Source organism: Niabella aurantiaca DSM 17617, assembly GCF_000374125.1.
GTDB lineage: Bacteria > Bacteroidota > Bacteroidia > Chitinophagales > Chitinophagaceae > Niabella > Niabella aurantiaca.
This window is the reverse complement of sequence record NZ_KB893626.1, coordinates 288,358-403,700: the sequence shown is the minus strand read 5'-3', so window position 1 is coordinate 403,700 and position 115,343 is coordinate 288,358. Positions and strand designations below refer to the sequence as shown.

At 46.0% G+C, this 115,343-nt stretch carries 86 protein-coding genes and 1 tRNA gene (2 of these 87 only partly in view); 38 read left to right on the top strand and 49 right to left on the bottom strand.

Annotated elements, in window-relative coordinates:
- The 4 genes from B160_RS0106695 to B160_RS0106680 all read left to right on the top strand — a co-directional run.
- Positions 1-499, top strand: the 3' end of a protein-coding gene (locus tag B160_RS0106695) for a M20/M25/M40 family metallo-hydrolase (protein WP_026309597.1). Its footprint begins 896 nt before the window's first position; the window shows 499 of its 1,395 coding nt (coding positions 897-1,395); the start codon falls outside the window, past its left edge; its stop codon occupies positions 497-499.
- A 47-nt stretch (positions 500-546) separates the two neighbouring features.
- The gene (locus B160_RS0106690; RefSeq protein ID WP_018627120.1) at positions 547-1,491 is read left to right on the top strand and encodes a sugar phosphate isomerase/epimerase family protein; all 945 of its coding nucleotides are present in this window, start codon (positions 547-549) and stop codon (positions 1,489-1,491) included.
- 27 nt (positions 1,492-1,518) lie between these two features.
- Positions 1,519-2,013, top strand: coding sequence for a GNAT family N-acetyltransferase (locus B160_RS0106685; protein WP_018627119.1), 495 nt, complete (start codon positions 1,519-1,521; stop codon positions 2,011-2,013).
- Between the two features lie 371 nt (positions 2,014-2,384).
- Complete coding sequence (locus B160_RS0106680) at positions 2,385-4,376, top strand: tetratricopeptide repeat-containing sensor histidine kinase (RefSeq protein ID WP_018627118.1); 1,992 nt, start codon at positions 2,385-2,387, stop codon at positions 4,374-4,376.
- Positions 4,377-4,417: 41 nt separating this feature from the next.
- Here B160_RS0106680 and B160_RS0106675 read toward each other — a convergent pair whose 3' ends face one another.
- Both B160_RS0106675 and B160_RS0106670 read right to left on the bottom strand, forming a co-directional pair.
- Entirely contained in the window at positions 4,418-4,792 is a 375-nt protein-coding gene (locus B160_RS0106675; RefSeq protein ID WP_083927673.1) for a chorismate mutase, read from the bottom strand.
- A 163-nt stretch (positions 4,793-4,955) separates the two neighbouring features.
- Complete coding sequence (locus B160_RS0106670) at positions 4,956-6,491, bottom strand: choice-of-anchor I family protein (protein ID WP_018627116.1); 1,536 nt, start codon at positions 6,489-6,491, stop codon at positions 4,956-4,958.
- A 206-nt stretch (positions 6,492-6,697) separates the two neighbouring features.
- Between B160_RS0106670 and B160_RS0106665 the strand changes: the two genes are divergently transcribed.
- A complete protein-coding gene (locus tag B160_RS0106665) occupies positions 6,698-7,060 on the top strand; it encodes a DUF1304 domain-containing protein (RefSeq protein ID WP_018627115.1) in 363 nt (120 codons plus the stop codon).
- Positions 7,061-7,195: 135 nt separating this feature from the next.
- Complete coding sequence (locus tag B160_RS0106660; RefSeq protein WP_026309596.1) at positions 7,196-7,612, top strand: c-type cytochrome; 417 nt, start codon at positions 7,196-7,198, stop codon at positions 7,610-7,612.
- Between the two features lie 69 nt (positions 7,613-7,681).
- Here the strand turns inward: B160_RS0106660 and B160_RS30475 are convergent, their stop codons facing one another.
- The 11 genes from B160_RS30475 to B160_RS0106595 all read right to left on the bottom strand — a co-directional run bounded on the left by B160_RS30475 (position 7,682) and on the right by B160_RS0106595 (position 23,138).
- Complete coding sequence (locus tag B160_RS30475) at positions 7,682-8,131, bottom strand: PIG-L deacetylase family protein (protein ID WP_018627113.1); 450 nt, start codon at positions 8,129-8,131, stop codon at positions 7,682-7,684.
- A 369-nt stretch (positions 8,132-8,500) separates the two neighbouring features.
- Positions 8,501-8,671 (bottom strand): lmo0937 family membrane protein, encoded by a 171-nt coding sequence (locus B160_RS31560; protein ID WP_026309594.1) that lies wholly within the window; start codon positions 8,669-8,671, stop codon positions 8,501-8,503.
- Between the two features lie 594 nt (positions 8,672-9,265).
- The gene (locus B160_RS0106635) at positions 9,266-9,913 is read right to left on the bottom strand and encodes a TetR/AcrR family transcriptional regulator (protein ID WP_018627110.1); all 648 of its coding nucleotides are present in this window, start codon (positions 9,911-9,913) and stop codon (positions 9,266-9,268) included.
- A gap of 388 nt (positions 9,914-10,301) precedes the next feature.
- Entirely contained in the window at positions 10,302-11,483 is a 1,182-nt protein-coding gene (locus B160_RS0106630; protein ID WP_018627109.1) for an AGE family epimerase/isomerase, read from the bottom strand.
- A 6-nt stretch (positions 11,484-11,489) separates the two neighbouring features.
- Positions 11,490-13,610 carry a GDSL-type esterase/lipase family protein gene (locus B160_RS0106625; RefSeq protein ID WP_018627108.1) on the bottom strand — a complete coding sequence of 707 codons (2,121 nt, stop codon included), beginning with the start codon at positions 13,608-13,610 and terminating at the stop codon, positions 11,490-11,492.
- Positions 13,604-14,827, bottom strand: a complete 1,224-nt coding sequence (locus tag B160_RS0106620) for a sialidase family protein (protein ID WP_018627107.1) — start codon at positions 14,825-14,827, stop codon at positions 13,604-13,606. Before B160_RS0106620 ends, B160_RS0106625 begins: the two co-directional genes overlap by 7 nt.
- Before the next feature lie 14 nt (positions 14,828-14,841).
- The gene (locus B160_RS0106615; protein WP_018627106.1) at positions 14,842-16,095 is read right to left on the bottom strand and encodes an MFS transporter; all 1,254 of its coding nucleotides are present in this window, start codon (positions 16,093-16,095) and stop codon (positions 14,842-14,844) included.
- A complete protein-coding gene (locus B160_RS0106610) occupies positions 16,092-17,186 on the bottom strand; it encodes a tRNA wybutosine-synthesizing protein 4 beta-propeller domain-containing protein (protein ID WP_211218055.1) in 1,095 nt (364 codons plus the stop codon). Before B160_RS0106610 ends, B160_RS0106615 begins: the two co-directional genes overlap by 4 nt.
- A gap of 58 nt (positions 17,187-17,244) precedes the next feature.
- Positions 17,245-18,177: a dihydrodipicolinate synthase family protein gene (locus B160_RS0106605; protein WP_026309590.1), complete on the bottom strand. Its 933-nt coding sequence runs from the start codon at positions 18,175-18,177 to the stop codon at positions 17,245-17,247.
- 70 nt (positions 18,178-18,247) lie between these two features.
- Positions 18,248-19,834, bottom strand: a complete 1,587-nt coding sequence (locus B160_RS0106600; RefSeq protein ID WP_018627103.1) for a RagB/SusD family nutrient uptake outer membrane protein — start codon at positions 19,832-19,834, stop codon at positions 18,248-18,250.
- Positions 19,835-19,853: 19 nt separating this feature from the next.
- The gene (locus B160_RS0106595) at positions 19,854-23,138 is read right to left on the bottom strand and encodes a SusC/RagA family TonB-linked outer membrane protein (protein ID WP_018627102.1); all 3,285 of its coding nucleotides are present in this window, start codon (positions 23,136-23,138) and stop codon (positions 19,854-19,856) included.
- Positions 23,139-23,271: 133 nt separating this feature from the next.
- Here B160_RS0106595 and B160_RS0106590 point away from each other — a divergent pair, with 133 nt between their 5' ends.
- Positions 23,272-23,994, top strand: a complete 723-nt coding sequence (locus B160_RS0106590; protein ID WP_040679587.1) for a FadR/GntR family transcriptional regulator — start codon at positions 23,272-23,274, stop codon at positions 23,992-23,994.
- Between the two features lie 289 nt (positions 23,995-24,283).
- Positions 24,284-25,366, top strand: coding sequence for an N-acetylmuramoyl-L-alanine amidase (locus B160_RS0106585; RefSeq protein ID WP_018627100.1), 1,083 nt, complete (start codon positions 24,284-24,286; stop codon positions 25,364-25,366).
- Between the two features lie 295 nt (positions 25,367-25,661).
- Here B160_RS0106585 and B160_RS32080 read toward each other — a convergent pair whose 3' ends face one another.
- The 6 genes from B160_RS32080 to B160_RS0106550 form a co-directional block, all read right to left on the bottom strand.
- On the bottom strand, positions 25,662-25,826 hold the full coding sequence (locus B160_RS32080; protein WP_211218054.1) for a VOC family protein: 165 nt from the start codon (positions 25,824-25,826) through the stop codon (positions 25,662-25,664).
- 359 nt (positions 25,827-26,185) lie between these two features.
- Entirely contained in the window at positions 26,186-27,451 is a 1,266-nt protein-coding gene (locus B160_RS0106570) for an MFS transporter (protein ID WP_018627098.1), read from the bottom strand.
- A gap of 19 nt (positions 27,452-27,470) precedes the next feature.
- A complete protein-coding gene (locus B160_RS0106565) occupies positions 27,471-28,160 on the bottom strand; it encodes a bifunctional 4-hydroxy-2-oxoglutarate aldolase/2-dehydro-3-deoxy-phosphogluconate aldolase (RefSeq protein WP_018627097.1) in 690 nt (229 codons plus the stop codon).
- Positions 28,153-29,160 (bottom strand): 2-dehydro-3-deoxygalactonokinase, encoded by a 1,008-nt coding sequence (locus B160_RS0106560; protein ID WP_026309589.1) that lies wholly within the window; start codon positions 29,158-29,160, stop codon positions 28,153-28,155. The genes B160_RS0106565 and B160_RS0106560 overlap by 8 nt, the downstream gene beginning before the upstream one ends.
- On the bottom strand, positions 29,154-30,302 hold the full coding sequence (gene dgoD, locus B160_RS0106555) for a galactonate dehydratase (protein WP_018627095.1): 1,149 nt from the start codon (positions 30,300-30,302) through the stop codon (positions 29,154-29,156). The genes B160_RS0106560 and dgoD overlap by 7 nt, the downstream gene beginning before the upstream one ends.
- Before the next feature lie 80 nt (positions 30,303-30,382).
- The gene (locus B160_RS0106550; protein WP_018627094.1) at positions 30,383-31,126 is read right to left on the bottom strand and encodes an SDR family NAD(P)-dependent oxidoreductase; all 744 of its coding nucleotides are present in this window, start codon (positions 31,124-31,126) and stop codon (positions 30,383-30,385) included.
- 298 nt (positions 31,127-31,424) lie between these two features.
- On the opposite strand from B160_RS0106550, the gene B160_RS0106545 reads away from it, so the two are divergent.
- Positions 31,425-33,011: an alpha-L-fucosidase gene (locus tag B160_RS0106545; protein ID WP_157557936.1), complete on the top strand. Its 1,587-nt coding sequence runs from the start codon at positions 31,425-31,427 to the stop codon at positions 33,009-33,011.
- A gap of 6 nt (positions 33,012-33,017) precedes the next feature.
- Here B160_RS0106545 and B160_RS0106540 read toward each other — a convergent pair whose 3' ends face one another.
- Positions 33,018-34,067, bottom strand: coding sequence for a LacI family DNA-binding transcriptional regulator (locus B160_RS0106540; RefSeq protein WP_018627092.1), 1,050 nt, complete (start codon positions 34,065-34,067; stop codon positions 33,018-33,020).
- 229 nt (positions 34,068-34,296) lie between these two features.
- Between B160_RS0106540 and B160_RS0106535 the strand changes: the two genes are divergently transcribed.
- The gene (locus B160_RS0106535) at positions 34,297-35,190 is read left to right on the top strand and encodes an AraC family transcriptional regulator (protein ID WP_018627091.1); all 894 of its coding nucleotides are present in this window, start codon (positions 34,297-34,299) and stop codon (positions 35,188-35,190) included.
- A gap of 217 nt (positions 35,191-35,407) precedes the next feature.
- Here B160_RS0106535 and B160_RS0106530 read toward each other — a convergent pair whose 3' ends face one another.
- Entirely contained in the window at positions 35,408-37,033 is a 1,626-nt protein-coding gene (locus tag B160_RS0106530) for a RagB/SusD family nutrient uptake outer membrane protein (protein ID WP_169540005.1), read from the bottom strand.
- Positions 37,034-37,126: 93 nt separating this feature from the next.
- On the bottom strand, positions 37,127-40,327 hold the full coding sequence (locus tag B160_RS0106525) for a SusC/RagA family TonB-linked outer membrane protein (protein ID WP_018627089.1): 3,201 nt from the start codon (positions 40,325-40,327) through the stop codon (positions 37,127-37,129).
- 47 nt (positions 40,328-40,374) lie between these two features.
- Here B160_RS0106525 and B160_RS0106520 point away from each other — a divergent pair, with 47 nt between their 5' ends.
- Positions 40,375-40,602 carry a hypothetical protein gene (locus B160_RS0106520; RefSeq protein WP_018627088.1) on the top strand — a complete coding sequence of 76 codons (228 nt, stop codon included), beginning with the start codon at positions 40,375-40,377 and terminating at the stop codon, positions 40,600-40,602.
- 519 nt (positions 40,603-41,121) lie between these two features.
- Here the strand turns inward: B160_RS0106520 and B160_RS0106515 are convergent.
- The 8 genes from B160_RS0106515 to B160_RS0106470 form a co-directional block, all read right to left on the bottom strand.
- Entirely contained in the window at positions 41,122-43,014 is a 1,893-nt protein-coding gene (locus tag B160_RS0106515) for a beta-N-acetylhexosaminidase (protein ID WP_071597007.1), read from the bottom strand.
- A 140-nt stretch (positions 43,015-43,154) separates the two neighbouring features.
- A complete protein-coding gene (locus B160_RS0106510) occupies positions 43,155-44,030 on the bottom strand; it encodes a cysteine hydrolase family protein (protein WP_071597006.1) in 876 nt (291 codons plus the stop codon).
- Positions 44,031-45,265: 1,235 nt separating this feature from the next.
- Positions 45,266-48,262 carry an AAA domain-containing protein gene (locus B160_RS0106505; RefSeq protein WP_018627085.1) on the bottom strand — a complete coding sequence of 999 codons (2,997 nt, stop codon included), beginning with the start codon at positions 48,260-48,262 and terminating at the stop codon, positions 45,266-45,268.
- A 428-nt stretch (positions 48,263-48,690) separates the two neighbouring features.
- Positions 48,691-49,947, bottom strand: a complete 1,257-nt coding sequence (locus B160_RS0106500) for a type II toxin-antitoxin system HipA family toxin (RefSeq protein ID WP_245562156.1) — start codon at positions 49,945-49,947, stop codon at positions 48,691-48,693.
- Positions 49,948-49,958: 11 nt separating this feature from the next.
- The gene (locus B160_RS0106495; RefSeq protein WP_018627083.1) at positions 49,959-50,270 is read right to left on the bottom strand and encodes a helix-turn-helix domain-containing protein; all 312 of its coding nucleotides are present in this window, start codon (positions 50,268-50,270) and stop codon (positions 49,959-49,961) included.
- A gap of 679 nt (positions 50,271-50,949) precedes the next feature.
- Positions 50,950-51,447, bottom strand: a complete 498-nt coding sequence (locus tag B160_RS32530) for a transposase (RefSeq protein ID WP_083927672.1) — start codon at positions 51,445-51,447, stop codon at positions 50,950-50,952.
- Complete coding sequence (locus B160_RS30470) at positions 51,443-51,964, bottom strand: hypothetical protein (protein ID WP_018627080.1); 522 nt, start codon at positions 51,962-51,964, stop codon at positions 51,443-51,445. The genes B160_RS32530 and B160_RS30470 overlap by 5 nt, the downstream gene beginning before the upstream one ends.
- A gap of 322 nt (positions 51,965-52,286) precedes the next feature.
- A complete protein-coding gene (locus tag B160_RS0106470; RefSeq protein WP_018627078.1) occupies positions 52,287-53,444 on the bottom strand; it encodes a site-specific integrase in 1,158 nt (385 codons plus the stop codon).
- A 104-nt stretch (positions 53,445-53,548) separates the two neighbouring features.
- Here B160_RS0106470 and B160_RS0106465 point away from each other — a divergent pair, with 104 nt between their 5' ends.
- On the top strand, positions 53,549-54,556 hold the full coding sequence (locus tag B160_RS0106465) for a type IIL restriction-modification enzyme MmeI (RefSeq protein ID WP_018627077.1): 1,008 nt from the start codon (positions 53,549-53,551) through the stop codon (positions 54,554-54,556).
- Positions 54,557-54,674: 118 nt separating this feature from the next.
- Here B160_RS0106465 and B160_RS28545 read toward each other — a convergent pair whose 3' ends face one another.
- Genes B160_RS28545 through B160_RS0106450 form a run of 3 tightly spaced genes read right to left on the bottom strand, consistent with a single transcriptional unit; the run spans position 54,675 to position 66,455 of the window.
- On the bottom strand, positions 54,675-58,424 hold the full coding sequence (locus tag B160_RS28545) for an Eco57I restriction-modification methylase domain-containing protein (RefSeq protein ID WP_018627076.1): 3,750 nt from the start codon (positions 58,422-58,424) through the stop codon (positions 54,675-54,677).
- Between the two features lie 35 nt (positions 58,425-58,459).
- Positions 58,460-61,285, bottom strand: coding sequence for a helicase-related protein (locus B160_RS0106455; RefSeq protein WP_018627075.1), 2,826 nt, complete (start codon positions 61,283-61,285; stop codon positions 58,460-58,462).
- Position 61,286: 1 nt separating this feature from the next.
- Positions 61,287-66,455: a DEAD/DEAH box helicase gene (locus B160_RS0106450; protein WP_018627074.1), complete on the bottom strand. Its 5,169-nt coding sequence runs from the start codon at positions 66,453-66,455 to the stop codon at positions 61,287-61,289.
- A gap of 247 nt (positions 66,456-66,702) precedes the next feature.
- On the opposite strand from B160_RS0106450, the gene B160_RS0106440 reads away from it, so the two are divergent.
- A complete protein-coding gene (locus B160_RS0106440; protein WP_018627072.1) occupies positions 66,703-68,175 on the top strand; it encodes a recombinase family protein in 1,473 nt (490 codons plus the stop codon).
- Positions 68,176-68,542: 367 nt separating this feature from the next.
- Here the strand turns inward: B160_RS0106440 and B160_RS0106435 are convergent.
- Both B160_RS0106435 and B160_RS0106430 read right to left on the bottom strand, forming a co-directional pair.
- A tRNA-Arg gene (locus B160_RS0106435) sits at positions 68,543-68,614 on the bottom strand.
- 93 nt (positions 68,615-68,707) lie between these two features.
- Positions 68,708-69,421, bottom strand: a complete 714-nt coding sequence (locus B160_RS0106430; protein WP_018627071.1) for a ferredoxin--NADP reductase — start codon at positions 69,419-69,421, stop codon at positions 68,708-68,710.
- Positions 69,422-69,609: 188 nt separating this feature from the next.
- On the opposite strand from B160_RS0106430, the gene mfd reads away from it, so the two are divergent.
- The 4 genes from mfd to B160_RS0106405 all read left to right on the top strand — a co-directional run bounded on the left by mfd (position 69,610) and on the right by B160_RS0106405 (position 76,166).
- The gene (gene mfd / locus B160_RS0106420; RefSeq protein WP_018627069.1) at positions 69,610-72,990 is read left to right on the top strand and encodes a transcription-repair coupling factor; all 3,381 of its coding nucleotides are present in this window, start codon (positions 69,610-69,612) and stop codon (positions 72,988-72,990) included.
- A gap of 157 nt (positions 72,991-73,147) precedes the next feature.
- Positions 73,148-73,375, top strand: coding sequence for an HNH endonuclease (locus tag B160_RS32525; protein ID WP_083927671.1), 228 nt, complete (start codon positions 73,148-73,150; stop codon positions 73,373-73,375).
- A gap of 187 nt (positions 73,376-73,562) precedes the next feature.
- The gene (ubiG, locus tag B160_RS0106415; protein ID WP_018627068.1) at positions 73,563-74,363 is read left to right on the top strand and encodes a bifunctional 2-polyprenyl-6-hydroxyphenol methylase/3-demethylubiquinol 3-O-methyltransferase UbiG; all 801 of its coding nucleotides are present in this window, start codon (positions 73,563-73,565) and stop codon (positions 74,361-74,363) included.
- A gap of 741 nt (positions 74,364-75,104) precedes the next feature.
- The gene (locus tag B160_RS0106405; RefSeq protein WP_157557934.1) at positions 75,105-76,166 is read left to right on the top strand and encodes a serine hydrolase domain-containing protein; all 1,062 of its coding nucleotides are present in this window, start codon (positions 75,105-75,107) and stop codon (positions 76,164-76,166) included.
- 246 nt (positions 76,167-76,412) lie between these two features.
- Here the strand turns inward: B160_RS0106405 and B160_RS0106395 are convergent, their stop codons facing one another.
- From B160_RS0106395 to B160_RS0106380, 3 genes are all read right to left on the bottom strand, one after another.
- Entirely contained in the window at positions 76,413-77,123 is a 711-nt protein-coding gene (locus B160_RS0106395; protein WP_018627064.1) for a 3-keto-disaccharide hydrolase, read from the bottom strand.
- 132 nt (positions 77,124-77,255) lie between these two features.
- A complete protein-coding gene (locus B160_RS0106390) occupies positions 77,256-77,882 on the bottom strand; it encodes a hypothetical protein (protein WP_157557933.1) in 627 nt (208 codons plus the stop codon).
- A gap of 507 nt (positions 77,883-78,389) precedes the next feature.
- A complete protein-coding gene (locus tag B160_RS0106380; protein ID WP_018627061.1) occupies positions 78,390-78,776 on the bottom strand; it encodes a c-type cytochrome in 387 nt (128 codons plus the stop codon).
- Positions 78,777-78,938: 162 nt separating this feature from the next.
- On the opposite strand from B160_RS0106380, the gene B160_RS0106375 reads away from it, so the two are divergent.
- The 3 genes from B160_RS0106375 to B160_RS0106365 all read left to right on the top strand — a co-directional run bounded on the left by B160_RS0106375 (position 78,939) and on the right by B160_RS0106365 (position 81,571).
- Positions 78,939-79,964: a 2-oxoacid:ferredoxin oxidoreductase subunit beta gene (locus B160_RS0106375; protein ID WP_018627060.1), complete on the top strand. Its 1,026-nt coding sequence runs from the start codon at positions 78,939-78,941 to the stop codon at positions 79,962-79,964.
- A 111-nt stretch (positions 79,965-80,075) separates the two neighbouring features.
- Positions 80,076-80,876 carry a class I SAM-dependent methyltransferase gene (locus B160_RS0106370; RefSeq protein WP_018627059.1) on the top strand — a complete coding sequence of 267 codons (801 nt, stop codon included), beginning with the start codon at positions 80,076-80,078 and terminating at the stop codon, positions 80,874-80,876.
- 86 nt (positions 80,877-80,962) lie between these two features.
- Positions 80,963-81,571, top strand: coding sequence for an L-threonylcarbamoyladenylate synthase (locus B160_RS0106365; protein ID WP_018627058.1), 609 nt, complete (start codon positions 80,963-80,965; stop codon positions 81,569-81,571).
- 19 nt (positions 81,572-81,590) lie between these two features.
- On the opposite strand, the gene uxuA is transcribed toward B160_RS0106365, so the two are convergent.
- Both uxuA and B160_RS0106355 read right to left on the bottom strand, forming a co-directional pair.
- A complete protein-coding gene (gene uxuA / locus B160_RS0106360; protein ID WP_018627057.1) occupies positions 81,591-82,769 on the bottom strand; it encodes a mannonate dehydratase in 1,179 nt (392 codons plus the stop codon).
- Positions 82,770-82,817: 48 nt separating this feature from the next.
- The gene (locus B160_RS0106355) at positions 82,818-83,855 is read right to left on the bottom strand and encodes a LacI family DNA-binding transcriptional regulator (protein WP_018627056.1); all 1,038 of its coding nucleotides are present in this window, start codon (positions 83,853-83,855) and stop codon (positions 82,818-82,820) included.
- Positions 83,856-84,147: 292 nt separating this feature from the next.
- Between B160_RS0106355 and B160_RS0106350 the strand changes: the two genes are divergently transcribed.
- Both B160_RS0106350 and B160_RS0106345 read left to right on the top strand, forming a co-directional pair.
- Complete coding sequence (locus B160_RS0106350; RefSeq protein WP_040679580.1) at positions 84,148-85,545, top strand: pectate lyase; 1,398 nt, start codon at positions 84,148-84,150, stop codon at positions 85,543-85,545.
- Positions 85,546-85,548: 3 nt separating this feature from the next.
- Entirely contained in the window at positions 85,549-86,307 is a 759-nt protein-coding gene (locus B160_RS0106345) for a rhamnogalacturonan acetylesterase (RefSeq protein WP_026309585.1), read from the top strand.
- Between the two features lie 45 nt (positions 86,308-86,352).
- Here B160_RS0106345 and B160_RS0106340 read toward each other — a convergent pair whose 3' ends face one another.
- The 4 genes from B160_RS0106340 to B160_RS0106325 all read right to left on the bottom strand — a co-directional run bounded on the left by B160_RS0106340 (position 86,353) and on the right by B160_RS0106325 (position 92,739).
- The gene (locus B160_RS0106340; protein WP_018627053.1) at positions 86,353-88,272 is read right to left on the bottom strand and encodes a DUF3857 domain-containing transglutaminase family protein; all 1,920 of its coding nucleotides are present in this window, start codon (positions 88,270-88,272) and stop codon (positions 86,353-86,355) included.
- Positions 88,272-90,290 carry a transglutaminase domain-containing protein gene (locus B160_RS0106335; RefSeq protein WP_157557932.1) on the bottom strand — a complete coding sequence of 673 codons (2,019 nt, stop codon included), beginning with the start codon at positions 90,288-90,290 and terminating at the stop codon, positions 88,272-88,274. Before B160_RS0106335 ends, B160_RS0106340 begins: the two co-directional genes overlap by 1 nt.
- Before the next feature lie 139 nt (positions 90,291-90,429).
- Positions 90,430-92,223 carry an acyl-CoA dehydrogenase family protein gene (locus B160_RS0106330; RefSeq protein ID WP_018627051.1) on the bottom strand — a complete coding sequence of 598 codons (1,794 nt, stop codon included), beginning with the start codon at positions 92,221-92,223 and terminating at the stop codon, positions 90,430-90,432.
- Between the two features lie 75 nt (positions 92,224-92,298).
- Positions 92,299-92,739: a MarR family winged helix-turn-helix transcriptional regulator gene (locus B160_RS0106325; protein ID WP_018627050.1), complete on the bottom strand. Its 441-nt coding sequence runs from the start codon at positions 92,737-92,739 to the stop codon at positions 92,299-92,301.
- A 204-nt stretch (positions 92,740-92,943) separates the two neighbouring features.
- Between B160_RS0106325 and B160_RS0106320 the strand changes: the two genes are divergently transcribed.
- From B160_RS0106320 to B160_RS0106305, 3 genes are all read left to right on the top strand, one after another.
- Positions 92,944-93,732 (top strand): alpha/beta fold hydrolase, encoded by a 789-nt coding sequence (locus B160_RS0106320; protein WP_018627049.1) that lies wholly within the window; start codon positions 92,944-92,946, stop codon positions 93,730-93,732.
- Positions 93,733-94,267: 535 nt separating this feature from the next.
- Positions 94,268-95,383 (top strand): glycosyltransferase family 2 protein, encoded by a 1,116-nt coding sequence (locus tag B160_RS0106310; protein WP_169540003.1) that lies wholly within the window; start codon positions 94,268-94,270, stop codon positions 95,381-95,383.
- 33 nt (positions 95,384-95,416) lie between these two features.
- Positions 95,417-96,502, top strand: coding sequence for an ABC transporter permease (locus B160_RS0106305; protein WP_018627046.1), 1,086 nt, complete (start codon positions 95,417-95,419; stop codon positions 96,500-96,502).
- Between the two features lie 155 nt (positions 96,503-96,657).
- On the opposite strand, the gene B160_RS0106300 is transcribed toward B160_RS0106305, so the two are convergent.
- Positions 96,658-97,125 (bottom strand): Lrp/AsnC ligand binding domain-containing protein, encoded by a 468-nt coding sequence (locus B160_RS0106300; RefSeq protein ID WP_018627045.1) that lies wholly within the window; start codon positions 97,123-97,125, stop codon positions 96,658-96,660.
- A gap of 393 nt (positions 97,126-97,518) precedes the next feature.
- Positions 97,519-98,064 (bottom strand): ORF6N domain-containing protein, encoded by a 546-nt coding sequence (locus B160_RS0106295; protein WP_018627044.1) that lies wholly within the window; start codon positions 98,062-98,064, stop codon positions 97,519-97,521.
- A 204-nt stretch (positions 98,065-98,268) separates the two neighbouring features.
- Between B160_RS0106295 and pheS the strand changes: the two genes are divergently transcribed.
- The 4 genes from pheS (at position 98,269) to B160_RS0106275 (ending at position 101,865) form a co-directional block, all read left to right on the top strand.
- Positions 98,269-99,315 (top strand): phenylalanine--tRNA ligase subunit alpha, encoded by a 1,047-nt coding sequence (gene pheS, locus B160_RS0106290; protein ID WP_018627043.1) that lies wholly within the window; start codon positions 98,269-98,271, stop codon positions 99,313-99,315.
- 90 nt (positions 99,316-99,405) lie between these two features.
- Complete coding sequence (locus tag B160_RS0106285) at positions 99,406-99,669, top strand: phosphopantetheine-binding protein (RefSeq protein ID WP_026309583.1); 264 nt, start codon at positions 99,406-99,408, stop codon at positions 99,667-99,669.
- Between the two features lie 9 nt (positions 99,670-99,678).
- Complete coding sequence (locus tag B160_RS0106280; RefSeq protein ID WP_018627041.1) at positions 99,679-100,872, top strand: beta-ketoacyl-[acyl-carrier-protein] synthase family protein; 1,194 nt, start codon at positions 99,679-99,681, stop codon at positions 100,870-100,872.
- A 102-nt stretch (positions 100,873-100,974) separates the two neighbouring features.
- A complete protein-coding gene (locus B160_RS0106275; RefSeq protein ID WP_169540001.1) occupies positions 100,975-101,865 on the top strand; it encodes a TraB/GumN family protein in 891 nt (296 codons plus the stop codon).
- A gap of 80 nt (positions 101,866-101,945) precedes the next feature.
- On the opposite strand, the gene B160_RS0106270 is transcribed toward B160_RS0106275, so the two are convergent.
- Complete coding sequence (locus B160_RS0106270; protein WP_018627039.1) at positions 101,946-102,995, bottom strand: sensor histidine kinase; 1,050 nt, start codon at positions 102,993-102,995, stop codon at positions 101,946-101,948.
- A 38-nt stretch (positions 102,996-103,033) separates the two neighbouring features.
- The gene (locus B160_RS0106265; RefSeq protein WP_018627038.1) at positions 103,034-103,711 is read right to left on the bottom strand and encodes a response regulator; all 678 of its coding nucleotides are present in this window, start codon (positions 103,709-103,711) and stop codon (positions 103,034-103,036) included.
- A 209-nt stretch (positions 103,712-103,920) separates the two neighbouring features.
- Between B160_RS0106265 and B160_RS0106260 the strand changes: the two genes are divergently transcribed.
- Both B160_RS0106260 and B160_RS0106255 read left to right on the top strand, forming a co-directional pair.
- Entirely contained in the window at positions 103,921-106,173 is a 2,253-nt protein-coding gene (locus tag B160_RS0106260; RefSeq protein WP_018627037.1) for a hypothetical protein, read from the top strand.
- 101 nt (positions 106,174-106,274) lie between these two features.
- Positions 106,275-108,476 (top strand): hypothetical protein, encoded by a 2,202-nt coding sequence (locus B160_RS0106255; protein WP_018627036.1) that lies wholly within the window; start codon positions 106,275-106,277, stop codon positions 108,474-108,476.
- Positions 108,477-108,648: 172 nt separating this feature from the next.
- Here the strand turns inward: B160_RS0106255 and B160_RS0106245 are convergent, their stop codons facing one another.
- A complete protein-coding gene (locus tag B160_RS0106245) occupies positions 108,649-109,341 on the bottom strand; it encodes an ROK family protein (protein ID WP_018627034.1) in 693 nt (230 codons plus the stop codon).
- 88 nt (positions 109,342-109,429) lie between these two features.
- Here B160_RS0106245 and B160_RS0106240 point away from each other — a divergent pair, with 88 nt between their 5' ends.
- The 7 genes from B160_RS0106240 to B160_RS0106210 all read left to right on the top strand — a co-directional run.
- Positions 109,430-111,214 (top strand): ABC transporter ATP-binding protein, encoded by a 1,785-nt coding sequence (locus B160_RS0106240; protein ID WP_018627033.1) that lies wholly within the window; start codon positions 109,430-109,432, stop codon positions 111,212-111,214.
- Between the two features lie 129 nt (positions 111,215-111,343).
- The gene (locus B160_RS0106235; protein WP_026309582.1) at positions 111,344-111,919 is read left to right on the top strand and encodes an RNA polymerase sigma factor; all 576 of its coding nucleotides are present in this window, start codon (positions 111,344-111,346) and stop codon (positions 111,917-111,919) included.
- 13 nt (positions 111,920-111,932) lie between these two features.
- The gene (locus B160_RS0106230) at positions 111,933-113,177 is read left to right on the top strand and encodes a porin family protein (RefSeq protein ID WP_245562154.1); all 1,245 of its coding nucleotides are present in this window, start codon (positions 111,933-111,935) and stop codon (positions 113,175-113,177) included.
- A gap of 51 nt (positions 113,178-113,228) precedes the next feature.
- Positions 113,229-113,600: a hypothetical protein gene (locus tag B160_RS0106225; protein WP_018627030.1), complete on the top strand. Its 372-nt coding sequence runs from the start codon at positions 113,229-113,231 to the stop codon at positions 113,598-113,600.
- 4 nt (positions 113,601-113,604) lie between these two features.
- Positions 113,605-114,027, top strand: a complete 423-nt coding sequence (locus B160_RS0106220; RefSeq protein ID WP_018627029.1) for an OB-fold protein — start codon at positions 113,605-113,607, stop codon at positions 114,025-114,027.
- A 9-nt stretch (positions 114,028-114,036) separates the two neighbouring features.
- Positions 114,037-114,588, top strand: coding sequence for a YceI family protein (locus B160_RS0106215; protein ID WP_018627028.1), 552 nt, complete (start codon positions 114,037-114,039; stop codon positions 114,586-114,588).
- A 26-nt stretch (positions 114,589-114,614) separates the two neighbouring features.
- Positions 114,615-115,343, top strand: the 5' portion of a protein-coding gene (locus B160_RS0106210) for a DUF5777 family beta-barrel protein (protein WP_018627027.1). The gene runs 180 nt beyond the window's last position; the window shows 729 of its 909 coding nt (coding positions 1-729); the start codon lies at positions 114,615-114,617; its stop codon lies off the right edge, out of view.

The following is a 115,343-nucleotide window of genomic DNA, read 5'->3' as shown; positions in this document are numbered from 1 at the left end:
CGGGGCCGGCATTACACAGACCATAGAAATACTACGGGCCTACAAAGCGCTGGGCTACAGGCCCAAACGTACCATTCGCTTTGTACTCTTTGCCAATGAAGAGAACGGGACCCGTGGAGCGGCCCAATACGCGGATGAAGCCGCAAAAAACCACGAAAAGCATTTGCTGGCGCTGGAGAGCGATGCCGGCGGATTTACACCACGAGGTTTTGGCGTTACCTGCAGCGATGCACAGTTTGAACAACTGAAAAGCTGGGCCCCGCTCCTGGAACCCTATGGTACCGGCCGGTTCACGCGCGGCGGCGGCGGTACCGATGTTCTGTTCATCCATGAAAAACTAAATGTGCCCATGGCGGAACTATTGCCGGACTCCCAGCGGTACTTCGATATTCATCATGCCCGCTCCGATGTTTTTGAGGCAGTGAACAAACGTGAGCTCGACCTGGGCGCCGTGAATATTGCCGCGCTCATCTATCTGGTAGACCAGCACGGATTTTGAGTATCCCTGCTTTAAACAGTTCGCATTTTTTCATCAAAACTTAATAAATGGATCGTAGAAAATTTTTAGGTGCGAGCGCTGTTGCCGGGCTGGCCGGTGTGCTTGCCCCGGCCGGCACTTTTGCCCAAAAGCCGGTTGGCCGTGAAAAGCGATACCAGGGAGGAGCCAGTCCCTGGCCGGTATGTTTGGATACTGCTACGATAAGGCCTGCCTCTTTGACCGATAAAATAAATATTGCGGCGAAAACCGGTTATGACGCCATTGAGCCCTGGGACGGAGAGCTGGAAGAGTATGTAAAGAAGGGGGGCAATCTAAAGGAGCTGGGAAAAAAGATCAAAGACCTCGGATTGTTTGTACCCAGTGTCATCGGGTTGTGGAATGCGCTGCCGCCCACAAGGGAGGCTTTTGATCGATCGCTGAAAGATACACGCAGGCGAATACAGATGGCAGCAGATATTGGAGCAGCACATATTCAAACCATTCCCAATACCGTGGGAGAACCGTTCGATCCCAAATGGGTGGCACAACGCTACAAAGAGCTCATTGAAATAGGTTTGAAAGATTACAATATTTCGCCCGCACTGGTATTTGTAAAGTACTTTCCTTTAAAAACATTGGGCCAGGCAATGGCCATCGCAATGGATGCCAACCATCCCAAAGCAATGGTCATACCGGATGTGTATCATATGCATATCAGCGAGGGCGGTTTTGAGGCATTGAAACTGGCGAATGGAAATGCATTTGCAATTTTTCAGTTCAACGATGCACCCGCTACGCCGGCGTTATCCATGCTGGAAGATCAGCATCGGGTTTACCCCGGAGATGGAATACTTCCGTTAGCGGATATTTTAAAAGATTTAAAAGCTTCCGGTTTTAAAAAATGTATTTCACTGGAAATGTACAATCCCGGATACTGGAAACAGGATCTCCAGGCCGTGGCAGCAACCGGGTTGCGGAAAACACTGGCGGTGATCCAAAAAGCCGGCGTATAATTAAAGCAATGGTATAAACTGAATGGGATGAGCAGTATAATGCTTACAGAAATAAAAGAGGCGGACCTCCCGGTTGTAAAAGAGATCTACGACTGGTACGTGCTCCACTCCACCGCCACCTTTCATACGGAGCCGGTGACGATCGATGAACTAAAGGAATTTATTTACATCGGCCATCCGCGGTTCAAATCCTGGATGGTCCTGGATGATGAAAAGCCGGCAGGTTATTGCTATCTGGCCAATTATAAAAAAAGGCAGGCCTATGATAAAACAGCCGAACTGACCATTTACCTGGCGCATGACTGTTATTCAAAAGGGATCGGGAAGATCGCCCTGGAACAATTGGAGGAACATGCCCGGAAAGCGGGGTTTAAAAACCTGCTGGCCATTATCTCCGGAGACAACGACCGGAGTATTCATTTTTTTGAGAAGAACGGGTATTTCAAATGTGCGCATTTTAAAAATGTGGGAGAAAAGTTTGGAAAAGTGCTGGACGTAGTAGGCTATCAGAAGGAAATTTGATACCCCTTTTCGTATCATTAAATCTTCATCGCCTATCAATCGCACCGTTTTACGAATGTTGATCCCATCGTCCTGTAGCGTGCACCTGCCAATTTTGCTCACGGGATGATGCCTCGCGGAATGGGTCATGGCAGGGCGCCCGGATCCGCGCGTCCGCGAATCAGTAAAATGTCAGGCCCCGCTTATAGCTGCAATATCGAAAAAGAACCTTAGTTTTACAGCAACCCCGATCGTGTTCAAGCCGGTACGACCTGTGATACACGCTATTGCAAAGAGCGGTCATTTCCGTTTGCTAAAAACACCCGTTGTTGCTATGGGCGCAGCCCCGGCGTTTACACATCAGGCGCTATTCAAAACCTTATCGGATCCGCATGTCTTTAAAATCTTTTCTTCTCATATTTGCGCTGTGGTGGTATGGCTCCCTGCATGCACAATATTACCTTTATTCACCGCGCTACATCGACAGCCTTCAGCAGCTGTTATCCCGGCCTGTAAGCGACAGCAGCAAAGCCCGGGTTCATTTTCAGCTGGCCACCTACTGGGTTTCCAAAGATACCCTTAAGGCCAGGGAGCACATCGCCCGGGGCAGGCAAGCTGCATCTTCCAGCCCCTTTCTGACCCAGGTGGGCAACGCAACAGAAGCCTACTACCTGTTTTACACCGGGGCAACCGACCAAAGCGAGGCCCTTTATAAAAAAGTAGAGGAAGGACTGGCCGCTTCACCGGTAAAGGAAGCCCTTTCCATACGTTCTGCGGCATGGAGCAGCAGGGCCGTTATGCGGCAAAAAGCCGATGACGACAAAGGGTATATCCGGCTCATGCTTTCAAAAGCCATTCCCCTGGCGAAACAGGCAAACGATTCGGCATCCGTGGCCACGCATTATGTAGGGGTTGGGGTGGCCTTTATGAACCTGGATCAAAATGAGAAGGCCGCTGCCTATTTTGACCAGGCCATTCCCATATTGCTTCGTCTGAAAGCAGAGAGTCGCCTGATCGCTGCCTACAAGCGCTCCGGCGAAAACTACGTGCTGTTAAAAAAATGGGATAACGTACGGGAAACATTAGCAGCGTTCAGGAAGATCCTTTTCAAATACCCCGAGTCCGACCAGTATGCCGGCTATTACATGATCGAAGGCCTGTACCTGAAAGGCCAAAAACAGTACAAAGAAGCCGTGCAAAGCTTTGATAAGGCGATCGAAAAGGCCAGCGGCCCCAACAAGGCTTATGTGATCGATGAACTGAATTTTTATAAGCTTGACTGTTTGCTGAAAACAAAAGAATACGGAAAAGCCTTAACCGTCTTAAAAGCCCTTTCCTCCGATCAGCGGAATATGGAAATGGACCAAAACCGGCTGGAGGTGTACCACAAATCTGCACAAGTCTATGCCGGTCTTAATGATTATGCAGCCGCCTACCGCTACCAGACACGATACGCCAACTTAAGCGACAGCCTGCATGAGAGCCGGTTCCGGAACGACATTAACGACATGGAAGCCCGGTATAAAACAGCCGAATCGGAAAAGCAGGTCGCTTCGCTGAAAGCCGCCAATGCGCAGGCTGCACTACAGGCCAACAAAAACCGGTTGTTCAACATCGTACTGGGCGGTGCCTGCCTGCTGCTGCTGGCTTTTGCCATTTTTTATTACTTCTATTACAGAAGCCACAAAAAACTGCTGAAGCAGGAGGCCGTTAATCACCGGCAACAATTAAAGGAACTGGCACAACAGCACCAACTGACCATTACCCGGTCCATCCTGGAGGGTGAAGAACGGGAACGGGAGCGCCTCGCAAGAGACCTGCACGACGGATTGGGAGGACTGCTCTCCGGCGTTAAAATGAACTTCTCTTCCTGGGCAAAGAGCAATCTTGCCCCTTCCGGCGACGGACCTTTCAATAAAATCATGGGACAGCTGGACCACTCGGTAGGGGAGCTCCGGCGCGTGGCGCGGAACCTGATGCCCCAGTCGCTGATCGAATTCGGGCTGGTTACCGCCCTTAAAGACCTCTGCGGTTTTTATATCAAAGAAGGATTCAGGATCGATTTCCAGCCGATCGGCATTGATCCGGGAATTGACCGGCTGAAACAGGTGCATATCTACCGCATCATCCAGGAGCTCCTGTCCAATACGATCAAGCATGCACAGGCAAGCGAGGTCCTTCTCCAGTGCAGTCAGAACGGAGGGCGGTTCTTTATTACCCTCGAAGACAACGGCGTTGGGTTTCTTCAGGAGGAGCATTCCCGGATAAAAGGTTCGGGAATAAAAAACATTAAGAACAGGGTCAACTATCTCGGCGGGCAGCTGGATATCCGGTCCGAACCCGGCAACGGAACGGTTGTCAGCATCGAATTAAACCTGGTGTAGCGGCTTCTTTTATACAGCAGAACCGGCTCCTTTCCACATCATTAGCGGGCGGTCTCTTTCTTTTCAGCCCGCAGCAATTCCTGCTGACGGATACTTTCCTTATGCACTTCATTGTACAATGCGCGCACAAATGCTTCTGAAAGCTGCAGGGCCCCGCCACGACGGATCGCAGCCTCCAGCACCTCTTCAAAACGTGCGGACTGGACCACCCCGATCTTATGCTCCAGCTTATAGATACCAATGGCACGTGCCGCCTTCATGCGTTGTCCCAGCAGATCAATCAGCTGATGATCCAGGGTGTCGATCTGCCTGCGATAGTAGCCGATCGTGTCGGTAGCCAACCGATCCTGCGCGTGAACTGGCCCTGTGTGAAGACAGAAGATCACACCCACACTACAAATTACTTTCTTAATCATAGAACGAATAGAGGGTCAAGATGATTAAAAGGAACACATCCTGCATTTATAGCGCTAAATACAGATGCATGCTGTCGTTGATCTAAAAATATAACGGTAAAAATAACTATTTATTTTTAGGCCGGGAAGTATGTCATCCGTATCTGCGATCGTACCCGCTTTATCAGCCGGCGGGACTAAACAATTTCACCACCCCGTCGTCTTCGCTGCTTACTACCAGCAATGATCTTTTTGTTGGACTGTCTTTTGCCGGAATGATCATGACACCCTCCGGGGCATCCCCGGTTTTCAGAAGCTGTAAAAATTTCGGCTGCTGTGGGTTGCGGATATCGTAAACGGCAACGGCATCCACCCGCTCCATTCCTACAAATGCAACAGGTGTAGTACCTATTTTTCCAATGGCCATACCTTCCGGCTCTATGGATTTATCATCGCTCCGTTTATCATCATACACACCGGCTTCCATCACTTTTTCATCCAGCTCCCGTTTGCTGTCATAAACCTGGGCACCCGTAATACCGTTCCACACACTGAAGGAGCGGGCCCCGAAAGAATACAGCTCGTCATAATCACCATCGCCATCCTTATCCCCCAGGAACTTTGTGATGTTCAGGCGGCCCAGTACCGCCTTTGCCTGAAGCGCATCCGCCCCCGGAAAGGCCGCGGCATCCAGCTGCACATCCTTGATTCGCACAGGTTCTTCAAAGTCGCCCCATTCACGGGCATCCCCTTCATTGGCAGTAAATAAATAAGGGATACCGCCTACCTCGGTTACAGCAATACCATCGGGCATATACACGCCTTTAACCGGCCAGTTCTTTAATTCCATCTTTCCATCCTCGTCACTTACATCTATTTCATTGCCCGTAACATTGTAATCCTTAAAGCCCAGTGGAAAAATGTCTGTTATGGTTTTGGAAGCGATATTCATCTTTGCTATGGCATTATTTTCCTGAAGGGTGATCCATGCCGTTTTTGAATCGGAGGAAACCGTTAAATACTCCGGTTCAATGTCCTTCACAAAATCATTGGTCTTGCCAAAGACCCGGAATCCTTTCGCTTCCAGGGCGGCCCGCTTATCCGCAAACGATGCAAAGTTCACGGTAGTTACGGCATAGTTTTCCTTAACGGCAATCACAGAGATACTGCCTTCCGGATCCACCGAATAGTCCTCCGTGGTGGGTTCCCCTTCATTGGCGGTAAGTATATACTGCCCGTCCGGTGTATAAGTGATCATATCCGGCAGGGCGCCTACGGTTATCGATTTTACTTCCTTATAATCTGAAGTATTGAATACCACTACTTTTCCATTATCTGTTTTTGTGGAGGCCTGTATCGCCCCGGCCACTTTACCGGCAAAAACGCTGAGGCTGTTTACCGCTCCGCCGTAGGGTGCCAGGCTGATAGAGTGGATCTTTTTTGGTTCAGCAGGATTACTGATATCAATCACGTCAATGACATTTGCAGCCGTTTCGTTCTCAACGCCGGCGCTGTTGTTCACCACAAACAGGCGCTTCGTTGCCGGATCATAAGCAGAGATCTCGGCCGCACCCGCATCTCCGATATCAAGCTGACCGACTTCTGCAAAGGTTGCAGGGTCTTCGTTGATGATCTCTTCGGGGACGACGTCGTTATTGTTACGGTCGCAACCGGCTATTACAAACAGAACAGCCAAAAGCAGTGTTATTTGATGCCTCATAATTGATACGATTTGCGCAAAAGTACCGGGGCGAGGTTACCGGACTGTAAAGCCAGGTTTACCAAAATGTTACGCCAAAAAAAACACCGCGCAGAATGGCCCTGTCCGGCGCGCCTCCGGTACGCAACAGGACCACGGGTTGCTGTTTATCTCTTGTTTGCTCCCGGCAATGATTGTTGTATCTTTAATCTGCTTAACAAATGCATATGACCATAATTGCAACGATCTTTATTGCGCTGATAGCCGTGGAGCACCTGGCCATTTTATACATCGAAATGTTTGCCTGGGAAACTACCGGAAAAAAAGTTTTCAGAACGCTCCCCGCCGGGCTCTTTAAACCTACCCGGTCGCTGGCGGCCAACCAGGGGCTATACAACGGGTTCCTGGCCGCCGGGTTGATCTGGAGCCTGCTCGTATCCGATCCTGTATGGCAGCGGAATATCGCGCTCTTCTTCCTGGGGTGCGTGATCTTGGCCGGCGTCTATGGCGCCCTCTCCGCCTCAAAAAAGATCTTTTTCATACAGGCCCTGCCGGCCATCCTTGCATTCGCTTTCGTTTGCATAGATTGATCCGGCCTGATCTTACCTTGAAGCGCCATCAACCAGTTACCTGGAAAAAGCAGTATCTTTCGTCAGGATTTGCCGTGCAGAAAGAAAGCACCCGCGAATCCCGCAATCATTTTTAAACGCAGCAGTACATTTGATATGCCCGGGAAGAAAAAATTACTGGTTCCGGCCGGTATCCTGTCATTCATTATTCTATATGCATTGAGCTGTGGCAATGAGCCAAAACAAGCCATCAGAAAACCGGTCGATTATATAAAACCGATACCGGGGCCAAGTGACAGTGTGCCGCTGACAACGGCCCAAAAAGGCGAGGTATTAATAGGCTATTCCGATTGCCATAGCTGCCATAAGGAAGATAAGCGATCCGTTGGCCCCGCTTTTAAAGATATCGCCAAACGATACCCTGTAAATGACGCGTATATTGATTACCTCTCAAAAAAGATCATCCGCGGCGGCAGCGGAGGCTGGGGAGCTGCGGTGATGACCCCTCATCCGGAACTTTCCCTTGAAAATGCAAAAACAATGGTCCGCTACATCTTATCCATGCGAAAATGAGAAACATCACTTTAAGACCGGGGGAATGCCTTTCAAATTACTACCCCGGTAAAGCAAACAGCAGATCCGTTAAGGCAAAATACGCCGCGTTAATCCCCGCCGGCAGGTTTCCGGCCGGTTAAATCCTTCTGTGTATTTACCGCCTGCCGTCAGGCCCCTGAACTTTGACTGCGTTTCAATCAGTTCAAGCATATCGGTATTTGCCTGATCCTTCATATCCCTGAACTGGCTCTTATGACAAAGCAGCATTTTCTTCTTAAAGATAACGTCCGGATCCGCTTCATGAAGTACATCAACCATAATGGCCCGGTGCCCCCGGTCCGGGAAAACCTGCTCCTCAGCAACATCTGGCCAAATCAGTTTTGCCCCGATCAGATCCGCGGTCGCCTGCGCTTCTGTCTTCCCGATAGCGCCCATCTTCTCTGGCCTGATCACCAGGTAGCCTATGCTTCCGTTTGTAAAAACAACTATCGTTACCCGTGCCCTTCCTGTGCATATCTTATACGCGTACCTGCGCAAAGTATTTCCGTATCGTCCGGGTGAGCCGCAACACCGAGAATGTTCATCGCTTTATATATTTTAATACCAAAAGCGCCTTCCGCTGTGACCAGATGTCCGACCTCAACACGGCCGGCTACACCCCACCGGCTTAACTTTCATGCCCGCCGGGTACGGTGCAACCCGCTTTATTGAGGAAACACAAACCAGCGTCAATAATTTTCCTTTGCTGTGAAGGTAACCCCTCTTTTAAGGGAGGACTTTGCCTGCGGCGTGCTATTTTTTCCGGCAGGCTTCGACAGAAAAAAATCCCCGGTAAGACCGGGGAGATTTTTCCACAGTTTGTAGCCCGTGTTGGAAAAGGCGCCACCCGGTACAGGAGGTACCCACTCAATCAACCGGTTTACGGCCGGAAATAATATTATACAATACAACAATGACCGCTATCACAAGCAGGACATGTATCAATTTTCCTAACCCCATGCCTCCGCCTACACCTATCAGTCCCAAAACCCATACGATGATACAGACAACGGCTATTAACCACAATAAGCTTCTCATAGAAAACTATTTTACGGGTTAAAAAATCATTTGTAAAAAAACGGACAGCCGGTTTTTTCATTTATCCCAACCCAAATATAATGCCGCATTGCCAGCCTGGCTGCCAGTGAAGTATTTCCATGGATCTGATTTACAATCTCCTCTTCCGGGGACATGAACCCTGGAACCGGAAAAGACGCCGAACCAGCGCTGCATCGATTTTGCAATACAAATAGAAAACGCAGGAACAATACTAAATAACAGACCGGTTTTCTTAAACCGGGAGGGCCGCAAAAATGGTCGCATGACGATGCATGTTTGGCATCATACTTGTATTATAACTAATCCCTTTAGACCACTATCATGTTGCAGCGTTACGCCTGTAATTTTCCAGATTTGGTTTAAGCGGAGATTTTTTTAGGATAAATTAAGTTAGTCAATTTTCTCATAAGCAGTTAGTTTTGGTTGCGTCCCCTGTTTCCACAGGGGACTATTTTTTGTCCATACAAAAACTTGGCATATCCTTATCATTCGAATGCTCAAATTTTCTGATCCTTCCTGCCGGTCGCGATCCGGAGTTGCTCAAAAGGATGCATGCAATAATTCAGCCTGGCACTACAAGGCGTATCCGGCATATTTGTAGGTTTGACCGATCAGCCGTTCCAAAGCCTTTAGCACACGCTCTTTTCCCTCTTTTGTAGACACATCTATGCCACACATCCGGCTCCCGCTCGTTTTGGCATGCAATACCATATAATAGATCGATGAAACCAGGATAGCGACGGTCGCTCTAAAATCGACCTGCGAATTCTCAAAAAATGCGTCCGCCTTTTCAAAAACCCGTTTTCCCAGCTCCTCCCGTTCGTCGGAGAGCTCCCTGAGGGTCTTGTTCTTTACAGAGATCCCCCACAAAACGATCTTCTGCATTTCAGCAGATTCATACAAATATTCAAAATCGTCCCGGAGCAATTGAAACATGAAATCTTTACTGATTTCCGGGAGCGCAGACTTTCCGCCATTGTCAAGCTTTTGTTCTTCTATTTTCCAAAAGTCCACCTGTTCCAGATACGCCTTGATCAACCCTTCCAGTCCGCCAAAATAGTTATAGATCAGTTTTTTTGAGAGCCCCGAGACCGCCGCAATCTTATTGACCTTAATATTCTGAAACCCTTCCCTTATAAGGATCCTGCCAACGGCATCGATCAGCTTTTTCTTCGTCCGTTCTTTATTGTAAACCGATCCCTGATGAACTCTCCTTGCCATATCACGTATCTATTTATAAATGCTCCCTTTTAAGTATCGCATATTTTTGCAATTTAGCGAATAAAGCTATAAAGACATCCTGCACTACAATCCGGAAACTTTCAGCAAATTTATAACCATCTGTTAAATTATCACCAGATGGTTACTTTTATTACTGCCATTCTATAGTTTTGCAAAACCTATATGAGCCGTTGCCTTGTTACAAACCAAAAAGACGCCGATCATGTTTTTATAAATTCCAGGAGGTATTTCAGCCCTCCTAGAAAAGGAGCGATCTGAGAGCCTGTCCCACATAAGCGTATCTTTTCAGCGCTTGCCCATCCGTTTAAAGGCGGCATTGCTGATGATAAAAGAGGTCGCATATGCGCTCTGCGGCAAAGTGTTGCCTTTAATGAGTTTTGATGTAGCCCCCTAACACCCGGGCGCAATACCACTCCTGGCGGGGCAGATGGAACGGGCCTTTGAAAAGATTGCCTTTGGCCCTTTGGGCAATACTTCCGTTACGATGCAAATATCCAAACCATTCCCCGTTTTCCTTATCATGAAAATGCCGGTACGCATAGTCGTGGACCTGCCGGTGCCATAAAGCATACTTTTCGTTGCCGGTAACCAGGTGCGCCAGCAAAGTGGCAATGATCGCTTCATTCTGGGGCCACCAGAACTTCATATCCTGCCAGTATTCCTGCACTGGCTTATGGTACACGTCCCGGAAATAAAGGATCCCTCCCTCTTCCTGGTCCCAGCCGCGCTCCCACATATAATCCAGCATCCGGCAACCCAGGCCGATCAGCTGCGGATCATTATTCCTGTACCGGGCTTCATGTAAAATAAACCAGGCGCCTTCAATGGCATGGCCGGGATTAAGCGTGCGGCCGTCGATATGGTCAATGATGCTGCCATCCGGAGCCACCTGCTCCATTACACAACGTATCTCATCTTTTACAAAATACTGTTCAATCTCCTTTATCCATTTAGCAATGTATGCATCGCAGCGGGGATCTCCGATCGTTTCCCGCAACTGCTGCGCGGTGTTGATCATGATCATGGGCACGCCGATCCCTTTAGCCGGCCGGGTGCCTGTAAATTTGGGGGTCAACGGCGCTTCTCCCTCCGCATACCGGATGCATTGGGTAAACAGTTCCCTTGCCCGGGCAGCAGCCTGCTCGTCGCCGCTGGCTTTGGCATAGGCAGCAAATGCAATGACCGCAAAGGTTTCTGAAAAAAAATAACGCCGCTTTCTCAGGGGGCGCCCGTCCCGCGTCATATGAAAAAACATCCGGCCGTCCGTATCAAAACAATAGTTGCTCAAAAAATCGATGCCGCTTTTTGCCGCTTCCAGCCATTTCTCCCGGGGCTCAACCGTATTGTACAGGGTGGCCAGCAGCCATGCCGTACGCCCCTGGATCCAGACCGCTTTATCATCATCCAGTAACGAGCCATCCTGATCGCGCATCAGTAAATAGCCCCCGTATTCTTTATCGAGACTCCGGGGAAACCAGAACGGAATGGTATCATTTAATAATTGAGACTCGTAAAAATTCTTAAGCTGTATGCGTTCTTTTTGATCCACAATTTTTTATTTTACTGATTTAATAAATGTGCTTGCAGGCAATGCATCGCTGTTTACCAGGTTTGCCCTTGTGAAAGGTTCCCAGCCATAGGCTATCTTTTTGACCGGTACGCCTTTAGGGAGCAGGACGAGAACCTTATTGTTCTTTATCCGTGCTTCCGCAGGCATGAACCTTCCCTTATCCGTTACCAGTTCAAATCCTCTCAATGGCTTATTGTCAAAGGTTTTTAACCTCTTTGCATCATCAAAACGGACCACGGCTTTATCCCCGTATTTTTTAACGGAAAGAAGCAGCGGACCCGACGCGGTAATCTTTTTATTATAGGTTTTATTCAAAGCCAGCCGCGCCAGCCGCAGCCCCACAGGGACCTTGTTCTTATAATGTACATCAGCGGTATCTCCCAGATCGCTGGTAACAACCATCCCGGAATGATCAAGGTCATTCAACAGTTTTCTTTGAGCATCGCGGAAATAATTCCAGGAGGGTCGGTTAATGCTGGAAAGCTGTACATAATAAAAGGGAAGCGGCTTCTGCCATTTTTTACGCCAGTCGTTCACAAAAACCGGGAAGAGCTTTTGATACAATTCTGCGTTCTCTGCATCACTTTCCCCCTGGTACCAGATAATACCTTTAATAGAAAAGGGCAACAGCTTTGCAATGGCCGCTTCGAAGTTAAAGGCGGGCTCATAGGGGTGCCGCTGAAATACAGAGGTTGCATTCTTTAAATTGACCTCCGCCCGCTCCCGGCACCATTCCATCAGGTAGTCGGACTGCCTCCAGTTTTTAAAGGCCGGTGCAAACAATGGCAACGATTCGAGAGTATGCCGGCTTACCCAGGAAATCAGCGGTGAGCCGCCAACAGCAATTTCTATCAGACCCACCGGAACCTTTTCCTCGCGCATGATTTCCGAACCAAACACATAGCCCACGGCCGAAAACCCGGATGCTGCCGCTTTACCACTGGTCATCCAGCTGCCTGAAAAAAAATCCAGGCTGTTCGCCCGTGCCAATTCCCGGCGGGTCCATGCGCGGTTGTCGGTTTCCGCTAACGGTTCATATTTAAACAGGCGTAACGGGAGTGACGCGTCTGCGCTGTTTAAAAGGCTATCGGCTCCTGTACTTTGCGACAATGGAAAGTGCATATTGGATTGCCCCGAGCACAGCCATACGTCTCCAATAAGGATGTTTTGAAGCCGGATCGCTTTTTGCCCGTTGCGGATCTCCATTTCCAGAGGCGAGCGCACCGCTTTTGACGCCGGAAAAGTCACCTGCCATTTACCATCATAGCCGGTTTCTATACGCTGTTCTGCGTTCATAAATTTTACGGATACCGTAGTGCCTGCATCAGCCCTACCCCAGATCCGGATGGGCTCTTCCCGCTGCAATACCATATTCGGGGTAAAAAGCGGAGGCAATTGCAGCCCTCCGAAATTTCCGGTCAGGTATTGATACACCGTTCGGGCAATAATGGCCGTACCCGTTTCATTGGGGTGCAATGTGGCGGCATCTGTAAAAATATCGGGCCGGTCATGCAATGCTTCGTACAGGTCAATAAGAGGCAACTGATCGATTACAGCAATATTCCTTATTTGGTCCTGTAATTTCCAGTACCAGTCAAAGGTGCTGGACAGGAACCTGCTGTGCCCGGTGAACACGGGCGTTAAGCTGCAGATAAAGATCCGCACACCGGGGTTTACCTTTCTGACCGTATCGATCAACCAGTTATAATCGGGGGTAAACTCGTCGCGATAACGGGGAAAGTTCCGGGGATCCGTATCGTTCAGGCCCAGATGGATCACTGCTATATCCGGCCTGAAGGCGAGCATGTCTATGAACGCTTTGCTTTTATAATAAGGATTATGCCCGTTCTTTAGCACCGTGGCTCCGCTATGTCCAAAGTTTTTTACAAGATATGTTGCCCCCAGCATTTGCTGCAGCAGCGGGGGGTAGGATGTAGTCCCGGGGTCCTGTAACCCCCACCCATAGGTGACCGAGTTACCAATGCAGGCGATCCTGACGGGCTGCTTTTTTGCTTCAGCAACATTGAAGAGCAATAAAAAGATCGTGATCAAGAGACCTTTTCCAATAAGAGGACTGCCTGCCCTTTTTTTTTCAGGGATTACCATTGAACTGCAGTAAAAATGATCTCTGAATAGTTGTTCCTTTCATAGAGCACTCCGATCTTTCTGCGGCCCAGCTTTACAATGTCCGAGTAGGCGGTCACATCGCCTTTTTGATCCAGGGCATAGACCGGTATGTGCTTTTTCCATTTTTTACCGTCGTTTTTGCTGATCCGCAATGTGAGGTGATTGCGCCGCACTGTGTCTGCATTATTGCAAAAGGCCAGTATATTCCTGCCCCAGCTTTTACCGATGGTCAGCAGCGAACCCTGGCAAACGGGGTCCGGCAGGGACCGGTCAAATTGCTCATTGTACCAGGTTACCCCGCCGTTGCTGCTGATTGCGGTATAACGTGCACGCACATTTCCCTGCTGGTTCCTGAGATTCAACATCAGTCGCCCCTTACTGATCTCTGCAGCCATATTTTCGTTGCCGCCTTCAAGGTCCACATTCTCACTTATATGAAACGTTTTTCCATGATCATCGGTATAAAATCCATGGGCACGGTAATCCTTAAAATGGGGTTGGGGGTTGCCGGCGGAATGGTTAGCCGCTACGTAAATACGCCCCCGGTATTTGCCCCGCACAAACTGCATCGCATGACCCGGTGTATTGGCATAACTCCTCCAGTCTTCGGAAAAATTGTAGGCTGGGTTTGCCGAGGGCTGATGAGGACGGTGGGTCTGCATGGTAATGTTGACGGCGCTGCTCCAGGTAACGCCCCCATCGGTCGAGGTTTTATACCATACCTCCCGGAGCCCTTTTCCCTTGCGCACTTCACCTTCATGATTATTGCCGGTGTTGTAAAAAAGAAAGATCCGCCCCGCGGGATATTCCGGGTCCGTAAGGTCCACAACGGGTGCCGGGTTCCCGGCTTGCAATGTTTCCGCATCTACCACTACGTTTACCGGGCTCCAGCTACGTCCCTGGTCGTCGCTGGTCTTTAACACAATATTGATATCGCCGAAATCGCCGGCATTGTGCACCCGGCCCTCGGCAAATGCCAGCAGCTTTCCTGTTGGCAGCCGGATGATCGCCGGGATGCGGTAACTCTTATGCCCCTCCCGGCCCGACACAAAAACCGGCACATCTTTTTGTGCATGTGTTTGTAAGGAAGCAAATAAGGTCAGCAAGACCGCTCCCAGAGCGATCATATAATATCTGCCTGAACGGGCAATGCAACCGGTGAAAGCGGAATTCCTGTATTGCAAAGTTGATTTCATGTTCTATTCGATTTTTATTCCAGGTTCTGAACCCGGGGTTTTAGTAATAGTAATTGCAGGAGCACCGCAATAAGCACGATGCCACCCAATACGGCAAATCCTGATCCAAGCTGTCCGTTATCGGTAAACCGGCCCAGCAGCTGTGTTACGGCTGCCCCGGCAAATACACCGGTCATGTTCATAAATCCATAGGCCGTAGCTCTCAGTTTTGGCGGAACAAACTGGCAAAGTATCGGCATATTGTTGGCATCGAACATACCGAAGCCAACACCAAAACAAACCGCCGCACCTATGATCATCGGCAGGCTATGTCCAGTGCCCAAAAACAGTAAAGCCGGTATCGTAAGGCCCAGCCCGATAGCGCTTGTGTAAACACGCCCCCTGATATTTTTTTGCACCCACCGGTCGGATAGAAGGCCTCCCAGGATAACGCCGGTAAAAGAGGACACCGCAATGGTAATTGTAGACATCGGGCCCGCCTGCGCCATCGGGATCTGAAGGGCATCTGCAAACAGGGTAGGCAGCCAGTTCTTCGTAGCCCACCCGGGCAGACTGGGTGCTGCAAAATAAAACAGGATCACCCAAAAAGCAATATTGGAAAAAAGCGATACCAGGCCTTTGGTCAATGGTATTTTTTCCTGCTGCCCCGCAACCGGTGTGGAAGCCTTTCTTATATCTTTCAACAGCAGCGTCAGCACCAATGCATAAACAATACCGATGATACCAAACCAGTGGAAGGCGGTGTGCCAGGAATACGCGGCGGATACCGTAGCTCCAAATCCGCCCAGCGCCTGGCCGGCATACAGCCCGGTCATGTGAATGCCAATGGCCAGCGACCGGGTCTTTCCGGTATGGTAATCCGCGATCATCGCAAGGCCCGCCGGCAGGTATAACGCTTCACTAACGCCCATCAGGGCCCGCAACCACAGCAGCTGGCTGAAGCTGTTGGCCATACCCATTCCATACGTAACGGCCGACCACACCAGCAAGCTGCCAACGATCAGCCATTTGCGGCTGACACGGTCGGCAACAGCACCGGCCACCGGGCTCATAAAGCCATAGATGTACAGGAATACCGCCATCAGGAACCCAAAGCTCTCTGCTGACTGCAGCTCCTGTATGTCGCCCTGCATGGCTGCTTTCATGGTACTGAGCATTTGCCGGTCCATATAATTGAGCAGCGCCACTCCCCACAATAGCGCCACGGCCACCCATGCGCGGAGCGCGGTTTGTTTTTCTGTTCCTGTTGTATGGATTCTTCTATTCATTTGATCGTCACTTCAAGTATTACTGGGGTGCGCACGCCCGCTTTTATTTCTCCCGAAGGGATCCATATGCGATGGTCTTTTGTTACCGCCGTTGTGGTTACCGGAATGCTGAAAGAGCTCTTCCCGGCCAGCGTCCACAAATCGTTTTCAACATCATACAATAATATCTCATTGCTGAAGCCCGGGTGCGCTATTTGTACCCGGTTCTTTTCTTCCTTCAATACCTGTTGTTTAACAGGGTCTTGTTCCTTGCTGATCGCAGCGATCAGCGCTTCCGTTTTATGAAAAGCGACGCCCTTATCTCCGCCAAACAGGGCCATATACCGGTCTCCGATCATAGCGCCGGTGCCTGCGCTCAATGCATAGGGCAACCTGCGTTTCTCCGTCCAGTGATTGGTAACAAGGTCGTATTCAAATACGTTACGGTACAGGTCACTGACACCTCCCTGTGTCTTTTTTCTCCCGCCCGCCAGAAAAATTTTTCCTTTTTCAGGCATCGCAACCAAAACAGTATGCGATACAGGGTGCGGAATATCCCGCAACGGCTGCCATCCTTTGGAGGTATCTTTTAAATTCAGTTTAAAAAACCGGGCAGATACCGCCGTCCGGGATTCGCCACCCGCGATGTAAACGTCGTTTCCGATAGCGGCGGCAGCGGCATTGGTAAGTTCCAGCGGCAAGGCCGGCAAAAAGGCGATCACCGGCCTGCTTTGATCAAAACGAACCAGCAGTACAAAATTTAACGGCCCGTCGCCGGCCTCGCCTCCTGCACAAACAATGCCGGCAGGAGTACTGCAGTTTGCACTGTACGCTACCTTATAAGGCAGGCTGATCTTTCTCAAAGTGGGTGGGTCCGTTTCAATACCGGTTATATACGCTTCACTGTAATATTCTTTCCTGCCACCGGCCCAGGGCATTCCGTTGGGAAAATTGGCTCCGCCTCCGATCAACAGCAGGTTCTGATGAATGCCCACAGCCGGGCCGGCATATCCCAGCGACGCTCGCCCGTTTGAGGAAGGCAACACTGCATATTGCTTCCATTGAAATACCGGTTGGCCTTCATGCCGCGGATGACAAGCGATAAGCTGCATAGCTGCTATTAATAAAGAACCATATGAATGGATTGCCTTTTTCATCATACCGGAACAATTATGCAACCGGGTACCGGGAACAGAAATCATCAAAACCAATAGCTGCCGCCTCCTCTTTGAAGGCTTCAAAGGCCGTGTCACTCATATTCAACACCGGAAGCCGGAAGCCGCCGCAATCAATCCCCACCAGTTTCATATACGCTTTCCCGGTGGCGATGCCTCCGTATTTACCCAGGAGGCGGATCATCTCCACAGCCCGGTACTGAAGATCTTTTGCCTCCTGCAATGCCCCCTTTTTAAATGCAGCTACCAACCGGTGATACAGGGGGGCCGCATAATTATACGTGCTGCCCACAGCGCCAAAACTACCCAGAACCAACGCGGAAAGCATGTTCTCATCACGTCCCCAAAGCATATCATACCGACCATTGTCTACATACATGCAGGAAAGAAAATCCATAAAATCCTCATGCGTATATTTAATGCCGGCAAAGTTTGGAATGGACCCGTCAACAGCTTTTAATAAATCGTACATGCTGACATTGCAGCCGGTCAGCACCGGGATATGATAATAATAAAAGGCCGTACGGGGAGCCGCCGCGGCCACTTCCCGGCAACACGCCGCGAGGGCCGCCGGTGTAAAGGGCTTAAAATAATACGGCGCCGTAAAGGAAACCGCATAAAGGCCCGTACGGGCAGTATGCTCGGCCATTTCAATGCAATCACGCATAGACGTGCCGCCCACAAGATTGATGATCTTAAACGCTTCATCGCCACGGGCAGCTTCGGCCCAGGCCTCTGCTACCGCTTTTTTCTCCTCTTTGGTTTGAGAAACCCCTTCCCCGGTAGAGCCGTTGATAAAGGCCCCGATCACCTGATTGTGTTTTAAAAACCGGTAATACTCCGGTATCATTTCAAGGTTCAGACTTCCGTCTTTCTTCATAGGAGTGAAAGGCGCAGCGATCAGTCCTTTTAAGTGTGTAAAATTCATATTGTATTGATCTTCGATAAAACAATGATTAAACGGCCGGGTGCCGGTGTCCCCGACCGTTCGCTTTCTTTTATGTACCGGGGTAACCGGGGTTTTGCTCAATGGTCGGATCCTGTGCCATGGTGGACCTGTCAATGGGCCAAAGAAGCTTATGAGCCTCGGTTGTTTTGTCCAATACACCGGTCAACGGCAGATCCTTACGGAACGCCAGGGGATCGCCATTCGCACTTTGCATCCGGCGGAGATCATACCAACGGGTACCTTCTGCCGTTAATTCTTTTCCCCGTTCTTCAAAAATAACCAGCTCATTCTGCTCAAAACTGCCATTTGTATATACCGGGGCCGCATTGGCTCCATACCCGCGCTGGCGCACCGCATTGATCTCTGCAGACGGGTCCTGCCCCTGCTTGTTCTTAATCTCCGCCAGAATCAGCATGGCGTCTGCCCAACGGTAAATCGGATAGTCATCTGCAAAGGAGCGGTTGGTACCGTCCATTGTTCCCAGGAATTTCCGGAGGTTCACAAACTTATTACCGGCCACAGGAGCTTTATAAAAATCAAAGAAGCTGCTTCTTGCTCGGGCATCTGCGGCCGTATCGTATTTTGCAAAAAGCTCGTACTTGTATTCATAGCGGATGATGGTACCTCCGCCCGCCACTTTTAAGGGATCAGCAGCAGAGGCTCCCGCCTGATCCGAAGTGAGCGGCAGGCCGCCGGCCGTCACAAAACTTGCCATGGGGTCGGTTTGTGCATATATAAATTGGTTGAATGCATTCGTAGCTTCGCCCACCTGGTACCGGAGTGCAAAAATAATTTCGTTATTCCCCTTGTTGGCATATTTAAACACATCCGCAAAATTATTTTGCTTCGAGCACTGAGCTAAGGCATCCTCAACAGCTGCCCGCGCTGTGGTCAGATCAGCCGCTGTATTTGCCGGATCTGCCCCATCGGTTTTAACCTTGGCCGACCACAAATATACCTCGGCTTTCAGCATCTGGGTAGCAGCCAGCGACCATTGCGCCTTCTGGAATTTGACGGTGTGATCTTCGTTGAAATTGGCAACGGATCTGTCAATATCCGATTTGATGAAATCCAATGTTTCTTTTTCAGTAGCCGAACGTGCTAAATAGGCGTCAGCCGCAGATGTTGGCGTACTGATCATTACTTTGGGCTCTGTTGCCAAAGGCACTCTTCCATAAGTACGGAACAAATGGAAATAATAGAAGGCCCTGATACCATATGCCTGACCAAGGTAATATTTCTTATCGGTATCTGATAAATATGTTGCGTTTTCCACCTGGTATATAAATAAATTCACCTGGAAAACGGCACCGTACAGCCCGGCCCAGTTACTGATGCCAGGGGCAGACTCCCGGATGTCCTGCCGGATAACCTGTACGGAATTCAGCGAAGATGTTCCGGTAGCGCCGGTACCGTCTTTCATATGGCCGCCGCGCAGCTCACCCAATGTAAAAAAAGTGAATTGGTTTCCCCTTAACTGGCTGTGCATGCCGATCATGGCACCATCTACCTGGGCCGCGGTTTTCCAGAAATTACCGCTTGCATAAAAGTCCTCGGGACCCAGGTCAAGCTTACTGCAGGCATTAAAGGAAACGATCCATGTTAACAGGAATATTGCGTTAAGTATCTTTTTCATGCTTTAATATTGATGTAAATTAAAATGTCAGTTGCGCTCCGAAAATAAATACGCGTGGCAATGGGTAACCGCCGCTGCCGGCAGCAGTGTTGGCGATGCTTCCTGATTCCGGGGAGTACATCGTTGATTTGCTCAGGTATCCCAGGTTCTGAACGGTCAGCGAAAAATTGACCGCCTGTCCTTTGATGGTGCGCACCCAGTTTACCGGCAATGCGTAAGCAATATTCAACTCACGGATGGCCAGGTAGTCGCCCCGGTGATAAAACATATCGGACTCCCGGATCACGTTATTCTTGAATAATTGATCCGCCCAGTAATAGGTGGGGTATTTAGCATTCACATTTTCGGGGGTCCAGGTGTCATAAACATCACTAATGGTATTAAAGGTTCCCTGTGCGTTGCCCATAAACCATGCTCTCGGACCGTCGTAGTTCACAAAGCCCAAAGCATAGTCAAACCGCGCGCTCAGCGAAAGGTTCTTCCAACGGGCGAAGGCGCTGAAGCCACCGGTCCAGCGGGGAACCGTTCTGCCCATATATACGCGGTCGCGGTAGTCAATGGTATCATTTCGATCGATATCGCTCCATTGAACATCTCCCAGCGCTATCGGATAATATTTACCTTTATCGGAAGCCGGAAGCGCGCCGTATTTACCAGGCCCCAGTAATACCTTTGCACCGTTCAGATCCACCCTGTTCCCATCGGCATCCAGCTGGGCTTGCGTCCGGTACAGATCCGATACCTGGTAAGCGTATGCAATATTGGGGTCCTGCCCTTCCTGCAGGCCGCCTACCCAGATAATCTGCCGGGTTTGGGGGTCATATACCTGAAATCCCCCCTGGCGGTTATTGTCCAGTCCGTTATTGGGGAGCTTCAGGATCTTGTTGGCATTGTAGGCAACATTTGCAGAAAGATCAACCTGCCAGTCATTGCTCCTTACTGCCCGGTAATTTACCGCTGCCTCAACACCCTGATTCTGCATACTGCCGTTATTGGTTGTCAACGAGGTAACACCCGAGGTGGCCGGCAGCGAAAAAGACGAAATTTTGTCGCTGGTCTTTCTGTTATAGTAAGATGCGGTGATGTCGATCCTGTTCAAAACAGTGGCCTCAAACCCATATTCATATGTGGACGAACGCTCCCATAACAGATCCGGAAAAGGAGGCGTTGAGAATAAATAGCCCGCACTTGAGTTATACCGGGTAGTGTTGTACCCTCCCTGCAGACCATAGGCGCTGATGTCGCTTACATTACCGTTTTGTCCCCAGCTTGCCTTAAGCTTAAGAGTATTGATCACATTGGAGCTGAAGAAATGCTCTTTGTGCACATTCCAGCCCGCTGAAATACCCGGAAACGTTCCCCAGCGATTATTGATCAATTTGGAATAGCCATCCCTTCGCACAGTAAGCGTCAGTAAATACCTGGAATCATAATCATAATTGGCCCGGCCAAGGAAGGATAAAATCCGCTGCCGCACATGGGAAGAGCTAACCGAGGGCTGCACGTCCTTATCCCTCTTTACATACTGTAACGCCATGAAATCATCGGAGGGAGCCTGCGAACCGGAGGCCGATACGCCCGTGCTGTAAATATCATAATACTCAGAACCGGCCATCACCTCTATATTGTGTTTGTCTCCGAAATGCGTATTATAATTCAATACCCCGTTATAGGTCTGGCTCAGGTCCCTGCCAAAGGAAGCGGATGCGCTCCGGGTCCGGTTATAGTTGCCGGGACTTTGTAGATAATCCTTGTTGAAGCTTTCATAGAACCCTTCACTGTAAAAGAAATTGCCGGAGGCTTTCAGCCACAGGTTGGGCAAAAAATCTACTTTAACACTCTGGATCATTGTAAACTTATCGGTATTATTCCTGCGGATGAATTTATCATCGTTCACCACCGGGTTACCATCGCCAAAATCCCGGCCTACCAGCAAATCACCATTTTCATTCCATCCACGCATTGTAGGAGGAGCGCCCAGCGAACGGGAAAGGTAGTTGCCCTCCGAATTGGTTACGGGATCGCGCCATTTGGCATCGGCAAAGTTCAGGCTGGAAGTGGCGCTCAGCCAGGGTTTGATCTTATACTCACTGTTCAAAACAAACGTGAATCGCTTGTAAAACGTGTTTATAGGCAACCCCTGTTCATTATAGGAGCCTACGCTTGCGTAATATTTCCCCTTATCATTTCCCCCCGACAAAGAGATATTATAATCCTGTGTTAATGCCCGGGAACGGAGTGCATATTTTGAATAATCAAAGTTATGGAAAATCAATGTGTCCTTTCCGTTTACCGGGTCGATCATTGTTTGCCACCCGTCGTTCAGTTTATGGCGGTTCGTATTGTCCAGGATCATCGTGCTCCAGACACCCAATGAATTTACATTGCCGTCAATAACATTTCCGCTCCCGTCCAGGAACTTATTCCCGGTGCCAAAAGGACCTGAATTGGTCAGCTGCGACAGCCTGCTTGCATCATACATCCCCGAGGTCTTTACCGCCAGCCTGGACCAATATAAATAGTCCCCTGCATCCAGATACGTAAACGGCAGGTTCAGCTTGTTCACCCCTACTTTGGCATTTACCGTAATGCTGGATTGACCTGCTTTTCCTCGCTTTGTGGTGATCAGGATCACGCCATTGTTGGCCCTTGCACCATAAATGGCTGTTGCCGATGCGTCTTTCAATACCTCTATGGATTCTATATCATCCTGGTTAATCTCACTAAAACCGGAGCGGAGAAAGCCATCTACGATCACCAAAGGTGATCCGGATCCATTGTAGTTGGTGCCCCCGCGCAGGACGATATTGGGCACTGCTCCCGGCCGGCCGGAGGTTTGTTGTACCCGCAGACCGGGAATGGTGCCGGCCAGCGCCGATGCGGGGTTGGAGCGAACACCTGTTTCCAGCACCCGGGGATCCAGCTTACTTACGGAACCCGTAATTTTTGACCGCTTTTGCGTGCCGTAGCCGATCACGACCACGTCATCCAGGCTGGAAGTGGCTGCGGAAACAAGAAGCACCTCCAGGTCCTTTTCCCTTCCTACGGTCATTTCCTTCGTTGCATAACCCGCATAGGATATCAAAAGCACATCGCCTTCACCCGCATCAATGGAGAAAGCGCCTCCGTCATCAGCGACGGCCGTAGTGGTTTTGCCTTTAACCGTAACGGTTGCTCCGGCCAGGGCCGATCCGGTCGCTTCATCGCGCACCGATCCGGTAGTCATTTTCACCTGTGAAAATCCCGGTAACGCAAAGAGGATCAGCAGGATCAGCAAGCTACATTTTGAGCAGATTTTCTGCATAACAAACAATTTATCGTTTTAAGTATTATGTATAACATAATAAAAATACAGACAATTTTCCAATTTCCAAATTTTTTAAAAATTTTCTCCCGATATGCCGTTAATTAATTTACTTTACGCTATTATTATCAACATGGAACGTATATTCAAAGCGATAGAGAACAGGAGCCTTGTAGACAAGGTAGAAGCAAGCCTTATTGAATTACTACATCAGCGCAAACTGAAGGTTGGCGACAGCATTCCAAAGGAGCTGGAGCTATCGACCACGCTCGGAGTAAGCCGCACGGTTATCCGGGAAGCGTTAATGCGGCTTCGTTTAATGGGCCTGATCGAGAGCCGGAAAAAAAAGGGAGCGGTGATCACCAACCCCGACATCTTCGGTACGCTGGCCAAAAGCATGAACCCTTATATTCTTAGTAATGATACGTTAAAGGAGATCTTTGAAATACGGCTGGTGCTCGAAATCGGAATGGCGGACCTGTTGTTCCGGCATATTACCGTTAACGATATAAAAGAATTGAAGCAGATCGTAAAAAATGAACCCGCTGCCACCCGGAACCGGATGTTTGAAGCCTCCTATGAAATTGCTTTTCACGGAAAATTATACCAGATCAGCCATAATGAAACACTGATGAAGTTTCAGAAACTGCTGTTGCCCATCTTCGATTATGTTGAAAAAAGCTCGTTATTTGCACCGGTCCTGAATCCCAAAAAATTTGTTTCGCACAAGCAATTGATCAGCATCCTCGAAAAAGGAACGCCGGAAGAATTCCGGAACGGCATGCGCAATCACCTGGAAAACCATTTCATCCGGCTCAGCCTCGACGGAGGACTTCCCGCAACGGCCAAAGAATGATCAGATCCTGAACTCGATTCCCTGCGCCAACTAAAGCTACCGGGGCCGGTTACCTACTTAGACAGGGACTGCCTCCCAAAATCATCCAACCCTATAAAAAATTCCAGCGTGACGGACGCATGTATCCTTATCCAGCCAGTCCATCAGGCAGTGCCTGTAAAATAAAAAATGCCCGACAGAGATATATGAATTGAAGATCTTACCAGGAAAAATGAAACCGGTAATGAAATTGCGTAACAATTAATAACTTCATTCATAAATACGAAAAGCGACGCTTACCAAAATACTATTGTCCGGTTCGTTACTTTTTTGTCTTTTATCAGTTGCCTGCAGGTATGGAGTTGTTCCCAAAAAAACAAACGTTTTAGATCGGAAAAACATATCCGAAAAAAATAATGGGCCGTCTAAAAAGCAGGCGCAAAAAGATCAGACAGCTTTCAAAATACCTAAACAACAGATACGCGAAAACGAGGGAAAAACAACAGCATCATCCATAAAGGAAAATATAAACCAGAAAAAAACATTTGAAGACCAGACGATCCGTCTAAATCCAGCGGCTTTGATATATAACTCCCCCCAATATTTTCAATATAAAGCAGACAGTTTACAAAAAGCATATTCCAGAGACGATTATTCCAAAAATATTCAACTAATCATTGACCAGATTTCAGCTATTCCAAACAGTACATTGAACCCCGCTTTAAATACAGACAAGTGGTATACGGCGATCGACTTTAATATCCGGAAACCCAATTTCATTGTATTGCACCATACTGCACAAAACAATGTTGAGCAAACTTTATTTACATTCTCCTTACGCAGGCCCTCTAAAGAATCAAGTGCGCATTACGTTATTAGCAGAGATGGGAGCATTTACCAAATGCTCAATGACTATGTACGATCCTGGCATGCCGGTGCAAGCAAATGGGGAAATATTACAGATATGAACTCCTGCAGTTTGGGTATAGAAATAGACAATAACGGGGAAGATGAACGGTATAGTGACAAGCAAATCGAGGCGCTTATGACACTACTCAGCCATTTGAAAGAAAAGTATAAAATACCTCAGTCTAATTTTATTGCGCATTCCGATATAGCGCCAGGCAGGAAAAATGATCCGAGTAAATATTTTCCCTGGAAGCGGCTTGCCGACGCCGGGTTTGGGTTCTGGTACGATCGAAATAATTTAAAAGCGCCCCCATCCGGCTTCAATGCGCTTTGGGCCCTCCGGATGATTGGTTACGATATCAGTAACCCAACCAACGCTTTTATTTCATTTAAGCATCATTATGTACAAACAGATGACAGAGAAGATGTGCTCACCGAATACGACAAAAAACTGATCTATAATTTGGCATTAAAGTATCAATAAAGCGGCCCGATCCAAAAACCAGGCCTTTCCTGATCTTTCATAAAATTCCTGCCTCACAGACTGGAAAATCAACAACCTCCATTATTGAACATTTTTGGAATGCTGCGTCCTGCCGGACTGTCCAAACAGCAATAATGTGACTTCTTAATTATTATGGTATAATGATTCAGATACACGATTTCTGCTGCTCCAAAAAATCAGTGATCAGGTCTGCCAGGGGTCATAAGAACCAAAAGCCCAGGTATAACCTTCGGGATCTTTAACGGTATATCCTTTTCCTCCATAAACTTTGTTTTCAAGCGGTATTGCTGAAAATCAGATGGGCGCTCAGGACTTTTCCTTCATCTCCGGGTATGACCAACTTCTTTTTAAAATCAAAAGTCCGGCAGAGCCACTCGATCATTTCCGAAGCATTATGATAAAGTAATCCGGGTGTAATTGCCGGAAAATTTCTATCCATTATCTTTCTTAATTTATGAATATATTCACCGTCGCTGGTCAAATCTATCATTTTGTTCCCAAACGTATAAACGGAAACAATATTGGCTTAAAAATACCATTCAGGGGCATCATCAGGATTGTCGTGCTATCAGATCTTCTTACTTATATCGCGCAATGTTATAACAAGAGGGATGCTTATAAAGCCTTAAGCGAATATCGAACTAATAAAAAAGCAAGCTAATACGCACTCCTCTTATTTTATGTCTTTTGTTCCAGTACTGCTCGAAGCCGAGTCGATAATTCTTGCAAAGCTATCAGAACCTATTGATCCATAAACTCCCGGGAAAAACCAAATTGTATAAAAGAGAAAGGATATCCTTATAATGTTGTATCCTTCTCGATAGTACCAATGCCAAAAATAATGATAAGAACGGCTATTAAAGCCATTAAACCATAAACAAGAAATATTGAGTGGTAGGCGAAATGATAATTGTACGATCTTGACAGTGCTTCTATAGCCGAACCGGATAATGCCTGAAAAATAGCACCGCCGATTCCTGCGCCAACACTCGCGATTCCCCAAACGGAGGCAATAGCATTGTCCGGAACTACATCTGCAGGAAATGCCATTGTATTGGCAGTGTATGCGGCATAACCAAATCCCGCTACACTTAAAACGAGCAATGCCATAAATGGAGACGTGATGATTACTGGCCCCAGCATTAGTGATACGCATAGTAAGGACCCAAAAGAAACAGCTGCTATTTTTCTTGCTCTACTTATAGGTACTCCTTTCTTTATAATATACTGAGTAAATAAACCGCCCAGTATATTCCCGATATCTGAAGCAATAAAGGGGATCATTGCAAACCAGCCTATTTTTTTGAAATCCCACCCATATACATCTACAAGGTATCTTCCGATCCAAAAGGTAATGAAGTACCATACAGGATCCATAAAAATTTTAGAAATAGTAAACCAGCAAACAAACCTGGTTCTGATCAGTTTTAATAAGGGAATGGTCCGGTGGGTTGACTTTTCTTTCCGTTTACCAGGGGTATAATAAGTAAACCAGAACCCTATAATCCATAGATACCCCACACAGCCAATAAGCACGAACGTCAATTCCCATTCAAAGCGCATCGCCATCCATGCAATTAACGGCGGGGCTATAATGGCACCGGCAGCCGCTCCGCTATTAAATAAGCCGATAGCGGTTGCTCTTTCTTTACGGCTGAACCATTCACTGGATAATTTTATAGCAGCCGGCCAGTTCCCGGCTTCTCCAATTCCCAGTAAAAACCGGCATATCCCAAAATGAAGCGGCACTCTTGCAAACGCATGTAACAAGGAAGCGCTGGTCCATACGAGCATAGACAATGCATATCCGAGGCGCGTGCCCAATTTATCAATTACAAATCCTGAAATCAGGTTCGATATCGTGTAAGCAACAAAAAAAGCGGTTGCTATATATCCAAAAGCATCATTGGGGATGAGTTCTCTGAGAGAGCCATTCGCACTCAGATAATTAAAAGCAAGCCGGTCTACATAATTAAAAACAGTAGCAAAGAAAGCAAATGAAAGCATTAGCCAGCGCAGCTTTAAAGGCTTTTGATGTAGCTCATCAACCTGGTTACGCGTCATCGTATTTTATTTATTTGTTCTAATAAAAAGGCTTTGTTTCTTTTTCATTTGGTCCATTGCGATCGGATTTGATCTTTTCTGCAAATGCTTTAAAATGATCGCTCAAAGCCTCCCAGTCACCATTGTTTATATACTTCGCGGGAAATAATCCACTGCCCACGCCTACACCATCTGCCCCCGCCTGCATAAAATCAATACAATTCTGTAAATCAATACCACCTGTTGGCAATAGTTTTATTTCAGGAAAAGGCGCTTTAATGGCTTTAATATAAGCCATACTGTTGCCTACGGCCGGGAATACCTTTACCATAGTAGCTCCTGACTTCCAGGCCGTATATATTTCAGTAGGCGTATAAGCGCCCGCAAATATAGGGATTCCCAATCGTTTGCATTGTTCTATAACCGGACTATGCGTAATTGGCGTAACGATAAATTGGGCACCGGCGGTCAGCGCCATTTCCAGGTCTTTCTCCGAGCAAACAGTCCCTATACCTATATTCAATTTTCCCCCGAATCGGTCTCTCGCTAATTTCAGGCTATCTTTCCAATTCCCTGTATTCATTGTTATTTCTACACAGGTTAATCCCTCCTTATGATAATGGGGCAGTATAGCAGCTACTTTAGCTGCTTCAATATTCCGCATGATACCCATTACCGGCATTGAAGTGAAAAGCGACCAGGAAAAATTTGTCGAACCGGGTTTATCCACAACTGAAATTTATACGTGATTTCTTAAAAATTTTTATATGCCCCTGTACTACCGCTGATGTCATTACATGCGAAGGAACAAGATAAGTATGTTGCATTAAATCCAGACATTCCAATGCGCTTCGATATAAATCATGCATCAGCCCTTCGCAGCATAATACAATCCCATGTTTTGCCCCTGCCAGGGTTTTTAACTCAGCACCGATCAGCAACCCGCTTAAAAAATAATAATTATCCGCTTTTGAAAATTCCCGGGTCAGGTCGTATTGCCTCACCTGGAAGAGGTTTTGTAAAACATCCGTATGCCTGGATTTCAATACCCCTCTCAGAAAGAGTTGCCGTTGTGCATTTGTAATTTCACTTTGGGGTTCCTCAACAGAAAACCGGAGCACACTATACCTTCTTAAAATAGCGAACACCTCTCCAGTCAAAAATGTAGAAAAATGCCTTAATGAGTTTTTATACACGATCACATGCTTACTGTGCGTACCCGGCAATATAAAGATGCGTTTCCTATGACTGTACGGAACAAGGTCTGTAAGACCAATAAGCTGTGTTTCCTCTCCGCGCATTACATCATTCCCGATCTTTACCCCGGATATTAACAATATATCGTGCCTTATTTTTTTGCCGGATTTAATCCACGTTGATGTTATGCCAGATCCTGATAATGAAAACGGGAGATGGGCATAAGGGAGTTCTTTAAGCCCGATGGAGGAAGAAGCCATTCCGGATATAACAACGGGCACACCTGTACAATTATTTCTGATTTTTACAGAAAGACGGTCGATGGACCTCTGGAGATATGTCAGATACGCCGCATACCGATCAGACGCTGTGCATTGCTTATGTTTTTCGTTAATGAATGAAACACCGTGTCTTGTTGAGATAATTCCTGCTATTTTTCCATTCCGGATATCAACAAGACGCAATCTAAAGGAGGAAGTGCCCCAATCACAGCTGAGTAAGCAATCTTCTTTTATATTTTGAGCCCTTACCATTCTGTAATACTTTGATCCGCATTGCGCCAGACCGGGTTCTTCCAGGCGTGCCCTTCACGATCGGCTTCCCTAACTTTTTCTTCATCGATCTCTATTCCCAGACCGGGTAACAAAGGCTTTTCGATATAGCCCTCTTTCATCCGGAACACTTCCGGATCAGTTAAATAGTCCAATAAATCCGCATCCTCATTGTAGTGAATACCCATACTTGTTTCCTGGATCACAGCATTGATGCAGTTAAAGTCTATTTGTAACGCAGCAGCAAAAGAGATAGGCCCCAATGGGCAATGAGGCGCCAGGGCCACATCGTAGGCCTCTGCCATAGCTGCAATTTTTTTTACTTCCGTAATACCCCCGGCATGACTCAGATCCGGCTGTATAATATCAATTGCCCCCTGTTCAAATATCCGTTTAAAATCCCACCGGCTGTACAGGCGTTCCCCAGCAGCAATCGGGGCAGAAGTATAGGAAGAAAGCAGGGCAAAAGAATCAGCATTTTCACTTAGTACCGGTTCCTCAATAAACATGGGTTTCAAATAATCGAGTTCTTTCATAAAAACCTTCGCCATGCCCTTATGCACTCTTCCGTGAAAATCGATCCCCAGACCTTTATCATACCCGATCGTATTTCGGACCGCATCGATCAATGCCACCGCTGCATCAATTTTATGGGGCGTATCAATCCATTCCATCTCTGCACAGGCATTCATCTTTACTGCAAGAAACCCCTGCTCCATTCTTTTTAAAGCGTGTTCCACCACCTGCGAAGGTTTGTCGCCCCCGATCCAGCCGTATATTTTCATTTTATCGCGGACCGCCCCTCCTAATAATTCGTATACGGGTACCCCCAGCAGCTTCCCTTTTATATCCCATAAGGCCTGATCAATTCCCGCAATAGCGCTCATCAACACGGGGCCTCCTCTGTAAAACCCGCCCCTGTACAAGAGTTGCCAGATGTCTTCAATCTTCCGGGCATCTTTACCCAATAAATAACCGGAAAGCTCTTCTACAGCAGCTTTTACCGTTGCAGCGCGTCCTTCTATTAATGGTTCTCCCCATCCTGTAATACCATTTTTTGTTGTAATTTTAAGAAACAACCACCGCGGCGGAACTTCAAATAATTCTAATTTTTCGATTTTCATCTTAAAGTATGTTATCGCTCCTGCCATTCATTTAAAGACAGCAGGGTACGGGAATATAAAAAGGATACAGGGTTGTGTATTTATACCACACGCATACTCATACCACCATCAATGATTATGTTTTCTCCTGTAATAAAACCATTATCAATCAGCATTGCGATAACGGCTGCCACCTCATCCGGAGATCCCTCTTTATGCAGGGGAATCCTGTTTTCCAGGTTATTCTTTACCTGCTCGGGTGTAAGAAAATCCTGAAAGCGCGTTCTTATAACGCCGGGAGCAACACAATTGACCCTGATATTATCATCAGAAAGCTCAAAAGCGAGGCAGCGGGTAAGCTGGGGAAGCGCCCCCTTTACCACGGCATAAGCCAATGCATTTTTTACTCCCCTTATACCCGCCGCAGAGGAAATAAAGGTGATGAAGCCTTCCTTATTTTTTCTCATGTAAGGAACCACAGATCTGCTTAAATGAAAGGCTGCGTGTATATGAATGTCAAAAGCCTGATACCATATTTCCCTGGACACGTTTAGCAAACTTCCGGGGGCAGCGCCTCCTGCACAATGAATCAACGCATATATATTTCCTAGCATTTCATCTACTTCCTGTGCAATTTTTGAACAGCTGTCCTCATGGCCCAGATCGGCTTCAATGGTATGACAGCTTACTCCCTTTTTTTCTATCTCCTTTTGCAATGCCCCATCTCCGGAATGGCGTGCCACCAGGGCAATATGATACCCTTTCTGAGCAAGTTCCAGTGCCGTGGAAGCCCCAATACCCTGTGTGCCTCCGGTAATGATCGCCGTTTTATTTTGTATCTTCATCTTTATTTATATAGATCATTGATTTAAATATCAGACCCATCAAAAACAAAGGAAATAACAATCAATGGAGGTATGGTACTGATTATTATCATAAGCTTCTTTGATGTTACCTAATCCGCTTACACCCGGAAATAATCTAATAAAATCAGCGCTTATCTTTGTAATCAGCGGGACAGCTTGTGCATTCCGGGGTAAACAAACAGCATCCGTTGGATAATATACAGGAGCCTGCTTAAATAAATAGTTGATTATTTAGCTCCTGTTTTAATGTATGAACCCGCAGTTAAATAATTTCCAGATGAACAGACGTAATTTTATCATTAAAAATTCCCGGATCGCCGCCGCCGCCCTAATAACCGGAAAGGCCGGCTCTTTTCTCCCTTCTGCCGGCACTGCAGCTCCTTTTCGCCAGCATCCTTTTACGCATCGCCTACCCGTTACTGATGGACATTATAAGCGCACCTGTGGTTACATAGAAGACATACCCATTGCTTCCTATAAATGGGCTTCTGATGAAGCTTATGAACAATTCCTGGACATGAAGTTTGGCATTCGTCTGCACTGGGGATTGTACTCTATTCTTCAGCTGCAGCAGGAATCCTGGCCGTTTTTACAAATGTCTTTTGCAGAACGACAGGCTTATCAGGACTTACATAAGACATGGAATCCTACAGGATTTGATGCGGATGAATGGACACAGCTCTTTGAAAACTGGGGTGCGAAGATGTTTACATTTACGACGAAACATCATGACGGGTTTTCGATGTTTGACACAAAAACAAGAATAAAGAAAAGAATGAACTGGACGGCTCCCGGCGGACCTGTTATGGAAGATTGCAATGTTGCTTTCAGCATTATGGAAACCCCTTTTAAAAGGGACGTTGTCCGGGAGCTATGTGCAGCAGCGCATAAAAGGGGATTAAAGATAGACCTGTACTTTTCCCACCCGGATTGGTACGACTGCGATTTCAGGCCCTATAATCAGCATCCGGTCCAGGTACCCGATGCTTCAAAAATAGCCGTCGTTGGAAAAGATCTGCAACCAGAAATTAAGAACCCACAGGAATATTTCCGGAAATCGGGTCTGGTCATACAACCCAACCCTACCGATGCAGAAGTAACCCGAATGATGCAACGGCACAGAACACAGTTAGAAGAGTTGATCACCCGGTATGGAGACATCAGCATGATATGCCTGGATCAATGGCTGGGCCCTCGGGTATGGCCTCAATTAAGGGAAACACTGATGCATTTAAGAAAGCTGCGGCCGGACGTGATGTACCGGGCACGGGGTATTGGTAATTATGGCGACTATTATACTCCCGAAGGCTTTGTACCCGGCGACAAAGAAAATACAGATACACCATGGTTTGTAATCTATCCACTGGGGGATACTTTCTCTTATGACCCAGATACAGAACATTACAAAGGAGCTGCATGGGTTGTAAAAAACATTGTGGATGCAGCTTCAAAAGGAGGCAGTTTCATGGTAGGCATCGGACCGGATCTGAATGGAAGGTTTCATTCAAAAGCGATAGAGCAACTAAATGAAGTAGGCATCTGGTTGCGCAAAAACGGGGAAGGGATCTATGCTACGCGCCCGCGCCCCGGGGCGCAATGGAAAGAAGGAGAACAGATCCGCTTTACCAGGGCAAAAAGCGAAAACATTGTGTATGCGTTCTCTTACAATTGGCCCGGGGAGGAGTTCATTTTAAAAACGGTAAAACCCACCAGGGGCAGTAACATTCATTTTCTTGGATTTGAACAGCCTTTAAAATGGTCCTATGACAGCTCCAAAGGTCTTACGATTTTCATTCCATCTGAGTGGAAAGAAAAATTCAATAAATCCGAATCTCTTACCTACGGATTCAAGATCCGGTGTTGATGTAATTCACTTCTTCCTGGAAGAAGAAGCTCTTATCACCACAGTGCTTTTGATCACAAGTGTTTCCTGCTTCCTTAAAGAGGGCTGTTTTTCTTTTTCCCGAAATTTCTTAAAGAAAATATCAGAAGCCATAAGCCCCATTTTCCTGCTTTGCTGATCAATCGATGTTAAGGTAGGGCAGGTGGCCTCCGTAAAGGTTTCGTTTGCAAAGCCAACAATTCCCACATCCTCCGGGGTCTTTAATCCCAGCTCTTTTATGGCACTTAGTATGCCTAAAGCAGCATGATCCGATACCGTAAAAAAAGCATCGGGCGGGTTATTACCTTTGAGTAATTCAATGGCGGTTATATAAGCCCGTTCTTTTTGAGATACATCATCTACTACATGCTGATACGGGATGTTAATGCCGGCACTTTTAAGCGCCGCCAGGTACCCTTTTTTACGTTCCTTATAGGCAGGTATATGTTCAGCACCGCCAAAGTAAGCGATCTGTTTATATCCCTGGGAGAGCAAATGCTTTACAGCTTTCAAGGCAACTTTCTCATTATCATTTACAATAATGTGGCTCTTAAAACTTTCATCAACTCGGTCAAATTGTATCAGCTCAATATTCCTGTCGACTATTTCTTTAAGATGAAGATTCGTTTTTGTTTCCTTCGAGAGCGATATAAGAATGCAATCCACATTTTGTTGTATTAAAGTTTCCACAGCCTGCACTTCCCGAACAAATGTTTCATCAGACTGGCAGATGATAAGCCGGTGATTGTACTCAAAACATTTTTCCTCGATTCCCGCGATCACATCAGAAAAAAAAGCGGCATTAATTCTTGGCACAACAACCCCAACTAACTGGGAAGTACCCTTTCTTAAATTTGCCGCACCTGAATTATGCACATAGTTCAGTTCTTTTGCCTTGGCTCGTACAAGGACCTTGATCCGGTCACTGATCGTAGGCAAGTTATTCAGCGCTTTTGATACAGAAGAGGGCGCAATGCCTATTTCCCTGGCGATATCATGTATGGTGATCCTTTTTTCCTTGGAACGCTGAACATTCATTTTTTAAAAGTTTATTAAGCCAGGGCAATACTTTCTTCCGGTGCGTAAATATAATAAACTTTATGATGAAATCGTTTTCCAAATAAAAATATTCTATATAAAATAAAAATTACAAAACAATCATAAACCAATAATAATCAATATACTAAAAAATAAATTTTTAAGAAAATTTATTTTTTAGTATATTGGAAATCGATTTCCATTTTAATTGAAGATTTAACTTAAGCTCATGAGTATTTTTCAGCAACACAAGCCATCCCTGAAATACATAGCATCCAGTTCAGATCAAAGTTTTTTTTCAAAAATTGAACTTGGAAGCAAGCTTTCCAACACCTGCCACTATCACCCCGAAATAGAATTGATCCTCATTAAAAGATCAAAAGGAACCCGCATAGTGGGTGATTCTGTAGAAGCGTTTGGAGATAATGACTTAGTACTCATAGGAAAAAATACGCCGCATGCGTTTCTGCACGAACCACAATTCTTTTGCAAAAACAACACAAAAGAAGCACAACCCGAGGCGATGGTGGTACAGTTCAAAGAAAACTTCCTGGGCAATGGAACAGATATCATCCCCGAATTTAAAAGCATCTATGATTTGTTTCATCTCGCAAAACATGGCTTAAGCTTTACAGAAGCTGCTAAAGAAAATATCATCCCGCTTTTCGAAGAATTTTTTAGGCGAACAGTACCGCTGGATAAGGTGATCATACTGATTGAAATATTAAAAAGTCTCTCTACCCTGAAAGACTATAAGGTGCTTTCCGACCGGAAATATCATGCGCAGGACCCTGTAGAAGATGAACGCTATGCAAGTATATTAAACTATACTTATGAAAACTATGATGAACATATAACAATAGAAAAAATAGCCCAGATCGCTAACCTCACAAGGGAATCCTTTTGCAGGTATTTCAAAGCAAAGGCCAATAAAACATATATTGAATTTTTAACGGAATACAGGATCAGTAAGGCCTGTCAAATGATCAGACAGGGCCGGCAATCGATAAAGGAAATTGGCTATGCCTGTGGGTTTGACAGTTTGTCTAATTTCTATTATCAGTTTAGAAAAATAAATAAGCGAAGCCCTTTAGAGTATAGCCGGAAAATGTATGCCAGATAAAATTCTTTTGCCTGCAGATACGAATGAGGTTTCGGCAGGCCTTCGGGCGGAAGCTGGCCGGTGTAATCGCCGTTTCCGCCATAATGGGTAGTCTTTTATGTTGTATTCTATTGGCATGAAGGTCCTTGTTCTATTAAATAAAACAACCAGCCGCAGATCCCTTTGTGCGGCTGGTCGAATAAGTATTTTACTAATTCTACGAAGAATCTTTACATCATTAGTTCCATCCTTCGTTCTGAATGAGTTTCCCATTCGATAAGGTTACCTGGGTTCCCGGAATCTGGCTTAGCCCGTAAGTAGCCATAACCCGCTCGCGCTTTATGATGATGTTGGACGATCCATAAAGGCTGGGGGCATTTCTTGCCTGAACACCGGGCGCCTGGATCTGAATGGCGTCTGCTGCGTACTCAAGTCCCCTGCGCAACAAATCCCAGTAACGTAGCCCTTCACCTACAAATTCATAATGTCTTTCGTCCATAATGTTTTCATAAGTAGCTGCCTTAAACGGAGCGTTACCTCCATAAGCCCTGTTCCTGACCTGGTTAAAATTATTTTGCGCATCAATACCCAATTCTGCGGCCATCAATAATACATCTGCATACCGGATAATGAAGAAGTCTTGGGAGCTGTGCATGGAGCTTAAATCGCCGGTATTCATACCAAATAGGGTTACACCTTCTGCATTTGTCTGATTCAGATATTTCTTAAAAAATACATGCTGATACTCTCTTACATCCAGACCGGCCACGTCATCGTCATAAGGATGAGCGGCATTAAATGTGTTGGACTCAGCCAGTACATTTAATAAAGAAGCCCCCTTTCTGACATCCGCCGGATCCCAATTCTTCCATAGTGAGCCGTTAGCTATAGCTATGCTCCAGCCATTTCCATAAGGAGCCATGGTATAACTCCTGGCGCCAATATTTGAGGTCCATACAGATTTGGTTCCATTGGTATACCCATATTTTATGGCGAACAGGATCTCATTGTTTATTTCGCCTATATAGTTCAAACCAGCCGCCGAAGCACCTGCGGGCCAGAGTGCTCTGAAATCTGATATCAATTGGCAACCGGAATTTGCAATAATGTCTTCCAGATATGCTTTTACTTCATTTTCTGTCAATACATTTGACATATGGTTTAAAAACTCCGCTTTGTTGACCCTTGGCAACTCTATTTGCGTTCTTCCATAGTAGCCGGTATAAAATAAATACACCCGTGCCAGCAGTGCTTCTGCCGCATATTTAGTAATTCTTCCATTTAAAGTAGTAGCATAAGAAGGGGGCAGATTCCCGGCGGCATACTTTAAATCATTAACGATCAGTTCATAAATTTCCTGTGGTGAAGCCTGGGTCTGAGCGCCCGGATCTTCTGTAGTTTCGGTGAGCAGTGGCAAATGTCCCCACAACTGTTCTGAGCAAAAGTAAATATACGCACGGATAAAACGGGCCTCGGCTATTGCACCAGCCTTCTTAAAAGAATGATCCGTAGCAAATGCACCATTATCATCCCATTCAAAATCGTCCACCTTTTTTAAAAAATTGTTGCAACGGGCAATGGTGGTAAAGGCGCCTTTCCATACTACAGAATAGATGTCAACAGCCCCCGGGGATATACTGATATCAAACCGGTCTACGACCTGTACCGTCATCCCATCTGAAACACCGCCACCACCGGAAGCATCATCCGATTTCATTTCTGATCCGAGATTATAGGCATAATTACCTGCATCATTGGACCAGCCCCGCATTCCATTATAACAGCCTACCAGTGCTTCATACACTTTATCATAAGTGTCAAAAAAAGTAGCTTCTGTCTGTTGGGTAGCGGGATAACTGTCCAAAAAAGATTTTTTACAGCTCGTCATTATTGCTATTGTAAAAAATATAAAAAGTATAACACGTAAAAATTTCATGATCAGGTGATTTTTAAAATTTTAGAATTTCACATTAAGACCTAACAAAAACGTCCGGGCATGTGGATACAGGCCCGTATCCCGGCCTACCTCACTATTATCAACGCCATTGCTCCCCGTTCCGATCTCCGGATCCATACCATTATATGAAGTGAAATTGTACAGGTTTTGCGCCGTTACATATAATCGAAGCTGACTCAGATTCCTTTTCTTAATAACAGATCTGGCAAAGTCATAACCAAGGGTAACGGTATTGATCTTAAGATAACTTCCACTATACAGAAACGCATCAGAAAAATTAACCCAGTTCGACATTTGAGCATCTATTTTTGGATACCTGTTGGAGGTGCCCTCCCCGTGCCAGCGCCCGTCATAAATATCCTGTGTTATATTCCAGAAATTCCGGTTGGGATCTATATAGTTTTGTAAGATCTGGTTACCTGCAACACCATTGGCTACAACAGAAAAGTCAAACGCTTTATATCCCAGGTTTACAGTCAGTCCAAAAATAGCATCCGGGCGGCCATTTCCAATGATATCCTTATCCAGTGCATTAATAACTCCATCGCCATTTCTGTCCACATATATCAGGTCACCTGGTTTTGCATTCGGCTGTATGATAATGCCGTCTTTATTTTTATAGTTGCTTACCTCGTCTGCTGACTGAAATACGCCGCTGGTCTGATAACCCCAGAAGTATCCTAAGGGGTAGCCATCCTGCGATCTTGTAGCCTCAACAGACCCGTCATATAAAGTATGAGCGCCTCCATGCAGGATACCATCATCTGTGGGAATATCACTCACGCGGTTCTTATTAAAGGCCACGTTTCCGGAAACAGCATACGTGAAGTCTTTTCCTGCATTAGCTGCATAGGAAAGCAGCAGCTCTATTCCCTTATTCACTACATTCCCGCCATTAATGTAGGTTTGACTTACACCATATACATCGGGAAGGTTTTGGGAAACAAGCCAGTCTTTCGTTGTTTTGTTATACACATCGAACGTCAAGGATAAGCGATTTCTTAAAAAGCGTGCATCTAAACCAACACTGGATGACTGGGATTTTTCCCAGCCCAAACCGGGATTACCCCTGTTGGTTAATGCAGATCCAACTGCCTGGTTCCCATCCGGACCAAATGCATACGGATAACTGTAATTCACCAATGCCAGGTAATAATAAGCAGGAATGTTCATGTTTCCATTCTGTCCCCAGCTGGCTCTCACTTTAAGATAATCGACCCAGTTTACCCCCTGCAGAAAACCTTCGTTGGATATATTCCATCCTGCAGAAAAAGAGGGGAATACACCTCTCCTGTGATCTCTGTCAAACCGGGAAGATCCATCGGAACGGACAATGGCCGTCGCCATTATTTTTCCTTTGTAATCATAATTGACTCTTCCAAAATAAGAAAACAACTTGTCTTCTGAAGGGTAGCTTCTCATTCCCATACTACCCGATGTACTGGTACCGGATGCATTGTCTAACCACGCATAATCAAACCCTTCGTATAATAAATTTTTATTGCTCGCACCAAGGTACTCATAATTATATTTACGTGCCGAAGTACCCAGCAATACATTAAAATGGTGCCCCTTCTCCACTTTTGGCGTATAGGTTAATGTGTTTTCCAGCAACTGACTTAAACTTTCATCCGATGACTGGTTCACCGCAGAAACCGAGGTCGATGCATTGGTATTCGCGCTCAGGTCAGGATAACCCGGATTGTAATTACGCCCCCTGCCCGCTAAATATTCAATACCCAGAGAAGACCTGAATTTCAAATCGGGTCTCAGGTTGATGTCAAAGTATACATCGCCGATCAGTTTATTTGAATTATTAACACTGTTACCACCGTGCATCATCAGTGCATAAGGATTCGTGATCTCGGTTGACCACAGCCCGTACACGTTATCGCCACCATCTGCCGCTGTATTGTTGTAATAATATTCTGATGGATGATCCTTATCCATATTCGGCAGGATCGATGGCGTCCGGATGGCGTTCCGGATAGTATAGTTACCGCCTGTGGATTTTGAATTTACATAGGTTAAATGCTGCCCTGCAACCAGGATGTCCTTGTACAGCTTATGCTCCGTATTCACAGTAAAAGTGGTTCTTCGGAAATTAGACAGATCCGGCCCCCCAACGATGCCTCCCTGCTCAAACATCGACAGGGAAATTGAGTACACTGATGTTTTAGTACCCCCCTGGACATTAACACTATAATTTTTTACAGGAACATTTTTCGCCAATAGCAACCCGATCCAATCTGTTCCTCCACTGGCATCACTCAGCAATTGTTGTCTTAAAGATGGATCCGTATATAAAGAGGTCCAGCCACTGTTTACATACATCTCATCCATCATGTTCATATAATCGGTGGCATTAAGCACTTTAAGTTTTCTTGATGGATTCTGAATGCCGTAAAAGCCATCAAAAGAAACCTGGGAGAAGCCTGCTTTACCAGTTTTGGTAGTAACGATAATAATACCATTAGCAGCCCGAGCCCCATAGATCGCTGTTGATGCAGCATCTTTCAATATATCAATGGATGCAATATCAGAAGCGTTCAGGTAACTGATATCAGAAACCTGCACGCCATCCACTAAAAACAGCGGTGTGGTAGACCCCACTGTTCCGGCTCCTCGAATGTTAATATTGAAACCCGCACCTGGGTTACCACCTGTTGAGGTAATACTGACACCGGGAGACTGCCCCTGTATGGCAGCTAACGGAGATAAGGTGGCCCTGCTTTTAATATCATCTCCTTTAATTTCTACAGTAGCGCCCGTAACCAGTTTTTTCTTTTGCCGGCCATATCCGACAACGACCGTTTCTTCCAATTCTTTTAACTCGTCCTGTAAGACAATATTCATTTCTGTTTCTTCTGCAGCTATTTCCATGGTTTGATAGCCTACGTAGGAAACAACCAAAGTAGCTCCCAACGGCACATCATTTAGTACAAACCTTCCTTCCTTATTTGTTACCGTCCCCTTATGTGCTGCGCCTTCCTTTACCTGGATGCTCACCCCAACCATTGGATCGCCGGAAGCATCCGTAACCCTTCCCGCAACCCGGGTATCTGAAGTATCCTTTACAGTATTAGTGACAGCCGCATGCGCCACACCTGCTGAAAAACAGCATAACAACCCAATAAAAAACAGCTTTACGGCAAAGCTGGGTACGCCTTTTTTTCGGTCAAATTTTAAACCTAGACTCATAAGTATAAATATTTTGCGCCACAATACTACTATGAATCCATTGTGTTATGCTCCGTTATATTATCCTTTGCTTAGAGTATATTAACAGCTTCCTGAATACCGGGGCGGTGATAGAAATTCAGGCTAGGAAAAAAATTTTCTTTCGCTACTTTTCCTGTGCAGCAAAGGATATTCTGAGCGGCATTGAAAAAGGGAAACCGTTTGTACCCGTTGTGCAGGTAGATAACGATCATACAGAACGAACTTCAAAAGTGGCGCAGGCCATGGGAGCATAATCACTCCTGTTCCGTGAAACAAATTTTGCTGCCGGGCGCCTTGCGAAATCATGCGCCCGGCACCAGGAAGATTGCGGTAGCGTGGTGCATAAGACGATCCTGAATAACGGATCTTTTATAGTACGCAAAGGGCTTCCATTTGTCTGAAAAACGGCAAATAGGTCACGAATATTGTTGAGAATATCCCGATAAAGAGCTGTTTTTGGTTGCGTATGAATAGAGGAATTGTTAGCGCAAGAGTTCTGCATATCATCCACAAAAAGCCGGCAGCCATTTATCGGCGTCGATATAATATCTTACCAAACACAGTGTTGAAGGCACATTCGCGGCAACCACCCGGCAAGTCCTGTTTAATCATTCATACGGAATCCGCTCAATAAATTGCGCAAGATGATATAGCGGAACAGGGGCTCTATTCTTTTTCCTGATCTCTGCTGAATGGCACGTTCCTATCAGCTATAAAACAAAAATGGCTGTTTCGGGAAATTGAAACAGCCCTATACAGGCAAATAGCAGCACCTAGAGTCTTTTTAACAAGGTTTCTTTAGGCATGTTTATTTGGGCCCCTATCGGTTTTCCGTTTCTGTATGTAATTACTTTCAAATGAGTGGCACCTATGGGAAATACAATAGGCTCCCCCGTAAATTTTTGAGCATACGGATCAGGATTTGTCTCATCAAATGTATAATAGATATCCAATCCTTCAATTTCAGTAGCGAGTTCGATTGAAAAATCATAGTCATTTAAGCGGTGCGTATGAAATATAACATTGTACATACTTGTTGAGTATTTAATACCTGCAGCATTCAATCGTAAAAAATGGTGCTCCACCTTATTGATGAAATGCTTCCAGTCTTTATTTCCAGGCTTACTCCAATAGACTTCTGATAATGCCATACCTCTTGGCCACATCAGGTACTGTAAATGCCGATATGTGGGAATATGCTCTGACCATAGGCAGCCTTGCCCGCCCAGCACAAATTCAGGATCTACGCCCACTGGCACGGGGTCATAGGTATAGCTGTCCCGCATGCGGCACATCGCTTCTCCGGCAGGCGGTTCTACAATGGTTTCTCCCTGGTAAAAATTGAGGTATGTACGGCTGGCGGGCGTCATAATGACCTCGTGTTTCATTTTAGCCGCTTCGATGCCGCCATCCATACCCCGGTAACTCATAACGATCGCATTGGGAGCAATTCCTCCCTGGAGTATTTCGTCCCAGCCAATAAGTCGCTTGCCTTTTGATGCTAACAACGTACTGACCCGCTTTATAAAATAACTCTGCAAACCATCTTCATCTTTCAATCCTTCTTCTTTTATGCGTCTTTGACATTTCGGGCATTTCCGCCAGAATCCTTTGTAAGCTTCGTCTCCGCCAACATGTATATATTCTGAAGGAAATAACTGGGCAACTTCGCTGAAAATGGTATTCAACACACTAAATACCGTGTCGTTGCCAATGCACAAAGCATTATCATCTCTTGTATAGAACTTACGCCCCTCGTTAACGCCATAAGGCAATTGTGTACAGCTGAGATCAGGGTACGATGCTATTAAGGATAACCCGTGACCCGGTACGTCAATTTCAGGAATAATGGTTACAAATTTCTTTTTTGCATAAGCAATGATCTCTTTCACGTCATCCTGCGTGTAATATCCCCCGTATGTTGGCTCTTCCCCCTGGAGACGTGGAATAAAAGTACCCCAATGGCCGGTTCGCTTTACGCGCCAGGCGCCCACAGAAGTAAGCTTAGGAAGCCCTTTTATCTCAATACGCCAGCCTTCATCATCATTCAGATGCCAGTGCAGTATGTTAAACTTATAACGGGCCATTTCATCAATATAACGCTTCACTTCCTCTTTTGTAAAAAAATGTCGGCTAACATCCAACATCATTCCGCGGTATTTGAAACGCGGAGAATCGGTTATTTCAACACAAGGAATGACCCACGGTATATTTTGTTGAAGCGAGGGGGATTCTATGTCTGGAGGAAGCAGCTGCAACAACGTCTGCAGTGCATAAAAGACCCCGGAAGAAGCACTCGCAGATATATTGATCTTTGCCGGCAATACTTCCAGCTTATACCCTTCTTCGCCCAGGGCATTTGATGGACCCGTTATTTGAATGCCAATGGATTTACTACCCTTAGCCTGTTTCAACACAATCCCTGTTGCTGCAGCCACCTTATCACGAAACCACTTTATAGTACTTTGCAGATCCTCATCTTTGGAAGTAGTATAAATAGATACGGAAGGCTCCAGGACAAAGGAACCACTTGTAACGCTGATGCTGGAAGGTTGCGGTATAATAGAAATACCATTTGGGTTGCCAGCTTTAATACCATTACTCAGAAACAAACTGCTGAACGCGCATAACATCCAACAAAATCTACTTATAACAACTTTATTCATTAGAGCACATTTTAAGGTCTGAAAAATATTGATTCCGCTGGCTTATGCAACGGTATTAAAAACTTCATACAAGCTATAGCAATCTGAAATTGTCTTATTGAAACCGGCCTACTCATATCCGTGTTGCAGACGATTTGCTTTTATTTCCTGTCATCTTCCTTAAATCGGAATGCAGGTTTATGGGTTATATCAGACGAAACGACCGTAGGACATAAATATTGCTCTATATAATTCACTACTAAGCCTACTCCGGTAAAATGCGAAACATAGGGCCACTGCCTTGAATCATACATAGCATCCGTCAGATCCCGGACCAGGGCTACATTTATCCCCTGCTCTTTAAGGCTGCGAATAGCAAAAGAACGACCGATAACACACATATTCGTATGTACGCCCAACATCAAAACATTCCGGATCCCCTTATTTTTATAAACAGCAGCCAGCTCGGAACCCGAATCACTGATAATGTCCTCATCTTTTATTTCTATAAGGTCGTTCTCTTTTGTCCATACATCTTCAGGCTTGCAATAAGGTGTATCATTACAGCCTTGTGTTACAGAATCAATGGGCCATTGGAAACCCGCTTCCGGTCCTGTTTTATACCTCCATACATCAAAATTCGTATTGGCGGCATGCCACTTTGTGGCATTTTTTCGCGCAGGATGGTTTTCATAATATTTCATACAGCCACTCGGTGCATGCACAATCAAAACGCCCTTACTGCGGGCTGCGGTAATAAAATCATTAATGGCGGGGGCCATTTCCACTACTCTTCGGGTCGCTCCTGCACACCAATGCTTATCCCACATATCACAGATAACAATGGCGGTTTCGGTTGCCTTCCAGTGTTGCGGGGTGGTTACTGTTTTTATAGCACTGTCATTTGCCGCTGCCGGCAATCTCTTTTGCAGATTTAACACCAATTCATGAGGGGGTTGACGGCCACAACTCGTAAATAGTAAAGCAGACAACACTACAGCAACAACTGCCTCTTTTAGTGAAAACACTTCCTTCATTGCACAAACACATTATTTTTAATTACCTATCAGCTCTTATGTCGTTGGCACAGGTAAAAATATTCACCAATAGCCTGATAACAGTATCAAATATTATCCTGTTTTATGCTCTGTTGATAATTTCTTGCTATTGCAAATTCTTTTATTGAAGGTATCGATGATCACCCTTCATTGCGATGCCTTTTTTATTCCGGATTCATCGGATACGTCTTTTTTGCTACAATTGGCTACAAAGTACCGCATATGAATGGCATAAGCACACCGCGTACGTCATGTTTCAACTGCACTACTTTTTGATCGTTAATTTTACCGGGCGCTTCCAGGTAACTTCTGGGAGCTGCACTAGTCCTACGCATGCCACGAAAACGAATTGAATTTGTGTTTCATACTTGTTAGACTTTAAAGTGAAAAAAATATCGTTAGATGAATTTTACGAGGATCTGAATTCTAAAATAATAATGGTTGCGGTTGCTGCAGCAGCATGTAATTGGCGGTCGGTTACTTCCATTTTCTTTTTCTCATTTCTATGTCTGACATTAACGTTAACGGTTACCAGCTGTTCGAATTTTAATGTGGCTGGAAAAGCAGGGATAATAAATCTCTAATAAGTTCCCCTGAGAGATTGTCTAAAACCAAAAACCTGTTTGAGAAAAGTTTGTATATCTTGTTGGCTAAAGGCATTAACCGTCTGCAGCACTTCTTATAGACCTTTATACAGAGAGAATATAATCATTGAACGATGACTATTCAGAAGCGCTACAGGCTGTTAAGAGACAAGGTTCTTTTTTAATTCGTCAAAGCAATCCTTCCGTCACACCATGAACTTCCACTTCATCACATCGCGCAATGTTATAACAAGAGAGATGCATAAACCCTTAAGTGAATATCTAACTAATGAAAAAGTAAGCTAACATCCTCTTCCACATTATCTTATGTTTTTTGTTGCAAAAAACGAGGGCGTTTAATTGGCATAAAATCTAACTCCCAAAGCCGAATTATAACTTATTGGCATTCCATTAGTTAGGGGTGTAAAAAGACGAGATACATTTGGTATTGTATTTCGTTAAGTACCGGACCGGAGAAGATGCGAACTTAGTTATTGAGGATTTTTTGAAGTTTTGTGAATTGCCAGACTGTCAAAATGCCAACAAATGAGAGCTGGGACCTGTTTAGAACTCATTTCATAAATATGTTTTTATGCAGATTAACTTACCATTCTTAAAAATGTTCATGAGTTATTTACCTTGCACTTGTTTTTCATAAGTCAAATGTTTAGCCAAAATGCCAGAAGGGGTCTTCGCATTTTTATTAAATATTGCTGTATTCGCAAACACAATAAAATTATCCTTTGCCCTGGAAACCGCAACATTCAGCATGTTAGGTTTATTATCCCTGTCAAAGAACATGGAGCCCGAGTCTCCTTTTCCATAGACCATTGAAAATAGGATGATAGATCTTTCTGCCCCCTGTAAAGCGTGGACTGTACCTACCTTCAAAACATTGGTATCAAAGCCCGCCTGTTTTAAAGCGTTTTTCAACAATCTTTTCTGACCTACAAATGGTGTAATAATTCCCACAGCATCTTCCAGCTTCCCATATTTATTCTGAATTTGTTTTTTATATGTTACCAACCATTCTATTATTCTTTTAACTTCATTTTCATTCTGTCTACTTGTTCCTGTAACTATAGAGCTCCCCTCTACATGTATACAATACATGGGTGGAAATAATAGATCCTTAGGTGCTTTTCCTTTTAGTGGAACTAACAGCCCGTTGTAGGCTAATACATTACAGTACGTAATAATTTCATCAAAGCATCGCCTGTGTTCTGTAAGAATTACTCCTTTTTCGTCTAAATGTTCTTCTTTGAAATTACAAGCATTTTGTGCCATCTTCATAATACTGCCGGTTGAAGCCAAAAACCCTTTTGGGTCAAACTCTTCTTCATAAATAAGGTCATCATAATTTTTGATCAAACCAACTTTTCTAAGATTTCCAATATCTACTTTGTTGGGAATATTCCAAACCGGCTCTATTTGTTTTATATCCCCAACAACAACAGCTTGTTTGGCAATAGAAAAAGTCGCTACCCCTACCTCCGGCGAAACCTGGCCCGCTTCGTCGACTATTAGCAGGTCAATAAAATTTAAAAGAGGAGGGTTGTCGTAAATATTCTTTCCGCCGTCCCCTTTCTGTAAAAACTTAAAATAGCTGAAGAATTTCGGTGCCATATAAAAAGTACTGACAAAACAAGGCGTTAATTTGGCCTGTCTTCGCCAACGATTCATTACGGCATTCATTCCTTTTTTGTCAAAGTTCGGATCGGATAAATCAGAGTCCAGTTGTATCAAATAGGCCCCTTCCCAATAGTGTAACGCCAATTGAAAAGCCTTATGTCTTAAACTGATATCCAACTCGTCGTAAAAACAATTGGCAGATTGCCGGTTCTTTGGTTTAGCCAATTCAAATTCCCAATATTCCTCTTCTGACCTGGGAGGATTACCTTTAATCGTATTTTTCGATTTCCAGGATTTCCATTCTTCAACAGTTTTTATTATTGTTTTAGCCAATAAAATTTTTGTATCGATATATCCAAGTATATCAGCTTTGGTAAACCTAAAATCTTCCGTCAGCTCAATCAGTGATCCTCTCAGGATTATTTTTACTTCCGAGATCCTATTCCGTTCTGCTGATTTAATTCCTAAAAAGCATCCCAACTTTCTGAAAAAGGGTTCCGTCCTGAAATAAACGATGATTCGCTGTTCAAGCTTTTCCAAATCAGTGATGTCAGCCCTGAACTGATCTTCATGCAGGATCGTTTCCTTGAAGTAGTGGGTACCGGCCCGGTCAGCAAATAAATAGCTTCTCGTAAATAATTGCTCCGCTTCAAGATAATTCATCCATATTTCTGTTGAATTTTCAAGAACAGCCTTAATTGCACGAATCTCCTTTTGTAACTTTATAACAGCTTCATCTACACTTATCAGCTCTTCCCCAAAATAGGCTCCACTCTTCTGCATATAATAGTCCTTTGCTTCAACCAAATATTCGCGATTTTCAATTTTACTGAATATTCCCTCCCCACTTAGCTTTTTATAGTGAATACCTTTTAGCTCTGCTTCTGTTTTCCCATTTGCGGGAAGATAGGTAGCATAGCCTTCTATAGCTGGTAGCCAGCGCCCTTGAAGTGTACCTTCTTTCGTGTTGGACCTTGAAAAGCTGTCAATAATATTGGTTACTGCCTGGTTATTAGTAGAGCAGGCAAGTATAACAGGTGCGTTCTCTCCTGCAATAGCACTTTCCACCATTTTATTTGCTATAATGCTTTGCAGCAATGTTGTTTTCCCGGTGCCGGGAGGTCCGTTCACTGCAAAAACCTGATCGTTAGCATTCAAAAAGGTGTACAAACTTTTTCTTTGAGAAATCGAAATGGGGAAATCAAAACCCATTTGCCCGAGATGCAATATATTGAGGGCTATTAATTCTGATACATTTTTCGGTGTCGTACTTTTATCGTTTTTGAGCGTAATAAAACGCTGGAGCAGCGCCGGTATCTTTTTTTCATTCAGGATTTTTTCGTACAGCTGAATGATACCGACAGCAGCATTAATCTCTTCCTCAGGTAGCAGCACTACTGCATGGTTCAATGTTTCATACACTCCTGTACTGTATTGTTCAACGTCCTGATCAACGGCGGAACGAAAGACCTCTTTAACATAGATGATATACTCTTTATAAGATTTATACTCTTCTTTTCCCAATGCGGCGGCTTTGTCAACAGCCTCAACTGAACTAAAAATAAAATCAGTTTTTTCATCCGCCAAAGGGTCAAGATATTTACGTTGAAAAGCAGGAAAATGTTCCTCAGGAACTTTCAATTCCCCATTTCTGTTTACGATTGCATAGTACCAGAATGGAAATATGGTCTTTTTACCATTCGGGCTCATTAAGTGTTCTGCGACAGACCTTAATTTAAAAGGGGCAATGATCACCTGTATCTCTCTTATAAACTCCCATTTTTCGCTCGTATTATCTGTAATACCATTCTTATAATTGATACGGGCTTCTTCAATGTCGATGAGTTCATTAACAGGTCCCAATTCAGAAAGTCGATTCGTCAGGATCTCAAAGTCTTCTATTTCAAAATGAGGAAGCTTATCAGGTTCAATATCGGCTCTTAACGAATCCGCGAGACTCTTCTTCCAATAGGTTAACCATCTTTTATAATTCATATTGAAGGTTTATTTGCCTGGCGATAATATTAGCATTGTTTATAAATTGAATGGCAGATCACTTCAGGCTTTTTAAAAATATCTCCTGGAGAATACCCACTTTCTAACTCACGCTACTTTTAAAGTTAAAAAAATGATTTGAATATTGAACCGATTGACTATTGATATGGAATTTGTAACAAAGTCTTTGAAACTTAGAGTCAGATAATTCTGTTTACCTAATCGTCATAGCTAAACTCTACGGGCATACGAACAACAGAGTGGGCTATTGCCATATTATTGAACTTAATTATTGAAGATTTTTTGAAGTTTTGTGAATTGCCAGACCGTCAACCTGGCATATAACTTTTCTATAAGGATCAATTAAAAAGGAGCTTAAAGAAGCCTTGATCAGAGTTTTGTAGCTTTTATCCGCTACAATAATAACGTTAAATAAATGCTGCAGACATCCTTTCCTGTTCGGCATTTGATATTTTATAAGTGGAGGCTATTTTTTTCCAATCTTTAACGACACCTGAAGTTTCGTGGATTACGCTATCCGCTTTTTTATCTGATAGACGAAAATAACCAGCTACTTCTCTTGCCAAGTTCAAATCAAGTGAGTTATCTGTATCAGTGATATTTATACTTAACCCTTTGCCGTATTCATTAGGGTTAATATCATAGGCTGGTGATAACAACCAGCCTTTATTAGTAAGCAGAAAGCCATGATTTCGCAAGTGGTCGTCTGTATTTTTTATGCATATACTGAATACGATTCTACGCCAGAGTTCTTCTAAATCTTTTTCTACTGAGGCACCATGTTTTGATATAAATTCCATCAGTTCGAGATAACTTGCGCCTGCAGCATCATCTCCATCAATATACCCCAATAATGTCATTGCTGATGCAAAGTGAATGCGTTTATTATCTGCCGTTCTATCGAAACGCTTTGTGAGGTAGGTATGATATTTATTGTTGAATTTTTGAAGTTTTCCTTCTGCTATGTTTAAGCCGGCATTTATTGCCAGCTGGTTTGCTGTCATTTCCCATGCTGCTACATCTTTTTCATCATTCTTGCTGGGGAATTTTGCAATCCACAAATTATTGACTGCATCTACGACGCTCGCTTTTGGCCTTGCACCGCCTAATGACGAACCAGGAGCTATCAACATACTTAACCACTTTACATATTCGGGGTCGTCTGTGTTGTCTTCTTCAAGCTTCAAACTTGCATGCTCCAATTCTCTTAATGATGTCCATGGTGGTGCAGCCATTTCTTTATTATCATTTAAAAATGGACCATTCTGTTCTGCTTTAAAACGTAATGCACCCATGCGATGTCCATCAAATACTCCTAATAAAAAATCCGATTCCAATAATTTTTTTACTGTCCGGCCTTCCTGCTTTGCTATTGCGGCTTCCCTGCGCTGCATTAATACACGGCCCCATCTATCGGGGCATGAATCTAAAAAGACACCAAAATTGGGTTTATCCCCCCGTGGATAATATGCGCCTGAATATAATTGCAAATCGGGGTCAATCGTTTGAGAAAAGCCTGACTTTAGCCATACATCTGCATATTCAAAGGAAAAAGATTCTTTGCCTTTGGCTGGTGAAACAGATAATGTACCCATGATTGCCGGATCCTGTAAATCCTGCCAGTGTGCATATACCTGTATATCTTTTTTTATGTTGGTTGCCATGTGTATTTCGTTCATTTTTTAGGAGCTCTTTCTTTTACTGTAAGCTCCGCATCCTGTAATTTTCTTCCTAATGTATCATCTACTGCTACTTTTAATAAATCTTTCTCCAGGTTCAATACAAAAAGTACCTGTGCGTAAGAGCCAAAGGCAACGCCAGGCATACCTTTTTCAATTGAAAGTAAGGTGGGTCGGCTTATGTTTGCCCGTTCAGCAACCTGCTCTGCACTTAACTTTCTTCGTAACCTGGCCAGTTTGATGTTTTCACCAAATTCGGCTAGTATTTTAGCCGTGGTAGGCAGTATTTGAAATCTATTTTTTTTCATAATGATAAATATATTTTACAAAAATAACAATTTTTGTAAATAATAATGTACATTATATAATGTTGTAACCTCTTCAGTTATGTAATCTTTATAATTTGGGAGTCTTCTAATCAATAGGCATGAAAAACAAAAGAAAAAAGTTGAAAGATATCCTGAATGAGGACGAGTTAATGCTGACCGAAGAGGATGTCAATATGGAGGAGTTCAGTTGCCTGTTACCAAGAACAGAAGTCCGAGCTAAGTGCTATATGGAGAAACCCATTTTATTGAGGTATCAATATAAACCGTTTGCTTGACGAGCCCGCAAAGGGGAATTGGGAACCCCTTGTTACTAAACAGACTTTAAGGTCCAGCAACTGCTGGAGAACAACCATTCGGGGTATCAACACAAAAAGGAGAACGTAAATAGGCCTTTATTGCGATTATTAAAATGCAATAATTGTTTCTGTAAGTCCAATAATAAGTCGTAAAAAGTGATAAAAATAGAAGCACACGAAAAAGAACGAGATTGAAAAAAGGGTTTTAAACCTGTTCGGAATAGAGACTGCCGTGTAATCTATTGTGAGATTATCCTATATAGGGGAAAGGTAAAATCACTTAACATTAACAAATAATACTATTTATAATTCATAATTAGTCAAAAAAGTGTCTACATAAAATTGAAATGAAGTAATAGAAATTATTCTTTCGGTAGTGAGTTGTATGTTGATGATGTTGGTAAGTTCATCAGAAAGTTCTTCGAGTGTTTTAAATGTTTTATTGGTAATAAAGGATTTGATAAATTTCCAAACAAGCTCTGCGGGATTAAGTTCCGGACTGTAGGGGGTAAAAAAATAAGGATGATATTATCAGGCACCTGAAGTCTTTTGGCTTTATGGAAAGCACCATTGTCCAAAATCACAAATTGCAGTTCTTGTGGTTTTTGTACAGAAAGTTGTTCTAAAAAATATTGGAACATATCGGTATTACAATAAGGAAGTTCTAACAGCATGCTATCGCCTGTGATGGGCGAGAAAGCACCGAAAAGATATGTGTTGTCAAACTTATGCTGATAAGGACATATAGGCTGTATGCCCCTTGCTGTAAGTATCCTGCCTACCCGGGTAAATAACCCAAATCTACTTTCGTCTTGAAAATATAAGTTGAAGGATTTATACTTATTGTCTTTATTTTTAATGTGTTTTTGAAGTGCTGATGGGAGTTTTTTTAAAAGTCTCTACGGCTTGTTCGTCTTTGTTAACGTGGCTTTTACGAGCAGTCTTTAGCTTTGCGCCAAATTTTTGTTGCACATGTTTTAAAACAGTGATGTACTTGATGTTTTTGACATAGTGCTCGTCCACCCATTGCTGTAATTCTTTATAACTGCGAAAACCCTCCTTAGGGTTGGTAAGCCTTTTCTCTATAGCCTTATGTGTGGCAGCATCTATCACTTCTCTGCGTTTGCCACCTTGGTTGTGTTGCAGGATGGTGGCTATACCGCCAATTTCATAAAGTTTGCGCCAGGCTGTAATACTGTTGTGATTAACACCCACCTGCTGAGCCAACTCATATTTGGTCAGCATCGTTTTGCTTTGCTTCATCACCAGCAACATCTGCACTCTCGGGCGTATTCTGTTGCTCGCATTTTTAAAGTAACCTTTCAGCTCCGGGAGGCTTTCTTTCACCAATAATTCTTTTGCGTTTCCATGACGCAAAAATATCTTATTTTAGACTATTTATGAAATATATTTTGTATAAAAGACCGAATCCCTTCTTAATAACAATTGATTATCAATTATTTAATTTGCTGTCAAAAAATAAAAAACGAAAACCAAGGTTGCTTTTTAATTTTTATGTGAGATTTTCCTATATAGGAAAAAATTGGTAGAGCGGACCGGAAAATTAGCGAACTCTGTTGTTGAAGATTTTTTGAAATTTTGTGAATTGCCGGACTGCCAAAATAGCGGTATTTAAAGTATGGGGTTTTCATTTTAGGTCATCAAAATGAAGTGCCCTTGAAAAGACAAACGTGAGCTGTTATAACTTATCCCATTTGGACATTTCTCGTTCTTTCACACTGTCTACTATTTTAGCATACACCTGGGTTGTTTTTAGATTTGTGTGGCCTAGCAGTTTACTAACCACCTCGATGGGAATACCAAGGGTAATCGATATTGTGGCAAAGGTATGTCGAGCAACATGACAGGTAAGCTTTTTGGGTATATTATACCGCCGGCCTATCTGCTTAAGTATGCGATTAGTTACTTTGTTACAGTAAACACGAAATATACTATTAAATGGATTGTTTTGACTACTGATAAGTATTAGCTTTGCTCTTTGCGTTAGTGGTATATTTACAAGATAGCCTGTTTTATGCATTTTAAGCTGAATACTGTTTTCAAGAACCGAAGAGTAATTGAGTGTTTTTAAATCGGAATAACGTAGGCCCGTATAACATGCAAATAAGAAGTAACGAAGAATCTCTCTTTCTTTTGCATCTGCAACCTTATTTTGCCAGTAAGCTTCGGATAATCTGCCGAGTTCTTCTCTAGTTAAAAAATCTCGCTTGCCATCTACCTTTTTGATATTTATGTATCGGAATGGATTTTGTTTCATATAGCCATACCGCATGGAAATATTTGCGAAAGTTCTAAGTGATCGTAAACTTTTGCTGGCTGTGTTTTCGTTGTTACCGAGTACTCGCAGCATATAGTGGTGATAGTCATTAATGAATTTTTCCGTAATATCAGCGAAGGCGATTCTCTTTTTAAATTTCAACAGTTTGGTAATTTGTGATTTATAGCTCCACCAGGTCTCTAGCTTTAGACGTGATCTATTTTGGTTCAGATAGTTGAGTATGTAATCAGTAAAACTCTCTCCAGACTGTCCCACTGAAAGCATATAGTCTTTGAACTGACCCAAGGTTAAAGGCGTGTCTTCCTGAATAAAGTGATCCAGCACATATTTCAAGGCTTTTTTATCAAAGGCATCCAGAATAGCATTATATTTTTCATGGGCCCGATTTTTCTTTTTTACCCGCTGCTTTTGTTCGGACCAATCATCTTTTTGTAAGGCTACGGAGGTGGCTATTTCCGTTTTTTTACCCTGTTTGAACGCTCTGATATATACAGGGTGAAGTCCCGACCTGTTGGTTTCTGGTTTTAAAATGAAGCTGTATGAAATCTTTGTATTCATATTATTGAAGTATTTATGAAGTGTAATTTATCAATTTACTTCAAACCAAAGTACGGAGAAGCCTGCACTGCAAGGATTTGCAACATTTTTAGCGTATTTCCCTGGTGATAGGAAATCCATTTCCTCTGAAGCAGAATGCAGGCAAAAGTTTTCAGGGTAGCATTGTGCTGGGAAAGGGCTTTGTGTTAAGCCCAGAAGAAGCTGAAGCGCTTATTGCCAAAGATCTGCGTAATAAGGACGTACTTTTCCCGTACCTGAATGGAGATGACCTGAATAACAATCCCGAGCAGAAAGCATCTCGTTGGGTGATTAACTTTTTCGACTGGAGTGAAGAAAGGGCGCGCACCTATCCGGATTGTTTCGAGATTATAGAACGCCTAGTGAAACCAGAAAGACAGCGTTGGAAAGTTGACGAAAATGGAAAGGAACTGGTTGGAACCTATGCTTTACGAAAGCCTTTACCACAAAAGTGGTGGATTTATGGAGAGAAGCGCCCAGCCTTGTACGAGACTATTTCTCAGTTAGACCAGGTCATGGCAATCAATCGAAATACAAAACATTTACTGCTAGATTTTCAACCCAGCAGAAATATTATATTTACGGATTCGATTGTTGTTATAGCGTTCGAAACATATTTTGATTTTGCTATTTTATCATCTGTTGTGCATGAAGTATGGGCTTGGAAGCATAGTTCTACAAAGGGTTCTGCAACCCTGAGGTATTCCGGAGGCAAGGCGTTTGAAGCATTTCCTTTTCCTAGTAGAAATAATAATGCAGATACTGTTAGACTTGCACAGTCCCTAAGCGACTTTAGAAAATCAATAACTGCAAATAATCAAATTGGCCTAACGGATTTATATAATTTAGTTCATAGTCAATCATACAATGGCGACCTAGAAGACTATTTAATCCAGATTCGACAAATCCAAATTGCTATCGACAAAGATATTATAAAGGCTTACGAGTGGGAAGATATTCAATTAAGGCATAATTTCTATGAGTTGGAATATTTACCTGAGAATGATCGTACCCGTTTTACAATACATCCTGACGCCCGAAAAGAAATACTAAAACGTCTTTTACAATTGAACCATGAGCTACATCATAATTAGATTGACCATCAAGAAGACAACAAATTTATCCGAACTTATCAACTATTGATTAATTTGTAGCTAAGATTAATTAAAAAATATTGAGAGCGCTTTTGTTTAACTTATTCGCCAAAGAAGGTTAAGTATGTAAACTCTGTCTGTGATTTAATTCTAACAATCTTTTGAGCACCTCTTTCCGGGCGTCAGGATGTATTGTAAAACGGGTACGATCATTTTCGGGAAGATAATCCAATTCGTAAAAGTCATGTAATAGATTTATATCCTCCCAGCCATAAGCTTGCAAGACCGTCTTATCTAGTTTGACTTGTAAGGATCGTAATTCTTGTATAAACGTCACAACTTCATTAAATGTAATGCCATTTAAACGTTGTAGATGTTTCCTAAGCCATAAAGAATCTTTGCCAAATTTTTTTTCAAAGTCTTTATCTGAAAAATACTCAATATCATTTATTTGCTTTAAAGAATCATCATGAACTAAATTATAAGCTTTTGTTAGTCCGATTTGGGTGTCTTGTAACAGCTTCTTTCGGAAATTATAATATTGAGTGCTGATCTGCATTAACACAGGGTCCTCTTGGTTATGAAACTGTAAAAAAGGGAATGTTTCAAAAACGTTTCCAGGTGTATAATTCAAATCTGATTTCATTGTTGTACAATATTTCCAAGCCCATATATTATGAAGTGTGGATTGCATAACACCAAAAATTGAGAATTGCTCATTATTAAATACAACAAGTGCATCTGCAAAAACTGTATTACGATCAACAAAACACATCGCAAGCGTTTTGCTTATTCTAGCAACCACCATGACCTGGTCTAACTGAGATATAGACCTATATAAGGCACTTGCTCTTTCTGCATGTTGCCACCACTTTAGAGCGCGCGCCCCTCTTAGAGCAAAGACGCCTACTATCTCATTTCCATGCTCATCTAATTTCCATCGCTGTCTTTCTGGTTTCACTAGGCGTTCTATAATCTCGAAACAATCCGGATAGCTACGAGCTTTCTCTTCCGGCCAGTCAAAGAAATTGATTACCCAACGAGACGATTGCTGCTGTGGGTCATTGTTTAGGTCGTCACCATTCAGATAGGGAAATAAAACTTCTCTATTTCGCGGATCTTTGGCAATAAGCGCCTCAGCCTCATCTGGCGAGAGTATGAAGCCCTTTCCCAACACAATGCTGCCTTGAAAACTTTTGCCTGCATTCTGCTTCAGAGGAAATGGATTTCCTATCACCAGGGAATCATCCAGATAGGGAGTAATGGTTTGTACCTCTTTGTTGTCCAGGAAGTACTTTTTGTTCCAGGCTCTTTTGGTAATGGTCACCAGCGATACTTCTACGGCAGCTTCACCCGGCCAACGCATACTTCTTACGGCATGGTTAATAGCGCCGCCTCTTTCTTTAATAACGTCCAGGCCACCTTCTCTGGCCTTACCTTGTGCAATGGTATTGGTAGAGATAAGGGACTGGAATCCGTCTTTTTTTATTATACTGAATATGCGTCTAAAAAAATAGGTAACCAGATCCACGGCGCCAATTGGGGCATATTCGTATTTGATAAATTCCAGGAAGGCGTCACCAAAGGTACCGGTCAGTTTTTGACCGCCTAAAAACGGCGGATTACCCAGAATGCAGTCAAATCCACCTTCGCTAAATACTTCTGGAAACTCGATGAACCAGTGAAAGAAATGGTGCTCCTGGGCTGCTACGGTGGCTCTGGCTACCTGCGTGCTTTGCCAACTCTTATACCCGCTTAGGATAAGCCTGTATTCTGCATCTGTAACGAATTTTTCTTTGTTGCTTGTGGTTTTTGGAATGAAAAACTGAGCTACCTGCAGATCGGCAAGGGCTTTCAGGAAAATATATCCTTTACCGTCAATGAATTTTTTATAGGCTTTTACTTTACGGGCAATTTCTTCAGGACTAGTTTCCGGCAATCGACTAAAGGCTTTATATTCTGCCATGGATTCCTGTAATGTAGTATCCACCTGCTGATCAATGGTCAACTGCTGTGCGGTATTGCTCGCGTTGTATTTTTTTCGTTCTTGCTTGTTCTTTTTTAATAAGGCGGCGGCAATTTCCTTTTCGTCGCCGGCAAGAGTTTTAAACGCCTCGTCTGCGATACCCTTTTCCAATTCTTCCCTATGTGCCAGGCCCAGGATAGCATCGCCGCATTTGATGTGGTGATCCAGGAAGTTGAGGGGTTGTCCCGGCTCATGGGCTTCGAGCCACATGGCCACTTTACAAAGCTCTACCGCCAGCGGATTTTTATCTACTCCATAAATGCAATGCCGGATCGCATCGCCAATAGCATGACGCAATACGGATGGCGATGGCTGGTCTTCTCCGCTGCGAATACGCGCCAGCTCGAAGCCTATCTTCCTGGCGGCAGATAACAATATATGCCCGCTGCCGCAGGCAACATCACATATTTTCAGGGACAATAACGCGGCTTCAGGGTTGGAGACTTTTAATCGTTCTTGTATCAGGTGTTCCAGGGAGTGCTGTATCAGTGGTTTTACCAGTTCTTCCGGTGTGTAATGGCTGCCGCTATCCCGTCGCCCGCTGCCCGCTTTAAAGATAAAGGTCCCTGCGCTGAAATCAGGTTCGTATTCCAATAGCCCTTCATACACGGAACCAAACTCTTCTACATCCAGGTCTGCATAGTTTACCCTTACCCATTGGCCAGTCGCGTTTTTAAATGTGGTGAGCCGGCGTAGTATGCTTAGCAGGTGCTGGTTGCTCAGCATCTGCCCGGTAAGGCTGCGCAGCGCTTCGGGGGCAAATAATCCAGAACCTAAGGGTGCAATACCCAGTGTCTTTCCGTATTCTTTATGCTCAAAAAGTGCAAAACAGGTTTGGAGCGATAGCCAGAGATCATTTTTTTCGGGCTCTACGAATACTTTTTTACCTGCTAAAGCGGTAATACGTTGTACGCTATAATTCGCGTAATAGATTTTGCGTAGGGCTTCCAGTTCCGCATCCCTGGTTTCAGGATAAACCAGCTTCCGGTCTTCAATAACCATTAAAAAAAGAATGCGATAAATCAACCGAAGATTGCTGATGTAATAGTCTTTTGCGGTTATTGCATGCGCTGCTATTGCCTGTCGCAGGCTTTCGTTGGCCTGATGCTTCAGAAAACTATTTGCAATTTCCTTGATGGATTGCTCTACAGCTTCGCTTAGCTTTTCCCGGATGCGGCTGCCATGGGCAAGGGCTTCCTGGTGGTAATACTCAAGTATGCTATCGGCACCGGTATCCATTTTCTGCGGCATACGGCTGGCATGAAGCAAGCGAAACAGCAGCGCAAATTCTGCATATAGCTGCTCCTCCATGATTTGCTCCAGGTTGAATTCCAGATAACTGAAACGACTTAAGCGGGTAGCATCTCTCAGTAATCGTAAAAATTTACCATTACTGACCAGGGCATACAGATGTTCCTGGTTATTCAGGTATTCCTGGGTGAGGGCATGGGGCGAAAGCCGTGGCCCGCCGGTTTCGGAACGTTTATCTAATGATTGCTGCACGCCCACTATATGTATGGGGAATCCATCTAGGTTAGTCGCTCGGTGACTGATCGCATAGGTTTTATTATTGAGGGTTTCTGCCGTGGCGCTGCTCAATTCAAAACCTAACAGGTTCATTAACGGCAGCATCCAGTATTTCCTGGTGTCGGAGGTGCCGGAATCTGTTTCTGAAAGCTGTTCTTTCTTCTTTTTAAATACTTCCCAGTGTGACAGAGCCAGGGACCAGGCTATACTGATCTCGTCTCTTACGGGTGTATGAGCGCTTAGCTTAAAATCTTTCGCAGCCTGGAACCGGATGTCTTCTGTCCGTATTTTATCCAGCACTTCGCTGCTGATCATGTTTCCTTGTATATGAATAGCGGAAAATGTCATGGTTACAGGTCTTGGGGTTTTGGCATTAAAAGGTATACTCCCATTACATCAGGGGGCAATACCGGGGTAGCTTTCTCATACCGCCGGCCGCCTACCAGTGTTTTAAAGCGGCCATGTGCGGCCACCAACTGATCGGCGCGCAGGTTAGCCAGCTCCATAAATTGCGGTTTTAGGCTCTCGAAGCGTTTCAGTTCCATAGCAATATCCTGCTGCTGTCGGTCAAGGGAAAGGTTGCTTAAACTTTGTGCATGCAGCAGCAGGTTTTTTGCAGTTGCAAAGTCAAGTGTTTCCATCTTAGTATCGGCGCTTTTGTAGCCCCATAGGTACATTTCTTCTGCTATACTTTCTCTTGCGGCATTTACTTCTTTGATCACGTTGCGTACCCGGAACATAACGAGTACCGTTTTGGTATTTACGCTATTGGTTTGCACTTCGCATACCCTGGCTATTTTACCATAGCTATCTCTTGGTTCAAAGGATAGCGCTATGAGAAACTGGCAGAGCAATTCTGTAAATTTATGATTGCGACCTACATAAGTATATCCTTTGGGGGTAGGTGATGAAAAGCTGATTTTGACCAGGGACGGATCTTTAAAGCAAGCTTGTATGTGGGTAGGTAAATTATCCAATTGCAGCCTATACCCATCTGCTCCGTCCGGTTGGCAAACGCCACCCAATTGCTGTATTGCTCCGCTTACAAAATGTTCCAGGGTTTGTAAGTCTCCGATCGCTTCATCCACCTGCAGCAAGTCGGTTTTAATGGCCTCCTGGTCGATGGTTTCGTGCGCAAAAATACTGCGTATATTTTCTCCTCGTTTACGGGCCTGTTCCAGTTCGTTTGTAATGACCTCCTCCGTATCCTGGAAAAGCTGTTGTTGGGTAGCGCCATGTTTCCGGTCGCTGCGTAACAGTCTTTGCGCGGCTTCGGTCATAATGGATTTGCTTTCTGCACCAATAGTAATGGAAACGCCGGTTGAACGTTGTATTTCTCTTACTTTGCGGATGAGCACTTCGAGAATGAACAGGTCCATTTCATTATTCTCTCCGTACAATATATATGTTTTTACGGTTGGAGCCGCTTGTCCAAAACGGTCTACACGGCCTTCTCGCTGTTCAATACGATTGGGGTTCCAGGGAAGGTCGTAATGTAGTATGGCGGTAAATTGCTCCTGAAGATTGATTCCTTCACTTAAACAGTCCGTAGCTACGAGCACCCGGCGATCCGAGCGGGACATGATTTCAATTCGCTCGCGACGTTGTTCATCGGCCAGCTCGGAGGTGATAGCTTCTATGTGTACATGCTTTGGCAGGGCTAATTTTAGCTTTTCAGCAACATAGTTTGCAGTAGGAATGTAGTGGCAAAATATAATAGGATCAAATCCTTCTTTCAGCCATTGCTTTATCAGTTTTATGGTCGCGTCTATTTTTTGATCGGATTGGGCTTGGTATAGCGCTTCTGCCTGCTGGTATAGCTCTTCTACATTTGCTTTTTCTGCTGTGGTGGAAGCGATTGCTTCTACCAATTCCTGGCGGGGCATATCTTCGACCTGTTCCAGGTTCTCGAAAATACTAAGACTGCTTTCTGTACTTGCTGTCCAGTCGTTCAGGGAAAGGGTATCCAGCTTTTCTTTACGTTTTTGCAACATTTCTACGGCCATAGCCGGACTACTCATGGCGCCTTTTATTAGGGAAATCGCCGCCCAGGAACGTAATAGCTTGGTCTGCTCATTTTGGGTTTGTCCCGCAGAAATACCCCTTGCAAACTGTAACAAGCTATTGTAGAAGTATTGATACTCGTTACTTAAGGCAAAACCTACTTCTTTGGAATCTCTTTCTGGGAAGCTGGTGTCTTCATTGAGCCAGTGGCGAATGTTTTTGCGCTTACGCTGTATGTAATGCCGGGCAATCTTTTCTCTTTGTTTTTGTTCCAGCTTATCAAACTGCAGCCCGTCGAATTCAGGTCTGAGCAATCCCAGCAAGGACGCAAATTCCTTGTCCTTTCCACTATGTGGGGTGGCAGTAAGGAGTATCAGTTGCCGGTCGTTGTTTTTAGCTATATCATTTAATAAAAAATGCCGTTGCTGCTGTGTCTTGCTCTTTGACCCCTCTGGCAAGGCACAGGTATGCGCTTCATCAACAATTACAAATTCCGGACAATCGTTTAAAAAAATACCCCGTCGTTTGTCAGCTTTGATATAATCAATGGATATTACCTGGAAAGGTATGTGATAAAAAACACTTCTGTCGTCAGGCAATTGCCTGTCCAGCATAGCGACAGTGCTGGATCGTATAATCTCGGCTTCAATATCCAGTTTGTCTTTTAATTCCTGCTGCCATTGCTCACAAAGATGGGGCGGGCATATAACGGCAAAACGCTTTACTTCACCGCGCTCCATAAACTCTTTCAGGATAATAAGCGCTTCTACTGTTTTCCCGATACCCACATCATCCGCAATCAAAAGCCGGGTGGTTTCCTGCCGGAGCGCCATCACCAGAGGCACCAACTGGTAAGCCCTGGGCCGGAAGGAAAGCTTGCCCATGCAACGAAAAGGACCGGCAGCATTGCGAAAGGATAAGCGAAAGGCGTCATAGAGCATTTTGGCCGTATGAAACGATCCGATATCGGTTGCCTGTGGTTCCGGAAACCTAGCCGAGGTCACTTTTTCAGAAGGCAGTTGTAATGGCAGATAAATTGCAGTTGTTTCTTCTTCGGAACCGCCCAAGGGGCGTATGCAAAGCAGGTCATCATTGTCGGATGGAAGTACCATCCAGTCTCTTTGGCGATAATGCACCAGGGTGCCGGGCTTGTGTTCGGTTGTCGCGGGCATTTTATCCTTGTTTTTTGAAAATGTCTTTCCGTGTATTAATAAAATCTTCTATTGGCGTTTGATAATGCCATACGAGTACGTCATAACCCGCATCTTTGAGCAGATTCCGTTTATGGGCGTCTTGTGACTGAACTTCGGCTTGATCGTGCACACTTCCGTCACAAAAGATCAACACAGGTCCATTTGTAGTATTGTAGATAAAGTCTGCGCTGATGTAGAAATCTTTCATATTTACTTGTGCTTTATGAGGCAGCGCCAGCTTATGTTGGTAGAGATGCTTTAACAGTGGAAGCTCGGAATGGCTATTTCTGTCATAGGCTTGTAGCAATGCCTGGTATTGCTGTTCATAGTCATTACCATCATTCAACTGCGATACTTCACAATCCATCAGGTATTCGAGAGGCTCTTTTATAGCGTGCCGGTCCAGGATATCATGATGACGCTGATTGTAGTAGGATAACAAATCTTCGTAGGAAGCGCGGGGCAATGTTTTCCCATGAGCCGTTTCCGTGCGTGTTTCCGGGTCAAAGTGCATAGCTTTATACGCTGTCGTAAACAGTTCTTTTAGTTGTACGGGTTCTGTTATCAATTGCGATAATATGCCCAGGCTGCCTTGCGCTGCTTCATAGATAAGCAGGTTAGGGGCATCAGGGTGTCCCATAATACTGATCCCTATTTCGCTGCTTTCTACCTGGTATTGGAGTTCAATAGCCCGTTTTAATGCATAGCTTAAACTGATGATCTGTTCCGGCTGTAATTTTAAATTGGCAAGGGGCTGCAAGTATAAAGTATCTGCTGTTTCTTTTACAAAGAGTAATACATCACTTTTAGCGGCAAGCGTATCTGGGTCTTCCAGATCCTTTTGAGTTAGCCACTTACCGTTTCGGGTATCCAGCGCAAATCCTTCTCTGGTGGCGCGTTTTGCCTGCCGGTTGAGTGAAATAAGATCGGTGGACTGGCCATAAATCAACTTTAGCAATGCTGCCCCTGCTTTTTTGACAACAGTTTCTTTGCAATGTTCTATACCCGAAGCATAATGGAAGTATTCCTCTATTGTATATCCTTTGGAAGAACGCTCTTCTTCAATACAAGATATCCGCTCTCTGGGCCGGGCTTCGGTCTCACTTAATTCAATGAGCGTATTTTTATACTCCATATTGTTCCCTTTTAATTCAATATGGGTTATTGGGTCATTATTGGCCCATTCGGCTTCATCATCCAGAAAAGCATAGCCGGTATCATGAGAGATTTTTATTTTTCGTTGCTGCTCTTTCGGGTTGAGCAAGTTCATCCGGTTTACTTCGTACTTACTGCCATTGTGATACAGTATATTTTGCGGGGCAAACTCTCTAAGCGCAACACCTTTGGCTCGGGAAATATATTCTCCCTGGCCGGCATGTTTATAGCCTACAAAAGTCCGCACTGGCAAGCGGGTAAAATTATAACCCGGCAAAAATCCTTCAGCGGCCAGGTAGCGAAAAACATAAAATTCTGATTCGCTTCCGATTTCTTTGTTTGTGGTTAACAGCTCCTGTTGGTTTAAGCCCGCAGCATGTCTTCTTTTGGCATCTTTATATAAATCGCTGTCTTGCTTAATAGTAATATCATCCAGGATGGCACGTGCTTCGGTTATCATTTTCCGGGCGGCCTTGTACAAATAGATCCAGCGATCAAAGGCATTAATAAATCGATCTTTAAAAGAGTGGATTCGTTGGTCGAGCCAGTTATCGGTATACCACCAGGTTTTGCTCAAAGCCGGGGCAATGGTTTGGAGCACCTTTTTAAATTCGGTAATCCAGGTGTCTTGTTGCCTATGTATGCGGTGTTCTATATCTGCTATAATGCCTGGTTTTACCGTAATGAGCTGATCGTTACTGGTATCCAGCAAGTCTGATACGGATGCGCGCATTTCTTTAAGCGCCAGCTCCATAAGTATATAGGCATTGAAATGACTGCTCAGCAACTCTTCATTTGCCAGGTCAATGCGCGGCGGGACTACAGAGCCTGCTACCATTTTGCCTGCGTCTTTGAAGTAGTTCTGGTCATGCGGAGACCATGCGGAGCAATAGGTAATGACCAGGGCCATTTGCCCGCTACGGCCCGCACGGCCACTCCGTTGTGCATAGTTAGCGGGATTCGGCGGCACATTACGCATATGCACAATATTGAGATTGGCAATATCGATCCCCAATTCCATGGTTGGGGAGCAGTATAGGCTGGCCAATTTACCGGTTCTGAAATCTGTCTCCCGGTTGATACGGTCTTGTGCGCTGAGCTGCCCGGTGTGTTCGCGGCCCATAAGCTCGCGGCCAAATTTTTGAAAATCGGTCTGGTAAAGTGTCTGGAAAAAAGGGTTAGGTGATAGATTCAGCGGTCGGTAGGCATTCATACGGGTATGATCTGTAGCTACGGTGCTTCCGTCACCCGGCTTCCACCTCAAGCAGTCCGAACGCAGTAAATAACCATTGATCATACCACGCTCGCCCCGCAGGTTCTCCTTTCGTATAAGAAAAGTAGTATTGACTAATATATCGCAAAGCTGTTCAATATAATCGCGGAACTGACTTTGATTTAGCCAGGGAATATCGGCTTCTCTAAACTCACGTTTGAAAAATTTACCAATACCGGAACGTGCGCCCATCGATGCAAAGTAAACACCTCTTTGGGTGCTGCGTCCAGGCTTCATTGAAACCATATATGTAGGACGGTCTATCTTTTCATTATGATCCAGTGCCCAGAGTTTATTTTCATTCAGACGGTTGCGCAACAGGTTTTCTGCTTCCGTGATTTCATCAATCAGCAAGCGATGATGGATTGAAAAATTGGTTCGGAAATAGTTCAGGAGCTCGGTCAGTATATATTGTCTTTTTTCCGGTGTAGCCTGATCCAGTAACTGTATGCCCTGGAATTTCCCATCCATTGTACTCAGCTTATCCAATCTATTATAATCTATTTTTAATAAAGCTGTTTGCTCCAAGTTAGGCAAGGTGTAACGCCAACCCTTTTTCAGATCTTGGAAAATGCGTATAAGAATATAAGTGCAGATAGCTTTTTCGTTTTCCTGCTCCGGGAAATCAGGATCTTTGCCGATGAAATTAGGGTTAGCATAATCTGCCTCCTTTAATTTTAACTCATCCAATACCCGCTCTGCGATATTATTGATATCCAAGCCATTTATATTTTTTTGCGTTGCTTGATACAAGCCAGCCCGCAGGCGGACTGTAGCAATAAAATCGTTAAAGTGCCCGGCTTGTAAAGCAGCATCCTGCCGATTGTCGGTAAAACTAAGCAGTTTCTGATCGGGTATTTCCTCCTGTTGTTTCAGTAGGGATTTTACGATGCTGTACGACATAATGGTAGTGGCGGTACCACGACCTTCATGCCCTAGGCTCATCAATTTTGTATTTTCATTGGTTTTCGAATCTTCGTAAAATATGCCCGCTGTTGGATCTACCCGGAGTTTTACCGGCAGATAATAACCCTTTAACGGATAAAGAGGCTGATGCGAGTATTGGCCCGCAGAATTAAAATATACCGGTTGTGGCATATGCCATTCATAATACGATGAAAATTCAGTACCGGCATTATTCAGCCAACTCTCAGGTGCCAGATCCAATAGATTATCATCCCAGAATGCTTCACCCTCGTCCAGCAACAGGTAACCAAAACGGAGGTTGTGTTCATTGAGCTGATTACCCTTTAGTTCCTTTTGTGTGTATAGGGCCATCGGTGCTTCCGGGTTGCGCGGCATTAATACTTGGTTCTTTGTGTCCTTTTCCACACAAATAAAGTCGATGCCGGAGTAGCGGCTGAACAGCAGCGGGTAGAGTAATTTTTCCCCTTCTTCGTCTTTTACATAACGCCCGGACTGTATGGTGATCTTTCGCTGTGCACGCGATTCCAAGGTTACCGCTACCGTACTGGTTTGTGCAATAAACTGGTGGAAGCGAAAGGGAAGATAGGATTTGCGAAAAGGCCGGTTGCGTTCATTGAGCTTTTCTGCCCATTGCAAAAGATCTTTAATGGTGTTGCTAGCAAGTGTATCCTCAATTTCGGTAGCTGTCTTCAGTGCTTGCGCCATAGCAGGAATAGATCGGGGTACGCCGCGTTCCAGCTTGCCTTGATTATCCCATAAGGCTATATTCAGTTCCAGCCAGTTGCTAAGCGGGTGCTGCACAAAAACTGTTTCGTCCGCATTGGAATCAATACCGGCTATCACGGCTTTACGCAGTTCAATGGCATTGGGTTGGTTTCCTGCTGTACAGGTTCTTAACTGTTCGTCTATAATTTGTGCTGAAGCATAGGCGGCGCCGAATATTTTGGTAGCTACTGCGGCCACAGCTTGTTTTTTTTCTTCAGGAGAACCCTGTGATGCCATGGTGGCAGAGGTACCGATACAAATAAGCGGTTGCTCACAATGATTGTGTATCCTGCGGATAAGCATACTTACATCTGCACCCTGCCGCCCTTTATAAGTATGCAGCTCATCAAATACTAAATACTTCAGGCTTTTCTTTATCGAGGTGCGCAGCCAAGATTCGGATGCTCTTGTCATGATAAGCTCGAGCATCATGTAGTTGGTTAATATAATATCTGGTTCTTCTTGTTCTACGCGTTCCCTGTCTTCTCCTTTTTCCTGGCCAGTGTATTTGGCAAAGGAGACAGGGAATTCTAAATCTGAGGCCTTTTTATAATTGTCTGCATACTTCCTGATCTCTTCTTCCTGTGAGTTGATCAGGGCGTTCATAGGATAAACCAGTATTGCCTTTATCCCTTTTGATTTACCCGCGCCTGCGTTCAAGATATCATTGAATATTGTGGAGAGATAGGTGAGTGATTTTCCAGAACCGGTACCAGAGGTTACGACAAATCCTTTTCCTTCAATACCCAAACGTAGCGCTTCTACCTGGTGATGAAATAATCGGTAGTTACCAAGCGCCTGGGGTAGCTGGCTATTAATTTTACCATTACTTCCCCTGGCCAGGTCCGCTAACGATTGCCCCTCTACATAAGCCGGATTAAATTGAATGAGTGGTTCGGGAATAAATCCGGCTCCTTCAAATGATCCCCGCACTTCTTCCTGAATCCTTACGTCGGCAATGGATAAAAAAGATTTCAGGTAGCTGCGATAATCGTCAATGACACTATTGTGTGTTAAAAAGGCATCCATTTTACTATGCTAATTAATCAAATAATGCAAATTGTGAAAATTCATTATATTCTTTTAAAATATCTTAGGTTATCCGCGGATAATTTCTTAGAAGATTTTAAATATATAGAAAAATTAAACATTTTATAGCCGATAATTTTATTTTATCTTTCAAAAGATTTAATATTTATAGAGCTTCTTTACTGTGAACCAATATTGAATAAAACAGGATAAAGTTACGATACATCAACCCTAAATTTCTCAGTCAATGAAATCAGCCTATTTATATCTGCGTGTAAGTACAGATGAGCAAATGCGAAAAGGCTATTCCCTACCAGAACAGGAAGACCGGTTATTAAAATACTGTCAATTCAACGACATTGAGGTTAAAGATATTTTCCGGGAAGACTTTTCAGCTAAAAATTTCAATCGCCCTGAATGGAAGAAACTCATAGCTCAGATCAGGAAAAGTTCTGGCAAAGAATCCAATAATATATTATTTGTAAAGTGGGATCGATTCAGCCGTAATATTGAGCTTGGGTATGAGATGATAGGAATATTGAGGAAGTATCATACTACAGCAATGGCCATAGATCAGCCAATAGATTTTTCTGTTCCAGAAAGTTCCGTAATGCTGGCAGTTTATCTTTCAATACCGGAAGCAGAAAACGGAAGACGGGCATTGAACACAGCAAATGGTATTCGGAGAGCAAAACTATTAGGCCGATACCCCAGTAAAGCGCCTATAGGCTTTGTCAATCTAACTGCACCTGATGGCCGGAAATATATCGCCCCAAATCAGCCCGCCGCAGGAATTATTAAATGGTGCTTTCAACAGCTTGCGAAAAACTCTTTTACAATCGAACAGGTCAGAAGAATGGCTACTTCCAAAGGCTTAAAATGTTCGCGATCGAATTTTTGGAAACTAATCCGGAATCCGGCGTACTGCGGATTGATTATATGTTCATCAGAAGGTCATGAACAGCATTTGGTAACAGCGATACATGAACCATTGATATCTGAAAAATTGTTTTATGACGTACAAGCTGTTATTAATACCAGGAAAAGAGTTATGAGTACTTTGAACAAGGTGAAGGAAACTTTTCCCTTGGTGGGCTATCTGATCTGCCCTGTTTGTTCCCGAAAACTCCGCGGAAGTTATTCGGGGGTAGTAACCAGAAAATATCCCTATTATCATTGCTCAAGCCCTTGCAGAATAAGATTCAGAGCAGAGTTGATCAATAAAAATTATTATGAGAAACTACAGGATTTTGTTTTATCTGATGCCGCAATAGACTTATTAAGCCTCGTGTTAGAGGACACTAATACAAGCACATATAGGCTGAAATATTTGTATGATCGGACTGTATTGCTAAAGCAGATTGAAGAACAGGACACAATAATTTCCAAAGCAAGAAAACTGTTTGTTGCCGATAGGCTCGATTTTGATGATTTTCGTGGATTAAAAACGGAATACCAGGCGGTTTCCCAAATTCTCCAGAAGGAGTTCAACATATTGACCGATAAACTAAAAAGATTAAAGCAACAAACGCTGCAGGCAAAAAAATCCTTTGAAAATATTTTCCAGGGGTATCAATACATGGACGCAGCCGATAAAAGACAAATAATCAGTTTAATTCCTCCACGCAAAATTGATGCGCTCACTGGCAACATGTCAGTAGAACTGAATAGCACACTAACAAAAATAATGTATCCAAAATCTCAATATTATCAAAAATGAATAGTTCAGTTCGTAATCCTACTCATTTCACCGACCGGAGAATATCAACTGAGCGAGCTATTGCAATATTGGCTAAAAATGATATTCAGGTGAATCACAAGGAAGCAGCTTTGATATTGGATTTTTTTTACCATATCGCTCAATGTTATAGGAAGGGAGAAACATGCAAATCCTTAAGTGAAAATCGAACTAATGAAAAAGTAAGCTAATACCCTCTCCTATATCATTTTATGTCTTTTGTTGTAAAAAACGAGGGCGTTTAATTGGCATAAAATCTAACTGCCAACAGCTCAACTATAACTTAGTGGCATTCCATCAGTTAGTGGCATAAATAGACGAGATACATTTGGCATTGTATTTCGTTAAGTAGCCCGGACAAGAATCGAACTTGTATCTAGAGTTTAGGAAACTCCTATTCTATCCATTGAACTACCGGGCCATGGATGAACCGGGATCCCGGTCCTGTTAAAATGGGTGGCAAATATAATAAATTCGGATCAACAACTGCAGGAGAACATTTCCCCGGTTGCGGTTATCCGTACAGCTCAAAATGCACCGCCTTTTTGTCAAACCCCATTTCCACGATCCGGCGGCGGGCCTCATCGATCATATTCTTCCAGCCGCAGAGAAAAAAACTCGCATCTGCTTTCCCAGCGGAGTGTTCCTCATAAATGGCATGCACATAACCCGTTTTCCCTTCCCACTCCTCCCGCGACAAAGTGGGGATATAGTGAAAGTCTTCCAGCTCCAGGTTTTTCATTTCTTCATAATACAGCAGGTCCTGCTGCGTACGGCAGCCATAAATAAGATAAATATCCCTGTGGGGCACATTTTCCCATGCCAGCGTGTGCAGCATGCTTCTAAAAGGCGCGATCCCTGTACCTGTACATACCAGGAACAATTCCTGTTGTAACTGCTCTTCTTTTAATGTGAACACCCCCAAAGGCCCGCGAAACGTGACCTTGCTGCCTACTTCCCAGTTTTGAAACATATACGGCGTGCCCAGCCCATCTTCCACCAATACAATGAGCAGCTCATACACCGCCGTGCCGTCCGGGGCACTGGCAATGGAATAACTGCGCCAGCGTTTATTGGGCTTTTCATGGATGGGGAGGTCCAGTGTCACAAACTGTCCGGCCGTAAAATCAAAACGGTCCGTTTCATCCACCTGAATAAAATACCGCTTGGTATTATAGGTCTCATCAATGATATTGACAATCGTTCCTGTATGCCAAGTGAGGGACATAACGTTTTTCTTTGTAAGATAAATGAATTTTCAGTAAAACCCTTGCTGACGGGCACGAATTACCAACGCCACAATCCTTTTTCACCGCCCCGGGACTGCCTGGTTTACAATTATTTGAAGACAAACGGCATTTTCAGCAGCGAATCCCGTTGGGATTTTTTTTAAACTCGCCGTATCTTTGCGCCCCGATGCAAACGGAAGTGTTGAAGAATTTTTATGGTAATGACCCCCGCTGTTTACAAATAGCGAACGAACTTTCCATGCTTCAACCCGCCCGGCTGGGGCTTTCCGGCGTCCGGGGCAGCGCTTCCCAGTTTATTGTAGGAGCCTGTATGGCACAAACGCCGGCACTCAATCACCTGATCATTCTCAACGAGCCGGAAGATGCCGCCTATTTTCAGAACAGCCTGGAAAATATCACCGGGGCACTGGATATTTTCTACTTCCCTTCCTCCTTTAAGACCACCAGGAATTACCGGCTGCTGAATGCATCACATGTAATGCTGCGTACAGAGGCCCTTACCAAACTTGCCGGGGGCGGAAATAAAAAAGTGCTGGTCACCTACGCAGATGCCATTTTTGAAAAAGTGGTGGTGTCCGCTACCCTTGCGGAAAACATCATTCACCTGAAGACCGCAGATCCGCTCAATGTTGAAGAACTATTGTTAAAGCTGGACCGGTACGGTTTTGAACGCAGCGATTTTGTATATGAGCCGGGCCAGTTTGCCCTGCGCGGAGGGATCCTGGATATTTATTCGTTCGGCAATGACAAACCCTACCGGATAGAGCTCTTCGGAAACGATATCGATTCCATACGTATCATCGATCCCGAAACCCAGTTAAGCGAACGCAAGCTGCTGCAGGTTTCCATCATTCCCAACGTAGATGCACAGTTTGCCAGGGAAGAACATGTATCATTGTTTGATTTTCTTCCGGAAAATACAGCCATCTGGGTACAGGATGCCGCCCTTTGTGCGGAACGCTTAAAGGAACATTCGGAAGAGCTGGAACACTTCCTGGAACAACAACGGCCGGACACACCCCCCGATAACCGCGAAGAAGATAAATTGATAAAAAAAGACCTCAGCACCGGCGACTTTATCAATGCAGAAGATTTCTCCGCTGCGTTGGAAACAAGGCCCGTAGTGCACCTGGAGCAGGCGTCCGGGCCGGTTACAAAGGAATTTGCATTCCATACCAACGAGCAGCCGGCCTTCAACCGGCAATTCGAATTGCTGATCAAAGACCTGAAGGCGCATGAAGCCAACGGTTTTGCCCTGTACATTTTTTCTGAGAATCCCAAGCAATTACAGCGCCTCCAGTCGATCTTTGACGACCAGGATGCCCGCCTGGTGTTCCATCCGGTTTCCGCCGCTATACACCTGGGCTTTGCAGACGAAGATCTGAAAATTGTTTGTTATACCGACCATGAGATCTTTCAGCGCTATCACAAATACCGGGTAAAACAGGCATACAATAAGAATAAAGCCATCACCCTGCGCACCCTGAGGGAGCTGCAGCCCGGCGATTTTGTAACCCACATCGACCACGGCGTGGGCGTGTATAGCGGTTTGCAGAAGATGGACGTGAACGGAAAAACACAGGAAGCCGTCCGCATCATTTACAAGGACAAGGATGTGCTGTATGTGAATATCAATTCGCTGCACAAAATCTCAAAATACACCGGAAAAGACGGCAGTGTGCCCAGGGTAAACAAACTGGGCAGCGATGCATGGACGCGGTTAAAGGAAAAGACAAAAGCCCGGGTTAAAGAGATCGCATTTGACCTGATCAAATTATATGCAAAACGAAAAGCACAAAAAGGATTTGCGCATACGCCGGATAACTATCTGCAAACGGAACTGGAGGCTTCCTTTATTTACGAGGACACCCCGGATCAAAGCAAGGCCTCTGCCGATGTAAAAAAAGATATGGAATCCGAATCACCCATGGACCGTCTGATATGCGGCGACGTGGGCTTTGGAAAAACCGAGATCGCGATCCGTGCGGCCTTTAAAACCTGCGTGGATGGAAAACAGGCCGCCATACTGGTGCCCACCACCATACTGGCGTTCCAGCACTACAAAACCTTTAGCGACCGTTTAAAAGAATTTCCGGTGACCGTTGATTTTCTGAACCGGTTTAAATCGGCGAAAGACAAAAAGGAAACCCTGAAAAAACTGGCCGAAGGAAAGATCGACATCCTGGTAGGTACCCATGGGCTCCTGGGAAAGGAAGTAACATTTAAAGACCTGGGCATACTGGTGATCGATGAAGAACAGAAATTTGGCGTGGCCCACAAGGAAAAGATAAAAGTGCTGCGCAGCACGGTGGATTGCTTAACCCTTACCGCAACGCCTATCCCCAGAACCCTGCAGTTCTCCCTCATGGGAGCCAGGGACCTGAGTATCATCAATACCCCACCTCCCAACCGCCAGCCCATACAAACAGAAGTACAGGTGTACAACGAAGACGCCATCCGTGATGCCATTTATTTTGAAACAGAACGGGGCGGCCAGGTCTTTTTTATTCACAACCGCGTGGCCGGCCTTAGTGAAATGGCGGCCCTGATCCAGGGGCTTTGCCCGGATCTGTCCGTCAGCTATGCACACGGACAGATGGAGGGCGCCAAACTGGAAGAAAAAATACTCGACTTTATCGACCACCGCTATGATGTGCTGGTATGCACCAATATCGTAGAAAGCGGGGTCGACATTCCCAACGTCAATACCATCATCATCAACAATGCCCATCATTTCGGCCTTAGTGACCTGCACCAGCTGCGGGGGCGTGTGGGCCGGAGCAATAAAAAAGCGTTCTGCTATCTGCTGGCACCACCGATGAGCACCCTGCCCGCCGATTCGCGCAAACGGCTGCAGACACTGGAACAACACAGCGAACTGGGCAGTGGCTTCCAGATCGCCATGCGCGACCTCGACATCCGCGGGGCAGGCAACCTGTTGGGGGGTGAACAGAGCGGGTTTATGGCAGAGATCGGCTTCGAAACCTACCAGAAGATCCTCGATGAGGCCATCCGCGAACTAAAACGCACCCAGTTCAAAGAACTGTTCAAGGAAGAGATCAGCAAGCAGGACGATTTTGTGAGTGACTGCACCATTGATACCGACCTGGAGATCCTGATCCCCGACGATTATGTGGAGAGCATTACAGAACGCCTGTCGCTGTACCAACGCCTGGACAATAGTGAATCAGAAGCGGAACTGGCCGAAATGTACACGGAGTTGCAGGACCGTTTTGGCCCGGTACCGGAACCGGTCAGTGATCTCTTCGAAACCATCAAATGCCGGAAGCTGGCTGTGGAGCTGGGATTTGAAAAAATGACCCTGAAGCATGAAACCCTTCGCTGCCATTTCATCAACCGCCCGGACTCGCCTTACTTTGAATCCGCCGTCTTCCAGAAGATCATCCAATACGTACAAACCGGCACCAACAAGGCCCGTTTAAAGCAAACCGGACGACTGTTTTTACTGGTTGCAGAACCCATTCCTTCTATGAAATCGCTGTATGATTTTTTAAAGGATATGCATGGGTATTGTGTAGAAGCATAGCTCAAAGATGTTTCCGGTCCGTATTCCCTACAGTAAGCCCTCAACTCCTGTAAAACGCCGGCAGGCAGGTTTACATACCCGTCTTTTTTGCCTTTGCCATTTTCAATGCACACCTGCATGGACTCGCTGTTAGCTTTGTGTTAAACATTGGAAAGCAATTTGTGCGGTTTGTGGTTTTGACTTTGAGAAAACATATGGAGAAATTGGAAAAGGGTTTATACACGTTCATCATTTGACACCAGTTTCACAAATCGGAAAAACGTCTCAACTTGACCCGATAAACGACTTAATTCCTGTTTGCCCAAATTGTCATTCGATGTTACATAAACAAGAACCGCCTTTGACAACCGACGAACTAAAATCATTATTAACAAACAACGAATGACAGCACAGCAGCCGCTAACAGGGGTTTTGCAAGAGCGGGGCGAACATGTTTCAATTTAAATATTTTCGTTATATTTGGGTTCCCGGCTTCGGTTGGAACTCTTCGTTGAAAATCCCCGCCCTCGCAAAGCCTCAGACCGTTAGCGGCAATAAGGAAAAGCGATTGAACATTATAAAAAAGTATAAAAATGGAAAAAATAGCTCAGAAGGTTTATAGCCAGATTAATAACGATGTTTATAATACACAGGGCGATATCTGGTGGAAGCCGGATTCTGTATTGCATCTTCTGAAAACTTCGATTAATCCATGGCGGGTGAGTTATGCGAGTAGTGTTTTAAAGAAGCTGAATATAGACCCCAAAGAAAAGACCGCTCTTGAAGTGGGCAGCGGAGGCGGAATAATGACTGAAGAAATTTGCAAGATGGGATTTACTACTACGGGCATTGAGCCTGCTGAAGAATCAATACTCTCGGCTACCAATCATGCAATAGTCAGCGGACTGAATATCAAATATGAGAAGGGCACGGGTGAACAACTTCCTTATCCCAATCAATCGTTTGACGTTGTATTCTGTTGCGATGTTTTAGAACATGTGTGCGATTTGCCAAAAGTGGTTTCAGAAATTTCAAGAGTGCTGAAACCTGGTGGTGTTTTCATCTATGACACATTGAACCGCACGTTCATCAGCAAGCTGGTAGCCATCAAAATATGGCAGGAATGGAAACGCTGGGCATTCATGCCGCCCAACCTGCATGTTTGGAAAATGTTTATCAAGCCGGATGAAATAAAAGAACTTTTATCAAAAAGCGGATTGGAGTGGAAAGACCATGTCGGTTCTAAGCCGAATATTTCTATTCCCAAAATGTTAAGTTTTCTTAGAAGGCGGACTAAAGGAGAATGGACTTTTGTTGATCTTGGAAAGAATTTCCGGCTGGTTGAGAGTAACGACATGAATATACTTTATGGCGGATATGCGATAAAGAAATAATCACAGCCGCTAACAGCACATCTGCAATAGGCGGGGTGACGTGCTCCCCAGACAGGTTCGTGGTTGTCGAAAGTTCAGTACTTCATATCAACATTTGTGCTGAAAAGCCCGCCCATCGCAAATCTGCAAACCGTCACAGGCAAGCGTAAAAACCGACACGCCAACCAAAATATCAAGACAGAATTGAGGATTAAAAAAAGGGGAATAATTGACATCGATTTTGACTTTCGACAAGACAGCAAGTGTAGTGACCCTGACACAGCCAGCGCAAAATTATATAAAGCCCACAAGTTAAAAGAATGGTTTCACAATTAATCAAGCCAGAGGGGTTAGCAGGATTATAAAAGTTTAAACAACCTCCTTGTAAGAAAAGTCCGGATTTATTCTACTCTTGCCGGGTTTCTGCCATATTTAATTCAATGCCACATAAGCATAAATGAAATTCAGATTTCTCAATTTAATTAAAAAGAAGACCAAGAAAAACAACCACGAATACTTCGGAGCCATCCCTGATATACTTTATTATTCAATAAAGAATCAAAACGAGAAGATTGCCTTATAGTATCTTTAATCAGCAGCGGTACCAAGCAGAAGGAACAGAAAATACCGCCACATCGCCAATGATTCAACGCCAGCGGTTATTGTAGATAGGCCCCTACGAATAAATTCCGACTCTAAAATTCAACTTTCAGAGAAAACAGAAGTCAAAGTCTGAAATAACATTCACAAGTTATGAAAAATATGAGCATACTATTATTCGTACTGTTGTCATTGATCCGCTGTACAAAAAATGACGACCTCATACCAATTACACCCGATACTTCTATGTATTTTCCTGCAAATACGGGTTCGGACTGGGAAACAACTTCTGCTACTCAATTGGGCTGGAACACAACTGCCATTGAAGATCTGAAAACTTTTCTCGCTCAAAAAAACACCAAATCGTTTATGATACTCGTAAACGGCAGAATTGTTATGGAAGAGTATTTCAATGGACATACCGCATCTACAGATTGGGAATGGAATAGCGCAGGTAAAACATTAGTATCTGTAACAACGGGAATTGCACAACAAGAAAATTTGCTGAATATCAATAATAGGGTTTCGGATTATTTAGAATCAGGTTGGACTAATATGCCCCTGGAAAAAGAAAACATGATTACTGTAAGAAACTTACTCACAATGACTTCCGGAATAAGTTCAGAAAGCCAATTAGTAATACACAATAATCTCACCTATGTTGCAGATGCAGGAACAAGATGGGCATACAGTAATGTTTTTCAATTATTAATAGATGTAGATGCAAAGGCCTCCAACAGCGATTTTGAAACCTATTTCAATGAAAAACTAAAAAACAAAATCGGTATGGAAGGTTTTTGGAATTTCGGCGTCATCTTCAAAATTTACCACAGCAATACCAGAAGTATGGCAAGATTCGGACTTTTGGCGCTGAGCAAAGGCAGATGGAAAGATGAACAAATCGTCAATGAAAATTATTTTAACGAAAGTACCAATACCTCACAAAATACAAACCCATCTTATGGCTATTTATGGTGGCTCAACGGAAAATCAAAATATATGGTACCCGGTTCGCAAGATGTTTTTCAAGGAGCTTTAATTCCTAATGCACCTTCGGATATGTTTGCCGCATTGGGAGCTTCCGACCAAAAACTTTACATCATCCCAAGCAAAAAAATGGTAATTGTAAGAATGGGCGATTCAGCCGATCCCAATAATCCTGCTTTTGCAACCTCAGGGTTTGATAATGCTCTTTGGGCTAAAATAAATGCAGTAATAAACTAAAAAAAACAACGAACCGCTAACAAGGTATTGCCAAAATCCGGGCTAAACGTCTTCGATCGGACATTTGTGGAAGGCTCAACATTCATTCTTCAATCCAACCTGGCACTTAAACAGATCATCGAAGACAGCCACCGGGAAGGGCATGCATTTATATTGAATATACTGGAGGCGCTGACAGGGAAAAAGCCAGGCGCTGAGATTTGGCAAAAAATTCAGTGAGCAACGACGTTCCCTCTGCCGGTTCACTTACAGTTCCCGGATCTTTATATTCCGGAACGCCACGCCACTGGCCCAGTCCTGCAGTGCAATATGGCCGCTGGTACGCCTGCCAAACTCGGGAAAACGCTTAAAATGTGTGCGGGCCACAGAATCCTGCCATGCCGGAGCCATAAAATCTTCCCGCACCGTTAATACGCCGTTAAGGTAAAAATCCACCTTCCCGTTTACCTGTTTTATACGCGACCGGTTCCATTCACCACCAGGTTTAGCCATCACGGGGTTTTCCTGTGCATCCAGTGCAAAGAGGGCGCCGGCCTTTTTTACGGGGTTGGCATTGTCTGCATGCGCAGGATCAAGCAACTGGTATTCCGGGCCCGATGCCCATGCGGTGGTAAGATCCGGGCGCTCCAGTACATTGATAAACACGCCACTGTTCCCGTTTTTTGCCAGTTTCCATTCAAACTGCAGCTCAAAGTTTTCAAACTCCCGGTCGCTTACCAGGTCGTTCACTTCCGTTTTATTTACCGTGTCTACCGCCAATGCGCCGTCTTTAACGATCCATCCGGACGTCCTGCCCGTCTTATTATACAGGTGCCAGCCATTTGCAGATCTCCCGTCAAACAGCAATGTCCACCCCTGCTCCTTTTCTTCCTTTGTTAACCGGTTGTGCTGACCGGGGTCCGTACAGGAGGTAGCTAGAGTTAACAAGAAGAACAGGAAGGTCGGTAGCTGCTTCATCGTTATTCGTTTCAGGAAAGTTATCGTTTATTTTATAATTAGGCAACTGCTTTCAGGATCTCTTCTTAGCGGAGTCCCTTTCGGGAGACTCCGCTAATCCATCCCCAGCATTCCCTTCGGGAAACACCGACCTCAATTCATTTTGCCCGCTAATGCCTTATGCACTTTTACCACTTCTGAATAAGACCGCACTCCTTTCTTATCCGTTATCGCGATGCGCACGAAGCGGATCGATCCGGAGCTCCCGATCATCTGACTGCTGCGGTAACAAATGATAATGGCTGATAGCAAGGTGAGCATGATGCATAATGCAAGCCCCATACGCCTCCGGCTTATCCTGAAAAATGCGGCAGCAACCAATAATGCACCGCCTATTGAAACGGCATATTTGCGTGTTGGCACTTTAAGCTCATACAGGGTAGCACCGGGAGCATTGTCATCCGGTGTGCCGGATCTTACGATACCGATATTTGCAAAACATACGCTGTCCTCCGATACCTGCACTTCAAAACAACTGCTTTTTTCCCCTGCCCGGGATATCCAGTGTACAATAAGGGAATGATCATGCAGGGTAGCCCGGATGTTTTCAAATACCGCCTGGTCCGTTACCCAACCAGGCACAGCGTTATCAACGTTTGAAAAAATACCGGAAAAATAAGCAGGCGCCTTATCTCCACATTCTATTGGCCTGCCGGCACTTTTACCATTTGCCGGAAACAATATTCCCAGCAAAAGCAATAGTCGAAGCTGATATTTCATTTGCTTTAGCGTTATTGATAAAATCCGATCCCGTCCCTCGTATGCGCCCCGTGCTGCCACACAACGCCGCTGTGGCCAGTCCGCCGGGGACAAACCGTACACATCCGTTTCCATCCATCCCCTGCCGGTCATAAAAAACCCTCATAAGCGCGTGCATCCAGGCTGCATGAGCAGTATCCGTTCTGTAATACAAAGGTAGTTACAAATATCAAATATGCATTATGTTTTTTTTATATTCGTACCGATGCGTTTTGCAGATCTATATGACATCCGGTCTTTTTATTGCTCCCGTTTGTACACATAGCAAAAACAACAGAAGCAGGCAATGGAATACCCGGTACAGAAAAATGGCTGCTTATCTTTTTTGGCGGATCAGTAATTCCGCAATCGGATATGGTTACGCAGTGTCGTTTTTAAATTGTTTTTCGCTACTAATGTCCGCAGGTGCTCTCCTGATGCCTGATCTGATCACCCCCCATCAGCATTCAGGCCATTATTCCCGGATCTTTATTGCTCGGGGTAAGCGTCTCCCTTATGACAGGTATTGCAGGTTACCGTGTTCAAATATGCCGGGTGGATCACAGAATCTGTGCGGAAATAATTTTTATTGATGTCGATGGTCATGCGGAGCATGTTCCGTGCCACTTCTTTTGCTGGATTTTCATCGGATGCAAAATCCAGCCGCTCCGAGTTCTTTCCCTTTGCATGGCAGAAACTGCATTTAACTCCCAGCGCTTTGTTAAACGATTCCATGATACTGTCCAGGCGTTCATGCGTAATATCCTGGGGCAATACCTTTAAATTATGCGGCGGCCGGTAAAAAGAATAGGAAGCGCCAACCATAATGGTCAAAAGGATGAGCGTAAAGACAAGGGAGATCTTTTTATACCGCATAAAATAAGTTTTACAAATAAATGACAACTTCCCGCAATTTAGGAAAAATCAGCAGAAACAAGGGTTTAGCAGCCCCATCTGTCATGAACAGTCGTTAGCATTCTTTATAATAACCGTTTCAATCCACCGGAATGATTAACTTTGCACCCTATTTTTAAGATCATGTCTGAAGTTATCACTCCCGCCTTAACAGCCAAGGATTTTGCAACCGACCAGGAAGTACGCTGGTGTCCCGGCTGTGGCGACTATTCTATATTGGCACAGGTGCAACGGGTGATGCCGGGTTTGGGTATCCCCAAAGAAAATATCGTGTTTATTTCCGGTATCGGGTGCAGCAGCCGCTTTCCTTATTATATGAATACATATGGGATGCACTCGATCCACGGCCGCGCCACGGCCATCGCATCGGGCCTGAAGGCTTCGCGCCCGGAGCTCAGCATCTGGATCGTTACCGGTGATGGAGACGCGCTCAGCATCGGCGGCAATCATACCATTCATCTGTTAAGAAGGAATTTTGATGTAAACGTGTTGTTGTTCAACAACCAGATCTACGGACTGACCAAGGGCCAGTACTCACCCACATCAGAAGCGAACAAGATCACCAAATCCACCCCTTTTGGCAGCATCGACCATCCGTTCAATCCCCTGGCCCTGGCACTGGGCGCCGATGCCAGCTTTGTAGCGCGTACCATGGACCGGGATCCGAAGCATCTGCAGGCCATGCTGATCCGCACGCACCAGCATAAGGGCGCTTCCTTCCTGGAGATCTATCAGAACTGTAATATCTTCAATGATGGTGCTTTCGAGATCTTTACAGAAAAAAGCTCCAAAGCTGAAGAAACCATTTTTGCAGAGCACGGTAAACCCATGGTCTTTGGAGCAGAAGGAAAAAAAGGCATCCGCCTGGATGGATTTAAACCGCAGGTGGTAACCCTGGGCGAAGGATACAGCGCGGATGATCTGTGGATACATGATGAAAAGGACATCTTTAAAGCGCAATTGCTCACCCGCATTTTCGACAACCCGGCGCTGGAAGACCATTTGCCCCGCCCCTTTGGAGTGTTCTATGAAACAGATCGCCCCTGCTATGAGGAAATGATGGCCCTGCAGCTGGAGGATGCCAAAGCCCGCAAGGCGCCCAATCTGGATGCGCTGTTGCGTGGTAAGGAAGTCTGGACCATACAGTAATGATTTTATGTGCCGGGCTTCAGCATTGCTATCAGGAACGGTTGTGTCACTCCCTTCATCGCCCGGCAATCCTGTTCGGCAAGAAATATAACAGATCAGAAAACATAAACGATGGATTCTGCAAAAGATTACTTAGCCATTAATAAAGCCTCCTGGAATAAGAAGGTGCGGTTTCACCTGGAATCTGATTTCTATGATGTAGCGGGCTTCATAAACGGGGCCTCATCGCTCAATGATATCGAGCTGAACCTGCTGGGCAATATAGCCGGCAAACGCATCCTGCACCTGCAATGTCATTTCGGGCTGGACTCTATTTCTCTGGCCCGCATGGGCGCACAGGTTACGGGCATCGACCTGTCGGACAAAGCCATTGAAGCGGCCGATGACCTGGCAGCCAAAACGCAAACAGCTATCCGCTTTATCTGTTGTGATCTTTACGACCTTCCCAATCATCTGAACGAAACCTTCGACATCGTTTTTACCAGCTATGGTACCATTGGCTGGTTGCCCGACCTGGACCGGTGGGCTTCCGTTATTGCAACCTTTCTCAAACCCGGAGGCCGGTTTGTTTTTGCCGAATTTCACCCGGTAGTTTGGATGTTTGACGATGAGTTTAATAAAATAGGCTATAACTATTTTAATACCGGGCCCATCACCGAAACCTACAGCGGCACTTATGCCGACCGTAACGCGGACCTGAACCAGGAATACGTGACGTGGAACCACGGCAGCGCCGAGGTCCTCAGCAGCCTCCTCCGCAATGGCCTTAAGCTTACCGCGTTTGAGGAGTTTGATTACTCACCCTATAATTGCTTCCGGCACACGGAGGAAATAGCCCCAAAAAAATACCGCATTCAACACCTGGGAAACAAGATCCCCATGGTATTTGCATTAATGGCGGTGAAGCGTTGACAAGTTAATATGTTTAAGGGGTAATAAGGTCTTCTGTAAACCTGCAAACTGATCAACTTGTTAACTTATCGACCGATATTTGCAGTATGCTTATTTCCATCCATCCCAAAGATCCCCAGCCCCGTTTGATCAGGCAGGTAGCCGACAGCCTGCGAACAGGAGGGATCATCATTTATCCTACCGATACCATTTATGGCCTGGGCTGCGACATTTTCCAGACCAGGGCCATTGAGCGCATCGCCTGGATCAAAAAAGTGGACCCGAAAAAAGCACAATTCTCTTTCGTTTGTGCAGACCTGAGCCATTTGAGCGATTTTGCCAAACAGATCTCCAACAGCACCTTCCGCCTGCTGAAGGAATACCTTCCCGGACCCTACACCTTTATCCTGGAGGCCAGCAAGCAGGTGCCCAGGATCCTGCACAGCAAAAAGAACACGGTCGGTATCCGTGTTCCGGAAAACAAGATCACCCAGGCACTTATCCGCGAGCTGGGACATCCCATTTTAAGCACTACCCTGCCCGGCGAGCTGGTAGAAGATTATACAGATCCCGAGATCATTCATGAGCATTACCAGAATCTTGCAGACATTGTGATCGACGGTGGCATTGGCGGTATGGTTCCCTCCACGATCATTGATTGTACAGGAGAAGAAATGGTGCTGGTCCGGAAAGGATTGGGCGATTGGGAAGAGTAAGACCTGTCAGGTTTGAGCGTTACAAACCGCCCCGGATTCCCAGCTCCAGCCCTCTTAATTCGGCCAGCCCTCTCAGGCGGCCAATAGCCGAATAACCGGGATAGGTCGTCTTCTTCAGGTCGTCCAGCATCTGGTGGCCATGATCCGGGCGCATATGAATGGATACCCCTCTGCGGTGCATGGTTGCTACGATCGCTTTTACTACGGCATACATATCCACATCCCCATCGAGGTGGTCTGCTTCAAAAAAGTTGCCGGCTTCATCCCGCTTTGTGCTGCGCAGGTGCAGGAAATGGATATGGTCGCCCAGGCGCTCTACCATGCCGGCCAGGTCGTTATCCGCACGCACGCCGTAAGAACCGGTGCAGAAGCACAAGCCGTTGGCCGGGGATGGCGCTGCCCGGATCAGCTCCAGCGCATCAGCCTCGGTGCTCACGATCCTTGGCAATCCCAGGATGGGGAAGGGAGGATCATCCGGGTGAATGGCCATTTTTAAACCGGCGGCTTCTGCTACGGGAACCACCTGCTGCAGGAAATAGAATAAATGTTGCTTCAGCTTTTGTGCATCAATCGCTTCATAGGTCTTCAACGCATTCAGGATCTCTTCCTCTGTAAACCGCTCTTCACTTCCCGGCAAGCCCAGGAGCGTATTGCGGTACAGGGTTTCCTTGTCTGCTTCGCTCAATTGCTCCAGACGGCTTTTTGCACTTTCCAGTTCGGCGGCGGCATAGTCATTTTCCGCCCCGGGGCGTTTCAGCAAAAACACATCAAATGCAATGAACGCCGCTTTTTCAAAACGGAGCGCCTTGCTCCCGTCCGCAACGGTATAGTTGATATCCGTCCGCATCCAGTCCAGGATCGGCATAAAGTTATAAGTCACCACCTTCAGACCACAGGCCGCCACATTCCGGAGGCTTTGCTTGTAGTTTTCGATATACCGTTCAAAATTGCCCGTCTGTTTTTTTATATCTTCGTGTACGGGCAGGCTTTCGATCACTTCCCAGCTCAATCCTGCAGCTTCCACCTCACTTTTCCGTTTATTGATCTCTTCGGTTTCCCAGATCTCCCCCACCGGAATATGATGCAGGGCGGTTACCACACCGGTAGCACCGGATTGCTTTATATCACTCAAACTGACAGGATCTTTTGGCCCGTACCAACGCATGGTATGGATCATGGCATATTGTGCTTGTTTCATGCTTTTTTTATCGTTTAGAAAATACTGATTCGCCCAAAAATAAGCGATTTATAAATGTGCCGGCGCACTACTTTTCCGGGTAATAATGCGAGTTGATAACATTTGTTTGGTAAAGCTGGTAATGGGGCGTTTACTTTCTATATCTGCCAGCAACAGCTTTGCCGCCACGCTTCCCATTTCCACAGACGGCTGATAGATGACCGACAATGCCGGATCCAGCAGCTCGGAGTTATTGAAGTTGGAAAATCCCATCAGGCCAATATCCCCGGGGATCTTCATTTGCTTTTGCTTCAGGATGCGCAGCGTTTTTAACGACAGCGTATCCGATAATGTCAGCAAGGCATCGGGCCTGTTCTTCATGCCCAGCAGCGAGGAAACGACCTTCTCGATCTCACGGTCGTCCGAGCCTCCCGCGGCACAAAACTGCACCCATTTTCCGTTCTGCTCCAGCCCCAGCTCCTCAAAAGCCTTGATGCATCCTTCTATACGTTCCCTGGATATGGACAGGTTCCGGTTGTTGGCGATCAGCGCTATTTTCCGGTAGCCGTTCTTTGCCAGGTGCTGCACCGCCTCATAAGCACCGGTAAAATTGTCGGCAGTTACCTTATGCGTCTCGATGTTTTCGGCAATGCGGTCTATAAAAACAATGGGCACGCCCCGTTCGATCATTTCCTCAAACACCGTGTAGTCCGTCGTTCCTGCTGCCAGGGAGATGATCAGCCCGTCGATCGACCGGGAAGTGAGATCATTCACGATCATCTGTTCCCGCTCGGCAGAATCCTTGCTTTGTGTAATGATAACGTTATAGCCTTTTTCATTGGCCACCGACTCAATACCGGCGATCACCTGGCTGAAATAGCTATTGGCGATATCCGAAACAATGACCCCGATGGACCTGGATTTGCCCTTACGCAGGCTTAAAGCGGCAAGATTGGGCCGGTATTTATTCTCATTTGCATAATCCCTGATCTTCTTTTTCGTTTCTTCACTGATCTCATAACTGTCGCGCAATGCCCGGGAAACCGTGGAGGCCGACAACCCCAGTGCTTTCGCAATATCTTTTATGGTAATGGCATCCAGTTTCATACACCCTTTCTTAATGGTAAGCGAATATACTTATTTATACAATCGTTACCGGCAACGATTGCGTAAATAGTGCCGGCTGAAACAGATTCCTGATCCTGAAATAATCCTAACTTGTACCCTATCCTTTTTTTGAGGGTACCGGATCAGCTCCGGGGCATGTTCTGCCGCATTTCTTCTGAGGGGAACGCGGTCCACGGCATATGAAACAAAAATGCATTTACATAATTCCAGGGTACCGCCAAACATGCCCGGTGCTGCGAAACAGAACCATTCCTGCAAACTCCTGTCATATATGAAGCTCCTGTTCCTGACCGCCCTGATCATCGCAACATTTAACAGCACCGCTCAGCAAAACGCTGCCGTTGCCTTTCCCGGGGCCGAAGGATTCGGCAAGTATACAACCGGTGGAAGAGGCGGGACTGTGTACCTGGTAACCAACCTCAATGATGACGGAGAAGGCAGCCTGAGAAAAGCCGTCAGCTCCGCCGCACCGCGGATCGTCGTCTTTCGTGTTTCAGGCACCATTCATTTAAAAAGCCGTCTGAATATTAAAGGGAGTAAGACCATTGCCGGGCAAACTGCACCGGGCGGCGGTATTTGCCTGGCGGATCAGCCGGTTGTCCTTTCGGGAGATAATATCATCCTGCGCTTCCTGCGCATCCGGATGGGCGACCGCTACCAGAATGGCGGCATGAAGGACGGGGCCGGCGCTGATGATGCATTGGGCAGCTCCGGACGCAAGAACATTATCATTGATCATTGCAGCATGAGCTGGAGCACCGATGAAGTATGTTCCGTTTACAGGGGCGACAGCACTACCCTGCAATGGAATATTCTTTCCGAACCACTCAACTATTCGTATCACTTTGAAGAGGGCGATAAGGACTTTGAGCACCATGGATATGGCGGAATCTGGGGCGGTGCCCACTTTACCGCACACCACAACCTGTTTGCCCACTGCAACAGCCGCAATCCGCGCTTTAACGGAGTAAGGCTGGGTGCCACTACCGAGCTGGCAGACTTCCGGAATAACGTGATCTATAACTGGGGCGGTAACAATATTTATGGCGGGGAGGGCGGCAGCTATAACATTGTGAATAATTATTTCCGCTATGGCCCCTCTACCAAACCGTCGGTAAGATCCCGTATCGTTAACCCCTATAAAGAAGAAAAGAAAAACATCCCCTTTGGCAGGTATTATGTCAGCGGAAACCATGTGGACGGTGCCCCGGACATTACAAAAGACAATTACAAGGGCGTGCATATGGGTAACAACGGAACGGAAACCGATAAGCAGAATGCGGTCATGCAAAAGCCCTTTGAAGCCGTTCAGCTTCCGTACCAAACCTCCGTGGAGGCGTACAGGGCGGTGCTGGAAAACGCAGGCGCCCGGCTCCCGGAAAGAGATACCCTGGATGCGCGCATCGTCAATAATGTCCGGAACCGCACAGGAGCACTGGTTGATGTTCAGGGCCACTACCCCCACGGCACGCCTTTTGAAAAAACGGTTTCCGCCTGGCCCGTATTAAAACAGGGGCCTTTACCCGTGGATACCGATAATGACGGGATCCCCGATGAATGGGAACGGGCGCACCACCTTGATCCCAACAGCCACACAGACGGCACTGCATTTATCATCGATAAGCACTATTCAAATATTGAAGTGTACATAAACAGTCTTGTAAATTAATCCATGATGAAAAATCTTCTCGTATTAGCGGCCGGGTTGTTCCTGTCTGCCTTCATACCCACGGCACAACAGAAAAAAATAAAGATCTTCCTGGCGGGCGATTCCACAATGGCCATCAAGGACAAAAGGGCCTTTCCCGAAACCGGGTGGGGCATGCCGTTTGTTTATTTTTGGGATTCGTCTGTAGCCGTTATCAATACAGCAAAGAACGGCAGAAGTACCTCCTCCTTTAAAAAAGAAGGGCTGTGGCAGTCCATTATAGATAAAGCGGGTGCCGGAGATTACGTGCTGATCCAGTTTGGGCACAACGATGAAGTACCAACCAAGAGAACTTATACCCCCGAACCGGAATTTAAAGGTAACCTGGTACAATTTATCAAAGAGGCCAGAGGCAGGGGAGCCATTCCCATACTGATCACGCCGGTGGCCCGGAGAAAATTTGATGTTTCCGGAAAAATAACTGAAACACATGCCGTCTATTCCGGCATTGTGCGGGAGGTAGCACAATCGGAGCATACCCCACTCATCGACCTCGACCGGGAAAGCCAGCAGCTATACCAGCAACTGGGCGACGAATATTCTAAATTGTTATTCATGCATCTTTTACCCGGCGAGCACCCCAACTACCCGTCCGGGAAAACGGACGACACCCATTTTACAGAACTGGGGGCCAGAAAAATTGCGGAGCTTGTACTGGCCGCCATCCGGAAGCAGGTACCCGCACTTGCAGAAAGAATCGTGAACGCGTCCTCAAAAAGATAAGGGAAAAGCCGCTTCCATAAACGGCCCTGCGGCGGGAACAGCCGGTTATTCTGCCGTTTTTACCAGCACCATCCGCGACCGGTCTGCCCGGTAAACCGTATCATAAAAGGTCACCATTTTTTCATAATCGCCGGCAGGAAAATGGCCATTGTTGCGGTCGTATCGGCGGATCATGCTGATGACCCCGTTCCGGAGCGCAAACCGGATCTCATATTCCCCGAAGGCATTCTCCACCTTTACCGGCCGGGGCATGGCCTCTACGGCATATCCCGGAGGGATCTTTATAAGAACCGTATCCGAGGTTTTGAACCCATAGGCATAAACGATCTCATGCTCCCGTTTCTCCACATCGCTGAGCTTCCGGGTGTTTGCCGACAATATATTGGGGGTAATGAACAACCGTTTCCCGGTGATGGTCGCATAGTTCTTTGATACCAGCTGCACGTTTTCCGTTATGGCGGGAATATCATTGCTGCCCGCCTCCCCATAGCCAAAAGAGCTGACCTCATAATTGGGGATCGAGAAATAATTCCGCAATCGTTTCTGTTTTTCCTCATCAGAAAGACCGTGCAGCACACCATGCAGATCATCCTGAAGCAGGCCGGTACAACGGGTAACCACAGCAGCTACCAGCGTACCATTCGCATCCAGACGGGCATCGATCATCCGGGTTTGCACATTTGCCGATTTCTGGTATGCCGGCGTGCGCACCAGGTGGCTATTGGCATCGTCAATCAGCAGTGCCTCCCGGTCGCCGGTAAAACTGCCCATATACCCCGGCTCCACTGTCTGACTGGTACATTCCAGCCAGACAGTGTCTTTGTCATCCGGTACGCAAACAATCACATGATTAAACTGGTTAGACGGAAAATCGCTCACAACATCCTTATCTTCTGTTCCCCCGGTTATCAATGCGGTATATGCCCTGATGCCCGCTTCTTTAAGCAGGGCTACCATATAGTTCGACAATGCCTTACAATCGCCATACTTTTTTTCCGCAACATAGGTTGCGTCCAATGGCTGCCATCCGCCCATTCCCAGCTGGATACTGATGTAACGCGAATGCTGCTGCATATACCGGTACAATACATCGATTTTTTCCCGCCGGGTCTTTAACCCGGCCGTCAGCTCCCGTACTTTCGTTTTGATGCCGGCCGGCAAAACATCCCTCCCTGCGTAAAGTGCTGTCATGAACGCTCCAAAGCCCTGCCAGGTATCCATATTCCCTTTATAACCGCCTATTTCAAAATCAGAAGGTGCTGTTAGCACCCGGGTCACCAACCGGTTCCACTCCGGTGCAAAAGATTCCTCCTCCCGGGCCGGTACGTTATCCAGCGCCCAGGAAATGGTCCTTGTATTCCTGGCCTCTTTTACCTGCGGTGCACCCGCATAATGGAACATTTTATAGCGCAGCTTGTACGTTTCCGGTACTTCAAAAAGGAAACTGCTGCGCTCAACAGCGATCTGCGGACCGCTTTGCGGCATCCACTCCGGAAGGGAGAAAAGACCGTTCAATGTGATTTCAATGGCATACTCAACCGTATAAGGATACTCTTTATAATAAAAGTTATGATACTTGAACCGCGCATCCGTAATCAGGCTGGAGCCATCCGTGCCGCTCCCATCCTGGATATCTTTCCTTTTTACAGATTTCAGTTTCTTTCCCATCGCATTGTACAGGGTACCGGAAATATCGTTGATCAGCCGGAATTTATCGTACCCTACAACCAGTTCCGCATATTCTTCAGCCGCCTCGTTCAAAATGGTGTAAACATAATGCCTGCGATATACCGCCTTTCCAATACCACGCACTTCAACGGAGGTTTCGTCCAGTCGCTTGACCAGGTCCGCATTTTTCAACAGTGCCTCAGGTATGGCATTTACGGGATATTCGGCGCTTGCCTGCAGGTGCCACACGCCTGCGATCAGAAAAATAAAAACGCCTCTGAAAAAAAACGCGTTCATTACTCTTTAATTTTTTTTAATACCACCTGCTCACTGTGCTTTTTGGCAATATGTCCAAAAAAGTCCCGGAGGGTCTGATAATCTTCGGCCAGAAAATTTGCCTTCTTGATGTCGATCTTGCTCTGGAGCATGATCCTTCCTCCGGAAGCGCTGATGATGTATTCAAACATACCCTCATTTCCATTGAGCATCACACGTGTCGATTTGGGCAGCTCCTCCACTTCATAACCTTTTGGTATCTCCATGTTCAGCACATACAGGCGGAACGTTGCAAAGGGCATTTCCACGGGGTATTTTCTTTCCGCAGAAACAAAGGGGTTGGTCTTAACGGCTTCACTGAACATCGGATTCAGGTAGATCATGGATTCCGTTCCCGGATCAAAGTCCACGTTATATCGTATCGATACGGGAAAATCAAAATTCTTCAGAGAATCGATATGGGTTTCAGAAAGCTTCATCGGAAAAGAATACGACTTTTCCATATCTTTAAAATAGGCACCCATATCCTTTGTTGCCAGCTGGTCCCGTATCTGAACAGATTCATAGTAACCCGGGGTACTGCTAAAAGTACCACTGATCCCTCCATCTTTATCATTCACCAGGAACAGCAGGGTCGTCTTTTTTTCATGCAGGGAGTCTGCTTCAAAACTTACATTGCGTGGTGCAGGACTGACCACAAAGGCCGGCCCATTGTAGCATTCAAGCGGCAACTTTCCAAAACCCAGGCGGGGATGGGTGGCATCCAGGTAATAGTACTTTCCATCAACCCGCGCGGCACACAGAACAGCGTTATACTTGTTCAGCAGGGGGTAGTTTGGACTCGCCCATCCGTGGCCGCGGGTGCTTAACAGCATCGGGTCAGCGGTAATGCCCCGTTGTTTCAGCATGGCGATCAAAAGCATATTGATCTCGGCCGCCGTTCCGCTCTTTTTCCGGAATACATCCCGCAGCGTTGTCTGATCCGAAAGATAAAATCCGTCTGACCGGGTTGTAGTAAAATGATCCCGCACAAATGCATAAATTGCCCGCGCAGCCTCCAGGTTGCCCGTGCTTTGAGGCGTAATTTTCTTTACCTCATCACCCAGCCAGAAATTGGGCCGCGTGAGTTCCGCACCAAAGTTTTCGTGCTTGAGCAGCTGCTCGCTGGCGGTAGCCCAGTTTCCCACGATGTCCTTGGGCGACGTATTGGGAAACCGGTACTGAGAAAGCTGAAAATCGATTTTCGAATTATGATTTCCGAGTGATGAGGTGAACGGCTCTTCTTTCAGCGCCGGAACATTTGTTGCCGACCAGGTATTTTGCGTTTCATAACCCGACAGCCTGTAATATTCTGTAGCCTGAGTGCTGTTGGATTCCGTTACCGACCAGGTCTTAAAAACATCCTTCTTGGTATTTTTCAGTTTGATCCATCCCTGGGATAAAAAAACATACTGAAAGAACTGGGGTATATACACGGTATACTGTGTAAACAGCCGCGGGTAATCGCCCTGGAACTCCCAGGAGCGCAGATTGAATAAGAATTCGGATTCGATGGTATAGGTATATTCCACGATCGACCCTTCCCGGAGATCCGGAAAGGTGAATTTCCTTGAGATCCAGTTCCGGTTCACCCTTTCCTTAAAGATATTGGAAGACTCCAGCTTCGTTTGCTGCACGGTACCACCTTCGAGGTTATAGGTAATCCCTTTTACCTCCTTAAGCTTTTCCTCGCCATCCGGAGACGTATAAAGGTCAATAGAAACACTGCCCGCATCAAAGCCTTTTTTATCCAGTATCCTGATCCGCGTAGTACGTTTATGGATCAGCGAAAACCATCCTTCATTGTTCCCTACGATCCTTGATGTTCCTACATCAGACAGCACCACGGCACTGGTATTGGAATCAATCACCGGCGACCGGAGGTTAAAGTCCGCCGCGCTTACTTTTCCGAATTTCAGATTTGTTTCTTCCTGGGCACTTGCAAGCTCAGGAAAAAGGCAGATCACAAACAGCAGTATTGTAAGTAAAGTAGTTCTCATAATAGTTAAAAAACAGGACAAATATAAAAAGCTCTGCCAAAAATGGAAAAATTTTTGCCGGCCGGCCTGTTTTGCCTGTACCGCAGTACATAAAAAAACGGGGACAAAGCCCCGCCTTCTCATTGTTCATACGGAGGTATTAAAAATAATAATAACCTGTTGTGATCAGTTTATCGGCAAGGCGGCGGCGCGCCTCCTTGCTGTTGAAAGGTGGTGCTTTTGTAAACCGTTTCAGCCCCATCAGGATCATGCGTTGTTCATCGCCTTCGGCAAAACCGTTAATGGCATCTTTACCGGCCTTGTTTATTTTATCTGCTGCATCATACAGGTACACGCGGGTCATATCTGCATAGTCGGCAGCAGCAGCCTCCCCTTTTGTTGCAGTGGTCTTAACAGTACGCAGGAGCATGCTTTCCGCATGAAATACATCCATTGCCATATCCGCAATGTTCATCAGGATCTCCTGCTCGCTTTCGATTTTCATCATCAGCTTTTGCGCGGCGGCTCCTGCCACCATCAGGATGGCTTTTTTAAGGTTGGCGATCAGCTTTTGTTCTTCTCCGAAAGGTGTTTCTTCCTCGCTGCTGAAATCCGGTATGCTCATGAGCTCCTTCTGTACTTCCATTGCCGGCCCCATCAGGTTCAGGCGTCCCTGCATGGCACGTTTCAGGGTCATATCCAGGATCAGCAGGCGGTTGATCTCGTTGGTACCTTCATAAATACGGTTAATGCGGCTGTCGCGGTAGGCACGGGAAATATTATACTCGGCACTAAATCCATTGCCCCCGTGGATCTGCACGCCCTCATCTACCACAAAATCCAGCAGCTCACTTCCAAAAACCTTCAGCATGGCACATTCGATGGCATATTCTTCTGCTGCGCCCAGCAGCGCTTCATTAAAGGGTTTTCCTTCAGACAGCAGTTTTTGTTCATACCGGTCGATCCATTTAGCAGTACGGTATAAAGCAGATTCTGCGGCAAACATCCCAATGGCCATTGCTGCCAGCTTATGTTTGATCGCTCCAAAATTACTAATGGGCTGCTTGAACTGCTCGCGCGTCTTCGCATATTCCAGGGAGGTATTAAAGGCCTTGCGCGCCCCACCCAACGCGGCAGCACAAAGCTTCAGGCGGCCGATGTTCAATATATTGAAGGCGATCTTATGTCCTTTACCGATCTCGCCCAGTACATTTTCGACAGGTACTTTGGCATCCTGAAAATACAGCTGCACCGTCGAAGAGCCCTTAATACCCATCTTCTGCTCTTCCGGGCCCTGTGTAAATCCTTCCATGCCCCGCTCCACGATAAAGCCGGTGAACTGATCGCCGTCTACTTTTGCAAAAACCGTGTATACATCCGCAAAACCACCGTTGGTGATCCAGCACTTCTGGCCGTTCAATAAATAATATTTCCCGTCATCGCTCAGTTTGGCCGTGGTTTTTGCGCTGAGCGCATCGCTGCCGCTGTTGGGTTCTGTAAGGCCGTATGCCCCGGTCCATTCACCGGTGATCAGCCTGGGGATGTATTTTTGTTTCTGTTCCGGATTGCCGAAATATAAAATCGGGAGGGTACCGATCCCGGTATGCGCGGCAATCGCTACCGAAAAGGAATGCCCCGCACCCAGGTATTCATTAATGATAGTGGAGGTCACAAAATCTTTCCCCAACCCGCCGTACTCTTCCGGAAAGGATGTGGCCAGCAGCCCCTGCTCACCGGCTTTCTGTACCAGTGATTTCATCAGCCCGGGCTCCATGCTGTCGATCCGGTCCAGGTTGGGCCATATCTCCGCCTCCAGGAACTGGTTGCACAGGTCGCGGATCATCAACTGCTCCTCATCAAATTCGTTGGCCGTAAAGGTTTGCGCCGGTACCTGTTCTTTTACAAGCCACTCCGCTCCATGGGTAATGGCTTCCTTGTTTACAGCAGCATCCATTGTCGTTGTTTTTAAAGTTTTTTAAATTTCGGGGCGTTCAGCTTCAGCACCTTGCCCCCGACGGCTCCATTTCCTCTACCTCAGATTCTCGTACACGATCTTCAGCACCTCCTTGCAAACCTCGATCTTATCATTGCTTACCCCGGAAAGCGCCTCCTCCACCGTTTCTTCTGCAAAGCTGTAACAGGTGTCCTGCATCTCCTTGGCCCGTTCCGTCAGGAAGATCAGGTTCTTTCTGCGATCTGCCTTTGAATGAATGCGCCGGACCATCCCTGCTTTTTCAAGATTATCCACCAGCCGGGTCATGCTGGGCTTATCCCGGAAAGTAGCCTTGCAAAGATCCTGCTGACTGATGCCGTCCTCCTTCCATAAATGGTACAACACACTCCACTGTTCAATGGTCAGACTCAGGTCTGCCTGGTTGAACTTCTTCTGCAACCTCCGGGCAATGGCTGTACTGGCCACACCGGTGATGAAGCTGTACAATTCACTTTTTTTAAATTGGTTGTTTGACATATAGTTGTTTTAACAACTAACCAAAGTTAGTCTATTTTTGTATTGCTTTCAACAATTCGATGTTGATCGCCGTCAATAAAGATGACAAAGAAAAAGCAGTTGTCCGCGGGGTAAACGCCGTCGCAAAAAATAAGCGAAATTGCAGTATCACCGGATCTTTAATCAGTGCATCTGGATCAGAAATATATTTTATACAGACAATCAGTGATCAGCTACAGCGTCACCGGCAACGGTCCGCAGCCGGTGGTCTGCTTTCATGGTTTCAATGAGTCGGCATCATCCTTTTCCATACTGGAAAACAGTGGCGGCCGTTATACCATCCTGGCTATCGATGCCCCCTTTCACGGGCACACCAGCTGGAAAGAAGGCTCCCGCTTTACTCCGGACCAGCTCCATGAGATCCTTCATATCCTTCTTGAAGCGGAGTCCTGCTCTCCGACACAGCCGCTGACCCTCATCGGCTTCAGCCTGGGTGGGCGTATCTGCCTTTCTTATTATCAGCACTACCCGCAAAGGGTTAACCGCCTGCTGCTGCTGGCCCCCGACGGACTGAAGATGAGTTTCTGGTACTGGTTTTCTTCGCACACCCTTTTGGGCAACCGGTTATTTGCCTGCACCATGAAGCACCCCGCATGGCTGATAAGGTTTGCCGGTATCCTTCATAAAACAGGACTGATCAATGCCGGCGTTAAAAAGTTCGTGATCCACCACCTGCACCAGCCACAGGTGCGGGAAAAGCTCTATACGGTATGGACGGCCTTTCGCTTTTTCAGACCGGATATCGCACAGGTAAAAAAAGCAATCGCTCAAAAACAAACCCCCGTAGCGCTCTACTTTGGAAGATACGACAAGGTGATCCCCGCAAAGCGTGGTTCCCGGTTTGTAAAAAACATCGAAGCATTTGCCAAAACCCGGGTATTGGAAGCCGGGCACCGGTTACTGCATCACAAAACAGTGCAAACCGCATTAAGGGACTATACCAATGTGATATAGAGACATTTTGTACCCTTACAACAATGACCCCGGTATTTATACATACCTACCTTTACCGCCCAGGACCGGAAACGATGGGAAGGCGATCGGGAGCTGATGCTATTGCAGGGTCTTATATGAACAGGATTGGATCATTGATGAAGCCAACGTTGTACGTCCGGATATTTTAATTGCCTGCGGAGATCCGGATCCCGAAAGCCATATTACAAAAACACCTGTTTTAATTGTCGAAATATTTTCCCAACCACACGGCTTAAGGACCGCAATACCCAGTTCACGCTTTACGAATTTGCGGCGTGAAATACTGTTTGATGTCAGACCCGGATACAAATTCCATACAGGTATTTGAGCTTACGGATAACAAATACAAAGAGCGGTTCCCGCCTTTCCATTTTAAGTTGACGGAGCACTGCGGGATCCCCTTTTGATATCGGGGCTGCGCTTTCTGTTTGACGATCCGCTTCCCGTTTTCGTCATCCCGGCAAGAATCACTTAGCTTTGCCGCTCTATGTGGCTCACCGGCATTATATTTCTTTTGTTTGTCGTTTACGCGTACCTGATCCTGTTCTACACCAGAAGCTGGAAGCAGATCCCCGCGCAGGCCGCAGCAGGCACCCCGGCCGTAACAGGTCCTTCTTTTACCATCATCATTCCCGCCAGGAATGAAGCAGAAAATATCCTCCCCCTGCTGCAATCCATAAAAAAGCAACCCTATCCTTCCCACCTCTTTGAAGTGATCGTGGTAGACGATCATTCGGATGACCGGACGGCATCGCTTGCTGAAAGATTTGCCGCAGACAACAGGGACGCCCCTTTTATAAAAGTCATCCGGCTCACCGGCAGGGAAATGAATTCTTATAAGAAAAAAGCCATTGAAACCGGCATCGCAGCTGCAAAACACGACTGGATCGTTTGCACCGATGCGGATTGCATCACGCCCCCCGGTTGGCTGCAGAGCTTTGCGCAGGCCATAAGCGAAACGGATCCGGTATTCATAGCAGCTCCTGTTGCCTTTAACGAAGAAAAAGGCCTGGTCAACCTGTTCCAGGATCTGGACTTTCTCACATTGCAGGGCATTACCGGTGCTTCGGTTTATAAGAACATACACACCATGTGCAATGGCGCCAACCTTGCTTACCGCAAAGACGTTTTCGGCGAAGTAAACGGCTTCCGGGGTATCGACAGGATCGCTTCCGGTGATGATATGCTGCTGATGCATAAGATATGGAAGCAGTATCCGCACAGAGTTGTTTACCTGAAATCAAAACAGGCGATCGTAAAAACTGCTGCCGCTCCCACCTGGGGTGCGTTCTTTAACCAGCGCATCCGTTGGGCCAGTAAGGCCACCAGCTATGACGACAAACGTATTTTTGCAGTGCTGCTGCTGGTGTACCTTTTTAACGCCTCTTTTCTCGTCTTGCTTATTGCAGGGTTTGTAAACAGCATCTTCTTTTTTGTATTGCCTGGTTTCTGGATTTTGAAAACCATTATTGAGTATCCGTTTATCAAAAGTGTGGCACAGTTCTTCAACAAACGGTCGCGGTTAAAATATTTTTTCCTGTTTCAGCCCCTGCACATCGGCTATACCATACTTGCCGGGTTCCTGGGCAGTTTTGGCCGGTATGAATGGAAGGGCCGGCGGGTAAAATAAAGCGCTTTTTGTTTTTTCTTACATTTGAAACGCATGCAGATATTTTCCATCTTCCACCAGCCTGCCTGGAAACGGCTCAAAAAAAACAAGGGAGCAGTAATCGGCCTTTGTGTGATCCTCCTTTCTGTTTTCATAGCTGTGTTTTGCTACTTCCTGGCAGAAGACCCTTCTCCGAATGCAAACCGCATCATCCTGGAGGTCGGTGGCGCCAGGCCGGGAACGGAACAAACTTTTTTAAAGATCAAAAAGGAACGTACGCCCGCACCTGCCGGCTTCCTGCAACGGCTGCTCAGCGGACGGCCCGACCAGTCAGACTATCTGCCCATTACAAGCTACCGGTACACAGCAGACAGCATTTTTGTGGACAAATACATTGACGAAGGCGTTACGGAGAACATGCATTTTGCGAAAACACAGCTCGCTCCGGAGCCCATCGTCACCAAAACATTCTGGTTGGGTACCGATAGTTATGGAAGGGATATTCTCAGCAGGTTGATCGTTGGTACCCGGGTCAGCCTGAGCGTGGGCATGATCACCGTGATCATTTCCATCAGTATCGGATTGATCCTGGGCTCTCTTGCGGGCTTCTATCGGGGCAGGGTAGACGAAAGTATCATGTGGTTCATCAATGTGATCTGGAGCATCCCCACGCTGCTGTTGGTCTTTGCCATTACCCTGGCGCTGGGAAAAGGATTCTGGCAGGTATTCGTTGCCGTAGGACTGACCATGTGGGTAAATGTCGCACGCCTCGTAAGGGGCCAGGTGCTGGCCGTGCGCGAGCTGGAATATATTGAAGCAACGAAGGCCCTCGGATTTAAGAACGCACGCATTATTGCCGGCCATATCTGGCCCAATATAATGGGACCGGTGCTGGTGATCGCCGCCGCCAATTTTGCATCGGCTATTGTGATTGAAGCGGGACTGAGTTTCCTGGGCGTTGGCGTACAACCGCCCCAACCCAGCTGGGGGCTGATGATCAAGGAAAATTATAATTTCATCATCACTCAAAACCCAATGCTGGCCTTAGCCCCGGGTTTTGCCATCATGATCCTGGTGCTGGCCTTTAACCTTTTTGGGAACGGCCTGCGCGATGCGCTCAATGTAAGAGGGAAGCTGTAAAGGGATCGGGCATGCTGATTCCGGATCCCGGCTGCGCAACACCGAAGCGATCGCCATTGCTGCACTTGTCCAACCGGGCATCCATGACAAACCATCATCGTTCGCTTCCGGTGCACAACCAAAACCTGAACAAAGCACCAAAACCATCCATCAACCTAATCCAGCACCCTTACATTCCTGGAAAAGCTTTCTTCAAGAGAGATCAGTGTTTCTGTTCTTTCTATGCCTTTGATCTTTTGCAGTTTCTCATGCAGTACGTTCCGGAGCTCGCTGATGTCTTTGCAAATGATTTCTGCAAACATGCTGTAGTTACCCGTTGTATAATTAAGGCGCACCACCTCCTTCAGCTTATACAATTCTTTAGCTACCGAATCATAGAGGGAGCTCTCTTTCAGATAAATTCCGATAAAAGCAATAACATCATACCCCAATAGTTTCAAATCTGTATTTAATTTTGTACCTTTCACAATGCCATCCTTCTGCAATTTTTTGATACGCACATGTATGGTGCCGCCGGATACAAAAAGTTTTTTACCAAGATCCGCGTAAGAGATTTCTGCATCTTCCATCATGTGCTGGATGATCTGCAAATCGAGTTTGTCTAGATTTAATTTATTGTTCATTTAGGCAATGTTGATTTTAAATAATTTAACAATCATTGCAAATATTTAAACATTTTCTATATTTTCAAAATTTTTATTGAATTATTTGGAATGATCAGGTGAGATTGTCTATTTTTGTTCTATCAAACGCTGAAAACAGCATGTTCTTTTACACTGTGGGGTGATGAAATTTTTGGCAGACATGCCCTCTTGTCTCGGGGGTGAGGAGCACAGGATAAACACAGCATAGAGCCGGTCCTGGTTTCGGTCGGGATCGACCGGGGTTGACCACCACGGATTTTGTGTTGCGGCTAACTGCCTCGTGGAGGTTCGAGCCCTCCCCCTACAGCTTTTTAATAACCCTTGCAGGTACCTCCTGTGAGGGTTTTTTATTGCGTTTTTCGGGGAGCCCGTTCATTTGTAACCGATCCGTTCCCTGTTTGTCCATGCTTCCGCTTTAGCCTTCTCTTCAGCTTTCTTTTCGGCTTCCGCATCCAGCATATTCTCCAGCGCTTCATATATCTGGTTCAGTTGGGCATCATGCCCATCAATACGCTGGTCCAATTCGGTACGCAGGCTTTGCAGCTGTTGCAAAAAATCCCCACGGTGTAAGACAAGTTCCCGCAAAGCGATAAATGCCCGCACGATAGTAATATTCATTTCAATGGCCTTATCGCTGTTTAATACAGATGCCAGCATCACCACTCCATGCTCGGTAAACGCAAAAGGTGCATAGCGCCGCCCTCCCCGGTTTGAGGTCGCAAATTGCGACCTCAAACCGTCTTGTTCCTCTTTGGTCAGTTCAAACATAAAGTCTTCCGGAAAACGCTTTCTGTTTCTTCTTACAGCTTCTTTCAACCGCTTGGTTTCGACCTGGTACAAATCAGCGAGATCATAATCCATCATTACGCGCTGATCTCTTATTTCATAAATTTTTTGTTGAATAACAGTTAATTGCATGGTGCTTTCATTTATTTCTAATGGTTAGAACATGTTTCGTCATCAATTTACAGCATTTTTATCACTCCGGAAAAATAATGTCCCCGGTATATTTGCAGGCATCCAAACCATTATATTCCCCGTATACGCAGAACGCCGAAAGGACTCCGACTCCCCAAAATTACCGGTATCCTGCCTCCTGCATTTTAATTATCTTTGTCCGCTATGCAGGATTTGATTCAAAAGTTAGACGCTTATAAACAGGAAATCACCGGATTTGCCGGCAGCGGCGAACAGGCGGCGGAGGCATTCCGCATTCTGTGGCTGGGTTCCAAAGGCCGGGTGAAGCAGGTAATGGGTGAAATGAAGCAGGTGCCCGCCGAGCAAAAAAAAGAAGCCGGTCAGCTGCTGAACGAGTTTAAATTATTTACTGAAGCCCGGTATGCCGAGTTAAAGGAAGCAGCAACAGGGGGAAGCAGCACAGCAGATAATGCCCGGCCGGATCTTTCCCTGCCGGGCGATGCCGTTCCGTTGGGCAGCCGCCATCCGATCTCCCTCATGCGCCATAAGATCATCTCCATTTTTCAACGCCTGGGATTTGCCGTGGCGGAAGGACCGGAAATTGAGGACGACTGGCATAATTTTACCGCGCTGAACATGCCGGCCCACCATCCCGCACGCGATATGCAGGACACCTTTTATGTGGACGCCGGTGAAAACGCTGCTGTAGACTGGTTGCTGCGCACACATACGAGCAATACTCAGATCCGGGAAATGGAAAAGGGCAAATTGCCCATCCGCGTGATCTGCCCGGGGCGTGTTTATCGCAATGAAACCATCAGTGCCCGCAGCCATTGCTTCTTTCACCAGGTGGAAGGACTGTACATCGATGAAAACGTTTCTTTTGCCGACCTGAAACAGACCCTTTATTTTTTTGTAAAGGAAATGTATGGCAAAGATGTACGGGTGCGGTTCCGCCCCTCCTATTTTCCCTTCACCGAGCCCAGCGCCGAAATGGATGTAAGCTGCTTTATTTGCGGAGGCAAAGGATGCAATATCTGTAAAAAAACCGGCTGGGTGGAGATCCTGGGTTGTGGCATGGTACACCCGAACGTATTGCAGAACTGCAACATCGACCCGGAGAAATATACCGGTTTTGCCTTTGGTATGGGAGTAGAAAGGCCGGCGATGTTAAAGTATGGCATTAATGATATCCGTTTATTCAGCGAAAATGATGTCCGCTTCCTAAAGCAGTTTACCGCTGCAACATAAACTGATTTTTTCTGATCAGCACCTGAATAAAACAGGTGGTTACTACCACCTGAGATGCTTATTTTTGATAACTATTTATATAGAATAATAATGGAAAAAGAACAACTAAAACAGCAGGTAAAAGAACAGATCATCAAGTTTCTGAACCTGAATAATGTAAAACCGGAAGAGATCAGGGACGATGAGCCGTTGTTTGGAGAAGGCCTCGGACTGGACTCCATTGATTCCATTGAATTGATCGTAATGCTTTCAAGGGAATACGGCATCAACATCCAGGATCCCAAAGAGGGAAGAAAAATATTAACTACCGTAAATACAATGGTAGATTATATCGAACAGCACCGCACAAAATAACATTCCGTTTTGGGCAGAATCTTAGTTACCGGCATAGGGCTTATTTCCGCAATTGGCAATACGGTAGCGGAAAACCGTCAGTCGCTCACAGCAGGGCGTTCCGGTATCGGAAAAGCAGCCCATCTCCGGTCAAAATATGCAGGATCGCTTCCTTTTGGCGAAATCAAAAAAAGTACAGAAGCCCTGATGGAACTGCAACCGGAAGCATACCCCGGAGTAACCCGCACAGATCTTATAGCGTTGCACGCCCTGAACGAGGCCATCAGCGACGCCCGGCTATCCGGTGCTGATCTGCGCAAAAGTTCCACAGCGCTCATCAGCGCCAGCACCGTAGGCGGCATGTGCCTTACCGATACTATGTACGCCGATGCCAATGCCGGTACCCCCACCGGCAGCCCCTATCTGAGCGCTTACTCCAACAGTGCCAGCACGCTCTTTTTGCAATCGTTTTTCGGTATTGGCGGAATTGTTAACACATTCAATACAGCTTGCTCCTCCTCTGCCAATGCGCTTATGTACGGCGCGCGCCTGCTGCAGAACGGCCTGGCAGAAAAAGTGATCGCCGGCGGAACAGACAGCCTGGCAAAATTCACCATTAATGGATTTAATGCACTGATGATCCTTTCAGATGCGCCCTGCCGGCCCTTTGACATCAACCGGAAGGGATTGAACCTGGGTGAAGCCGGGGGGTTTATCGTTCTGGAGAAAGAAGAAACGATTGCACCATCCCGTACCGTTTACGCTGAGTTGAAAGGGTTTGGTAACAATAACGACGCCTACCACCCTTCCTCTACCTCAGAAAGCGCCGACGGACCTTTTCTTTGCATGCAGGGTGCATTGCAAACAGCCGGGCTCCGGCCGGAAGACATTGATTTTATTAATGCGCACGGCACCGCTACCGAAAACAATGATGAAACGGAAAGCGTAGCCATGCTGCGCCTGTTTGATAAGGTACCTGCCTTTTCCAGCACCAAATCCTATACCGGTCATACACTGGGTGCAGCGGGCGCCGTTGAAGCCATCTACAGCATCCTGAACCTGCATCACCAGGAAGTGTACCCCTCATTGAACTTTGAAACACCCATCGAAAAAACCGGGCTTACACCGGCACGGGCCTACCAGAAACAGCCGCTTCAGTATGTGATGTCCAATTCCTTTGGATTCGGGGGCAACTGCAGCTCACTGATATTTTCAAAATATTAAACTTGCTGCAATAACATGAAAGCCTGCTTTACGTTCATTTTGATCTGCTGCAGTTTTTTGATACATGCACAAGGCAAAAAAAAGATTCTTACAGAATCCGTATTGTGGGAAATAACCGATCCCCAAACAGGCAATACCTCTCACCTCCTTGGTAGTATGCATCCCGTAAGAGCCGATTCGTTTGTTTACAAATTCACCAGGATTCTGGACCTGCTGGCCAATTGCAGGCTCTATGCCTGTGAAACCCTCGGCCTCGCCGATAGTGTTGAGGCTCAAAAATTTATTACCTCTTTCAATGAACTTCCCAAGAAGTCATTCAAAGAATGGTTTGGGAAGGACAGTGCAATGATTGATGATTTTTTTGTAAGGCATTTTAACTTAGATGATTTTTTTGAACTACCTTTTGATTTAAAAAAGAGGCCTTCACAAATAATAAATGTCGCCGATACCAATTTGATAATGCAGGTATCCGATCTTGGGGTATTGGAAAACATAATTTATGATTCAATACAAATAAGATCCGGGCTTCACCGGCAGGCTTCCCCCAATTTTGATGAAGCAATAAATGCTTTGATGGCCACATCAAAAAAACCCATACTTCAACTGGATGACGCCCGTTTCCTGTCTCAAAGCGTTCTGGCAGGCAATTTTTATACAAGAAGTATTGTGGGATATATCAAAACCTTTAACCTGTTAACTCATTCTGACTCCGCCGCACTAAAAAAAGACAGATACTATGGTGTAGTAAAGGCCATGAAACAATATTATGCCGCTGCCACTTTCGACTATGTTTTAAAGGACAAGGCGGTTAAAGTTCACGTTGAAAGAAACAAAACCTGGTTAAAAAAACTGATCCCTGAACTCAAAAAAGGAAATGCGTTTATCGTTGTAGGTGCCGGGCATCTTTTGGGAGACCCCTCCTGTTTGATTCCTGCACTAAGAAAAAAAGGATACAGTGTTACACCCGTTAAACTTATCCCCGTTAGCAAGTAGCTTCCATTATCGACTATCGGCCTTTACCTTTTCCCTTCCGATCCCTCATTTCCAAATTTTCAAATCAGCACATTGCCACATTAATCTTTCTTTGCCGCCAATGTAAATCCGATGGTGGTGCCTACATTTTCCGTACTGCGGATATGGATCGTTTGCTGGTGGGCCTCAATAATGTGCTTGCAGATCGCCAGGCCCAGCCCGCTGCCGGTAACATCCATACTGCGCCCTGTTTCTGTGCGGAAAAAACGCTCAAAGATCCTGGGCAGGCTTTTTTCGGTGATCCCCACTCCGTCATCGCTCAGCTCCACCAGTATCCTTTTGTCATCCGTTTTATAGATCCCGGCCTTGATGCTTCCATTGATCTTTCCATATTTTATAGCATTTTCCAGGAGGTTGATCACTACCTGACGGATCTTTTCCTTGTCAGCATTTACTACAATCGGAGCCTCGCAGCCTTTCTTAATGCTGAAGTGTATATTCTTTTGCTCTGCCTTAATGGAAATACTTTCAAAAGAATCCTTCAGCAGGTCCTGTATGATAAAGTTCCGCTTCACAATGGTAATCTCCCCACGCTCCAGGCTGGAGATCTCATCCAGATCCTGTAACAGGTTGGTAAGGCGCTCTACATTGGCAGACGTTTTCTCCAGGAATTTCCGGTTGATCAGGGGGTCGGTCATGTCGCCGTTCAGCAGGGTTTCCACATAACTTTGGATGGCAAAAACCGGCGTTTTGAATTCATGGGAAAGATTTTGTAAAAATTCTCTCCGGAATTCTTCATTAGCCTGCAGCGTAGCCACCTTTTGCTGATTCTCCTGGGCCCAGTTCTCTACGTCAACCGCCACCTCGTCAAGACTTTTCTTGGGAAGGATGTATTTATAATAAGTTTCCTGGCGCCGCGTAGCCTTTGTTTGATAAATAAACTTGTAGATCACTTTGATCTTGCGGTAAATAAACCGCTCCAGCACAAAACTTATCAGCAGGTAGCCGCCAACCAGCACTACAAAGAACGAAGCAACGGCGGGCTGCCATTTCTGTTCCAGGATGTACTCGATAATACTGATGGGAGTGGCCAGACCCAGTGCTGTATAGAACGATAATTTTCTCGGAGAAAGGTTTTTAGGGTCAAACATGATCAATCCATTAAATAATTCCGGAAACCGGCATCCTGTTATACCTCAAATTTATACCCGACCCCTTTCACCGTTGTAATGCAATCCAGCTCCAGCTTCTGTCTTATTTTCCGGATATGCACATCAATGGTACGGTCTCCCACAATTACATCATTTCCCCAGATAGCGTTTAAAATTTCATTTCTCAGGAATACACGTCCGGGCTTTAAGGCCAGCAGGTAAAGCAGCTCAAATTCTTTTTTTGCCAGTATAATCTCTTTGTCGCCATTCAGCACCACAAATTTCTCAGGATCAATGGTCACCGGTCCTACTTTGATAACTTTGCTGTCTTCTTTATGAATGCGGCGCAGCAAAGCGCTTACCCTGCTCAGCAATACTTTTGGGCTTACCGGTTTGTTTACATAGTCATCGGCACCCGTTTCCAACCCGCGGATCTGGGTAGATTCATCATTCAATGCCGTAAGAAACATGATCAGTGTATCTTTAAAGGCCGATTGTGCTCTTAGTACCTGGCAAACCTGAACCCCGGTTTTCTTGGGCATCATCATATCCAGAACGATCAGGTGCGGCTTAACCCTGTTGGCCTGGTCAATGGCTTCCTCACCATCCCTGGCCGTGGTAACATCATAGCCTTCTTTTATCAGGTTGTATGATAAAATATCCAGGATATCGGGTTCGTCATCCGCCACCAGTATTTTATAGCCCTTGTGCTCCATTTAACAGAAATTTAAAGCAAACCTAACCGTATTTTTTTGATCTGAGGCTTTTAACGATCCGGATTGTGCAGAGTTAATAATAAATTAATTTTCTGCTTACCATAAAATGACACGGGAAACAGCTCGTTTTCAGCAGTCTGGTATCATGGTATAAATTTTGCATGAATTTTAACCAAATATTCTTAAACAGGCCGTGTAACTTGTGTTTTATGTATATAAAGAAACTGATACCCTTTCTTTTACTGCTTTTATTATCCGTACAAGTAGATGCACAAAGACGATCCAAACGAAAAAAAAAGCGCCAGCCGGCTCCCGTTGAAGTAGTGGTGGATACCATCCCGGCCTACACACCTGCCATGATCCGCCTGAAACTGCATGAAACGGTAGATGCCGACCAGAAAGCCTTATTGGCCAGCGATGGAAAGACCGATGCCCTGCTCAACGTTTCTTCTGACAGCCAGGTAAACAGTGCCGTAAGCGATGCCGTTACCAAAAAGGTAGACTGGCTGCAATATGAAATCGAGTCAGACCCCGCTATGAATCAGCGACTTAAGGCAAATTATCTGTCAGGGATCTCCGATATTCTCCGCTACGTAAAAACCGGATGGAGACGAAGTCAGGTGGATGCGGCCTACCTGCCGCAGATCATCACTACCTATAAAAAGTGTATAGAAGCCGACCGGAATAAACGGTCTGTGGCACCGGTGATCCGTTTTCTTCCCTACGATATTGCCTATACCGCTATTTTGCCCAGGGTCTTTAAGGACAATCCGGGCTACAACGATACCAAGGACCTGCTTCTGCTGAAACTAAGCGAGCGATACCCGCAACGAACATTCGCCGCCCTGAGGACCAACCCCGAATCTCCGCATGCAGACAGCCTGATACGGGTAATGGCCCACAAATACCCGCAGCAGCTTTATGATTATGCACAGGCCAACAATAAACTCAGCTACAAGATCCAGAACATAGAAGACGATCCGCTGATAAAAAGCATCGTGAGCATGGCCCGGAGCGACAACAAAAGCGGGCAGTTCTACTTTCCCTTCCTGGACCTCATTGCTACCGGCAAGCTGACCATTAAGGATATCGATGCCGTTAAGAACAATCCGGTAAAGTATTTCCGGCTATTGGTGCAGACCCAGATTGAGTATTCCAGGCGCGCTTCCGCCGGTGATACGGCAATCGGTCACAGGAGCCTTTTGGGCAAACTGGAACAAAAAGCCAAAGATGAATTCGTTGCTCCCATCAACGGACTGCATGAGCGTCCCGATGCCATTCGCTTTCGCGCGATACAGCCGCTGAGTGCAGAGGAGCTGTACTATGTAGCAGTGCTGACCAACGGTCTTATTTATACCAGCAGCTACACCAACGGGGTGTACCCGCTGATGATGCGGAAAGCCGGTAATAAAGGGGATGAATTGCTGAAAAACGTCAACTTTGATCATTACCGGAAATTTCTGAGCCAGGCGGCCTCTTACAATACCCTTAAAAATTTTCTGAGCACCTTTTCCGATAAAGAAGATACCAAAAAGCTGATGACCTCCTTTGTCAGCAACCTGGAGAAAACAGAAGGGCTGGAAGACGGTGTAGACGTGGCCGACTCGTACGCCAGCGTTTATGAAACGCTCCCCGAGCTGGCCGGCCAGATGCTGAACGATGTAAAAGAAAACCTCAACCGGAACAAACAGGCAGGCAATAAGAAAGGAGTAGCTATTTACAACATCCTGAATTATCTTTTCCTTTCGGCGGATTCCTCCAACCGGATCGACCTTACCAAGGAATTGCGGATCCCCCCGGTATATGATGTCAGCTTTAAAAGCCTGGCAAACGAAAAAGGAGCAGTGATCAGCCAGGTGTTTTTTTACGGTGACCAGGACGGGCGCAACATTTTTAATGGCTTTCTGAACATGTTCAACCCCTCCAACTGGAAGATCGACCGCAGCAACAAACAATGGGTGGTGATCAAATCAACGAAAGGGAATCCCGTATCGATCTATGCCAACCGCCCGCTGAATGAGCTGAAAGGCGAGGACGACAAAGCGCAGCGGGCACTAAATGCCTACCTGGAAGAAAATAACCTTTATCCAACCGTTACCATTCACCGCGGTCACAGCTATTATGCGCCGTCTACCATCGAATATATGTCGCCCAGCTCCAAACTGGTCTTTATGGGCTCCTGCGGCGGCTTTAATCTGATCGACTCTATTTTAAGGAAGTCTGAGGATGCTCATATCATCGCCTCCAAGCAAATTGGTAAAACCGCCATCAACAAACCCTTCTTTTTATTGTTAACAGAGAAACTTCGTACGGGAAAAGACATAGAATGGATCCCCTTCTGGAAAGAATTTAAAGGCCGGGCGAATGTTCCGGGGTTTGAAGATTACATCCCTCCCTATAAAAACCTGGGAGCTATTTTCATAAAAGCCTATAAAAAAGAGACCGGGGAAACCGATATCTGATTTTTTGCGTCTTGGTTTTGTTAAAAGATCACCGCAAACTGCCTTACTGCGAAAAAAGGGGGTAGTTTTGCGCATCTCATGAATTTTTAGTATGTTTTTTTATGAAAAGATCGGCTTTTGTTTTAGGATTGATCATCGCATCCATAACCCAGGTTTTTGCACAGACCGGAGATGGCGATATACCCGAATATACGGTTCCCATCACCCGGCAGCTTTCACACGATAATATAAATAAACAGCAAAAGCTGTTGCTGGGCAGCGATGGCAAGGCCGATGACCGTTTTATCATCGACAATAATGAAAGTGCCAGCCAGATCGCTACAAAAGCGGTCACTTCAAAGGTAGACTGGCTGCAGTATGAAATTGAGACCAATTCCGGCATCGATAACCGGATGAAAACGGGTTATCTCTCCGGTCTGGTAGCCATTTTGAGCCACATGCGCAGCGGATGGCTAAAGAAGGAGGTGCGGCCCACCCATTTTGACCAGATCATCGCACTTTATAAAAAACTGATCGACGCCAATCAGAAAAAAGAATCGCTGGTGTCCTATATCTCCTATTTTCCTTATGATATTGTGTACACCGCCACCCTTCCCCGCATATTTGAGGAAAATTCCAGCTACAAACAAATAAAAGATATCCTGCTGGTGAAATATTGTACCCAGTATCCCCATAAAGCCTTTGTAGCGCTTACCGACTACCCGGATGCCCCTGTGGCAGACAGCCTCATCAAAACGATGGGCCGGCAATACCCGGAGCAACTGTACTCATATGCCCAGGCCAATAATAAACTGGGTTACAAGATCCGGTCCATACAAAATGACAATTTTGTAAAAACGGTGGTAGCCATGTCTCAACAGAAAAGCGGACAGATCTACTTCCCTTTTCTTGATAACCTGGTAAAGGGCAAAATAACTACGGCCCAGCTGGATGCGGCCAAGGACGACCGTTATAAATACTACCGGTTACTGGTAAACACCCAGGTAGATTATGCAAAAAGAGCCTTGAGCGGAGATACTGCGATCGGATTTGCAGAACTGACCAAACGCCTGGAACGGAAAGCCGCAGAAGACTTTGTTTCTGAGATCAACGGGCTGCACGAGTCGCCTAATGCTGTTCGTTTCAGGTGTTTGCAGCCGCTGAATGCACAGGAGCTGTACTACCTGGCAGTGCTCACGGATGGGCTGATCTATACCAGCAGCTACGTGAGCGGCGTGTACCCGCTGATGATGAGTAAAATGAACAACCGCGGGGATTCGCTCCTGCTGAGCCTTACATTTGACCATTACCGCAAATTCATCAGCCAGGCAGCATCCTATAACACGCTGAAAAACTTTTTTTCGACATTTAAGAATGATAATGATGCGCGCAACCTGATGGTAACCTTTGCAAGCGGACTGGAAAAATCCAAAGGGCTGGAAGACGGGGTGGATGTGGCCGATTCCTATGCCAGCCTTTATGAAACCCTCCCGGACCTGGCAAAGCAAATGCTGACGAACATTAAGAAGAACCTGGATCTGAACCGGCGCAACGGCAATCAAAGAGGGATCGCCATCTATACCATTCTTTACAAGCTGTTCATGTCTGCCAACCCAGCCAATAACGTCAACCTCACCAAAGACCTGGGTATTCCACCGGTTTACTCGGTACCGTTTTCAAAGCTGAGCAATGAAAAGGGGGAAGTCATCACCCAGATGTTCTTTTACGGGGATGAGGACGGGAGAATGGACTTCGATATTTTCGTGCGCACTTTCACAAACGATCCTAAATGGAGGGTGGACCAGAGCAACAGCAAATTTGTAGTGGCCAAGACCACCAGCGGGGTACCGGTTTATGTGTATGCCAACCGCCCGCTGCCCAACGAAGAAGACCAGGATTACGTGGCACAAACAGCCATGGAAGAATATCTTGAAAAAAACAATCTGTCTCCGACCGTTACCTTCCACAGGGGGCATAGCTATCATGCCATGACCAGCGTAGGCTATGTAAGCCCTACGAACCGGGTGGTGTTCATGGGCTCCTGCGGCGGCTTTAACCTGATCGATTCTATCCTGAGGAGGTCGTCGGACGCACACATTATTTCGTCCAAGCAAACCGGTTACCGGGATATTAACTTACCATTTATCCGGATCTTCCTGGAAACATTGCGTAACAAAAAAGACATTGACTGGATCCCTTTCTGGAAGGAGTTCAGGGCGGCTGCGCATATTACCGGAATGGAGGACTATATTCCCCCGTATAAAAACCTGGGAGCCCTGTTTATCAAAGCCTACAAAAAAGAAACGGGCGAAGAAGATATTTAATAATGTGAGAATGCGTGGATTTGAAAATGAAGATTCCATTATTTCCGGTGATACATCCTCTGTCCGATATTCCGCAGCTATCAGACATTTGACGTTGAACCTCAAAAACACATCCAGCACAAAACACAAAAATGGATTTAATTTGAACTTGGAACGTTAAACCTGGAACAAATTATTGCTTCCACAACCGTACCCCGCCATCGATACCATCGATATTGGAAACAATGGTCATATTCTCTTTCAGCTCCAGCGTTATTTTTTTTGCCAGCCCGCCGCCGATGAATAAATGGTCATAGTTGAACGTCGTTTGTAAGATCCGCAATACGGCGTGCAGCCGTTTGTTCCACTCCTTTTTCCCCAGGTCGTCATAGGCCCGCTGACCAATATACTGGTCATACGTCTTGTTATTAAAGCAGGGATGCTGACCGATCTCCAGGTGGGGCAGAAGCTTCCCGTCCAGGAAAAATGATGTGCCAAAACCGGTTCCCAGGGTAATCATCATTTCAAAGCCTTTCCCGGCAATACAGCCCAGCCCCAGCATATCCGCATCGTTTACCACCCGGGCAGGCTTTCCAAGGCCCGCTGTCAGAAGGCTGGCCAGATCAATTTTATGCCAGTACTGGGAGCCGAGGTTAGGCGCCGTGTACACAATATTATTTCTTACATAGCCCGGGAACCCGGCAGATACCTGGTCATACCGGAAATCTTTCACCAGCTCTTTTATCGTGTGCACAAGGTTTTCCGGCGTGGCCGGAACGGGGGTTGGCAGTTTGGTATATTCCTGCACAATGGCGCCCTGCTCATTAAGGGTACACCCTTTTACCTTGGAGCCGCCGATATCAATAGCCAGTGTTATGGATGCCATAAGATTTCTTTTTGAAGCACGAAAGATATACAAGTTTACGGCTCTTTTTTAAAAAAAATTGCGCCCAGAATAATTATCTTGCAGGCCCATGGCGGATTCAAAAAAAGCTTTTTTTGATATTTCAAAGGTCAGGCGGGTTTTTCAATACGCGGCTCCGTACAAGAGAAAATTTTACCTGTCTGTTATTCTGGCAATTCTTCTGGCAGTGATCACCCCGGTACGCCCGATGCTGATCCAGCTTACGGTAGACGATTACATCACACATTCCATACCCCGGATGGTTGTATATGTAACGCTGATCCAGCTGGTGATCATCCTCATAGAAACAGCCATGCGTTTTTCTTTTTCTTTTACAACGGCCTGGCTCGGGCAGGCTGTAGTAAAAGATATGCGGGATACGGTCTACAACAAGATCCTCCGATTGAATCTCCGGCAATTTGACCGCACGCCCATCGGAACCCTCACCACCCGTACCATCAACGATATTGAGTCCATTAACGAGATATTTTCCGATGGGCTGATCCCTATTATTGCCGACCTGCTTTCGATCCTTTGTGTATTGCTGTATATGTTCTGGATCGACTGGAAGCTCACGCTCATTGCACTGATTCCTTTCCCCATCATGATCATTGCCACCTATTATTTTAAGGAAAGCATCAACCGCTCTTTTTTCAAGGTCAGGAATGCAGTGGCAGCGCTCAATGCCTTTGTTCAGGAGCACCTGTCCGGCATGAGCGTGGTGCAGGCCTTTCATGCGGAAAAAAAGGAATTTGAAAAATTCAATGCGATCAACAGGCAACACCGCAATGCCAATATCCGCTCCATCTTTGCTTATTCGGTCTTTTTCCCCGTGATCGAAATCGTGCTGGCATTGTCGATAGGGCTGGTGATCTGGTACACGGCCCGGGAGGCCCTGGAGTTAAAACAGGGCCAGCAGGGGGTGATCGTTTCCTTTATTCTCTGCCTGAACCTGCTTTTTCGCCCGTTACGGATGCTGGCCGATAAATTCAATACCGTTCAGATGGGCATTATCGCCAGCGACCGTATCTTTTCGGTGCTGGATAACCCGGATACCGATGTACCGCCCGCCGGGGGCTATAAGGACCCGGCGCACCGTGTTTCGGGCGCTGTTGATTTCGATGACGTTTCTTTTGCTTATGTAAACGACAAATGGGTGCTGAAAGACCTGAGCTTCCATATTCAGCCAGGGCAAACAGTCGCCATTGTAGGTCATACCGGCAGTGGAAAAACGACCATTACGAACCTGCTGAACCGCTTTTATACGATCCAGAAAGGCAGTATCCGCATAGACGGAACAGACATTCACACATTATCGCCCGGATACCTGCGGAAAAATATCGGGGTGGTACTACAGGATGTATTCCTGTTTTCCGGCTCCGTTCTGGATAATATAACCCTCCGGAATCCGCACATTTCTCGGGAGCAGGTCATTGCCGCCGCAAAAATGATCGATATGCACGATTTTATCATGCGGCTGCCGGGTGGGTATGATTATAATGTAAAAGAACGGGGGGCTACTTTGTCCCTGGGGCAGCGGCAGCTGCTTTCTTTTATCCGCGCCCTGTTGTATGATCCTTCCATCCTGATCCTGGATGAGGCCACTTCCTCGATCGACACGGAAAGTGAGCTGCTCATCCAAAAAGCTACCGATACACTCGTAAAGGGGCGTACCTCCATTGTCATCGCCCACCGGTTGAGTACCATCCGCAAGGCAGATAAAATAATGGTGCTGGACAAAGGCGTTCTGGTAGAAATGGGCACGCATGAGGAGCTGATGCTGCAAAACGGGTTCTATGCACGCCTGCATAAAATGCAGTTCGAGCAGCAGGAAACCCGGCAGGCTTCTGTGTAAAACGCTTTAAACCCGTCTTTTCCCATGCTCCCTCCCAGCAAAAAAAAAATTTCCGTCCGAGGCAACCCTCCCTGGAAAATTGCTGTATGTATTTATATATAAACCATTTCATAACCTCATTCATAGTGTTTGTCAGTACCTCCTAAGACCGAGTATAGCCTGTCGAGTATTGTAGGTGGCTGTAAGTTGGGCATTCCCTCCTGGCAGAAGCGGTTGTATGAGCAGTACTTTGGTTTTGCACTTTCCGTTTGCTTCAGGTACACGGCGTCCAGGGAAGACGCGCTGGAGGTGGTGAACGACGGATTTGTTCGGGTGTTCAGAGGGATCGCTCATTTTCAGGAACCGGATGATCCGGATCTTTTATCAAAGATTTTTATGAGCTGGCTTAAAAGAATAATGATTCATACGGGCATCAACCACTACAAATCTGCTAAAAGAAGAGCAGAACGGACGGATACGCTGTCCGACCAGGCGGGTGAAGCCTCCTTTAGAAGCCCGGTCGATGGCATGGCGTACACGGACCTGGTAAAGCTGATCCAAAAATTAAGCCCGGCATACAGAAACACCTTCAGCCTGTTTGCCATTGAGGGCTTCAGCCATGAAGAAATCGCAAAAACATTGGGTATATCAGTGGGCGCATCTAAATCGAACCTGCTAAAAGCCCGTAAAAATCTCAGAGAGATGCTGGAGCAGTTAAATGAGTAAAAAGTTTTCACATATGAACGATGAAGAGTTGGACAAGCTCTTTCGCGACGCAGCCAACCGTTTTCAGCCGCCGGATGTTCCGGAAGACGCGTGGGATGTGTTTTATAAAACAAAAATGCTTCCCGCCGGCAGCAGCATCGAAAAACGCGGGCGGTGGGCCGGGCTCGCAGCGTTACTGGGCCACTTTTTTACGCCGAAGTTTTCCTGGCAATTTGCAACAACCTGCGTACTGGCGCTGATCGCCGGGTTGCTGCTGTTCCGTACAAAGCCGCCTACCGGCAATATTGCCGGCGACCCGGCCGGGAACATAACCCTGCAGCCGCCGGTTGCCGGCACACGCCCTCCCGCAGCCGCTGAAACCAGGCAGGAGCCCGCCGATGCCGGCAACAGCCGGAACGACACAGAGAACAACCGGGAGTGGAATGTCGGGGAGCGGCCCCCTGCGGACATCCTTGCCGGAACCCGGGTTGTCCTTCCCCGGAAGCCGGCTGCCTTTGATTTTTCGAAAAAGCCGGCGGGAGCGCTCAGGGCGACCCCTGCAGACAGCATCGGCGGACGTCATAAGATGGATTTTTCATTGCGCCGGAAACCGGGGGAAGCATCTCCCGCCAGACCGGGCCTGCCGGATCATTACCGGTTCCCCCAAACGGAACCCACAGCAGGCAGGAGCAATACGAGATCCGGGTGGCAGGTTGGTTTGCTGGCCGGCTCTAACCTGGGGATGGTTCGTGGGGATGTTTCGAAAAAGCCGGGACTGAATGCAGGCGTGCTGGTGCAAAAGAAACTCGGCCTGTCACGTTTCTCCATCGAATCCGGCGTGTTGTATGAATCCATGACCTATGATGTGAACAATGCCGATTTTACGCCCAACGGAAAGCCGGTGTCTTCAAGAGTGTCCAATATAGAAGGGGCCTGTACCATGATCGATGTGCCAGTAAATGTGCGGTATGATGTGGTGGCCTCCAAAAAGAACAAGGCGTTCGTAAGTACGGGCGTTTCGCCCACGGTGATCGTAAAGCAAAGCTATGTGTACGACTATGATCCGGGCGACGGTCCGGTTCCGGTAAACAGGGATGTATCCGGAAAGGGAAAAAGTGTCTATGCTGTGGCCAATCTGTCCGTAGGTTATGAGCAAAAATGGAATCACGTATCGGTACAGATAGCCCCGTATGTAAAAATACCCATGGGCGAGATCGGGTACGGGAACCTGAGCCTGGGGGGAATAGGCACGCAGATCTCCATTAAAAAAGACTTGTAATGCAGTAACGAATTAACATATAATCCTCTTATTCAACTTAAATCTGTCATCATGAAAAAAATGAATTTTTTTTCTACAGGGATCCTGTTTGCATTCATCGCCCTAACCCTTGCCAATTGTGGAGGCGATAAGGAAAATGCCATCGACAAACCGAAGCCCGAGGAAAACTCCTGCGATGGCGTCAATGCAAAATTTGCCGCCAACGTGCTCCCGCTCATCCAAGACAAATGCCAGCACTGTCATACACCCGGAGGCATAGCCCCCTTTGCATTACAAACCTACGACCAGATAAAAGCAAAGGCAAGCAATATAAAAGATGCGGCCGTTATCAACAGCCGGATGCCCAAAGGCGGGCCTGCGCTGACCGCGGCCGAGAAAAAAATCCTGGGCTGCTGGATCGATGGCGGCGCTTTAAACAATTAATAGCATGAAAAAAGCAAAACGGATCCTGCTGCTCCTGCTGGTGATCGCCCTGTTGGGCGCCGGCTATGCCTACTATCAATATACCCGGCAACCACCTGATGTAAAAACGGAGGCCGCCGAAATAAAAACAGAGGCCGGGGAACTGGTAGCCGCTTTTAACAACGACGAGGCAGCAGCAAACAAAATATATGTCGAAAAAATTATTTCGGTTACCGGTAAAATAGCAGATATAAAGATCGATCCGACCGGGCAGGCAACTGTTTTCCTCGAAAGCGGCGACCCGATGGCTTCCGTTACCTGCAGCTTTTACGATACCGAGGCAGCAGCGGTAAAAAACCTGGCAACCGGCCGGCAAGTAACCATCAAAGGGGTGTGCACCGGTAAGCTCATGGATGTGGTATTAAATAAATGCAGTATTGTTCCATAAACTATTATTATGAAAAAAAGCTTCTTTGTCTTTTGTTGCTTCCTTTTGTGCACCGCAACAGGATTCGCACAAAAATATTTTACCAAGAACGGTACTATTTCGTTTGAAGCAGGTACCGCCCTTGAAGATATTGTGGCCACCAATAAAACCGCTGCCAGTGTACTGGACGCTGCAACCGGCCAGATCGAATTTGCCGTTCTGATAAAAGGCTTCGAATTCCGCCGGGCGCTCATGCAGGAGCATTTTAATGAGAACTACATGGAAAGCAGCAAATATCCCAGGGCTTCATTCAAAGGGAAGATCACCAATATCCAGAGCGTTTCCTTTCAAAAGCCAGGTACCTACCCCGTTACGGTAAAAGGGACTATGGAGATCCATGGCGTAAAAAAAGAGATGCAGACCGCGGGCAGTCTTACAATATCCGGCACTGCGGTGCAGGCAACAGCCCGGTTTGTGGTAACCATCAGCGATTATAAAATCGCCATACCCCGTATTGTTGCCGACAAGATCTCCAAAACCGCCACCGTCGTTGTGCGTTGTAACTACTCCATCTTAAAATAAACTCATCAAGCGTAAACCAAACTCATATGAAATATTTAGCAACAGCAATCTTTCTCCTTTTAATGGCCCCTGTTATCCGGGCGCAGGAAAACGATCTTCTCGGCCTGATCGATTCGGCAGGAACGGGACAAAAAGAATATGTGACCGGCGCCTTTAAATCGAGCCGGGTCATCAACGGCCATTCCATCGAATTCATTGGAAAAAACGTGCTGGATGTGCGCATTCTGCACCGCTTCGGAAGGGTCAGCGATGGCATCGGAGAACTGTTTGGGCTGGACGAGGCCGCCATGCGGCTGGGTTTTGATTATGGCCTGGGAAAAGACCTGACCATTGGCGTTGGCCGCAGTACCGAAGGCAAGGAGCTGGACGGGTTTATCAAATACCGGCCGATCCATCAGGCCACCGGGGCCAAAGGCGCTTCCCCGGTTTCGGTGGTACTGGTGGCCGGCAGTGCGCTCACCACCGTAAAATTTCCCAGCGATGCAAAATTTACCGATACCAAACACCGCCTGGCTTACTACAGCACGGTCATCGTTGGCCGGAAATTTACCGAGGCGCTCAGCCTGCAATTGTCGCCCACCTATGTGCACAGAAACCTGGTGCAGGACCGGACGGACGACAATGACACTTACGCACTGGGGATCGGCGGCCGGTTAAAACTATCCAAAAGGGTTGCCTTCGTGGCAGACTATCACTACGTTATTTCCGGTTTAAACAAAGAGCTTTATAAAAATCCCCTGTCGCTCGGTTTTGAT

Excerpts from the sequence above, each read along its gene's own strand:
- B160_RS0106595 (WP_018627102.1), bottom strand. The coding sequence starts at position 23,138 with ATGCAGAAAATCTGCTCAAAATGTAGCTTGCTGATCCTGCTGATCCTC.
- B160_RS0106230 (WP_245562154.1), top strand. The coding sequence starts at position 111,933 with ATGAACGATGAAGAGTTGGACAAGCTCTTTCGCGACGCAGCCAACCGT.
- B160_RS0106525 (WP_018627089.1), bottom strand. The coding sequence starts at position 40,327 with ATGAGTCTAGGTTTAAAATTTGACCGAAAAAAAGGCGTACCCAGCTTT.
- B160_RS32080 (WP_211218054.1), bottom strand. The coding sequence starts at position 25,826 with ATGGATAGAAATTTTCCGGCAATTACACCCGGATTACTTTATCATAAT.
- B160_RS0106270 (WP_018627039.1), bottom strand. The coding sequence starts at position 102,995 with ATGTTTGACCCTAAAAACCTTTCTCCGAGAAAATTATCGTTCTATACA.
- B160_RS0106675 (WP_083927673.1), bottom strand. The coding sequence starts at position 4,792 with ATGATTAAGAAAGTAATTTGTAGTGTGGGTGTGATCTTCTGTCTTCAC.
- B160_RS0106545 (WP_157557936.1), top strand. The coding sequence starts at position 31,425 with ATGAACAGACGTAATTTTATCATTAAAAATTCCCGGATCGCCGCCGCC.
- B160_RS0106390 (WP_157557933.1), bottom strand. The coding sequence starts at position 77,882 with ATGAAATATCAGCTTCGACTATTGCTTTTGCTGGGAATATTGTTTCCG.
- B160_RS0106455 (WP_018627075.1), bottom strand. The coding sequence starts at position 61,285 with ATGCCCGCGACAACCGAACACAAGCCCGGCACCCTGGTGCATTATCGC.
- B160_RS0106520 (WP_018627088.1), top strand. The coding sequence starts at position 40,375 with ATGCTCCGTTATATTATCCTTTGCTTAGAGTATATTAACAGCTTCCTG.
- B160_RS0106305 (WP_018627046.1), top strand. The coding sequence starts at position 95,417 with ATGCAGATATTTTCCATCTTCCACCAGCCTGCCTGGAAACGGCTCAAA.
- pheS (WP_018627043.1), top strand. The coding sequence starts at position 98,269 with ATGCAGGATTTGATTCAAAAGTTAGACGCTTATAAACAGGAAATCACC.
- uxuA (WP_018627057.1), bottom strand. The coding sequence starts at position 82,769 with ATGAAACAAGCACAATATGCCATGATCCATACCATGCGTTGGTACGGG.
- B160_RS0106540 (WP_018627092.1), bottom strand. The coding sequence starts at position 34,067 with ATGAATGTTCAGCGTTCCAAGGAAAAAAGGATCACCATACATGATATC.
- B160_RS0106670 (WP_018627116.1), bottom strand. The coding sequence starts at position 6,491 with ATGAGGCATCAAATAACACTGCTTTTGGCTGTTCTGTTTGTAATAGCC.
- B160_RS0106690 (WP_018627120.1), top strand. The coding sequence starts at position 547 with ATGGATCGTAGAAAATTTTTAGGTGCGAGCGCTGTTGCCGGGCTGGCC.
- B160_RS0106405 (WP_157557934.1), top strand. The coding sequence starts at position 75,105 with ATGAGCATACTATTATTCGTACTGTTGTCATTGATCCGCTGTACAAAA.
- B160_RS0106635 (WP_018627110.1), bottom strand. The coding sequence starts at position 9,913 with ATGGCAAGGAGAGTTCATCAGGGATCGGTTTACAATAAAGAACGGACG.
- B160_RS0106335 (WP_157557932.1), bottom strand. The coding sequence starts at position 90,290 with ATGAGAACTACTTTACTTACAATACTGCTGTTTGTGATCTGCCTTTTT.
- B160_RS0106560 (WP_026309589.1), bottom strand. The coding sequence starts at position 29,160 with ATGGTAAGGGCTCAAAATATAAAAGAAGATTGCTTACTCAGCTGTGAT.
- B160_RS0106450 (WP_018627074.1), bottom strand. The coding sequence starts at position 66,455 with ATGGATGCCTTTTTAACACACAATAGTGTCATTGACGATTATCGCAGC.
- B160_RS0106685 (WP_018627119.1), top strand. The coding sequence starts at position 1,519 with ATGAGCAGTATAATGCTTACAGAAATAAAAGAGGCGGACCTCCCGGTT.
- B160_RS0106295 (WP_018627044.1), bottom strand. The coding sequence starts at position 98,064 with ATGCAATTAACTGTTATTCAACAAAAAATTTATGAAATAAGAGATCAG.
- B160_RS0106245 (WP_018627034.1), bottom strand. The coding sequence starts at position 109,341 with ATGGCATCCATAACACTGGCTATTGATATCGGCGGCTCCAAGGTAAAA.
- B160_RS0106260 (WP_018627037.1), top strand. The coding sequence starts at position 103,921 with ATGTATATAAAGAAACTGATACCCTTTCTTTTACTGCTTTTATTATCC.
- B160_RS0106625 (WP_018627108.1), bottom strand. The coding sequence starts at position 13,610 with ATGGTAATCCCTGAAAAAAAAAGGGCAGGCAGTCCTCTTATTGGAAAA.
- B160_RS0106665 (WP_018627115.1), top strand. The coding sequence starts at position 6,698 with ATGACCATAATTGCAACGATCTTTATTGCGCTGATAGCCGTGGAGCAC.
- dgoD (WP_018627095.1), bottom strand. The coding sequence starts at position 30,302 with ATGAAAATCGAAAAATTAGAATTATTTGAAGTTCCGCCGCGGTGGTTG.
- B160_RS0106370 (WP_018627059.1), top strand. The coding sequence starts at position 80,076 with ATGGATTCTGCAAAAGATTACTTAGCCATTAATAAAGCCTCCTGGAAT.
- B160_RS0106680 (WP_018627118.1), top strand. The coding sequence starts at position 2,385 with ATGTCTTTAAAATCTTTTCTTCTCATATTTGCGCTGTGGTGGTATGGC.
- B160_RS0106255 (WP_018627036.1), top strand. The coding sequence starts at position 106,275 with ATGAAAAGATCGGCTTTTGTTTTAGGATTGATCATCGCATCCATAACC.
- B160_RS0106615 (WP_018627106.1), bottom strand. The coding sequence starts at position 16,095 with ATGAATAGAAGAATCCATACAACAGGAACAGAAAAACAAACCGCGCTC.
- B160_RS0106550 (WP_018627094.1), bottom strand. The coding sequence starts at position 31,126 with ATGAAGATACAAAATAAAACGGCGATCATTACCGGAGGCACACAGGGT.
- mfd (WP_018627069.1), top strand. The coding sequence starts at position 69,610 with ATGCAAACGGAAGTGTTGAAGAATTTTTATGGTAATGACCCCCGCTGT.
- B160_RS0106375 (WP_018627060.1), top strand. The coding sequence starts at position 78,939 with ATGTCTGAAGTTATCACTCCCGCCTTAACAGCCAAGGATTTTGCAACC.
- B160_RS0106660 (WP_026309596.1), top strand. The coding sequence starts at position 7,196 with ATGCCCGGGAAGAAAAAATTACTGGTTCCGGCCGGTATCCTGTCATTC.
- B160_RS0106605 (WP_026309590.1), bottom strand. The coding sequence starts at position 18,177 with ATGAATTTTACACACTTAAAAGGACTGATCGCTGCGCCTTTCACTCCT.
- B160_RS0106430 (WP_018627071.1), bottom strand. The coding sequence starts at position 69,421 with ATGTCCCTCACTTGGCATACAGGAACGATTGTCAATATCATTGATGAG.
- B160_RS0106365 (WP_018627058.1), top strand. The coding sequence starts at position 80,963 with ATGCTTATTTCCATCCATCCCAAAGATCCCCAGCCCCGTTTGATCAGG.
- B160_RS0106215 (WP_018627028.1), top strand. The coding sequence starts at position 114,037 with ATGAAAAAAAGCTTCTTTGTCTTTTGTTGCTTCCTTTTGTGCACCGCA.
- B160_RS0106225 (WP_018627030.1), top strand. The coding sequence starts at position 113,229 with ATGAAAAAAATGAATTTTTTTTCTACAGGGATCCTGTTTGCATTCATC.
- B160_RS0106220 (WP_018627029.1), top strand. The coding sequence starts at position 113,605 with ATGAAAAAAGCAAAACGGATCCTGCTGCTCCTGCTGGTGATCGCCCTG.
- B160_RS0106505 (WP_018627085.1), bottom strand. The coding sequence starts at position 48,262 with ATGAATTATAAAAGATGGTTAACCTATTGGAAGAAGAGTCTCGCGGAT.
- B160_RS0106440 (WP_018627072.1), top strand. The coding sequence starts at position 66,703 with ATGAAATCAGCCTATTTATATCTGCGTGTAAGTACAGATGAGCAAATG.
- B160_RS0106380 (WP_018627061.1), bottom strand. The coding sequence starts at position 78,776 with ATGCGGTATAAAAAGATCTCCCTTGTCTTTACGCTCATCCTTTTGACC.
- B160_RS0106500 (WP_245562156.1), bottom strand. The coding sequence starts at position 49,947 with ATGGCAACCAACATAAAAAAAGATATACAGGTATATGCACACTGGCAG.
- B160_RS0106620 (WP_018627107.1), bottom strand. The coding sequence starts at position 14,827 with ATGAAATCAACTTTGCAATACAGGAATTCCGCTTTCACCGGTTGCATT.
- B160_RS0106340 (WP_018627053.1), bottom strand. The coding sequence starts at position 88,272 with ATGAACGCGTTTTTTTTCAGAGGCGTTTTTATTTTTCTGATCGCAGGC.
- B160_RS0106355 (WP_018627056.1), bottom strand. The coding sequence starts at position 83,855 with ATGAAACTGGATGCCATTACCATAAAAGATATTGCGAAAGCACTGGGG.
- B160_RS0106265 (WP_018627038.1), bottom strand. The coding sequence starts at position 103,711 with ATGGAGCACAAGGGCTATAAAATACTGGTGGCGGATGACGAACCCGAT.
- B160_RS0106330 (WP_018627051.1), bottom strand. The coding sequence starts at position 92,223 with ATGGATGCTGCTGTAAACAAGGAAGCCATTACCCATGGAGCGGAGTGG.
- B160_RS0106590 (WP_040679587.1), top strand. The coding sequence starts at position 23,272 with ATGGAACGTATATTCAAAGCGATAGAGAACAGGAGCCTTGTAGACAAG.
- B160_RS0106325 (WP_018627050.1), bottom strand. The coding sequence starts at position 92,739 with ATGTCAAACAACCAATTTAAAAAAAGTGAATTGTACAGCTTCATCACC.
- B160_RS0106610 (WP_211218055.1), bottom strand. The coding sequence starts at position 17,186 with ATGCAGCTTATCGCTTGTCATCCGCGGCATGAAGGCCAACCGGTATTT.
- B160_RS0106570 (WP_018627098.1), bottom strand. The coding sequence starts at position 27,451 with ATGACGCGTAACCAGGTTGATGAGCTACATCAAAAGCCTTTAAAGCTG.
- B160_RS0106470 (WP_018627078.1), bottom strand. The coding sequence starts at position 53,444 with ATGAATACAAAGATTTCATACAGCTTCATTTTAAAACCAGAAACCAAC.
- B160_RS0106345 (WP_026309585.1), top strand. The coding sequence starts at position 85,549 with ATGATGAAAAATCTTCTCGTATTAGCGGCCGGGTTGTTCCTGTCTGCC.
- B160_RS0106240 (WP_018627033.1), top strand. The coding sequence starts at position 109,430 with ATGGCGGATTCAAAAAAAGCTTTTTTTGATATTTCAAAGGTCAGGCGG.
- B160_RS0106515 (WP_071597007.1), bottom strand. The coding sequence starts at position 43,014 with ATGAATAAAGTTGTTATAAGTAGATTTTGTTGGATGTTATGCGCGTTC.
- B160_RS0106510 (WP_071597006.1), bottom strand. The coding sequence starts at position 44,030 with ATGAAGGAAGTGTTTTCACTAAAAGAGGCAGTTGTTGCTGTAGTGTTG.
- B160_RS0106350 (WP_040679580.1), top strand. The coding sequence starts at position 84,148 with ATGAAGCTCCTGTTCCTGACCGCCCTGATCATCGCAACATTTAACAGC.
- B160_RS0106495 (WP_018627083.1), bottom strand. The coding sequence starts at position 50,270 with ATGAAAAAAAATAGATTTCAAATACTGCCTACCACGGCTAAAATACTA.
- B160_RS0106285 (WP_026309583.1), top strand. The coding sequence starts at position 99,406 with ATGGAAAAAGAACAACTAAAACAGCAGGTAAAAGAACAGATCATCAAG.
- ubiG (WP_018627068.1), top strand. The coding sequence starts at position 73,563 with ATGGAAAAAATAGCTCAGAAGGTTTATAGCCAGATTAATAACGATGTT.
- B160_RS0106600 (WP_018627103.1), bottom strand. The coding sequence starts at position 19,834 with ATGAAAAAGATACTTAACGCAATATTCCTGTTAACATGGATCGTTTCC.
- B160_RS28545 (WP_018627076.1), bottom strand. The coding sequence starts at position 58,424 with ATGATCAGCAGCGAAGTGCTGGATAAAATACGGACAGAAGACATCCGG.
- B160_RS31560 (WP_026309594.1), bottom strand. The coding sequence starts at position 8,671 with ATGAGAAGCTTATTGTGGTTAATAGCCGTTGTCTGTATCATCGTATGG.
- B160_RS0106300 (WP_018627045.1), bottom strand. The coding sequence starts at position 97,125 with ATGAACAATAAATTAAATCTAGACAAACTCGATTTGCAGATCATCCAG.
- B160_RS0106395 (WP_018627064.1), bottom strand. The coding sequence starts at position 77,123 with ATGAAGCAGCTACCGACCTTCCTGTTCTTCTTGTTAACTCTAGCTACC.
- B160_RS0106535 (WP_018627091.1), top strand. The coding sequence starts at position 34,297 with ATGAGTATTTTTCAGCAACACAAGCCATCCCTGAAATACATAGCATCC.